Origin of the sequence: Trinickia fusca, from assembly GCF_003628145.1 — a bacterium.
Classification (GTDB): Bacteria; Pseudomonadota; Gammaproteobacteria; order Burkholderiales; family Burkholderiaceae; genus Trinickia; species Trinickia fusca.
The window spans coordinates 113,920-222,137 of record NZ_RBZV01000009.1 but is presented as its reverse complement, the minus strand read 5'-3'; the positions used below and the strand labels follow the sequence as shown (position 1 = coordinate 222,137).

Genomic DNA, 108,218 nt, shown 5'->3' with positions numbered 1-108,218 from the left:
ATACTTTGACCAAGCATCACGTCAACCCAAGCTCGTCTTCGCCGATGGCACGAGCTGGGACTACAAGAGCATCACCGATCGGTTGGTGTTCACCGACACGAGCACCGGCAGCCACTGGCTGTACGGCCTGCAAGGCGTGAACAACCGTATCGTCGGCGCCGCCAGCGACACGCTCATTGCCGGCAACCTGAACGACACGATCACGGCGGGCAAGAACAGCACGCTTAACGGCGGTGCCGGCACCGACACATTCATCGTCAATCAGGGTACGGGACACGTGACGCTGAACGAGCCTTACAACAAGACTGGGGGCACGAATCAGGATGTGGTGCAGTTGGGCGCCGGCATCACCGCCGCCAACACGCAGATCACCCGCGACCTGTCGAACAACCTCGTCCTCTCCTTCGGCAACGGCGATCAACTCACGATCAACGGATACTTCAACCAGCCGTTGAGCCGCCCCAAGCTCGTCTTCGCCGATGGCACCAGCTGGGACTACAAGACGATTACCGATCGGTTGGTGTTCACCGACACGAGCACCGGCAGTCACTGGCTATACGGCCTGCAAGGCGTGAACAACCGTATCGTCGGCGCCGCTGGCGACATGCTCATTGCCGGCAACCTGAACGACACGATCACGGCGGGCAAGGACAACACGCTCAATGCCGGTGCCGGCACCGATACGTTCATCGTCAATCAGGGTACGGGACACGTGACGCTGAACGAGCCTTACAACAAGACTGGGGGCACGAATCAGGATGTGGTGCAGCTGGGCGTAGGCATCACTGCCACCGGCACGCAGATCACCCGCGACCTGTCGAACAACCTAATCCTCTCCTTCGGCAACGGCGATCAGCTCACGATCAACGGATACTTCAACCAGCCGTTGAGCCGCCCCAAGCTCGTCTTCGCCGATGGCACCAGCTGGGACTACAAGAGCATTACCGATCGGTTGGTGTTCACCGACACGAGCACTGGCAACCACTGGCTGTACGGCCTGCAGGGCGTGAACAACCGTATCGTCGGCGCCGCTGGCGACATGCTCATTGCCGGCAACCTGAACGACACCCTGACGGCGGGCAAGGACAACACGCTCAACGCGGGGGCCGGCACTGACACGTTCATCGTCAATCAGGGTGCGGGACATGTGACGCTGAACGAGGCCTACAACAAGACTGGGGGCACGAATCAGGATGTGGTGCAGCTGGGCGCAGGCATTACCGCCGCCAGCACACAGATCACGCGCGACCTGTCGAACAACCTGGCCCTCTCCTTCGGCAACGGCGATCAGCTCACGATCTCGGGATACTTTGGCGACGCATCGCATCAGCCCAAGCTCGTCTTCGCCGATGGCACCAGCTGGGACTACAAGACGATTACCGATCGGTTGGTGTTCACCGACACGAGCACCGGCAACCACTGGCTGTACGGCCTGCATGGCGTGAACAACCGTATCGTCGGCGCCGCCGGCGACACGCTCATTGCCGGCAACCTGAACGACACGCTCACGGCCGGCAAGGACAACACGCTCAACGCCGGGACCGGCATTGACACGTTCGTCGTCAATCAGGGGGCAGGACACGTGACGCTGAACGAGGCTTACAACAAGACTGGGGGCACGAATCAGGATGTGGTGCAGCTGGGCGCCGGCATCACCGCCGCCGGTACGCAGATCGCACGCGACCTGTCGAACAACCTCGTCCTCTCCTTCGGCAACGGCGATCAGCTCACGATCAACGGATACTTCAACCAGCCGTTGAGCCGCCCCAAGCTCGTCTTCGCCGATGGCACCAGCTGGGACTACAAGACCATTACCGATCGGTTGGTGTTCACCGACACGAGCACCGGCAACCACTGGCTGTACGGCCTGCAAGGCGTGAACAACCATATCGTCGGCGCAGCCGGCGACACGATCATTGCCGGCAACCTGAACGACACGCTCACGGCGGGCAAGAACGACACGCTCAATGCCGGTGCCGGCGCTGACACGTTCGTCGTCAATCAGGGGGCAGGACACGTGACGCTGAACGAGTACAACGGCAAAACCGGTGGCTCGAATCAGGACGTCGTCCAATTCGGCGGCAACATCGCGAGCGATCAGCTCTTATGGCGCCAGGTCGGCAACAATCTCGAAGTCGACGTGATCGGGACGGGCGACTCCTTGACACTCAACGGCTGGTATTCCGGCGGAGCATCGCATGTCCATGAGTTCAAGGCGGGGGACGGAAAAGTGCTGCTCGACGCCGATGTCGCCAAGCTCGTGAACGCGATGGCCTCGTTCGCGCCACCGGCGGCGGGTCAGGCGACGCTGTCGCCGCAATCAGAAGCGGCGCTCAAGCCGGTTATCGCCGCCAACTGGCACTGATCCTCATCCAGGGTAGAGGCAGCCCGTGGCTCCGGCCACGGGCGATACGCGGAAAAATACGCGGAAACAAACAACCCTGCGGCCCTGCAAAACACCAAGGCGCGCCTTACTCCACGCTGGCCCAGGCCATCTCCCGCAGCCGCGTGCGCAACCGCGCTACTGCCTGGCTATGCAGCTGGCACACACGCGATTCGCTGACTTCCATCACGGCGCCGATCTCGCGCAGATTCATGCCACGTTCGTAATACAGCGACATCAACAGCTTCTCCCGCTCGGGCAAGCGCTCGATCGCCTCGACGAGCGCGGCGCGCAGACTTTCGTCAAGCAGGGCCGAAAGCGGATCCGTGTGATCGACACAGTAGCGGTCGAGGAACGGCTCGTCGTCGGCGGAGCGGTCGAAATCCTCGTAGTAGATCAACTGGCTGCCGTGCAGATCCTGCAACATCGACTGATAGGCATCGAGCGGCATCTTCAGATGCTCGGCCACTTCGGTTTCGCTGGCCGCACGGCCCAGGCGCTGCTCGACCTTGTGCACGGCCGACTCGACTTCGCGCGAGGTCTTGCGCAAACTGCGCGGCAGCCAGTCGTTGTTGCGCAGCTCGTCGAGCATCGCCCCACGGATACGTTGGCTGGCGTACGTCTCGAACTGCGCGCCCTGGTCTTCCTTATAGCGGCCGGCCGCATCGAGCAGACCGATCATGCCGGCCTGGATCAGATCGTCGAGATCGACGCTCGCCGGCATCTTGGCCACGAGCTGCAATCCGAGACGGCGCACGAGCGGCGCATATTGCGTCAATACATCCTTTTGGGACATCTTCCCTTGAGCGTTGTACATCGAGGGTCTCCTTCTTCCTTGTCCCTAACGTGTCAAGCGTGATGGCCCATGGCTGGGGCGTCGGTCAACGCCGACGCCGGCACGGCCGGGGCCACCGGCGCCGCGCGCCGCGGCGACATCGCCGGGCGCATCGGCCAATACAGCATTTCAGCGGCGATATGCCGGTAATCGCGCGCGGACGGCGCCGACGCGAACGCGTCGACCACACACCGTCCAAGCTCGAGCGAGCGCTCCATCAACGTGTCGGCCGCCACGCAACCAGCGTTTTCGATCGACACCGTCAGATAGCGCCCCGCCACTTCGGCGAGGTTTTCGAACGCGGTCTGTGCATCGGCCAGGCTCGACACGTGATTGACGAGCACGCGGAACTGCGCGATCGCGTGTTCGTAGTGCAGGCGCTTCATGCACGCATACGCTTCGGTGATCGCCTGCGCGGCGACGCGCGTGACGATCATCACGTCATGGGCCTGCGCCGCGAGCGCCGAGAGCGCGCCCTGACGATCGAGCCGCGCGTCGATCAGCACGACGTCGGCCGGCCCCGACAGCAGCATGCCGAGTTGCGCGGCGCTGTAGCCGGCACAGTTCTCGCGCGACGCGGCAAGCACCGAGAAGCCGAGGCCGATCCGCACGGCCAGCTCGTCCATGCCGATCTCACCGTTCATGAACGCGCGCAGACTGCCGGCGCCATGCACGCCGCCGAGCATCGCCGACACGGAGTTCGGGCCCAGCGACTCGTCGATCACGAGCACGTCCTTGCCGAGTCCGGCCAGTGCGGCCGCCACATTCACCACCGTCGACGTCCTGCCGACTCCCGACGGGCCACCTGTCACCGCAACCACGCGCGAGCCGCTCCTCGCGAGCAGCCGCCGCAATCCTTCGGCCTGATCGGTTACGTGTTTATCCAAAGCGAACCTCATGCAGCTCGGCGTTCGAACGGCTCGACAGTGCCGACAGCAAGGCGGGGATATCGTCGTCATGCGGGACGAACGGCGAACCATCGCGCGGAATACAGAACGCACTCTTGATCAGGAACTTCTTCGTCGCGACGTAGAGGTTCTCCGGCACCTTCTGCCCCGTCGACACGTAGTGCACGGGCAGCTTGTAACGCATCACCGTATCGAGCACGCCGCCGAGGTTGGTCGCCTCGTCGAGCTTGGTCAGGATGCAGCCGGCCAGATCGGGCTGGCCCGGCGCGCTGCGATAGGCGTGCACGACTTCGTTGAGCGTGTCGCCGTGGCTCGTCGCGTTCAGCAGCAGCAACCGCTGCACCGGCAGACCGGCGCCGCACAGCATGGCGATCTGGTCGGACACCGTGCGATCGCGCTGGCTCATGCCGATCGTGTCGATCAGCACGATGTGCTTGTTGCGCAGTTCCGAAAGCGCCAGTTGCAGGTCGGCCGCGTCCTTCACCGCGTGTACGGACACACCGAGAATCTTGCCGAAGATGCGCAGTTGCTCGTGGCCGCCGATGCGGTAGCTGTCGGTCGTCAGCAGGGCAACCTTGCTCGCGCCGAAGCGCATCACGCAACGCGCGGCGAGCTTGGCCGTCGTCGTGGTCTTGCCGACGCCCGTCGGGCCCATCAGCGCGAACACGCCGCCGCGCTCCATCAGCGCTTCTTCGTTTTCGAGCACCGGCAGGTTCGTCGCGAGTACCGACTGGATCCACTCCATGCCGGCGTCGATGCTTTCGACCTTGGGCATGTTGTCGACCATCATGCGCACCAGCTGCGCCGAGAAGCCGGCTGCGAACAACTGCTTCGTGAGCGCGCCGTGAACCGGCGTGCGGCGTTGCTGCTCGCCCCACAGCAGGCCCGCGAACTGTTCTTCCATCATGCCGCGCAGCGACGACAGCTCGCCCATCACCGTCTCGTTGACGAGCGCTTCCATGCGCTCGCGAATCGCGTCGGCCATCTCCGAATGGTCTTCGGCGCCCGACGTCTTGCCGAGCGCACCGCCTTCGAACGCGGGCGTGACGCGCGGCGCCGTGCGGCGGGCGGCCAAGCGGGCTGCTTCCTGCGCCCAGTCCGGCTGCTCGACATTTGCCAGCTCCTCGGGCGTGAGGATCTTGCCCGGCGCGCCCAGGCCCTTGGCCGCGGCGGCGGCCGGCGTCATCGCATGTGCCTTCGACACGTGCGCGGCTTGCGCGCGCTGGTTTTTCTCGACGATCTGACGGGCATGATCGATGAGCCAGGGATTCGTCTCGGCCATCGTCTGCGGCGCTTCCGTGCCGCCCGCAGCACCGGTGGCAGGCGCAGCAGCAGCCTTCGCGGCGGCGGCACCGCGCGCGGCCTTGGCCTGCTCGCGCTCGGCCAGGCCCGGCACGAGCGCGCTGGCATCGGTGCGCGCGGGCATCGTATCGGCGTGCGCCTTTGCGCCTACTTCAGGGCTCGCGCCGAACACAGCTGAAAACACGTCCGGCATACCGTTCGCGTACGGATTGGCGGGCATCACGCCCGGCATCGGCTGGGCACTCGGCAAGGCCGGCAGGCCCGGCAACGCCGGCATGGCACCGGGCATCGCGCTCGCGGTGGGCAGGCCGCTCGTATGGGACTCGTCCGCAGCGGGGGCGATCGACGCGAAGTCGGTGTCGGCAAGAGCCACGATTTCCACACTGCCGTCGTCGTTGGTGCGGTTCGAGAGAACCACTGCGTCGGCACCGAGGGCCTCGCGCACGAGGCGCAGCGCATCGCGGCTCGTTGCACCGATGAATTTGCGAATGTTCAAGCTTGACCTCCGATGAGGTTAACGACCTTGATCGAGCGTGTCTCCGGCACTTCGGCGTACGAGAGCACTTTCAATTGGGGAAGGCTGCGCCGCAGGAAGCGCGCGAGCATCGCGCGCAGCGCGTGCTGCACGAGCAGCACCGGCGGCAGCCCCAGGTTTTGTTGAAGGACGATCGCCTTTTGCGTCGACGTCAGGAGCGTGTGCGCAAGACCCGGCTCGAGGCCCGGGTTCGCACCCGTCGAGAGCGCCTGCGACAGCACGCGCTCGAGCGTCGAATCGAGACCCATCACCTGCATCTCGCCAGCGCCGGGATACCACTGCTGCGTGATCGCGCGGCCCAGAGCCAGACGCACGCAGGCAGTCAGGTCGTGCGCGTCGGTCAGCTTGCCGGCGTGCTCGCACAGCGATTCGAGAATCGTGCGCAAGTCGCGGATGGGCACGCCTTCCTCGAGCAGGTTCTGCAGGACCTTTTGCAGCGTCGTCAGCGACAGCGTCTTCGGCACGAGATCCTCGACGAGGGTCGGGGCGTCCTTGGCGGTGCGGGTGATGAGCGCCTGCACTTCCTGGCGGCCAAGCAGCTCGGCGGCGTGCTGAACCACGAGGTGGTTCAGGTGCGTCGCGACGACCGTGCTCGCGTCGACGACCGTATAGCCGTACACCTGAGCCTGCTCGCGCAGATTCGTGTCGATCCAGATCGCCGGCAGACCGAATGCGGGATCCTGAGTCGGCATGCCCGGCAGCGCAGCCGAAACCTGGCCCGGGTTGATCGCGAGCCACTGGCCCGGATAGGCCTCGCCGACCCCGACCTCGACACCCTTGAGCGCGATGCGATAGCCATTCGGGCGCAGCTCGAGGTTGTCGCGAATGTGGATGACGGGCGGCAAAAAGCCGATTTCCTGGGCGAACTTCTTGCGGATGCTCTTGATACGCTTGAGCAGTTCGCCATCGGTGTTCTTGTCGACGAGCGGAATCAGGCGGTAGCCGACTTCGAGACCGAGCGTATCGATGAGCGTCACGTCGTCCCAGCTCGCTTCGGCGCTTTCCACGGCCGTTGCGACAGCCGGTGCGACTTCGACGAGCGCGGCACTGGTCTTCGCGCTCTCGGCACGCTTCTTCATCACGCGGCTCAGCTGGATCGCGCCGCCGCCGAGCAGCAGGAACGCGAAGTGCGGCATGTTCGGAATCAGGCCCAGCATCACGATGATGACGCCCGTGATCATCAGCACACGCGGGTTCGTGAACAACTGGCCCGTCAGCTGCGTGCCGATGTCCTCATCGGTCGCCACGCGCGAGACGATCACACCGGCCGCCGTCGAGATCACGAGCGACGGGATCTGCGCGACGAGGCCGTCACCGATCGTGAGCAGCGTGTAGGTCTTGCCCGCGGTCGCGAAATCGAGGCCGTGCTGCACCATGCCGACGATGAGACCGCCGAACACGTTGACGACCATGATGATGAGGCCCGCGACCGCGTCGCCGCGCACGAACTTCGAGGCACCGTCCATCGCGCCGTAGAACTCGGCCTCCTGCGAGACGGCCAGACGGCGCTTGCGCGCGCCTTCCTCGTTGATGAGGCCGGCGTTCAGGTCGGCGTCGATGGCCATCTGCTTGCCCGGCATCGCATCGAGCGTGAAACGCGCGGCCACTTCGGCGATCCGGCCCGCGCCCTTGGTGATCACCATGAAGTTGATGACCATCAGGATCACGAACACGACGATGCCGACCGCGAAGTTGCCGCCGACGAGGAAGTGACCGAACGATTCGATGACCTGGCCGGCCGCGCCCGGGCCCGAGTGGCCTTCGAGCAGCACGATGCGGGTCGACGCGACGTTCAGCGACAGACGCAGCAGCGTCGAGAACAGCAGCACGCTCGGGAACGCCGCGAAATCGAGCGGCTTCATCGTGTACATGCTGACGAGCAGCACCATCACCGACAGCGCGATGTTGAACGTGAACAGCAGATCCAGGAGGAACGGCGGCAACGGCAGGATCATCATGCCGAGGATCATGCAGATCAGGATCGGCCCTGCGAGCGCGCGCAGGTTCGTCCCGTCCAGCATCTGCGACCGCTTGCCGAACAAGCTTCCGACGCGTGCGTTCATGCTCGAGCCCCTTCATCCGTGGCGCGGCGGCCTGCCGTCGCACCATCGCTGGCCAGCGCTTCTTCGGCCTCCTCGCGTTCGTCCTGCACGGACACCGCCCCCTTGTCGAGTTCGGCCGGCACCTCGAGCCCGGTCGGAGCGGCCGGCACGTCGCCGCCTTCCTGGCGGAACCGGCGCAGCTGATAGACCCACGCGAGCACCTCGGCCACGGCGTTGTACAGCGTGCCGGGGATTTCGCGGTTCAGTTCGACGTTGTAGTAGAGCGCGCGAGCGAGCGGCGGCGCTTCGAGCAGCGGCACGTTGTGTTCCTGCGCGAGTTCGCGAATGCGGGCCGCCACGAGGTTCACGCCCTTGGCGACGACCTTCGGCGCACGCATCTCGCCGTCGGCGTATTGGAGCGCGACCGCGAAGTGCGTCGGGTTCGTGACGATGACGTCGGCCTGGGGCACCGCGGCCATCATGCGGCGGCGCGCCATCGCACGCTGTTGCTGGCGAATGCGCGCCTTCACGTGCGGATCGCCTTCGTTTTCGCGGTGTTCGCGCTTCACTTCTTCCTTCGTCATGCGCAATTTCTTGTGGTACTGCCAAAGTTGATACGGGACGTCGAGCGCGGCGACGACGAACATGCCGGCCACCGTGGTCGCGCAGCACACGGCGACGAGCGACAGCCCATGGCCCAGCGCGCGCTGCATCGGCTCGGTCGCGAGCGCGAGGATCTCGTCCTTGCGGCGCCACACGGCCGTGCCGCCGATGCCACCGATCACGAGCGTCTTCGCGAGCGCCATCCCGAGCTGGATCGGGCCGTTGACCGAGAAAATCCGGCCGAGTCCGTTGATCGGGTTCATGCGCTCGAACTTGAACTCGAGCACCTTCGACGAGAGCAGCCAGCCGCCCAGCGCCATCGGCGCCAGGAGCGCGGCCACGCCGGTCAGCGCGAGCACGGGCAGCACGGCCAGCAGGCCTTCGCGGCCCGCATTGCCGGCACCGATCAACATGCGGTTCGCGTCGACGGCGCTCGCGTGGTTGAACGTGAAGGCGCCGCGCAGCATCGTCTCCATATGCGTGGCGATCGAGCCCGACAGCCCCCAGGCGCCGAAAAAGCCGGCGGACAGCAGGGCGAACGAAGCCAGTTCCCGCGAGCGCGCGACCTGCCCCTCCGACCGGGCCTTCTCCAGGCGCCGGGGAGTGGCTGATTCGGTTTTCTCGAGGTCGCTGTCCTCTGCCACGGGCATCTCCACTCGGAAGCGGCGACATACCGCCTCCCACTGACAGCGATTATTCCCGCAGGCGTCAACCGACGATCGGCGGATAAAGACGGGGAAACGGGTGCATTTCGAGTGATCGGGCCTGCGTGGGGCCCGCGCGGGGGTGCGCCAGGCGCACAAAGGACACCGCCGCAGCCGGGAGGGCTGCGGCGGAATTTGAAAGGCAATTGAAATAAATGCCGGGCGTCAGGCCCGGCGGTGGCGTGTCAGAACGCGACGTACGGCGAAGGGCCGCCCGACGCGCTCAGGTCGTAACCGTAGTAGACCGTGTTGCCGTAGAAGAACGGCATGCCGATGTCCATCACGTTGGGCAGGCCGCCGTTGCCAGCCAGGTTGTTGAACCCGAAATTGCCGCTGTTGAACAGCGACACGGCGTTGCCGACCGGCATCGTCACCATGGCCGCCGCCCCGTTGAAACCGAGCACCGTGGCCGAGCGCGAGGTCGACGAAGACGGGCAATAGAAGGCCGAAGCGTTACCCGGACAGGCCGGCAGCGAGTTGTCGGTGAAGAAATAGCCGTTCGAGCCGGAGTCGAAGAATGCGACCGAGATCGGATTGCCGTTGAGCGTCGCGCTCTGCATATCGCCGAAGTGGCTCGTCGTGAGCTTCTGCGAGGCGAGCATCGCGTTGTTCGCCTGCGTGCCGATGCCGAACGTCAGCGTACCCGTCACGGTGTTGGCGCCGCCCGAGCCGACGGCCGGCATCGCCAGGATCACGCCGTTGTTGTCACTCGCGAAAAGGGCGGCCGGGTTCGCCACGGCCAGTGCGGGCGCGATGCCGGTGGGCGTGCAGCCAGTGCCGTTCGGGCAGGCGAAATAACCGCTGTTGGCCGCCGAACCGCAATTCGCCCCGCAATCGTCGAGCGCCACCCCGATGCCGAGAATGCCGTTGGCGCCGAGCGCCCCCGCAGTGTTTTCGAGCTGCCCGCTCGCGCAACTGCCCGTGGTGACGGACGCCTGTGGCACATCGCCGAGAATCTGGATCGGCACGCTATTCGCGGTCTCGCCGCTGATGCGCACGTCTGCCACGCGTACCGAGCCCCAGGCAAAGCCGTCGGCGAACTGGGTGCATTCGGCCAGCAGGTTGCCGCTGATGTCCGTCTCCGTCGGCAGGCTGCCGAGCACCTGCGCAGCTGCCGAGCTGGTAAGACGCAGACCGTACGACATCGTGTCGACCTGCACGTTGTCGATGGTTTGGCATGTCGTGGTCCTCGGCGCGCAAATCGTCACGCTGACAGTCGGGATGTTCGCCACGTTCGCCACGCCCGAGCCCACCGTCACGACGGCTTGATTGGCCGCAGCCGGCGGGTTCGTCGCCCCACCGCCACCGCCCCCTCCTCCTCCGCCGCCCCCCCCTCCGCCGCCCCCCCCGCAAGCCGCTGTCAGCGCCGCCGCGGCGGCAAGGCCGAGTGCCCCGAGCACCCGAAGCAATCTGCTGTTCGTTCGCAACATGATCGTTCCTCGTCGTCGGTGGTTCAGCGGATATCGTCGCCGCTCACGCCCGGGGGCAGAGCCTGCGGCAACCAGGCCTGGCCGACGAACGCGCCCATGTGCCCGCCGGAGCGCACGACGAGCCCCGGCTGCTCGTAGTCGACCGGCCCGCGCGCGCCGCGCGCCTTGCGCAGCGCGGCGGCGCCGCTCGCGTACTGCGGGAAGTAATCGCCGAGCAGATTCGGCAGATCGACACGCGGCCCCATCCAGGCGATGCCGAACACGTTGCCATCCTGCGCGATGTACTCGCGAACAACCGTGCCGGAGTCGAGCGTCGTTTGCTTGACCGTGTAATTGGCGGCCGTGGTGATCGATGCCATGACGCCTTGCGCGGCAGCCCGGGCCGAGGGGGAAAGGGTGGTGGAAGTCGAGCCCGACGGCGGCGTCATCGGCTTGCCGCCGAGCGCCGCCTGGGCAGGAGCCGAAACGCACAACAAGCCGCACACCGCGAGCGTCGCCGGCAAGGCGGCGCGAATCAAACGAGTCGACATGGGAAACGTCCCTCCTGGGTTGCTTTCTTTTCGCGCCCCTTGCTCATGCTTCAACGAGGCACGATCGGCCCCTAGTATGAGACTTGTCAACCATGACGTGCAGCGAGCTTAACAAGTGGTAACAAAGCAACCTGGGCATTGCCGAACCGGTCCGCGCCACGGTGAAGAAAAAAACGGCGCCGGGCCGGACCCGAAGGTCGCGGCATGGCGCCGTGTGGCGGATAACGGACGGCGACGGTGTCGTCACCACCGCGTCGGCACGTCGAATGTCAGAACGCCACGTATGGCTGCGGACCGCCCGTACCCGTCAGGTCGTAGCCGTAATACACAGTACGGCCGTAGAAGAACGGCAGGCCCATGTCGAGCTTCGATCCCACCCCGCCGAGGGTGCCGCCGAGGTCGTTGGACGCAAAGGCTCCACTGGCGAACAGCTGCTGCGCATTGGCGATGCTGATCGGGAACGACCCGCTCGCGCCGTTGTAGCCTGTCACGCCAATCGTGCGCGACACCGTGGAGCTGGGGCAATAAGCCCACGAGCCCTGTCCCGTGCATCGCGGAATCGCCGGATCGGGCACGAAGTAGGCATTCGAGCCGCTATCGAAGAATGCGACGTAGCCGAGCGCACCGTTGTACGTGGCGCTTTGCGTGTCGCCATAGCGATCGGAAGTGTAGACCGTTACGCCCGAAGTCGGCAGTGCGTTGTTCGACTGCGTGGCGACGCCAAACGTCAGGACACCCGATACCAGCGATGCGCCGCTTGGACCGACCGACGGCATCGTCAGCGAGACACCATTGTTGTCGGCCGCGAACGAACGCATCGGCGTGGCGACCTGGCTCGTCAGCGGCAGGGTCGTGCCCGTGCAGTTCGTACCACCCGGGCAGCCGTAATACATGCCGTTGTTCGCCTGCGTCGCGCAGCCCGAGCCGCAGTCGTATTGCGACACGCCGATGCCGAGAATACCGTTCGCACCGAGCGCCGAGCCCGAGGTCTCGAGCGTGCCGCTCGCGCAGCCTCCCGAACTGACGGCGGACTGCGGCACGTCGCCGAGGATATTGATCGGCAGGTTCGAGGCGGTCTCGCCACCGATCTTCACGTCGGCCAGACGCACGGAGCCCCAGGTGTAGCCGTCGGCGAATTGCGTGCATTCGGCCACCGCGGCGCCGCCGCTCGTCACTTGCGGCAGGCTGCCCAGCACGGCGCTCGCAGCCGTGCTCGTGAGCCGCAGCCCGAACGACATCGTGTCGACCTGGATGTTGTCGATGGTCTGGCAGTTGCTCGTCCCGGGCGCGCAGAGGGTGACGCTGACGGTTGGGATGTTCGAACCGCCGGCGTAGCCGTAGCCGACCGTCACGGGTACCTGATTCGCCACCAGCGGAGCGGTGTTCGTGCTACCGCTCGACGGCCCGCTGCTCGAGGGTCCGCTGCTCGACGTGGTGCTGCTCGACGAAGTCGAGCTCGATCCGCCGCCGCCTCCGCCGCCGCAACCGGCGACGAGCGCCACCGCCGTCGCAAGGCCGAGCGCACTCAGCACGCGTACCAAAACGCTATGAATTCGCAACATGGTGATGTCTGCCCTCGCCCGCTTACTGGATATCGTTACCGCTCACACCAGCAGGCAGCGCCTGCGGCAGCCACGCTTGGCCGGCGAACGAGCCCATATGGCCGCCCGAATGGACGACGAGCCCCGAGTCATCGATCGCGACAGGGCCGCGTCCCGTGCGCGTCGCGCGCAGCGCGGCGAGCGCCTGGTCGTACTGCGGGAAGTAGCTGCCGAGGAGCGCCGTCAGGTCGACGCGCGAGCCCGTCCAGGCGATGCCGAACACCGTGCCAGCGGCGGACACGTACTCGCGCACGACCGTGCCCGAATCGAACGTCGTTTGCGTCACCGTGTAGGGGGCCGGTTGATTGGCCGGGCCTTGCACGGCCGCATGCGCTGTCGCGCGCAGCGGGATCGACGTGGCGTTGGTGCTCGATTGCATCGGCGCCGCACCGAGCGCGGCGTAGGAAGGAGCCGCCGCGCCAAGAGCGACGCAGCCAGCCAGTGCAGCAAAAAGCGCCGCGCGGACAGAGCGAATCGACATTAGGAAAGTTCCTCGTATTGATTGATTTCTTATCGCGCTCCCCGGCGCGGGTGATTCTCAGGCATGCCGTCATGCGACCACCCCGCGCCCGCCCCGCATGCCAGAAGGCGGAGCACGGTTAAAACAAGCAACACGATCTCGCGCTCGCTAGTCAAACGTTTGCTTACTTTGCGGAGCGCTTGCGACAACGATATGAGGGCGGCCCACATGCGTGAGCCACCCTCGTCAAACTGGATTCGTTCGAAAAACCGCCGTCACTGACATTAAAGCGCGGTCAGAAACCGAGGCTGGCCAGCAGATCGTCGACTTGCTCCTGATCCTGCACCACGTCGGTTTGTCCTTCGGGGTTGATCTGCGGGCCGTTCAGCAACGACTTCGGGCTGCCCGTCGGGCTCGTCTCGGCCGCCAGCGCGGCCGCGGTTTGCGCGAACTGCTCGCGCCGCTCGGGCGCGATGTTCTCGAGGAGCACGCCGAGCAACTGCTGCTCGATCAGATGAACCACTTCCGTGATCCGCTTGATGACCTGCCCGGTCAGATCCTGGAAGTCCTGAGCGAGCATGATCTCGAGCAGCTTTGCGCTCGTGGCCGACGTCGCGTCGGGCACGCGTCCGAGAAACGTGCGCGTGTCGCTCATCAGCGTGCGCACCTCCTCCCGGTCGATCGGCGAGGCGTACCACTCGGCCCAACGGGCATCGAGCTCTTTCGCCTCGTTCTGCAGCTGTTCCTGCAACGGCTTGGCGATCTCGATCGCCGTCAGCACCCGCTCGGCCGCCTGTTCGGTCATGTCGGCCACATACTTGAGACGGTCGCGCGCATCGGGCACGGCCTCGGCGGCCTCCTCGACGGCCTTGTCGAAGCCGAGTTCGCGCATCGAGTCGCGCAGCGTGCGCGTCAAGTGCCCGATGCGGGCCAGGATGCGATCCGTCGTCAGATCGGCGCCGTCCGCGCCGTCTATGTCTGCGTGTGCTTGCGTCGGTTGCTCCACCGTCAACTCCCGGTTTTGCCCATCTTCTCGAGAATCTTCGTGAGCTTCTCGTCGAGCGTGGCAGCGGTAAACGGCTTCACCACATAGCCGCTCGCACCGGCTTGCGCCGCTGCGATGATGTTTTCCTTCTTCGACTCGGCCGTCACCATCAGCACCGGCAGGTGCGACAGCGACGCGTCCGCGCGAATTTCCTTCAGCATGGCGAGGCCATCGAGGTTCGGCATGTTCCAGTCCGAAATCACGAAGTCGTAGCCGCCGCCGCGCAGACGCGACAGGCCCGCGGCGCCGTCTTCAGCTTCGTCGACGTTCGAGTAGCCGAGCTCCTTCAGCAGGTTGCGGACGATCCGGCGCATTGTCGGAAAGTCGTCCACCACCAGAATCTTCATTCCCTTGTCCATCTTGAGTCCCTTATTCAATTTCGCTGCGTCTGCAGCCGGCCTACCGCCGGCTATACGCGCTGTACTCGATCTCCCATCGCCGCAAGGCGTGTCATCACGCGGCGGCTCATTTCCGACAAAGGCGCGACGTCATCGGCGCCGCCAAGCGCAATCGCCTCGCGCGGCATACCGAAGACGATGCAGCTCGCTTCATCTTGCGCGAGAGTGTATGCGCCCGCCTTTCTCATGTCTAACAATCCCGCAGCGCCATCGCGGCCCATGCCCGTCAAAATCACACCGATCGCGTTCTTGCCGGCATGTTGGGCGGCCGAGCGGAACAGCACGTCGACGGACGGCCGGTGCCGGTTCACGGGCGGATCGTCCGACAAATGCGCGATGTAGTTGGCCCCGCTGCGCGCGAGCAACAAATGGGCATGGCCCGGCGCGATGTAGGCATGGCCCGGCAGCACGCGCTCGCCGTGCTCGGCTTCCTTCACCGTGATGCGGCACAGGCCGTTCAGGCGCTGAGCGAACGACTTCGTGAAGCCCGGCGGCATGTGCTGCGCAATCAGGATGGCCGGCGCATCGGGCGGCAGCGGCACGAGCACTTCGCGAATCGCTTCGGTACCGCCCGTCGAGGCGCCGATGATGATGAGCTTTTCCGTACTGACGAGCGGATTGTTGAACATCGGCGCCGGCGCGGCCGCGGCGCCAGGGCGCGCCTGCGGGGCCGCCTGCGCCTGGCGCACGCGTGCGCGCGAGGCCGCGCGAATCTTGTCGGCCAGCTTTTCGGCGTAGTCGAGCATGCCGTCGCGAATGCCGACCTTGGGCTTCGTGACGAAATCGACGGCCCCGAGCTCGAGCGCGCGCAGCGTGATTTCGGAGCCGCGCTCGGTCAGCGACGACACCATCACCACCGGCATCGGCCGCAGCCGCATCAGCTTCTCGAGGAAGTCGAGCCCGTCCATGCGGGGCATTTCGACGTCGAGCGTCAGGACGTCGGGGTTGTGCTGCTTGATGAGCTCGCGTGCGACGAGCGGGTCGGGCGCGGTCGCGCAGACCATCATGTCGGGCTGCGCGTTGATGATTTCCGTCATCAGACTGCGAATCAGCGCCGAATCGTCGACACACAAAACCTTGATTTTTTGCACAGCTCTCAGGCCTCCTCTACGGTCTTCGCGTTATTTATCAGTGAGCCGCGCGCGCCGCCGGCGCCGAACAGCTCGACGCGTTGTTTGGCATTCGACGCGCCAAACAGTTCGACGCGCGGCTTGCCCGCAGCCTGGCCGGCCGGGGCGAACAATTCAGCATGCTCTCTTGCGCGCGCCCGCTCATGCCGGGCCGTGCGCGCCTCCGCTACCTGCTTCGCGAGCGCCTGCTCGCGCTCGGCGACGTTCGGCTCCTGCTGCAGACGCAGTTTCTTCACCATTGCCTGGCCCGTGCTGGGCATGAAGGCTACCTTGCGCGGGTGCACGCCCTGCAGATCCTCGGCGGCGATGCGGATGCGTTCGAGCGCCAGGTAGCGGCGCACGAACTCGGCGTTGCGGTCGCCGATGTTGATCGTCGTCATGCCGGCCAGTACGGCCGCGCCGCCGAACACCTTCGCCTCGAAGCGCTCGCGCCGGCCGCCCATCTTGATGAGCTCGTTGATCAGCACTTCCATCGCGTAGGCGCCATAGCGCATCGAATCGGATGCCGCCTGCGCGGGCTGATCGCCGTCGTCGGGCAGCATGAAGTGGTTCATGCCGCCGATACCGGCCGTGCGGTCGTGGATGCACGCCGCGACGCACGAACCGAGCACCGTGACGAGCACCATGTCCTCGGACGTCGTATAGAACTCGTTCGGCAACAACTTCACGCCACGGCGGTTGAAGTGGTTGTCGAAGTACAGGTTGGTCGCAATGGGCAAGCCGCTCATGCCAATGACTCCTGGCCTTGCCGTGTTGCGCCAGCTTGCGCGCCGCGCGGACGAGCCGCGCCGGCTTGCGCATCGCGCGTCAGTTCATAGACCGTTTGGCCGCGCAGGCGGAACGCCTGCGTGACGTACGTGAAATTCTCCGAATGGCCGGCAAACAGCAGCCCGCCTGGCTTCACGAGCGGCTCGAAACGCGAGAGCACTTGCGACTGCGTCGGCTTGTCGAAGTAGATCATCACGTTGCGGCAGAAGATGGCATCGAACGGCGAGCGCAGGCCGTAGTCGGCGTCCGTCAGATTCAGCTGCTCGAAGCGGATCATCGCGCGCACTTCGGGGCGCACCTTCACGAGCCCCGCGTGCGGGCCCGTGCCCTTCAGGAAGAAGCGCTTCAGGCGCTCGGGGCTCAGTTGCTTGACCTGGTCGAGCGAGTAGATGCCCGCTTCGCCCTTGGCCAGCACTTGCGTGTCGAGGTCGGTCGCGAGCACCGTCGCCTGGCGCGCGGCCGATTCGCCGAGCGCCTCGATCAGCGTCATCGCGATCGAATACGGCTCCTCGCCCGTGGAAGCGGCCGAGCACCAGACCGAAACAGGCTGTGCGCGACGCTTGACGAAGTCGGCGAGGATCGGAAAGTGGTGGGCCTCGCGGAAGAACGCGGTCAGGTTCGTCGTCAGCGCGTTCGTGAACGCTTCCCACTCGGCCGGGTCGTTTTCGGCTTCGAGCAGGTCCAGATAGTGACGGAAGCTCGCCAGGCCGCGTGCGCGCAGGCGCCGGGCGAGCCGGCTGTAAGCCATGTCGCGTTTGTGTTCGGACAGCGAGATGCCGGCGCGGCGGTGGATGAGCTCACGAATACGGGCAAAGTCGGCCGTGGTGAAGTCGAAATCGCGATCGGCGAAGCCGGAGCGATCGGCCGGGCCGCCACTGAAGCCGGGTTCGGCCCGTTCGGGCCGTGATGATGCGCGCGCTGTCGTCATGATGCTTCTCTCACTTCAGTAATGACGTGCTGCGCCGCTGCGCCGCGCAGGCTCGTGCGAGCCTGCGCGTGTAGCGCTTGCCGCACCCCGCCACGCGCGGGGCCCGCGCGGCGCACTGTGTCGTCCTGTCGCGGACGGGGTGCCGAAACGCCACATGCTCGTTTGCCTTTCCTGCGTGCCGCGCGCAACGCGCCCGGCACGCCTACTGCTTAAAACGTTTCCCAGTCGTCGTCGGACTTGCTGGCCGAGACAGCCACGCTCGGCGCTGCGCTGATCGCCGGCTTGAGGGACGCGGCCGGTGCCGCCTTCGGAACCGGCTGCGGTGCGACCGATGCACTGACCGTGGCCGGCACCGCGGATGGCGCGACCGGCTTCGCGGGTGCCGCAAGACGCGGCTCGCGCGGGTCGGCCAGCGCCGACTTGCTCGCGGGTAGCGCAGGCTTGCTCGTAGACAGTGCCGGCTTGCGGGCCGCGGGGGCCGCCGGAGCCGCACGCACCGGCGTCACGGGCTTGACCACAGCCGCCACCGCCTGCACGCCGTCGATGCGCCAGCGCGAGACCACGGCTTTCAGATTGCGCGTCTGCTCTTCGAGCGACGCCGCCGCGGCGGCAGCCTGCTCGACGAGCGCCGCGTTCTGCTGCGTCACGTCGTCCATCTGCGCAAGCGCGCGGTTCACGCTTTCGATCCCCGTCGACTGCTCTTCCGACGCGGCGCTGATCTCGCCCATGATGTCGGTTACGCGACGCACGGCTTGAACGATTTCCTCCATCGTCGTGCCTGCGCGACCCACGAGCGCGGAACCGCTCGCCACCTTGTCGGCCGAGTCGCCGATCAACGCCTTGATTTCCTTGGCCGCCGCCGCGCTGCGCTGCGCGAGGCTGCGCACTTCGCCGGCGACCACCGCAAAGCCGCGGCCCTGCTCGCCTGCCCGTGCCGCTTCGACGGCCGCGTTCAGCGCGAGGATGTTGGTCTGGAACGCGATGCCTTCGATCACACCGATGATGTCGACGACCTTGCTCGAGCTCGTCGCGATGTCCTGCATCGTCGTGACGACCTGACTCACGACATCGCCTCCGCGCACGGCGATGTCCGAGGCGTTGACGGCGAGCTGGCTGGCCTGGCGCGCATTTTCGGTGTTCTGGCGCACGGTGCCCGTCAGCTGCCCCATGCTCGTAGACGTTTGCTGCAGTGAGGAGGCTTGCTGTTCGGTGCGCTGCGACAGATCGGTATTGCCGATCGAGATTTCGCGCGCGCCCACGTCGATCGACTCCGTCCCGCCGTGCACGGCGCGCACCATCGTCGTGATCGCGCCTTGCATCTTCTTGATGGAGGCAAACAGGCGCCCGACTTCGTTGTCGCCCAGCACGTGAACCGGCTGCGTCAGATCGCCCTCGGCGATCCGGTCAAAATGCGCGATCGCCTCGTTGAGCGGCTGCACGATCAGCCCGCGCAACGCGAAGCGGATGAGCACGACCAGCACGAGCGCAAGCGCCGTTAGCGCGGCGATCAGCGTGTTCATCAGCGAAATGCGCGCGCTCGAATCGGCCTGCAACTGATCGGCGAGCCGCTGGATGGATTGGGTCACGCGGTCCGCGCTATCGCCGTACGCGACGAACATCGGGCTGATCTTGGTATCGGCGACCGCGTGATAGCCGGCCATGTCGCCTGAGCGCAGCGCGGCGAACTCGGGTTCGACGCCGTCGTGCAGCAGCGTCGCGTAGCGCGCAGCCAGATCGTCGGCCAGCGTCGTCTCGAGCCCGTCTTTCGGCGCGTCGTGGTACTTCTGCCACGCTTCGTTCGATTTCGTGAGCAGGAATTGGGCGCGGTCGAGGACCTTCTTCGCCTCGTCCGCGTTGCTCGCCTCGGACAGCGAGCGCACGCGATCCAGCGACACGCGCGCGCGCAGCAGGTACGAGCCCGCGTCGTCGAGCGCGTGAATGGCCGTCAGCTGGCTGTGCGCGAGCGTATCGAGCGAGCGGCTTGCGCCCGACAAGGCCGTCAGGCCGAGCACGCCGACCACCACGGTCAGCGTGACGAGCACGCCGCCGACAGCCGTCAGCGTCGTGCGAATCGACCAGTTTTGCAGCATCTGAAAATCTCCGTCTTCTGGGGCGACAGACGAGGCGGACGGCGCGCGCTCAAAGAGAATCGGCGGCGCCGCGCTCCGTCATTGCGCCGCGAATGTCTCGATCAGCTCCATTTCCTTGCTGACCATGAGCTTTTCGATGTCCATCAGGATCAGCATGCGGCCCTCGACGGTACCGAGGCCCGTCAGGTACTCGGTCGTCAGCGTCGCGCCGAACTCGGGTGCCGGCATGATCTGGTCGGCCGTCAGCGTCAGCACGTCGGACACGCCGTCCACCACCATGCCGACGACGCGGTGCGCGACGTTCAGGATGATGACGACCGTCTGGTGGTCGTACTCGACGCGGCCCAGATGAAACTTGATGCGCATGTCGACGATCGGCACGATGATGCCGCGCAGATTGATCACGCCCTTGATGAACTCGGGCGCGTTGGCAATGCGCGTGACGCTGTCGTAGCCGCGGATCTCCTGCACTTTCAGGATGTCGATGCCGTACTCTTCCGCGCCCAGCGTGAACACCAGGAATTCCTGGCCGGTCGCGTCGGCCTGCAACGCATCGCGGCGTCCGCCGGCAACGAGCGCACCGTTCGAATTGTTGGATTGGACTTCTGCCACGTTAGCCCCCAAACGGTTGGGAATTACGAAAAATTCATTGCGCCGTGCGTCACACGGCTCTCACGGTTCAGTGCCGCCACGTCGACGATCAGCGCGACGCTGCCGTCGCCGAGGATGGTCGCCGCCGAAATGCCGCGCACCTTGCGGTAGTTCGTTTCGAGGTTCTTCACGACCACCTGCTGTTGTCCGACGAGCTCGTCGATCAGCATCGCGAAGCGCCGGCCCTCGGTCTGCATGATCGTGACGATGCCTTGTGTCGGGTCCGTACGCGCGCCATCCACCGAGAACGCCTCGTGCAGCGCGACGAGCGGCAGATATTCCCCCCGCACGCGCACCACGCGTTCGCCGTTGGCCACCGTATAGATGTCGTCGGCCGAAGGCTGGAGCGACTCCATGACGAAGTTCAGCGGCAAGATGAAGATTTCGTTGCCGATCTTCACCGACATGCCGTCGAGGATCGCCAGCGTCAGCGGCAGGATGATGCGCGTCGTCGTGCCCTTGCCTGCGTGCGAGGTGATCTCGACATGGCCGCCCATCGACTGGATGTTCCGCTTGACCACATCCATGCCGACGCCGCGGCCCGAAACGTCCGTCACCTGCTCGGCCGTCGAGAAGCCCGGCATGAAGATGAGGTTCCAGACGTCCTCGTCGGTCATCGATTCGCTGACCTGCATGCCCTGCTTGATCGCCTTGGCCAGGATCTTGTCGCGACGCAGACCGGCGCCGTCGTCGCTCACTTCGATCACGATGTTGCCGCCGTGATGCGCGGCCGACAGCACGAGCTGGCCGGTCCCGTCCTTGCCTGCCGCACGCCGCACCTCCACGGTCTCGATGCCGTGATCGAGACTGTTGCGTACCAGGTGGGTGAGCGGGTCGATGATCCGTTCGATGAGGCTCTTGTCGAGTTCGGTCGCCTGACCGAACGTGACGAGCTCCACGTCCTTGCCGAGCTTGGCCGCCAGATCGCGCACGAGCCGCGGGAAGCGGCTGAACACGTAATCCATCGGCATCATGCGGATCGACATGACGGCCTCTTGCAGGTCGCGCGCGTTGCGCTCGAGCTGCGCCATGCCGTTGAAGAGCCGATCGTGCAGCGCCGGATCGAACGTGCTCGTCGTCTCCGCGAGCATCGCCTGCGTGATCACGAGCTCGCCGACCAGGTTGATCAGCTGATCGACCTTCTCGACGCCAACGCGAATCGAACTGCCTTCGCCACCCGCCGCGGCAGCGGCCGGACGCGCTGCTTTCTTATCGTCGCCGGCAGCAGCAGGCTTGGCGGCCGGCGCGCTTGCTGCCGTTGCAGCGGCGGCCGGTGCGCTTTCCGCAGGCTCCGCGACCACGGCAGCTTGGGCGCTGGCAGCCGGCGCCTGAGCGGCGCTTGCCGCAGCCGGGGCGCTCGGCGCGCTGGCCGCGGCCGGCGCGCTCGCCGGTTGCGCGCTCGCCGCGGGCTCGTCGGCCGCTTGGGCGTGCTCGCCCGGCGCCGTGCCGCGACCGATCGAGATCTGACTTTCGTCGATCACGAAACAGCACACGGCGGTAATGTCGTCGGTCGGCACTTCGCTCTCGAGATAGACCACGAGATCGCTGCCGTTCTTGACCTGCCCGACGATGTGGCCCAGGTTGCCCAACTCTTCGGTCAGTAACGCCTGGTCCTTCTCCCCCACCCCCCGTAGCGTAATTTTCAGGTGAGGTCCTGCATTCGAATCGGCACCGCCCGCTTGCGCCGGGGCGTCGCCATGCGTCGCTTCCACGGCCTGCGCGACCACGTGCTCGGGCGCCGTCACGCCGTCGGATTCGACGACTGCCGCCGGCACGGGCGCTGCGGCCGGTGCTGGTGCCGGAGCCGGTGCCGCAGCGGCCGGCGCGGCTCCGCCGTCACGCAGACGTTCGAGCTTCGCGCAAATTGCCGCGGCCGCCGCGCCATCAGGCTCTTCGCTTGCGCGATAGGCGGTGAGCTGGTCGGCCAGCACGTCCTTGGTTTCCAGGAACGTGTCGATCATGTCCTTGCGCAGCGTCAACTCGTTGTTGCGCGCGCGATCGAGCAGAGACTCGAGGATGTGCGTCGTTTCGGTGAGGGCGGTAAAGCCGAACGTGGCCGCGCCGCCCTTGATCGAGTGCGCCGCGCGGAAAATGGCCGCGAGGTCCTCGGGATCGGGCGTGCCGACGTCGAGGTTCAGCAGCAGCTGCTCCATTTGCGCGAGCAGCTCGTCCGCCTCATCAAAGAACGTCTGATAAAACTGTGTGATGTCGAGTGTCATGCTTTCTCACCACGAAGAATCGTGTGCTTGCTTGCCTGGTTCGCGTGCGAGTTCAGTGTGTTCGTGCGTCGTACTTCGGGCAGCGAATCAAAATTGCGCGACCAACTCCGTCAACGTTTCGAGGTCGAGCGGCTTTTCGATCCAGCCCGTCGCCCCTGCCGCGCGCGCCGCCTCCTTGAAGGCCGCCCCGTCTTCCGTCGTCAGCACGAATATCGGTGTATCGGCATAACCGTGCCCATTCCGTAGGGTGGTAATTACCTCAAGGCCGCTGAGCTTGGGCATGTACTGATCCGTCAACACGAGGTCGAACGTCTCGGCCCGCGCCAGGGCGATGCCTTCGTCGCCATCGCTGGCCACTTTGACCTCGTAGCCCTGGGCGCTCAGGGTCACGTTAAGGATTTCACGCATCGCGGCGGAATCGTCGATCGCCAGAATCTTCCTGATCATGAATGCCTCTTGGCGCTGCGCGCCGAGACCGCGCAAGCGCGGTACGGTACGCGAGCGTCGTCTCCGGTTGTCACTGCTTGCCCGCGGCCGGCACGCCAGGCACGGCGACCGGCGCCGGCGCGAGCTTCTGCGCGAGCGGGCCGGCGCCGGCGGCGTTGTCCGACAGCGTCGTGGTCGTTGTGTCGTCGCGCGTCAGCGCGTCTTCGGACTTCTTATTCAGTACGATGATGCTGATGCGGCGGTTTTCCGGGTCCAACGGGTCGGCCTTGTTCAAGTTCTGGGTCGATGCAAGACCCAGCACGCGCAGCACCTTGTCCTCGTCCATGCCGCCCGCGATCAGCTCGCGCCGCGACGCGTTCGCGCGATCGGCCGACAACTCCCAATTGCTGTAGCCTTTCTGGCCGCCCGCATACTGCACGGCATCGGTGTGGCCCTGCACGACGATTCGGTTCGGCACGTCGTTGAGCGTCTGGCCGATTGCCCGCAGGATGTCGCGCATGTATGGCTCGACGTCGTCGCTGGCCGTCGCGAACATCGGCCGCTTCTGCGAATCGACGATCTCGATGCGCAGGCCCGTCAGCGTCGAATCGATGCGAATCTGCTGCTTGAACTGGTGCAGCACGGGGTTGGCCTCGATCGCGGCCATCAGCTTCACTTGCAGGTCGTGCAAGCGCTCCTGCTCGCGGCGCTCGAGGGAGCCCTTGAGCGGATCGATGGCTTCGTCTTCTTTCCTGGCGGCGTTATGCGTGGCGTCGCTTCGCGTACCGTCCGAGCGGCGCGTCACGCCCGCCGCATCGGTCGAAATGTCGCGCCCGCCGCCCTTGATGATGCTCGAGTCGTTGGCGCTGCGATCGCCGCCGAGCAGCGCGGCCTTCAGCGGCTGATTGAAATATTCGGCGATGCCCTTGAGCTGCACGGGCGTGACCGAGCTGAGCAGCCACATGAGCAGGAAAAACGCCATCATCGCGGTCATGAAGTCCGCATACGCGAGCTTCCACGCGCCACCGTGATGCCCCTTCTTCGCGGGCGTCACGCGTTTGACGACGATGGCCCTGTCCTTGCCTTTGCTCATGGGGCGCTTTCCTCGGTTCTCAGGCCGTGCCGGTTACTTGGCCTTCACGCGGCGCACGTGCTCTTCGAGCTCGGCGAACGACGGCCGCTCGGTCGAGAACAGCACCTTACGGCCGAACTCGACGGCAATCGCCGGCGCATAGCCGTTCAGGCTCGCGAGAATCGTGACCTTGATGCACTGGAACATCTTGGTCGATTCGGCGACGCGTTGTTCCGCCAAGCTCGACAGCGGTCCGATCAAACCGTACGAGAGGAGAATGCCGAGGAACGTACCGACGAGCGCTTGCGCGATCATGGCGCCGAGAACCGCGGGCGGCTTGTCGGCCGAGGCCATCGTGTGCACGACGCCCATCACGGCGGCGACGATACCGAACGCCGGCATCGCGTCGCCCACGCGCATCAGCGCGTGCGCAGGGCCTTCTCCTTCGGCGTGATGCGTCTCGATTTCCTCGTCCATCAGGCTTTCGATCTCGAACGCATTCATGTTGCCGCCGACCATCAGGCGCAGGTAGTCGGTCAGGAATTCGACGATATGGGTGTCGGCCAGGATCTTCGGGTATTGCGTGAAGATCGGGCTCTTCTCCGGGTCCTCGATGTCGGCTTCGAGCGTCAGCGTGCCTTCCTTGCGCGCCTTTGCAAGCAAAACGTAAAGCAGCGCCATCAGCTCCATGTACACGTCCTTCGTGTACTTCGAGCCCTTGAACAGGGTCGGCAGCAGACGGAAGGTCGCCTTGATGGTCTTGATGCCGTTGCCGAGGATGAAGGCGCCAATACCAGCGCCGGCGATCATCAGCACCTCGATGGGCTGCAACAGTGCGCCTAGATGGCCGCCCGCCAGCGCATAGCCGCCGAAGACGGACAACACGGTCACGAGTGTTCCAACGAAAATCAGCACTGCCGGGTCCTCTCAAGAAGCGACGGGGAGACCGTCGTTAATCCGGTTTACGGCAGACAAACCGAAACTTTGAGGACAAACGAGGGTGCCGCGACGCCGTGTTAACCAGAAGGGGCCAAAAGACCCCGCAAGATGCGTTAAGCGGCCAGTTCAGTCAGGCCACTTTCGCCAGCCTTCGCGGCGGCCGATTTCTTCGTCTTGCCCGCCCGGGAAGGCGGCTGGCAAAGGCCGCAGACGAATCCGTGCTGCGGATCGTGGGCATGTGCGACAAATTGCCCACCACAACGCACGCATGCCGTCATCTGCAACATGCCCGATTCGAAGAAACGTACTAACGTCCACGCACGGGTGAGGGACAGGAGCGGCTCGTCGCCGTGCAGCGTCGTGTGCTCCAGGTAAAGGCGGTAGCTTTTCACGATCGACTGGATGCTTTCGCAGCCGCCGTGGTTCGCCATGAATCGGTAAATATTGTAGAAAAGCGACGAATGGATGTTCGGCTGCCAGGTCATGAACCAGTCCGTCGAGAATGGCAGCATGCCCTTGGGCGGCGAAACACCTTTCAATTCCTTGTATAGCTTGATGAGCCGGTCGCGCGACAAGCTCGTTTCCGCTTCGAGCAATTGCAGGCGCGCGCCCAACTCAATCAACTCGATCGCCAGGGTGATTTCCCTGACTTCGAGCACGACGCTCTTGGTTGCCATATCGGCCGTCTGTCCTGCGTTCTTTACTCTTGATTGCCGTCTTAACGCCGGTGCGTCGCGCGAAAAGGCCGCCTCAACTGAGGCTTTCGGCCGGCTGGCTCGCCATCAGGATGGCGGAGTGCGCATGCGCGAGCGTCGACGCCTTGCCCTTGTCGGTCAGAGATGAAAGCACGGCGTGATCATCGAAACGAAACCGACACAGCAGTTGGTTCGATGCCGCGAGCTTCACGGTCTGCGCGAATGAGAGGTTGGTCAGCACATCGGCGAGATCATCGCCAATGCCCATGCGGAACATGCCCATCGCCTTGTCCTCACGCAGCAGTCGCTGCGCGAGCAAGAGATACGACAAATTCACTTCTTTGATCTCGCTGAGCATTTCGCTTGTGGCGCTCATGATTCCCCCGGTTTGATCGGACGGTCATCCTTCGGAAACGTTTGCTCGGTGATGCGCATGGCTCACGCGCGAGCTGCCCGTTTGGTGGTCTTGGCCGAATTGTGTCGAATTGTAAAAACGCTGGAAATAGGAACACCCGCCCGAGCGAATGCCGGAAAGCTCTATAAAGTTTGTAGGAATTTTTCTTACACAGCGCTCCAGGCCGGCCACAGGGGCGGCAGAGCAGCGTTTACTGGCAGGAAATGGATGCTGACGGCAGGCAAAACGTCGCTCGTCGGCGAGATACCGCGCGAATTATAGGGAGAGCTGTCATCGGGCCGCAACAAATGCCTGCCTCGGCTCGGGCATATCGCATTCCTTACCGTTTCATTACAGACGGCAAGCAGCCGCTGTTTCGGCCTGTAACAAGGCTTAAGGGTTTGAAAAAGCGCTCAGCCGCGCCGCATCGCATCCCGATAATGGGACCGCACACCCCAAGCACGACGCGGCAATGCATTGCCGCTCCACCGTTCCCGCCAATGGAGATTGATGCATGCGAATCGCCCAAATCGCGCCGCTTTATGAAGCCGTTCCGCCCAAATTCTATGGCGGCACCGAACGCGTCGTGTCGTATCTGACTGAAGCGCTTGTCGAACTCGGACACGACGTGACGCTGTTCGCCAGCGGCGATTCAGTCACCTCCGCGACGCTCGAAGCCGCCTGGCCGCGTGCACTGCGGCTCGACACGTCGATTCGCGATCAGATCGCGCCGCATATGCTGCTGCTCGAGAAAGTGCGGCGCGTCGCGGACGATTTCGACGTGCTGCATTTCCACCTCGACTATCTACCGTTCCCGCTGTTCGGCAATGCCGGGACGCCGTACGTGACGACATTGCACGGCCGGCTCGACCTGCCTGAGTTGCAGCCTGTTTTCGATACGTTTAGCGAGGCGCCGGTCGTGTCGATCTCGCATTCTCAGCGCATGCCGCTACCGCAGGCCTATTGGCTCGGCACCGTTCATCATGGACTGCCGGCCCGGCTGCTCACGCCCCAGCCGCATTGCGAGCCCGGATATCTGGCATTTCTAGGCCGCATCTGCCCGGAAAAGCGCGTCGACACGGCGATCAAGATCGCGACGATGAGCGGATTGCCGCTGAAGATCGCGGCCAAGGTCGATAAAGTCGACCTGGAATACTTCAAAACCGAGATCGAGCCGCTACTGGCTCAAGCGCCGAATGTCGAATTCGTGGGTGAAATCGACGAGGCCGCCAAGCCCGAATTTCTTTCACGAGCGAAAGCGCTGCTGTTCCCGATCGACTGGTGCGAGCCGTTCGGGCTCGTGATGATCGAGGCAATGGCGTGCGGTACGCCTGTCATTGCTTTCAATCGGGGCTCGGTACCGGAAGTCATCGACCACGAAGTGACGGGCTTCATCGTCGAGGACGCAGCGGGCGCGGTGGCCGCGCTCGCGCGCCTGGATGAGCTTTCGCGCGAGGAAATCCGTGCCCAATTCGAACGCCGTTTCACCGCGCACGCGATGGCGCGCCAATACGTCGAGCGCTATACGGCACTGATTGACGCGCGTACGCGCCGCCGCCCGGCACTACGAAGTGTCGCGGCGGGATAACCCGAATATCGGCCGATTAATGCCGATTCAATTGGGCTTTGGGCTAGCCGAAAGGCTTTTCAATAGATAACGACATGTCGGTACGCGAATCGGCATTCGCGTGACCCCGGTGCATTGCGCGCCGGGGCCATGCACTTCAGACACCTTTAGCGCCGATTTACTGCTCGATCAGGAAGCGGTCGCGATTCTTGCCGGCAATCCACTTCGGCGGCTTGCCGCGGCCGCTCCAGGTATTGCCCGTCTTCGGATCCTGGTACTTCGGCGGCAGCGGCGCCTTCTTGGGCGGACGCCCGCGACGCGCAGCCTCCGCAAAGCCGAGGTCGCCTGCCGTCAAACCGAATTCGGCGATCTTTTGGCGAATCTCGGTAATCACATTGACGACTTCCGCGCGCCGCGCGTCGTCCGCTTGCGCTTGCAGCTTCGCGATCTGTGCCTTGAGTTCTGCGTATTGGGACATCGTGGTCTCCCTCTTGTAAAACGGATTTGTTCCGAGATTAGTCTGAATGAACGAAAGTGGCAATACTCCATTTACCAGGGTATGCCATGAAATCGTATGATAATTCCCAAAAATTCTTGCACAGTGGGTAATGCCACATTATCGGGCAAATACTCATGTGTCTTGTGGCCCAATTCGGTCGAGGGTGCGCATGGCCGCTAAGAACGCGTATTGCGTTCGGGCGTCTTTTTCGCACCTAGGGTTTATTCGCAGTCCATGCCACCTTATGCTGCATTCGTGGCGCCATCCACTTGCCGCTCCCCAATGCCGCGATGCCGGCTTGAGCGGGCAGGCTGTTAGAATCGGGCGACTCTTGAACCAATTCTATAAGGATTGCAATGGATCGTTTGCGCACTGATCGGCTGCGCCAGGCATGTAAAGGCATCGCGGTTGCCGCTGGGCTTTGTCTCTGCTTGTTCAGCGCGCCCATGGCGCAAGCTGCGGGCGACGATATCGAGACGCTGGTGTTTTTACGTCATGGTGAAAAGCCCGCGCAAGGCTACGGCCAACTCGATTGCCAAGGCTTGAACCGTGCGCTCGCGCTGCCGGCCGTCATTGCGGCGAAATTCGGCAAACCCGACGCGATCTTTGCGCCGAACCCAGGCGAACAAAAGGACGATAACGGCAAGTCTTATTACTATGTGCGTCCGCTTGCGACGATAGAACCGACCGCCATTCAATTCGGCCTACCGATCGAAACACCTTACGGATTCTCGCAAATCGATGCGCTGGGCCGTACGCTCGTCGCGCCGACGTATCGCGGCAAGCTCGTCGTCGTGGCTTGGGAGCACCGGCTTATCGAAAAGCTCGTGCGCGATCTCGTCGCCACGCATGGGGGCCGCGCTTCAGACGTACCCGTTTGGCCCAGCAAGGATTTCGACAGTCTTTATATCGTCAAACTCGATTGGCGCGACGGCACGCCGCGCGCGTCATTTACGCATGAACGACAAGGCCTCGACGGACGCACGCACGATTGTCCGTGTGCCGCGTTGCCCGATGCGGCATCCGACGCCAGCACGGCCGCGAAATCCGCCGAGACGAAATGACGATGCGGTGCAAATGCGTATTGCCGCATTTGCACCCTGCCTCAAGCTGAGTGCTTTGAATGGCGACGTACTAACGGTGCAAGCGCTGTCAGCACGTCAACTCGTCGGCAATCGAAAAAAGCTTGCGCAGGTGGTGCGCGACGCCCGCCTCGAAATTGTTGCCGATACGCGGAATGTGCGGCAACCGCGCGATCAGATCCGGATTCGCGTTGTTCATCATGAACGGATAGCCGGCCGTTTCGAGCAGATCGATATCGTTCATGTTGTCGCCGAATGCGACACACCGTGATGCTTCGACACCAAGCTGTGCGAGCACGAATTGCAGCGCACGGCCTTTGGAGACATCCGACGTCATGACTTCGAGACAGTCGGGCAGCGAATACGTGACGTAAAGCGTGTCGCCGAATTCGCGCTCGAGATTCGCGACGACTTGGGCAAGATCGGCGGGATCGCCGATATAGAGCACTTTGGCGATATCGCTGCCCGCTTGCGATGGCATGTCGACGACTTGGTAGCGAAACCCCGAATCGTGGTGAAAAGCCAGCAACTCGGGCGCGTCGCGATCGATGAGCCAGGCGTCGTCGGCGAACAGATTGACGATCACGCGGCCATGCGCGCCCACGATGTCGGGCTGCACGAGTCGCCGCACCGCGTCAGCGGGCAAATTGCTCGCGTGAATCATCGTGTCGTCGGGTGCGTGCACCCGTGCGCCGTTCGAGGTGACCAGATAAGGCCGGATGCCGAGCACATCGCGAATGCCGGCGACGTCGCAGAAGTGGCGCCCCGTCGCGATCACGAAATGCACACCCTCCCCTGCCAGCCTGCGGATCGTTGCCACCGTGAAGGGATCGAGCTGATGCTCGCTGTTGAGAAGCGTTCCGTCGAGGTCGGTGGCGATCACTTTGTACATGGCGGGCAACGGGCGAGAAAAGAGAAGGAGAGGCGCGGGAGCAAGCGGGACCGCAAGGCCTTCATTGTATCGCCCCCGATAAAAGCACCGCGGCGCACGGTCACGTGACGCGCTCGACGGGCCGAGCGCGGCGTCGCCGCAACTGACGCTTGCCGCTTACCGGTTCGCGCCGGTCAAGGCTGCCGACGCCGCTCGAACGCTTGCCGCGCAAGCTGCAGCGCACCGTGCGCCGAATCGCTTTGCGGCGCACGCAGCCTTGCCCGAGACGCGGGCGGCACGAATGCGCTCAGCGGCTGCGCCAGCCCGCCGCACAGCGCAACGGGCAATGTGCCAGCCGGATCAAGCGCATCGATGAGCTTGGCGATGTCAGAGCCTGCCTGAGCGAGCAACGCGGCCGCGACGGGATGCGCGCTGTGCTCGAGCACAATGGGCGCCAGGCTTGCATAGGCCGTCTGATTCGCGTTGCACAGCCAGACGACGAGACTGTCTCGGTCGGACGCACCGGCTCGCGCCAGCAGCGCTTGCGCGAACGCATCGACACGAGCGCGTCCATCCAGTGCCTGTTGAGCGTGCACGACCGCGCGCAATCCGAGCCATGCGCCGCTCGCCTCGTCGCCCGACGGAAAGCCGTAGCCGCCCGCTACGCGCCACGCCCCGCCAGGTTCAAGCACCGCCGCAATGCTGCCGGTGCCAACCGCGACGATGACGCCGGGCGCGCCGCCATGTGCGCCGACCAGCGTCGTGTACGCATCGCTTTCGACCACCAGGCCCGCCAACTTGGGCGCGCCGGCGAGGAACGCGGCGAGCCAATCGCGATTGTTGACGCCGGCGAGCCCGCAACCGAGCGTGCAGCGCGACCAGTCGAGCGCAGCGCCCGCCTGAGCGAACGCTTCTGCACAGGCCGCCTCGATGGCCTGCCACGCGCGCTCGATGCCGAGCCCGAGGCCCGACGCGCCGCCCACCGCTTGCGCGAGTTCGGTGCCGTGCAGGTCGGCCAGCACGACGCGCGAGCCCGTGCCGCCGCCGTCGACGCCGATCAGAAAGTGTTGTGCTGGTTCCATGGAATTACCTTCATCCTTCGCTGCTTTACGCTGCCTGGAGCTGTCATGCCCGCCACGCGCCGTGGCAAGCCGACCATCGGATCGAAAGGTTAGCCGCTTCGCCGCGCGGCGCCAATCTGCCAAACGGCCAAGTTGCCGCGAGCCGTCGATCCGCTATGCTTGCCGACAACGAAGCGAACGAGAACGAGGACCGAATGACGCAGCGCTGCAATTGGGTAAGAACGCCGGCGGACGAGCAATACCACGACACTGAATGGGGCGTGCCCTCGCGGGACGAGCGCTATCTGTTCGAAATGCTCGTGCTCGAAGGGGCGCAAGCCGGCCTGTCTTGGTCGACGATCCTGAACAAGCGCGAACACTATCGCCGCGCGTTCGCGAACTTCGATGCGCAAGCCGTGGCGCGCTTCACGCCCGCCGACGTCGATGTCCTGCTGAACGATGCCGGCATCGTGCGTAACCGCGCGAAGATCGAAGCGGCCATCGTCAATGCACGCGCCGTGCTGCGTATCCGCGCCGAACACGGCTCGCTCGCGAACTTCGTCTGGTCGTTCGTCGGCAATGAGCCCGTGCAAAACGCCTGGCGCGCCTATAAGGAACACACTCCTGCGTCGACACCCACCTCCGATGCCCTGAGCAAAGCGCTCAAGGGCTATGGCTGCAAGTTCGTCGGCTCGACGATCTGCTACGCATTCATGCAAGCCATCGGCATGGTCAACGATCACCAGATCGATTGCGCCGGGCATGCCCGCTGCGCGGCACTGGCCAAATCCGGCGGCAATCAAGTCACCGCTTAGCGTGCGCTAGAGCCTCGACAATCATCGCCCGCCTAGGGACTATCCCCACAGGCCTGCATTCGTGGCGCGGTCGGCCGTTATATATCAGTTAGGACAAACAACGATCGCTGCGCCACATGCCTACGCGGCACGACTGCCAAGAAGACCGCCCCAAAGAGACCATGAAGAACCTGCATTTCCTCACGCAGCAAGCCCTGTTCGACCATGCCGTCGACCACCTCTTCAGCCAGGGGCAGGCGGCCCTGCTGCCGCGCGGCGGCGGCGCATACCGTGGCTATCACGGCGGCTGCCCGATCGGTGCCCTGATCAGCCCGCGCGACTATCTGAGCACGATGGAAGGCGTGCCGGTGCGCTACGTCGGCATGCCGCCTCAGGCGGTGCCGGCCTATATGGATGCCGGTATCGCGGCACTGAAGAAGGCGCTCGTGAAAGCGCGCGTGAACATCTACGATCCGCGCACGGTCAGCCTGCTCAGTTGCCTGCAAAACGTGCACGACGCATTCGGCGTGTGGGAGTGGCGCGAACGACTCGCCTCGATCGCACGCGAGTTCGGCTTGTCGACCCAGCGCTTGGAAAAACACGCCGCATAACGCAAACGGCGGCGTGCTTCTTGCGAAGCACGCCGCCGTTTTGATGCAAGCCGTCGCGCTCGCCGATCAGCGGCAAACGCGTGCGATGCTGCTTTTAGTGCAGCTTCTTCGGCAGCATTTGGCTGCGCAGACGCTTGTGCAGGCGCTTGACTGCCGCGGCCTTCTTGCGCTTACGCACAGCGGTCGGCTTTTCGTAAGCCTGACGCTCACGCAGCTCGGCGATCAGGCCGTTCTTTTCGATGGCGCGACGAAAGCGGCGGATCGCCACCTCGAACGGCTCGTTTTCCTTCAGAAGAATCGTCGTCATGTAAATTCCAAAGTTGCGGTCAATTGCGTGGCGGCAACCTGCACACGCATCGGTCTTCCGGGCGTTTCGATCAGGCTCTGAACGAAAGGCCGAATAGCGAAACGGCTGCGGAGGCCGGAAAAGAGAGGGTGGAGCATTCACCGCGAACGCCGGCCGGCAAAGCTTGCCGGCGCCGCGTCACACTGCCGGGCCCCATGCCGAATCGCTTCGCCACAAGCAAAGCGGCGGCACTTTGCGCAAACGCGCGCGGCAGCGATCTCAATTCGACCTGGGATCATAACAGGTAAACTCGTGCGGGGCTACTTCCTTGTTCTTGCGAGGATTTTCCCCGCCGAATCGGCCGTCTGGCCAAGCCATCACCTAATCACCACGGTCCCAAACGCTGGAATCGTGGCGTCAAGCCATTGCTTAACTCAGGTTCCTGAGTCGATCAAACGGCTCAAACGCGCGCAATTGCCCCTCTTCGAAAAACCGTTCACTGGTCGCAAACGCTTGCGCCACAGGCATTTGCTCGTTTGTGGCGGCGATTCGTCCGGCAAATCGTCAATCGCTCCCTAAAGTTTTTTCCGCGCCTCGCCGACAACCAGGACAGGCGGGCGCCAATCGCGAAAGCGCGACGCCGAACCCTGAACCAGCCTAGTCCCTGGACCGTTTCCCAAACGAGGAAAGAAATGCTGAACATCAACACCAACATTCTGTCGCTCTCGACGCAATCGAACCTGTCGAGCTCGCAAAGCGCGCTGTCGCAAGCTATCAACCGCCTCTCGTCGGGCAAGCGCATCAACACCGCCGCCGACGACGCTGCTGGTCTCGCTATCGCGACGACGCAAACGGCATCGATCAACGCGCTGAACCAAGGCGTGATGAACGCCAACAACGGTATCTCGATGGTGCAAACCGCTTCGGGCGCGATCTCGTCGACCGTTGCCAACTTGCAGCGTATCCGCCAGCTGGCAGTTGAATCGGGCGACGGCTCGCTCGGCACGGCAGCTCAAGGCAACCTGCAAACGGAAGTCTCGACGCGTCTGACGGAAATCAACCGCGTTGAATCGCAAACGACGTTCAACGGTCAAGCTGTGCTCGGCGGCCTGGGCAGCGTGAACTTCCAGATCGGCGCTTCGGCCAACCAAACGATCACGGCGAACTTCGGCACGACGTCGTGGACGACGACCGGCCTGGGCGTGAGCGGTATCGACATCTCGACGACGTCGGGCGCGCAAAACGCGATCACGGCGATCGACGCAGCACTGACGCAAGTCAACAACTTCCAAGCAACGCTGGGTGCAACGCAGAACACGTTCAGCGCTGCAATCACCAACACGCAAACGGAATCGACGAACCTGTCGGCTGCTAAGTCGCAGATCGAAGACGCAGACTTCGCGCAAGAAACGGCGAACCTGTCGAAGGCACAAGTGCTGCAACAAGCCGGTATCTCGGTGCTGTCGCAAGCGAACTCGCTGCCGCAACAAGTGCTCAAGCTCCTGCAATAAGAGCGCGAGCCACGCGCGGCGGGCCGGCTTCAAGGCTCGCCGCGCAAAGCCGGTGCCGCGCGACGCGTTGCGCAGCGCATCTCGCGGTACCGGCGCAAAGCATCACCGAGCGGGAGGCATGCCTCCCGCTCCGCATTGATCCACCGGCCGGTCCTGACTGAAGAACGGCCCAGCTTCGATTCCCGATTTAGCGAAAAGCACGGAGCCTGGCATGAGTACCATACCCTCCACGACCAGCGGCACCACGGACACCAACAGCATCCTGCAACAGGCTGCGCAGTCGATCCTGAGCGGTGTGACGAACTCGCAGCTCGACGTGAACTCGCTCGTCAGCGCGCTCGTGACGGCCAAGATCGCCGGGCAGCAGCAGACGATCAGCAACGCGATCCAGAGCGACAACACGACACTGTCCGCGCTCGGCACGATGCAATCGCAGCTCTCCGCGCTGCAAAACTCGCTGAGCGGGTTGTCCGACGGCAGTATCTTCTCGCAACTGTCGGCCGCCATGAGCGGCAACGGCATCACCGCCACGACCACGACAGGCGCCGCGGCAGGTTCGTACTCGGTCAGCGTGCAGCAGATCGCGACCGCAAACCAGATTTCTTCGAAGGCCTATGCGAGCAACGCAACGCTCGGCACCGGCAACCTGAACATCAGCGTCGGCACCAGCACGATGACCATCGCGCTGAATTCGTCGAACAATACGCTATCCGGCATTGCGTCGGCCATCAACACCGCGTCGAACAATCCGGGCGTGACGGCGGCCGTCGTGACGGCGACCGACGGCCAGCACCTCGTGTTGACCTCGACGCAGACCGGCGCGGCCAACACCGTCGGCGTGTCCGCCGATCCGACCGTCGATGCGGGCATGGCGACGGCGAACTTCGCACAAGTGGCCGCCGGCCAGGACGCCAAGCTGACGATCAGCGGCAGCACGGTCGACAGCGCCAACAACAACGTCACGAACGCATTGACGGGCGTGACGCTGAGCCTCACGTCGGCTTCGGTCGGCACGACGCAAACGCTGTCGGTTGCGACCAACACGTCGGGCATCGTGACCGCCGTGCAGAACTTCGCCACCGCCTATACCGCGTGGGTTCAAACGGCACAACAGCTCTCCTCGTACAACGCGAGCGCCGCATCCGGCCAGCAAGCAGGCCCGTTGCTCGGCGATGCAATGCTGAACTCGGCCGTCAACGGCATCGGGTCGATCATGGCGAGCGGCATCAGCGTCGGCGGTCAGACCTACAGCCTTGCACAACTCGGCGTGAACCTGAAGGACGACGGCACCGTCAACTTCACCGCTTCGACGCTGCAATCGACGCTCGCGTCGAATCCGAGCATGGTGTCGAACGTGTTCAACGGCACGAACGGCATCGGCGAGCAGTTGAACAACTTCATCAACTCGTACACCTCCGCGGTGACGGGCCAGATCGCACAGCGGCAATCGACGTTGAACGCCGACGTGACGACGCAGAACCAAGCGCAAACGACGCTGACCGCCTATCAGGCCACGCTGCAAGCGCAGTACCAGGCCGAGTTCACGCAGCTGAACACGATCATGTCGCAGACGGCGAGCAACACCTCGTATCTGAACCAGCTGTTCGGCGGCAACGGCAGCGCCGGCACGATGAACAAGTCGGCCTGACGCGGGCCTGAAAGGAGTTTCCGGATATGTCGCATGAATCCCTCCAACGCGCCCATGAACTGACGCGCACGCTCGTCGTCGCGATGGAAGCCGGCGACTGGCAGTTCGCCGCCGACCTCGCCGACGAACGTTCGCCGCTCCTGATGTCGCTCGGCCCCGATCAAACCGATGAAGGGCTCGCGATGATCCGCGAAATCCAGTCGATGAACGACACCATCGAGAGCAAGGCGCGCGAGGCCTGCGATGCGATTTCGACCAGCTATAGCGAAGCGCAGCGACGCGTCGCTGCCGCCGGGCAGTATCTCGCGACCCCATAGGGCAGTCAGTTCGCTCACTGAACGAACAACAACCAAGAACAGCCGTGCGCAGCCTGCGCGGCGGTATCACCTTGAAAGCCGCGTCATGCGGCTTTTTTATTGGCATGACGAGCGCTGGCGGATTGTCCGCGTACAAGCCTCGCATCGGCGCAGCACCCTGTTGCGATGTCCTGTCGACACCCGAAATTGAGCCCGATTCGGCACGCTGTTCGGCCCATACCTTTCGTGGCACGCAGGGCACACTAACGCCAGCCTCGTGCGCGCACGCCGCGCCACGCCATCCTTTGAACGAGACACGACATGCTTGCACCGTCGACGCCGCCCACCGGCCAGCGCCGCATCGAGATCCATCAGATCTATTACTCGGAAGACACGCGCGCGCAGGTCGACCCTGGCTTCATCCCGCTCGACAACTGCGGCCAGCGTCCCGACTGGCGCGAATACTGGCCGATCCGCAAGTTCCTGCTCTCGAACACGCTCGACGAAAACACGCGCTACGGCTTCTTCTCGCCGAAGTTCCACGGCAAGACGAAGCTTGACTCAGCCGCAACCAAGGCCTTCATCGACAGTGCGCCGCGCGATGCCGACGTCATCGCGTTCTCACCGTTCTTCGATCAAGGCGCCGTGCACCTCAACGTGTTCGAGCAGGCGGCGACGAACCATCCCGGCATCTGGTCGATCTTCGAATCCGTGCTCTCGCTGCTCGCGCCCGGCGTCGACCCGCATACCGTGCTGATGGATTCGCGTCACAGCATTTTCTGCAATTACTTCGTGGCGACGCCGGCATTCTGGCGGCGTTGGCTCGAGAAATGCGAAGTGCTGTTTGCGATCGCGGAGGCGAACAATAGCGCGCTCGCCGCTCAGTTGAACGGCCCGATCACCTACGGTCACGGCTTCGTGCCGGCCAAGGTGTTCATCATCGAGCGCATGGTGTCGCTACTGCTCATGACCGAGCGCCATTGGCGCGCGCATCACTACGATCCGGTGCTCCTGCCGATGTCGGGCTCGATCGTCGCGCCGTTCCCGGCCGATCTGCTCGTGCTCGATGCGTTGAAGACAGCCGCGATCGAAACGGGCCGCGGCTCGTACATGCAGTTGTTCCAACAGGTGCGCAATACGCTGATGCAGACCGCGCGCAACGCAGCTGCCACGCGTACCGCGTGAGAGTGTGAGCGAGCGCGTAGACACGCGCTCGCATCCGTACGAAAGCGCGAGGCACCGGCCACTGCGCCTCGCTCTGCACTTGTCACCGCATTACCGCTTTACGGTCGCGCCGTCACGAACGTTACGGCCGTGCCTTGCACGGGCCGGCGCAGACTCGGGCCGCCACCCTGAGACGGGGCTTCGTCGCCACTCGGCGCATCGACTTCGACACTGACATCGCGCTCGCCCCCTCGCCTATACGCCTGCCACATCGCCGCGAATTCGCTTTCGAGCATACGCGCAAAGCGCGTCGCATCGCACAGCGACGAAGCGAGCACGCGCGCACGCAACGCCTTGCGCGAGGCGGCCAATTGCGCACGCTGGCCAGCGAAGGCGAGCGCCTTCGCCACGTAATCGTGCTCGTCGGCGGCGATCCACTCGCCAAGTCCCACGCTCTGCACGACGCTCTCGCACAAGTGGCCAAGAAAGCGGTCGCCGCGCCGGCATAGCACGGGCACGCCCATCCACAAGCTCTCGGCCGTCGTCGTGCCGCCCGGATACGGAAACGGGCTCAGGGTGATGTCGACGCGGTTATAAGCGTCCAGGTAGTCGGCGCGCGGCGAAGCCCCCTCCATCACGATGCGTTCGGCTTCGATGCCATGCTCGGCAAAGCGCGCGAGCGTCGCCTCACGCTGCGCCGCGTCGCCGAGCTGCTGCGCCTTCAGAAACAGCTGCGCATCGGGTACGCAGTGCAGAATTCGCGCCCAGACGGCCACGACACGCTCGTTGACTTTGACGAGATCGCTGAAACAGCCGAACGTGAACGGCCGCGACGCGGCGCCCGCCGCCGGCGCGATCGCCACCGCCGGCTCAGGCGGCGTAAAACACAGGTAGCCTTGCGGCACCCGCCACGCACGTTCGACGAAGTGCGTGGCCTCATCGGGCGGCAGCACCCATTGGTCGCCGAGCACGTAGTCGATCGTGGCAAGCCCCGTCGACGCGAAATAGCCAAGCCAGCTCATCTGCACGGGTGCGCTCTTGTACGCGAACACGGTGAGTCGGTTCGCGTCGGTATGGCCGGCCAGATCGACGAGGATCTGAATGCCGTCGTCGCGAATCGTGCGCGCGGCGGCCGCATCGTCGAGCTCGACGAGACTGCGCCAGCTCGCGAAGTGCGGCTTCAGGCGCTCGGTGACGGCATCCTCGTAAAGGCGCGTCGAATACGCGTAGAGCTGCACGCGCGAACGATCGAGTTCGCCGAGCACGCTCTCGAGGAAATAGCCGACCGGATGCGCGCGGAAGTCGCCCGACACGAAGCCGATGCGCAGCGGTGCATCCGCCTGTTCGTCGATGCACCAATCGGTGTAGGGCTGCACGTGCCGGCCAACGAGCTCGCCAAAGCGGCGCGCCTCGGCCAGATAATCCGCCGGCAGCGTGTCTTGCGAAAAGCTCAGCGAGAACAGCAGATTGCTCCACACCTCGCATGAGCCGGGCCGCAGCAGGAGCGCCTCGCGAAAGCAGGCGATCGCGGCATCGTGAAATCCCATCTCGCGCTTGACGATGCCGAGATTGAGCGGCACCTGCGGCTCGTGCGGCATCAGCTGCTGGGCGCGTTCGTAGCATTGCACCGCTTCGAGCAGCCTGCCCTGCTGCTTGAGCGCATTGCCGAGGTTGTTGTGCGCCTCACCGAATGCGGGGTTCAGCGCGATCGCGCGACGGCAATGCGTCTCGGCCGTCGTCCAGTCGCCGAGCTCCCGCAAGACGTTGCCGAGGTTGCTCTGCGCTTCAGCGAAATTCGGGTTCAGCTCGACGGCCGTGCGAAAACTCGCTGCCGCGGCGGCCGGCAGCCGCATCTGATGTAGCACGTTGCCGAGATTGTTGTGGGCGCGGAAGTTGCGCGCGTCGAGCGCGATGGCCTGCTGATGGCTTTCAGCCGCAGCCGCGAGCTTACCCCAGCCGCGCAGTGCGTTGCCGAGATTGTCGAAGTACGTCGATTGCGGGCTGATCTCGATCGCGCGCCCGATCAAATCGAGCGCATCGGCGTAGCGCTGCTGCTGCATCGCGACGACGCCGAGCAGATGCAGCGCATCGGCATGTTGCGGCATCAGCGCGAGCGCTTGCTCGTAATGCGCGCGCGCCTGGTCGAGCCGGCCCGCATGGTGATGAGCTAGGCCTGCGTCGACCGTGCACGCCGCCTCTTGCGTCGTACCCGGGACATGGAGCGGCGGCGTCATTGCGCGCCCTCCACTTCGCTTGTTTCGGGTAACTCGTGTGTTGCGTCTGCACGCTTTACACGCGCTTGCCACATCTGCTCGAAGGCCATCGCGAGATGGCCCGCGAAGCGCGGCGCGTCGCACAGCGGCGAGCGCATCACGCGTTCACGCAAGCTTGCGCGCAACGCCGCCAGCGCGGGCAAATCGCTCGCGTAGGCTACGGCGCGCGCGACGTAATCGTCATCGTCGACGGCGATCCACTGCGGCAGGCCTGCCGTCTGCAATACCATTTCGCCGAGATGGGCCAGGAAACGATCGCCGTGGCGGCCCAGCACCGGTACGCCCATCCACAACCCCTCGACGCTCGTCGTGCCGCCCGGATACGGAAACGGGTCGAGCGCGAAATCGACGCGGTGGTAGGCGGCAAAATACTGCTCGCGCGAGGATGGCCCCTCGAGCATGAGGCGCTCGGCGCCGATGCCGTGACGCGCAAAACGCGCCAACGTATCGTTTCGAATGATCGCTTCGTTGAGCTGATGATTTTTCAGAAGCAGACGCGAGCCCGGCACGGCTGCGAGCACGCGCGCCCAGACTTCGATCACGTGATCGTTGAGCTTCTTGTGATTGTTGAAGCAGCCGAACGTGACGTAGCCGTTGGCAAGTGCCGGCAAGGTGTTGACTGGCGTCGCCTCGCTCGGCAGCGTGAAGCACAGATAGCAGTCGGGCAGCCGCCACAGCTGCTCGACGTACTGATTTTCCTCGCCGTGCGGCAGCACATGAGGATCGCCGAGGATGTAGTCGATTTCCTTGAGCCCCGTCGTCGCGAAGTAGCCGAGCCAGCTGACCTGCACGGGCGCCGGCCGCCACGCGAACATCGGCAGGCGGTTGCGGCCCGTATGGCCAGACAGATCGACGAGGATGTCGATGCGGTCGTCGCGGATCTTGCGGGCGAGCTCGGCGTCGTCGAGATCGGCTACGTGTCGCCACGCGGCGAAGCTCGGCTTGATCCGCGCCGTCAGCTCATCGCTGTGCAGGCCGTTCGAGTAGGCGATCGGCGTCACGCGAGAGCGGTCCAGTTGCGCCAGCGCGCATTCGAGGAAATAGCCGACCGGGTGCTTGCGCAGATCGGCCGACACGAAGCCGACGCGCAGCGGCCGGCCGGCGCGCGTATCGGCCAGCACGGGCCAGTCCGTGTACGGCGTCGCACGCGCGGCCATGCGCTCGCCGAAGTAGCGTGCATCATGCAGATGCGTTTGCGCCGACCAGTGCTTCACATACGATTGACCAAACAGCACGCACGTGTGCGATTCGCCGAAGTCGGGGTTCAGCGCGAGTGCCTTGCGATAGCACTCGACGGCGGCATCGAATTCGTTGAGGTCCGCGAGGATCGTGCCGAGGTTGTTGTGAAACGACGGCGTGTCGTCGCGCAGCTCGATCGCGCGGCGCGCGTAGGGCAGCGCGCGCTCGGCGACGCCAAGCCGGCGCAACGCGTTCGCGAGGTTGTGATAGGCATCGGCGAAGTCGGGCGCCAGCGCGATTGCCTGCTCATAGCAGGGCACCGCTTCACCGACGCGCGCAGCGCTGTTCAGGGCGTTGCCCAGCGTGTTGAGCGCCGGAGCCGAATCGGGTTGCAGCGCGACGACGCGCCGGAAACTCTCGATCGCCGCATCGATCTCACCGCGATGCATGAGCAGTGTCGCGAGGCTGTCGTGCGCGACGGCCAGTTGCGGCGCGCGCGTGACGCACTCGCGATAGCACTCGAGCGCCGCGTCGATATGGCCTTTCGCCTTCATCACGTGGCCGAGATTCAGGTGCGCTTCGGCAAACTCCGGTTTCGCGGCGATCGCCTTGCCATAGCTGGCAGCGGCCGCATCAAGCTCGCAGAGATCCTTGAGCGCATTGCCCAGGTTGTTGTAAGCCTCGGCATAGCCAGGCCGCAGCTCGATGGCCTGCGCGCAGCTATCCAGTGCGGCGCGGGGCTCGCCGGCTTCACGCAATGCATTGCCGAGGTTGTTGTGCGCCTCGGCGTAGTCGCGTTTCAACGCAATCGCCTGACGGTAGGCATCGATCGCTTGCGTCAGGTCGCCGGCTTCACGCAGCGCGTTGCCGAGGTTGTTATGATAGATCGGGCTCGGATAGGCGGCGATCGATTCGCGGATCAATGCGATGCCCGCGTCGCGCTGGTCGATCTGACACGCGAGCAAGCCCATGAAATGCAGCGCATCGGCATGCCGGGGCTCGGCCTCGAGAATCCTCGCGTAGCGCGTCTTGGCCTCGGCGAGGCGTCCCGCCTGATGATGCGCGAGTGCCTCGTTCAGCAGGCGGCTGTTGTCTTGCATGGTCGATCCGTTTGGTGAAACCGCGCGCGCCGGCTTGCTCGGGTGCCGCGTCATCGCCGGGCTCCGGCCAGCGCGGGCGCGCTTGCTGCAACCTGCTCGATGCGCTGCTGCGACATGCCTTCGAGCGCCTGCTCGAGGTGGCGCGCAAAGCGCGCGGCATCGCATAGCGGCGACGCGGCGAGTGATGCGCGCAGCGTGCTGCGCAAAGCAGCCAGACGTGCGCCGTCGGCCGCGAACGCGATCGCCTTCGCGACGTAATCTTCATCGTCCACGGCGATCCAGTCGTGCAGGCCCGCCGAGTGCAGCATGCTCGTGCAGATGTTCGACAGGAAGCGATCGCCGCGCCGGCAGAGCACGGGCACACCCATCCACAAGCCTTCGACGCTCGTCGTGCCGCCAGGATAGGGAAACGGGCTCAAGGCGATGTCGACACGACCATACGCTTCGAAGTATTGGGTACGCGGCGAGCGGCCTTCGAGGATCAGTCGATGTGCTTCGATGCCCTGCTTTGCGAAGCGTGCGAGCGTCGCGTCGCGCGCGCTCGCGTCGTCGAGCTGTTTGGCCTTGAGGAACAGGCGCGCGTTCGGGACGGCGTGCAGAATGCGCGCCCATACGGCCACGACGGCGTCGTTCATCTTCATCAGATGATTGAAGCAGCCGAACGTCACGTAGCCGTTTGCCGCCAGCGGCGGCGGCGCTACGGCCACACGCTCGACCGGCGGTGTGAAGCATAGGTAGCTGTCGGGCAGGCGCCACAACGTTTCGGTGAACTGATCTTTTGAATCGTCGGGCAACACATGGGGATCGCCGAGCACGTAGTCGATCTCCGGCATGCCCGTGCTCGCGAAGTAGCCGAGCCAGCTCGCCTGCACCGGCGCCGGACGCCACGCAAACAGTGGCAGACGGTTGTAGTTCATGTGCCCCGACAGATCGACGAGCACGTCGATGCGATCATCACAAATGCGGCGCGCGGCTTGCTCGTCGCTTAGCGAGGCCAGGCACGTCCAAGCGGCAAAGCGGTGCTTGATGCGTGCCGTCAATTCGTCTTCGAAGCGCCGGGTCGGGTAGGCGACGAGCTCGATGCGCCGCCGGTCGACGTGCTCGAGGATGCTTTCGAGGAAGTAACCCGTCGGATGCACCTTCAAATCGCCCGAGACGAAGCCGACTCGCAGCGGGCCGGAGCGCGACGCCGTCAAAGGCACGCGCCAGTCGGTGTAGGGCTTCGCTTGTGCGGTGGCAGCGCGGCCGAACGATTTCGCTTCAGCCAGATAGTCGGCCGGGCTTTGGTCTTCGCGATAGCTGAGGATGAACAGCAGATTGCTGCGCGCTTCCAGCAAGTCCGGGCGTAGCGCGATCGCGTGTCGATAAGCATCGATGGCCGCGTCGAGTTCACCGAGGTCGACGAGCGCGTTGGCAAGATTGTTGTGCGCTTCTGCGTAATCGGGCTTCAGCGCGATGACGGTCTTGAAGCACTTGACCGCTTCGGCGAATTGCCCTTGCTCGCGCAGCATGTTGCCAAGGTTATTGTGCGCGGGCACGTAGTCGGGCTTGAGCGCGATGGCCTGGCGATAGCTCTCGGCCGCCGCCGCCCGCATGCTGCGCGCGGCCAGGGCGTTGCCGAGATTGCCGTAGAAGATCTCGCTCTCGAAGTGGCTCAGCGCGCGCATGATCCAGTCGGTCGCTTGCACGTAGTCGCCCTCGTGATAGGCGACTAGACCGAGCAGATGCATGGCGTCGACCTGCTTGGGATCGACGGCGAGGATCTGGCGGTAGATGGCTGCGGCTTCGGCAAAGCGTCCCGCCTGCTGGAGAACAAGGCCGGTTTCGATCGGCGGTATCGCCAAAGGCGGAGTCGATGGCGACGGCGGCGATGGTGCAACCGACTGCAGAGGCGCCGAGGAAGGCTCGCCCGAAGGCGGAAAAGCCTGTACACGCGGCGCGATCGCGGGCGGAGTGACGAATCGCACGGCGCCGGGCGCCGGCTGATCTAGCACCGGCAGCGCCGCTTGCAGCGCTGCGCCTTCACATCCCGCTCGCAATTGCTCGACCGGGTTGACGAACAGCCGCCCGGCGAGCGGCGCGCGATCAGTGGCCATACTTGCGCAGGTAGCGTTCGTAGGCGGCACGCCACGGCGGCGTGTTGAACGCACCAGCGCTCTCATGCACGACGCTGATCGGCCAGGTGCCCATGCTCAGGCCCTTGAGCTCCGCCTGGCGGCAGAAATCCATGTCGTAGAAGTGGAAGTCGAATTGCTCGTCGAAGCGCGTGCCCGATTCGATCAGGCGCTCGCTGTCGGCGATCATCATGAGGCCGTCGAGCAGTTTGCACTCGACGCCCGCGGGGCCGAAGTACGAGACTTCGTCGCTCGGGAAGCCCTTGCCATGACCGACCGAACCACTCAGATACTCGGCGGTGTCCCACTTGAAGTCAGGCGTCGCGAAGGCCCATGCTGGCTGCAACGGCGAGCGGCGGCGGTTGCCTGCGAGGCCGACCACGTCGAACTGGCCAAGCGCCTCGCGGACGCGATCGGTCCAGAAGTAATCGCAGATCGAGACATCGTCATGCACAAACACGAGGATGGCCGGGCTCGACGCCGCCTGCTCGATCGCTGCGTTGTACAGCGCGGGCAATCCGGTCGAATTCTTGTCGAACAACAGCAGTTCGGGCGGATTGGCGTGGCGATGCACGGCCAGCGAGCGGCCGAGCGCCGTGTCGCGCAGGAAGTTTTCCTGTGCGCAGCGCGTCGCGCAGACGAGACGGATCGGCTTGCCCGCCAAGCCGGCCGCGCGTGCGGCTTGCGTGGCAGTCGCGGCGGCGGGCATACCGGCCGGCGCGACTGTGGCGCTCGTCGCACTCGCGGTGGCCGCGGCGACCGTGCGCGGCACCTCCCCTCCGGCCGCGTCTTGCTTCGTGAACAAGAAGAACGGTTCGCGCGCGTTGACGCCCCATGCATGCTCGTCGAGCCCTTCGAGCGCAGTCGAATGAGGGTACAGCTCGCCGCTGAAGCCAGCTGCATGGAAGTAGTCGGCGATGTTCGCGCCAAAGAAACGCACGTGATCGTTTTGACCGAAGTAGCGCGTCGCGAATTGTGTCGACGGCGCCTTCGTGAGCTCGAACGTGTACTTGAGCACCGGCGAATACGGCGTCTGCGCAATCAAGTGGCCGCCTGGCTTCAGGCAACGATGAAATTCGGCGAGCGCAGCTTGCGGGCTATCGACATGCTCGAGCACGTGATTGCAGATGATCAGGTCGAAGTGGCCGCTCGGAAAGTCGAGTTGCTCCGCGTTGATCCGTCGATGTCCGGGCGCGCTCGGATACAGGTCGCCGACGATATATTCGAGTGGCGCGAGCCGACGTACCCGCGGCTCGATGTGGTGTTCGGGTGCGATGTGCAGAATGCGCATCTCGGGCGCACGCTCGAGCAGCCCTGACAGCGCGATGTAAAGCCACAAATGGCGTTCGCGGTCGTTGCAACCGCACTTTGGACACAGATAGCGCTCGAGCGTCGAGCCGACCGGCTCGATGTAATCGAGGAATGAGCGGTCGACGCCATGCGGATAGGGTAGCCACGCATCGACCTGCTGCTCGCAGACGGAGCAGACCTTCTGAGCCGTCACGCCCGGCGCAGCTTGGACAGCCTGCGGCTGTATCGGCTGGTTCGCGCGCTGTGCAGTCGCACCGGCCCGAGCGTGCTGCGCCACGCGCGCCTCGACGCTCGCGCGTGCGTGTGCAAAGTCGGCGCGGAAACGCTCGCTGTCGAACAGCTCACGCGGTGCGCGCGCCGTGAGCTCGTCGATATTGGCGAGCAGGCGCCCGATTTCGGGCAGCTCTCCTGCAAAGCCGGCGTAATGCTGCCTCAAGCGGTTCGCCGCCTCGGCCAACGCTGCGCCGCTGAGGCTCCCCGCCGCGGCTTCGCCGCGCACAAACAGCTCCCATTCATAGAGACCCGCGCTGTAGCTCGGATTCGTCGCCGGCGAAGCCTGCTCGGAATGACGGCGCAGCATGCTCCAGTAGCCGCCCACGACGACGAGCGGCGCACGTTCGGCAAGATTCAGGTACATGGCGACGTCGCCGAGGTAGTCGAGCTTGAGGGACCGATACGTGAACAAATCGGCCGCGCTCGCACGTTCGCGATTGATCATGACGTTGCTGGGCTCGCCGACGAAGTTATGCATCCGGCCGACCATTTCGGCAACGAGCAGGTTGCGGTCGACAAGTGCGCGCTCGCCCACGTTGACGATCTGGGTCGGCGTGTGCACAACGGCGTCGTCCTCGTCGACGAGGACGCGAGCATGGAACGCGAGCGCCGATTCGGGATGCAGACGAAGCGCCTCTACCAGCACCTCGACCGACGTCGGCATCAGTAAGTCATCGTCGGCGAGCCATTTGACGTACTTGCCGTGCGCCAGCGACCACAGCGCTTCCGCGTTGCGGCGTGCGTCCCCGAAGCCGTGGTGGAAGTAACGAATCCGCGGATCGCCAATTCTGCTGACGATAGGCGCAAGCGCGGCGTCATGCGTGTCATCGCCGACGAGGATTTCGATGTCGCCAAAGGTCTGCTGCTGCGCGCTGATCAGTGCGCGGCCAAGGTAGTCGGCCTTACGCGCCGGGATCAGAATGCTGACGGTTGCCATGAAACGGAATCTTCCTTGATTGACCTGCTGCGAACGGCCATGGACCCAGCCGCCGAGGGAGCCGCACGATGCAATACGCGCCATGCTGGCTATTAACACTGGCATGCAGCATAAGGGGCCGACGGCGCCTTCAATCATTGGAATAGCGCGCGGTTTCCGGGTCATTTTGTCAAATACGCGACGGCAAACAGCTGCCGAATGCAAGGATTGACGGCCAAACCGGGGTCTATTTCGCCGATTGAACATGGACAGGCGACGCTACACTGCAGCACATCGAAAGTCCGCTCAAGCGTGAGGCGCCTTGCGTCTCGCTCGGGCGATACGGCGGTGAATCGTGTGCGAGGCACGCATTGGCATGACATTCGCCCTGTGCCCTGCTTGGCTTCCACGCGACGGCGCACGATAAACCGGCAACCGCGAGACACAAAGGATTCGCCGTATGGCGTTGGTCAGCATCTTGATTCCGGCCTACAAGGCCCAGTATCTGCGGCAAGCGTTGACGAGCGCCGTCGGCCAGACGTTGCAGGACATCGAAATTCTCGTCGGCGACGACACACCCGATGCAGCGCTCGCGCCGCACGTCGAAAGTTTCGGCGACCCGCGCATCCGCTACTTCCATCACGGCTTCCAGAAGGGCACGCTGAACTTCCAGGCGCTCTGGCGCCGGGCCACGGGCAAATACGTCAAGTGGCTCTGCGATGACGACGTGCTCATGCCCGCGTCCGTCGAAGTGCTCGCGTCCGCGCTGGCAGTCAACCCGGACTCGTGGCTTGCCTTTCACGACCGCGTCCTCATCGATGGTAACAATCAGGTCGTCTCCACGCCCCCGCCGCTGCTGCAACCGGGCCAGACCGGGCTCGTCGATCGCAGCTACCTCGTGCAACGGATGATCGGCGGGATCAACAATTTCATCGGCGAGCCGAGCAACGTGATGCTCGATCGGGAACAGGTGGACGTCGAACGCATCGTCGACTATCGAGGCCTCAAGCTCGACTTTCTCGGCAGCGACGTCGCGATGTTCCTGAACATCGCCGAGCGTGCACCCCTCGTCGCCGTGGGCGGTTACCTGAGCGCCTTCCGCCGTCACGACGGGCAGGCCTCGCGTGTGATGAGTTCGAACTTCAGCGCCGGGCTCTACGAATGGGAGCTCATGATCCGCTGCGAAGCGGCGGCCGGTAATCTGCCGCCCTCGCATCTCGAGGCGGCCAAGCGCCGGCTGCAAAACCTCTACGCACAGTTCGTCGGCGTGCTGCCCGAAATCGCGCGCCTTCACGCAAATCTCGAAGAGCTCACGACGCGCCCCGCTGACCAACTGCTGATCTCCGAACGCTTCCAGGCCGATTTCGCATTCGCGCGCGCCAGCGTCGCCGAGCGGATCGCGCAGCGCAAACAACAAGCGGCGCAGGCACGTGCCGCAGCCACCCCCGTTTGAACGGACGCCCTCACATGGACTATCCGAAATCCGACTATAAGGAATACCCGAAGACGGTGCCGCCCGACGATCTGTGGGCGCAAGTGCGCCGCACCGTCTATGGCAAGCCGGTGTCCGACGAGCAGATTCAGCTGATCGTCGATTCGATGCGCGCCGGACTTGCGTTGAACGGCCGCGAGCATCTGCTCGAACTCGGCTGCGGCAACGGTGCGCTGTCGAATTTCCTGTTCGACGGCTGCGCCGAATACTTCGGCGTCGACTTCTCCGAGTACCTGATTTCCGTTGCGCAGCGCAAATTTCAGCGCCCCGGTTTCTCGTTCGCCGTCGGCGATGTCGGCGAATTCCTGCACAGCGAAGCCGACCCCACGCGCTTCACGAAAGTGCTGTGCTACGCGGTGCTCTCATATCTGAACGACGAGCAAGCGGCGACTGTGCTCGGCGAGCTCGCCACCCGCTTCTCGAACGTGACGACGGTATTCCTCGGCAACCTTCCCGATCGCGATCGCGCGCATCTGTTCTTCCCCGAAGGCAAGGACTACCACTTGGAGCTCGATGATCCGGCCTCGCAGATCGGCCAGTGGCGCTCGCCCGAGCAGATCTCGGCACTCGCTGCGCGCAGCGGATGGCGCACGCGTATCGAGCGCATGCCCGACACGTTCTATCAAGCCCACTACCGTTATAACGTCGTGCTCGAACGCGCGCGCTGACGCGAGCGCGTTTCATCGCCAACCGACCCTGGCAGTATCGGAGCAATCAATCCCATGTTCAGCAAGACACAGCCAGCCGATCTCGCCGTCTTCGGCGGCGCGCCGGTGTTCGATACGATCCGCTCGATATCGAACCTGGTGCAGCCCGACGTCGAACAGTTTCTCGGCTACTCGAAGATCTTTCATGCCGCGGGCCAATACACCGACCACGGCGCGGTCGAGCACGAGCTCGAGCGGCGCCTCGCGCAGTTTCACGGCGTCGAGCATTGCGTGTCGTTCGCGGGTGGCTTCTGGGGACTCGTGCTCTCGATGAAGTGTCTCGCGCTACCAGGCAAGACGGAAGTCGTGATGCCGTCGCTGACCTACCGGCGCCTGGCCGACATCGTCGCCTGGGCCGGGCTCACGCCGCATTTCTGCGAAGTCGATCCCGTCACCCTGTCGATCACCGCCGAGAAAGCCGCGCTGTGCATCAACGAAAACACGGCGTTGATCCTCGGCGTGCATCCGATCGTCAACTGCTGCGACATCGAGGGGCTCGAAGCGCTGTCGGCGCAGACGGGCATTCCACTGTTGTTCGACGCCGTCGAATCGGTCTACGAGTCGTATCGCGGCCGCAAGATCGGCTCGTGCGGCCGCGCCGAATGCTTTTCGATGCAATCGAGCAAGCTCTTCAATGCGTTCGAAGGCGGCTACGTGACGACGAACGACGGCGCACTCGCAGCACGTCTGCGCGACATGCGTCATTTCGGCCTCAAGGACGACGGCTCGCTCGATCCGATCGGCATCGACGCCAAGCAGAACGAGATCCACGCCGCGATGGCACTGGCCGCGCTCGACGATGTTGACGATCAGGTCGTGCGCAACCGTGCACGCTATTACGCGTACAAGCGCTTGATCCCGACCGTGCCCAACATGCGCCTCGTCGAGTTCGACGAAAGCGAGCGATGCGGCTACAAGAACATCGTCGTCGAGCTGCTCGACGGCTGGCCGGTCAAGCGCGAACGCGTGCTCGCGATGCTGCATGCCGAGCACATGCTCTCGCGCCCCTACTATTACCCGGCACTGCACCAGAAGCGTACCGAATACGCGATGGTGTTCGGCGACTTGAGCGCGACCGAGCGACTCGCCGAGCGTTTCCTGATGCTGCCGTGCGGCCACTTCGTCAGTGAAGCCGATATCGAGGCAATCGTCGCGCTGCTGCGCTTCATTCACACGCATGCCGACGCCATCAACGAGCGTTTCCCGCTATGAACACACGCACTTCGACTCCGGCCAGCCTCGCCGTCTTCGGCGGCACGCCCGCGCTACCGCGGCGCATGGCGCTAGGCCAGCATAACTTCCCGAGCTGGGACCGCTACGAAGCCGCGTTCCGCGACATCTTCGCGCGCCAGTACTACACGAACCACGGTCCGCTGGCGCAGCAACTCGAAGCCCGGCTTGCCGAGCACCTGAACGTGCGCCACGCGATGTGCGTGACGAACGCGACGATTGCGCTGGCGCTTTCCGCCCAGGCGCTCGGACTCAAAGGCAAGGTGATCGTGCCGGCGTTCAGCTTCGTCAACACGGCCCAATCGCTGGCATGGTCGGCAGCCGAGGCCGCGTTCTGCGATGTCTCCAATGAAACGGGACATCTGACGCCCGAGCTCGTCGAGCCACATCTCGCCGACGGCGTGAGCGGCATCCTGGCGACGAACTTGTGGGGCGGCGCCGCCGACGTGGCCGGCCTGCAGCGGCTTGCCGACCGCTACGGCATCACGCTCTATTTCGATTCGGCCCACGCGTTCGCGTGCGAAATCGGTGGCAAGCCGGTAGGCGGATTCGGCCGGCTCGAAGTCATCTCGTTCCACTCGAACCAGATCCTCAGCGCGACGGAAGGTGCCGTCATCTGCACCGACGATGACGATCTGGCCGCCCACGTGCGCAACATCCGCAGCAACTACGGCATGGGCCGCGCGGTGCCGGTTGGCAAGACCGGCAATGGTCGACTCTCCGAGGCACAGGCCGCGATCGCGCTGATGAACTTCGACGATCTGCCGCAGCTGATCGCGCGCAACCGGCGCCTGCACGACGCCTATCGAACGCAGCTCGCCGACGTCCCGGGACTCACGTTCGTCGCGCCTACAGGCGTCACCGCAAGTAACTACCAGAACGTCGTGTGCCGCATCGATGCCGAGCATTTCGGCCTCACGCGCGACATGCTCATCAAAGTGCTCGCGGCCGAGAACATCGAAGCGGCGGGTGACCGCGGCCTCGGCGCGCAGCGCCATGAAGCGGCCGCGCAAGGCATCGCGCTGCCGAACACGCAAGCCTGGTGCGAATCGATTTTGCAATTGCCGATCGGTGCGCAAGTGGAAGGCGCGGGCGTCGAAGTTATCGCCGAGCGGGTCCGCTTCGCTCAAAGGCACGCTGCCGCAATCGCCGAGAAGCTGGGGGCCTGACGTGAAGTTGGGCATCATGCAGCCGTACTTCTTCCCGTACCTCGGGCATTTCGCACTGATTGCCCATACCGACGCGTGGGTGGTGTTTGACATCACCCAATACACGCCGAAGACCTGGATGAACCGCAACCGCGTGCTGCATCCAAAGGACGGCTGGAACTATGTGAACGTGCCGCTCTCGAACGGCTCGATCTCGATCAAGACCTGCGAGGCGCAAGTTCTGAACCCGGCCGATACGCGTCGCAGCGTGCTCGGCAAGCTCACGCACTACAAGAACAAGGCGCCCTATTACCGCGCCGTCGAAGCGCTCGTGCAAGAGGCGATGGGCGATGAGGCCGATACGTCGCTGGTCCAACTGAACGTGCGCGGACTGGCTGCAGTCTGCGCGTATCTCGGCCTGCCGTTTTCGTATCGCATTTGTTCGGAGCTTGCGTTGTCGCTGCCCGAGAAGCTTCCGCCGGGCGGCTGGGCGCCTGCGATCAGCGCGGCGCTCGGGGCCAGCGGCTACGTCAACCCGATCGGCGGCCGCGAGCTGTTCGATCCTACCGACTTCGCCACACACAACGTTGCGCTCGAATTCCTGTCGTTCGAAAGCCCCGTCTACGAGGTAGGCCCCTATCGCTTCGAACCGGGGCTTTCGATTCTCGACGTGCTGATGTGGAATGCGCCCGACACCGTCGTCCAGATGCTGCGCTCGGGCACAACGCTCGTGTCCGGCACGGCGTGAAGTATCCACCGCAACGATGAACGCTTGACGCCGCGATTCGCGCCGTTTTATTTGGCGGCGATGGCCTCGCGCAGCGCCGCCACCACGCGCTCGACGGTGTCGATGTCGTAACGCTGGTCGCACGGCAATGCGAGGCATTCAGTGGCTAGACGGTATTCGAGATCGTCGCGAGTCCCCGTCGCACCACGCATGTTCGGCCAATACTTGGCCACGAAGATCCGCTGCGCGGCGAGTGCCGCGTGCAGGTCCGCACGATGATTCCAGAACGGGTAGCAGAGCGGCGCATGTGCAGGCACGGCTGGCACGGGCAGCGCGTTGTCGGCACCGAGCAGCGCGTGGTAAAGCGCGTAGTTGCGCAGACGCCGCTCGACGGCCGAGCGATAGTCGATATGTGCGAGCATGCGCTGCGTGAGGGCCGACATGCGCTTGGGCCGCTGGCCGCGCAGCGTGGCACGCGCGGCACGGATGCCGTCGTAGCCGGCTTCTGGCCCTTGGTCGATGCGCATCAGTAGTGGCTCGAAGCGCCCGATCGAGCCCATGTCCTGTTCGTCTGGGAGAGGGATGTGACGGCTGGTGATCAGGTAGCCGCCATCAGGAATGCCAAAGAACTTGCGCGGCGAATAAAGCGTCGCCAGACAATCAGCGGGGGGTGCGAACAGCGCCTGCGAATTGTCGATAACGATGCGTTCGCGAGGAATGCGCGCGAACAGCTTCTCGAGCTTCGTATCGCTGATGCCGAAGTAATTGACGTAGAGCAGCCACTCGTCGTCGCCGAGCACGATGTCATCGGCGATCTCGAACTGCGTGTCGATGCGATACCGCGCGATGGGTACGCCGGCCATCTCGGGCGGCTCGAGCATCGTTTCGCAGTTGTACCAGGGCATCCAGATGCGGCTCGGCCGGCCAGCCATCAGCAGTGCGGCAAACGCCGCGCGCGCGGACTGAAACCGCCGTGCCTGCGGATATAGTTCGCCCTGCGCAAGCGGCAACTCGAGTTCGAAATACCCGCCGATCGCCTCTTGTGTCATCGCATCGCCTCGAAGAACGGGCCGCAAAGCAGCAAGCTTCGCGTCTCGCATCACACCTTACGCGGCCTGCGCAATGATATCGACGATGCGCTCGACCTGCTCGTGCGCAAGCGACGGATAGATCGGCAAGCACAACACACGCCGTGCGGCGTCCGTAGCGACAGGCAGGTTCTCGCGATTGGCGGAAGGCAGACCGCGGTACATCGGAAAATCCGAAATGAGCGGGTAGAAGTAACGCCGCGCGACGATCCCATGCTCACGCAGTTTCTCGAACAGTGCGTCGCGTTCGAGCGAATACTCGTTTTCGACGAGGATCGGGAAGTATGCGTAGTTCGCGACGGCCTCGCCGGCGTCGGCCAGGCAGCGAATACCACGCACGTGCGCGAGCCGTTCGCGGTACAGCGCATCGATGGCCTTGCGCTGGGCAAGCGCTTCGTCGACGTGACGCAACTGCAACAGCCCGAACGCGGCGTTGATCTCGCTCATCTTGCTATTGATGCCGGGCGCGACGACAGTCACTTCATCGACGTAGCCGAAGTTCTTCAGATGATCGATGTGCTGCTTCGTCTTAGCATCGGGGCAGATGATCGCACCGCCTTCGAACGTGTTGAAAACCTTCGTCGCGTGAAAGCTCAGCACCGACAGATCGCCGTGCCGCAGGATGCTGCCCTCTTGCCCACGGACACCGAACGCATGCGCGGCGTCATAGATAACGCGCAGATTGTAGTTGTCGGCGATCGCTCGGATCGCGTCGACGTCGCATGGATGACCGTAGCAATGCACGGGCATGATGGCTGTCGTTTGCGGGGTAATGGCGGCCTCGATCTTCTTCGGATCGAGGTTCAGCGTGTGCGGATCGACGTCGACGAACACCGGCTTGATGCCGTTCCACAGCAGCGAATGCGCGGTGGCCACGAACGAATACGGCGTCGTGATCACCTCACCGGTGATCCGCAAGGCCTGAAGCGCAGTAACGAGCGCCAGCGTGCCGTTTGTGAACAAAGCGAGGTGATCGACGCCGAGGTATTCGCACAGCGCGGTTTCGAGCTGCCGGTGAAACGGGCCGCGGTTCGTCAGAACCTTGCTTTCCCAGATCTTCTCGAGATAGGGAATGAACTCGTCGAGCGGCGCCATGTGCGGCTGCGTGACGAAGATGCGTTCATCGGGCTCGGTCGAAACCACTCGAATCGGTGCGCTGGCGCTCATGACGGTAACGAAGGCTTGGGTCGTTATCGGATTATCCGCATCGGCCCCGCGTTCAAAACCCGGAGATGAAGCGGAAAGGCACGCCAATTCGCGGAATCGGCGCGCGCGCTCATTTCACCGCGATCGCCACCGCGTAATGCGTTTCCCCCTTCTCCGCACACATATCGTCGAGCTCGAGCAGCTTTTCGAGCAAGTCGTAGTCTTGCGCCGCGACAATGTTGTGCAACACGTCGTTCAGCGCCAGGTGATAGATTCCGCCGCCCGTCTTGAGCACCCACGGGTTGGGAAAGATCCGGGTCAGCTCGGGCAGGATATTGGCCGAGTCTGCGCACTCGGATGGATCGACCGACATGATGCCTGCCAGCGTCGGGCGACCGACCGCCGTCGGAAGCACCTGACCTGGGCGTCCCGGAACGCCCAGATATTGAGGCGGGATCGCCTGGCGTACCGAGGTGTTGATCGCGAGCAACTGATCGGACCATTGCATGCGCGTCGGCCCGACGAAATCGTCCATGAGCAGCACGCCGCCTTTGCGCAGCACGCGCCAGCTCCATTCGAGCGCGGCCTTGACGTCGAACATGTGATGCAGCGAATTGTTCCAGTACACCAAGTCGTACACGGCCTCCTGCGTTTCGGCAACGAGCCCGTCTTCCATACGGAAGGTCATGTTCTCGGAAAGCCCGGCCTCGGCGGCTTGCGCGCGGCCCTGATCGATCGCGACCGACGAGAGTTCGAACAACGTGAAGTGCCGCACGAGTCCGCTCTTGATGACATTGCGCTCCTTGGACCCGGTTCCGCATCCGACCGATACGCCGCGAGCGAACGGAACCCGGTCGGCAAAACGTTGAAGTGCGAGCCGATGCAGCCCGGAGGAGAGTCCCGGCAACGGTTCGCCGCAGACACGGCGATTGATGCGCCGGACAATGTAGTCGCTCTCCCACCAACGCGTCGTCAGCGTGTTTGTCTTGCTGTACTGGGTGGACCAGTAACCACCGATCTCGGCGGCCCGTCCGACGTGGATGAGTTGCTGGCCGTTCGGCAGGCTCGCGCCCCATGGCTCGACACGGACATCGAGTGCATTCGAGCCGTCCTTCAACCAAGGCTTGAGATTCACGGAAAAACCGCGTGCACCCGGAAATCCTGCGGCGACCGCATCGGGACGCGGGTTCTCGCAGGTGGCGACAACCGCCTTCTCGCCGTTGACATAAAAGGCGAGTCTCACCGGCGAGTCAGGCTGCGCCGCGTGGGCGGCCCAGCCGGAAACAGCCACCGCTGTGGCCTGGTCGACCCATCCGGTGAAGGCTTGTGCGTTCATCGTCATGACAATTCGTGAGTAAAGGATGAGGCGGTGGCTGAACGCTTTGCAGGCGGCACGAGCTGGTCGCCTCCCCAGACCGAGCCGCCCCGGAAACGCTTAGTCGGAGCCTCGCATGGCCTCCGCGAGCGTGCAAGATTATCGGGTTATGCCCCCAATAGATCGAACGAGAAGGCCGGAAATTCAGCGCCAGTTTCGGAGTTTGGCCAGGACAGGCCCCGCCTGTCGCAGCCGCTTGAATCGGCCGCACGGCGAAGCACGGCGAAGCACGGCGAGTTTGCGGCCGTTACGAGGCGTTTGCTGGCGCTACATCGCGGTGCATCGCCACCGGCTTGACCGCCTCTTGTAGCGAAGGCACGGCCGGCTGCGAACCGTCAATCGTCGTCGCCCGTCCGCCATCGCGGAAGAACGCCTGCTCGGCCGCCTTATTCATCACCAGGATGCTGATACGGCGGTTCGTCGGCGCATTCGGATCGTTGCCTTGCATCGGCAGTACGTCGGCGAGGCCTCGCACCTGCAGCAGCTTCTCCTCGTGCATGCCGCCCCCGACGAGCGCACGGCGCGCCGCGTTCGCACGTTCCGAAGACAGCTCCCAGTTCGTATAACCCGCCTGGCCGCCGCCATAGGGCACGTTGTCGGTATGGCCCGCGAGCGAGATGCGGTTGCCGACGTCGTTGAGCGCCGCACCGATCTGCGTGAGGATCGCGACGGCATAATCTTCCATCTTCGCGCTACCCGAGGCGAACATCGGCCGCTTCTGCGAATCGACGATCTCGATGCGCAGGCCCTCGGCCGTGATCGAGATGCGGATCTGGTCCTTGTAGGCATTCAACGCTGGCGTGTGCTCGATCAGCGCCGTGAGCTTGGCCTTCAGCTGCGACAAGCGCTGCGCCTCCTCATCGGCATTGACGCGCACCGGCGTGGCCACGGGCTGCTGAGGCTGCGCGTTGATGCTGGGCCGCGTATCGGCGATCGTCTGGCCACCGCCCTGCACGACGCTCGGGCGCACCGCGTCGGCGGTGTGCTTGCCGCCGAGAATCGTCGAGAGCGGCGTATTGAAATAGTCTTCGATGCCCTGCTTCTCGTACTTCGACGTCGAGCTCAGCAGCCACATCAGCAGGAAGAACGCCATCATCGCGGTCACGAAGTCCGCGTACGCGATCTTCCACGCGCCGCCGTGATGGCCGGCATGCTCCTCCGCGCGCTTATTGCGGCGTATGACGATGCTCATCGGCCGCTTTTCGGCCGCCTCGCGAGAAAGTCTGTCTCCCATCGCTCGCGCTCCGTCAGGACGATGCCTTCGGCATCTTCGTCGCGCGCACCGCGTCGTCGAGTTCCTGGAACGTCGGACGATCGAGCGTGAACAGCACCTTACGGCCGAACTCGGCGGCGACCGACGGCGCGTAGCCGCTCAACGACGCCAACAGCACGGCCTTCACGCAGTGGTAAGGCTTGGCGGCGGCACGCCCTTTCGCATGCAGCAGTTCGGCCACGGGGCCCACGAAGCCGTAGGACAGCAAAATACCGAGGAACGTCCCCACGAGTGCGCCGGCAATCATCTCACCGAGCACCGCCGGCGCCGCGCCGACCGAACCCATCGTATGCACGACACCCATCACCGCTGCGACGATCCCGAACGCGGGCAAGGCGTCGGCCATCTTCTGGATCGCGTTGGCAACGAGCGATTCTTCGGCGTGGTGCGTGACGAGCTCCTCGTCCATCAAGTCCTGCATTTCGAGCACGTTGATGTTGCCGGTCGACATCATGCGCAGATAGTCGATGATGAAGTCGCGCAGATGGTGGTCGTTGACGATGCGCGGATACTTCTGGAACAGCACGCTCTCATCGGGATTGTCGACGTCGGCTTCGAGCGTCATCATCCCTTCCTTGCGGGCCTTCTGCATCAATTCATAGAGCAGCGCGATGAGCTCGATGTACTTCGACTTGTCGTAGCGCGGCCCGTGAAAGCACGTGGGCAGCGCCTTGAGCGTCTTTTTGAGCGTGGAGACGGGGTTGCTGACGACGTAGGCGCCAAATGCCGCACCGAAAATACACAGGAGTTCGAATGGCTGGAGGAGCGCCATCAGATGACCGCCCTCGAACACGAAACTTCCAATCACCGAAAACAGTACGACGACCCAACCAATTGCGACAAACATGCTCTCTCCTGTTGCAGCGGGCTTAGACCCGCAGGCACATGTCGCAGTGATTCGTCAAGGCGAACGATTGCTTCGTTCACCTATCCTTCATCGCGTAATCATGGCTTTCGCGATGAAACCGGTGCGGATTCTTCACCGGTTCGACGAACGCTGCGGCGTGGCCTCGTGTTCCTTTCCTAACTGGCTATCGGCGCAAAAGGGTCGATGCTGAAGAGTCAGACTCGGCGAAATGTCGTGTAGGGAAATCGGAAGGGCCGTATCAGCGCTTGCTGACAGGCAGATTTTTTGGAGTGGCAAGTGCGAGGCGCGGCCTTTCTCGGCCGCGCCGCTCTTACTTCAGTCGAATGCATCGAAAGCGGACACGCACTGTCGAACTCAGCCTTGCTTCACCCACACGCCGCCCGCACTCGGCACATTGCCCTGCGTCCACCACTGTGCGCAGTACTTTGCGCCCTGGTACATCACGCATTGGCCGCTGGTATAAGCGATGCTCGCCGACCACGTCGGGGTCGCGCCAGACTCGAGCTGCCACACCGATGATTGCCCTGGCACGTCGCCCTGCGTCCACCACTGCGCTTTGTACGTCGAACCTTGGTAGGTGACCTCCATGCCCGCCGTGTAGACCTTGGCGGCCGACCACGGCGCAGGGGTACCACCCGTGCCGCCTGAACCGCTGCCGCCGCCATAGTTCGGGTCTTTCGTCACGCCCGTGCCCCAGTGGTCGGCGAACTGCCCGAGGATCGAGGCGAACTGATAAGGCGTCTGCGCGACACCCGAGCAGCTGTCGGAGGCGGAGCCGCCGGGGCCGCCCGGACAAGCTTGATCGCGCCCGACGGACCAGTTGCTGAGCAGACCATAGCCGTTGTTCTTCGCGGCGTTGACGAGGCTCTGCGCGTTGTCGAGCGTGAACGTTTCGCCTTGCGTATCGTTGACGCCGATCATCGGCGTCACGCCGACCAGTTGCCACAACTGTGCGTTGGTCTTCGTCTGACCGACGGACTTGTACGCCGTGTCGAGTTGCGAGTAGGTCGACTGAGCCGCCTGGATCGCGGCCTGCCCCATATCGAAACCCGAGCCGCCGTAGTCCATCGCCATCACGTTGACCGTATCGATCGCCACGTTGTTGGCGATCGCCGCGTTGACCACGTTCAGGCCGTCTTGCGTGAGGCCACTCGCCAACACGGGCACCGTCAGCGTCACGTGGAGCGGCGTGCCCTTCGCCGCTTGTGCCGTTTGTATCTGGGCGACGGCCTGGAAGTTGCGCGCGAGCGCTGCAAGGTCGTCTTGCGCGGTGCCTTCGATGTCGAAATCGATGTGCGTGAGGCTGTACGTGTCGACGACGGTCTGAATGGCCTTCTGCAATGAAGCGACATCGCTGCATACCTGCATCAGCGGTGTGCCGTTTTCGCCGCCGAACGATACCGTCACTTCGCCACCCTTGCCGCGATAGTTCGAGATGCCTGTCGCGATCGCCGTCAGCAGATCCGAACTGATGCCGGGCCCGACGTCCTGGACACCGCCCCAGGAGGGGACGCAGCCGTTCGAACTACCGACGATGAACGCCAGCGAAAACTGCTGAATGCCTTGCTGCACACCGATCTGGTCGACGATGGGCGTGGGCCACGCAGTCAGGTCGACGTAGGGCGCGTAAATGCTGCTCGCCTGCGAAGCCATTGCACACAACGACAGCGCCGCTGCAACGAAAACCTTGATTGAAGTTCGCTTCATGGGTTTGCCTCATTGCGGTTGAATGCGCCGGCCGCGCGGCCAGCACGCCTTGCGCGTCCGGCGAGGGGTGAGCCGCTGAATATCGTAGGCAATGAATTGATGAGTGCAACGCGTGTTGCGTCAACCTGCCAGCTTGCAGGGGGTGCCGGGGACTTCGAAGGATGGCGCTTAGCCGTGCGGGACAAGGACACACGGCATTTTGTAATGCGATGCCTACTCGATTTGGTAGTCCTACTTTTTTTGATAGGCGGTGAGCAACTTATTCATATCGCCATGTGAAGTGAGCACCCATATCGCATATTTAACGCGGCAGCTCGAAGGCGATGGTTCGATTCGAGCTGCCCATCGTCGACCTTAGTGAACGCCCGGCCGACGTCTGAAAATCCCATGACTCGCTCATCCCTGCAGAGTAACGCGTAACACTTTTGCTTACACCACTTGCCACAAGTAACCATTTTTGTTTACATTCATGTTCGACGGTGCGGTGAAAGGTGAAGCAAAGTGAATTCAAACGCCGGCTTGCTCGGCGAGGTGCGACGTTCGCAGAAGGGTCGAGACACACCAAGATCTTCCTCAACGGTCGTCAGTCCGTTATGCCACGACACCCAAGCGCCGAATTAGGTGAAGTGACTCGGAAGCTCATATTGAGGCAACTCGGTATCGACGGATGATCGCCATCCCCCAAACGGGGCTGCCTCCTGAATCGAAGACAGGAATCGACAATGTTCAACTACCCTGCTCGCGTTATCCCCGACGGCGACGCCGGATTCGCAGTCAAATTCCGCGATATTCCGGAAGCGATCACCTGCGGTTCTACGCGTGAGGAAGCGATCGACATGGCCAGCGATGCGCTCGTCACGGCAATGGACTTCTATTTCGACGACAAGCGTCCCGTCCCCATGCCCTCCACCCCGAAGCGCGGAGATGTGCTGATCGGTCTACCCGCCAGCGTGGCCGCAAAAGTCCTGCTCTTGAACGTGATGCTGGCTAAGAACGTCACGCCAGCCGAGTTAGCTCGCCGGCTCAACACTCGGCGGCAAGATATCAACCGCGTGATTGACCTCGGCCATGCCACAAAGATCGACACCATCGCCGCGGCCCTTTTCGCGCTTGGCATGGATCTGGAACTATCGATTAAACCAGCGACGCGTGACGCGGCAACTGTGTGATGCTGGCGGAACGCCCAAGGCGCGAACCCAGCTCACCTGCTACCGCGAACGTGTTGCGATGCGCACTCACTCACTCCGCTGCATCCCTTCCTTGTTTCAAGCAAACTAGCTAACCAGCGTCACACCGCACACCGCAGCATATGTGCCAGCGCGCGGGCAAACTGCGCTGACCAGTTCATTAACAAGAAAAGGGAACAAACCAGAATGAAGACCGCATTGGCCATCGCTATCTCGTTTTGCACGATCCACGCCGTTGCGGGACCACTCGGGCAGGGTACGCCCTTGGACAACATCAAGGCAATCAATGTGACTGGCGCCAACGGTGGCCAGGATGGCGGTCAGGACCGGAATCGCGAAGAACTTGCGATTGCCGTGATCGACGCCTCCGGCCCCGTCGCCAGCGCAAAGTGCACGTTGTCGAACGATAAGGGCGATTGGTCAGTCACTGCACCCGATACCGTCAGCGTTCGCCGGTCCAGAGGCGACCTGAAAATCCACTGCGAAAAGCCCGGCTACGATCCGGTAGAGAGCGTGCTCCAAGCATCGACGACGCAAATCACGCCGAAGCATTTCAGGTTCAGTACGGATGCCGGGGGCGATGGGAGTGACGAGGAGGAGTCGTTGATCACGGTGCCGCAATATGGGCCGTCGATTACGGTGACGCTGAATGCGAAGTCCGGGGCGACTCAATAGCTGCGGCGGGGAATAATCGCTCGTGACCCACGGTGAAAAGCCCCTGCGGGGGCCCTTTTTCACGCAGTATCATCAGTCGAGCAAGACAGACTGGAAGAATTTGGCGCGCCCGGCTGGGATCGAACCAGCAACCCCTGCCTTCGGAGGGCAGTACTCTATCCATTGAGCTACGGGCGCGTTCAGCGCGAAGGCACCGCCGCCCGTGGGCGCAGTACCAAGCGAGACCGAGAGCATACCCGGTTTCGCCAACCCCGTCCACCGGGCCGCCTGTCAAGCCCCCTCAATCGCACCCCAATAATCGCCGACGCGTCATGCGTTCCGATTTTCCGGGTAAACGCCTGCTGAAACCACTGCCGCTCCCGCTCGCCGACGCCAAAACGTTGCGTCTATAATCGCCGTGTTTGGATCGCATTTAAGTAAGTAAGTCGTTGCCGTTCAAGCCGTTGCCGTCACGCTGTACCGCTCACCAACAATATTCACGGGAGACGAGACAAGCATGAGCGAAGCACCACACGGAACCCCGATCAAAACCCCCGCGCAGCTCATCGCCGTGGTCATCGCCGGTTTCGCAATTCCCGTCGTCGCGATCTTGCTGCTCGCGAACTACGTCAATGAATCCGTCCGCACGGGCGCCGGTACCGACTTGCGGTCGGACGTCGCCAAACGCATCGCCCCCCTCGCACAAGTCGACGTGCGCGACGCCAACGCGCCCCATGTCTTCAAGACGGGCGAACAGGTCTATCAAGCCGTCTGCTCCGCCTGCCATGCAACCGGCACCGCCGGTGCACCGAAGTTCGGCAACAGCGGCGACTGGGCACCGCGCATCGCGCAAGGCTTCGACACGCTGCTGCACACTGCGCTGACCGGCAAGGGTGCGATGCCGGCGCGCGGCGGCACGAGCCCCGACGACTACAGCGATTATGAAATCGCCCGCGCGATCGTCTACATGGCCAACCACGGCGGCGCCAATTTCCCCGAACCCGCCGCGCCGGCCGCCAAGACGCAGCAGGCCGGACAAGCTACTTCAGGCGCCACCGCGCAAGAAGCCAGTGCAGGGGCTGGCGCTGCCAACGAGCAAGCGGCGGCAGCAATCGCTGCACTCGGCAGTGCATCGCAGTCCAATGCAGCGCCGGCCACGGCCAGCGCCGACAGCGCGCAAGCCGGCAAGGCGCTCTATCAGCAGGTCTGTCAGGCCTGCCACGCGGCCGGCGTGCTCAACGCGCCGAAGTTCGGCGACAAGGCCGCCTGGGCACAGCGCCTGAAGGACCCGATGGACGTCATCTACAACTATGCGCTGCACGGCAAAGGTCAGATGCCGCCGAAGGGTGGCTCGAACGCGTCCGACGCCGACATCAAAGCCGCCGTCGATTACATGGTCAGCGCAGCGAAGTAACCGGGCCCCCTGCTGGTCAGGGGGCAGAGGTTCAGGGCTTCTGCAGCAGCGCCTTCAAGCTCGCGAGCCGGTCCTTCGGCGTCATCGGCGCTTCTTCGGGCGTCGGCGGCGGCGCCTCGTCGAGCCCCATCTCGGGGATGAAGCGCGACGGCTCGCAAACCACCGTCTCTCGCGCGCGCTTGCGCTTCTTGCACCAGTTCAAGTGCAAGCTGCGCTGCGCGCGCGTGATCGCCACGTACATGAGCCGCCGCTCTTCTTCGACGCGCGAGTCGTCGATCTCGTCGTCGGGGCCGCCGCGGTGCGGCATGATCCCCTCTTCCACGCCGACGAGAAACACGTGCGGATACTCGAGGCCTTTCGACGCGTGCACGGTCGATAGCCGCACCGCGTCAGGATCTTCCTCCTTGCCCTCGAGCATCGACATCAGCGCGACCGTCTGAATCAGGCCCAGCAAGTCCTTGCCAGTGTCGGCCAGGCCGTCGGCATTCTCGTAGCCACCCGTTTCGCCGTCTTCGGCCTGCTCGGGTTCGGGCTTCGTGCCCTTGCGCTTGAGCCACTCGAGAAACTCGAGCACGTTCTGCCATTTCGATTGCGCCTGCCGTTCGTCGTACGTGTCGTACAGGTACGCCTCGTAATGGATCGCTTCCATCAAGTCGTCGAGGAGCGTCGTCGCCGCATCCTTCGTCGCCCGGTCGGCAATGCGCTGCATGAAATCGCAGAACACGCGCAGCGGCTCGATCTGCCGCGCCGACAAGCGCGCCTCGATGCCGCCCATGTACACGGCCTCGAACAGCGACACCTTCGCCTGCCCAGCAAACGAGCCCAGCGCTTCGAGCGTCGTGTTGCCGATGCCGCGTCGCGGCGTCGTGACGGCGCGGATGAAAGCGGGATCGTCGTCGTGGTTCGCGATCAGGCGCAGGTACGCGCAGATATCTTTGATCTCGGCCTTATCGAAGAACGACTGCCCGCCCGACAGCACGTACGGAATGCGCTCGCGGCGCAACACCTGTTCGAAGATGCGCGCCTGGAAGTTGCCGCGATAGAGAATCGCGTAATCGCGAAACTGCGCGCGCCGCTCGAACTTGTGCGCCGAGAGCCGGAACACGACCGATTCGGCCTCGTGCTCTTCGTCGTTACAAGGCGTCACGGTGATCGAGTCGCCCATGCCGTGCTCGGACCACAACTTTTTCTCGAACAGCTTCGGGTTGTTCGCGATGACGTTGTTGGCGGCAGTCAGGATGCGCACGGTCGAGCGGTAGTTCTGCTCGAGCTTGATCAAGTGCAGCTTCGGGTAATCCTTGCCGAGCTGTGCGAGGTTCTCGAGCGTAGCGCCGCGCCAGCCGTAGATGGCCTGATCGTCGTCGCCCACGGCCGTGAACGCCGCGCGCGGCCCCGCCAGCAGCTTGAGCAGCTCGTACTGGCAGACGTTCGTGTCCTGGTACTCGTCGATCAGCAGATAGCGCAGCTTGTTCTGCCAGCGCTCACGCACAGCTTCGTTGCTGGCGAAGAGCTCGGTGGGCAGACGAATGATGTCGTCGAAGTCGACGGCCTGATACGCATGCAGCGTCGCTACGTAGTTGCGGTAGACGATCGCGGCCAGATGCTCGTCTTCGTTCGACGCGGTGGCCAGGGCGGTCTCGGGATCGATGAGGCCGTTCTTCCACAGCGAGATGATCGTCTGCACCTTGCGGATGAAGCCTTTGTCGGTCGAGCCGACCTGCTCCTGGATCATCGAGAAGCAGTCGTCGGCATCCATGATCGAGAACTGCGGCTTCAGGCCCAGATGCTCGGCTTCCTGACGCAGGATCTGCACACCAAGCGAGTGGAACGTACAGACCGTCAGCTGGTTGACGGGCACCTTGCGCCCTTCCTTGCCGGGCGTCGTCAGCGTCTTGCCTTCGAGCAGCTTGCCGACGCGCTCGCGCATTTCGGCCGCGGCCTTGTTCGTGAACGTAACGGCCGCGATATGACGCGGCTCGAAGCCCTTCGCTTCGATCAGGTGCGCAATCTTCTGCGTAATGACACGCGTCTTGCCACTGCCCGCGCCGGCAAGCACGAGACAGGGGCCGTCGAGATAGCGCACCGCTTCGCTCTGGGCGGGATTCAATCCTGCGGACATCGTCTGTGGAGGGTGTAACGGGTTGGCGGCTCGCGCGCCGACACACGTTCGAGCAAGCAAACGCGTCGGCCAGCCGTGGGAGGCAAGTGCGCGATGTTAACACGGATAACCAGGCGAGCTCGCGCCGGCGCGCCTCGGGAACAGCCGCTCGATGCATGCCACAATGCCCCCTTTGCCGTCACGGCTCGCGGCGGCGCTTCTCATGCTTCATACGCTCTCAGGCAGAGGAAAGCTCGCATGTCTTCCACGTTGAATCTCGGTTTGATGGGCTACGGCTTCGCCGGCGCGACGTTTCACGCCCCCGTCATCGAACACTGCGGCGCCCCCGCCGCCACGCCCGATACGCCGTACGCGCGCATGGCCGCCATCGCGACGAGCCAGCCCGAGCGCGCGCTCGCCGACTACCCGAAAGCGCAGATCGTCGCCGATGCCGACGCACTGATCGCGCTCGAGCACCTCGACGGCATCGTCATCGCCACCCCCAACGACACGCATTTCGCACTGGCCGCCAAGGCGCTAGCAGCCGGCAAGCATGTGGTCGTCGACAAGCCCGTCACCGTCACGGCGGCGCAAGCACGCACGCTGGCCGCGCTCGCGCGCGAGCATGGCGTGCTGTTCGCGCCGTTCCACAACCGTCGCTGGGACGGCGATTTCATGACGCTGCGCGCGCTCGTCGCGAGCGGCGAGCTCGGCCGCATCGTCCACTTCGAATCGCACTTCGATCGCTTCCGGCCGCAGGTGCGGCAGCGTTGGCGCGAAGAAGCGTCGCGCGGCGGCGGCTTGCTGCTCGACCTGGGTCCGCACCTGATCGATCAGGCACTCGCGCTGTTCGGCGCACCGGACACGGTCCAGGCGACCGTGAAGACGCATCGCGATGCAGCGAACGCGCCCGACTACGTGCACCTGCTGCTCGGCTACGCCGACAAGGAAGTCGTGCTGCACGCGAGCGCGCTGACTGCGATCGAACCGCCGCGTTTCGCGATTCACGGCACCCGCGGCAGCTACGTGAAGGCGGGCCTCGATACGCAGGAGGATCAACTCAAAGCCGGCCTGCGCCCGGGCCAGCCAGGCTTCGGCGGCGGCAATGCAGCCGGTACGCTGCGCGTGCTCGTCGACGACAAGGAAACCCAGCGCGAGCTACCGACGCAGGACGGCGCATACGTCGAGTTCTATCGCGCACTCGCCGCCTCGATCCGCGACGGCGCACCGTTCCCGGTCACGCCGCAGGATGCGGTCGACGTCATGACGATCATCGAGCTTGCCGAGCAAAGCGCGCGTGAAGGGCGGCGTCTGCCATTCGTGCGCGCCGCTGCATAACGTAAGGTGTACGAAAGGAAATCGTCGTGTTTGCGCTCGGCTGAGTCCTTTGTAAGAACATTTCGCGCGTTATAGGCCGATGCGTGTCATCGCATCGACGGGTTCGACCGTTTGTTCCGGCGTGGACCCACCACATCGATACAACACGAGGAGAAATCGATGCAACGTTGGATTCGCGCGGCCGCAGGCTGCGCACTGATTTCGTCGCTGGCCGCTTGCGTCGTGACCGAGACGACGCACACCGCGCCGCCGCCCCCGCCGCGGCCGAACCCGCATGAGCTCGCACTCGAGCGCTATGGCCAGGTCAACTCGCGCATCGACAATCTGGGCCATCGCATCGACAACCGCGTCAATCAAGGCTATTACCCACCGCCTGTCGGCGCGGGCCTGCATCATCGTCTCGACGTGATCCGTCAGGAAGCCCGCGACATGGCGGTGCAGCACGACGGCGGCCTCTCGGGCGAAGAGCAGCGCGTGCTGAACCAAGAGCTCGACGGCGCAGCACACTCGATCGGCGGCTGATGCGGGCGAGCCGGCCGCGCCGTTCGCGACCGGCTCGAGGCGTCAAGCGCAGCAAGGCGGCGACCGAAAGGTCGTCGCCTTTTTTCATGTTGATGCCGATGCAGGCGCGCGGCACCAACGATAGTGCACATCGGGACACCGCTCCTCGTTGTCGCTGCCGTCGCGCCAAGCGAGCGCCACGAATCCATGCCGCTCGTAGAAGGCCGTCGCCGCAAGGTTTTGCGCAAACGTGTAGAGATGCAGGTCGTGCGGCGCGGCGGCTTTGACGTGCTCGAGCAGCGCCGTGCCGATGCCGGTGCGCATATGGCGAGGACACACGTAAAGCTGATCGAGCCACATCGTGCCATCGGCTTCGTTGCGCGAATGCGCGGCCATGCCGACGATCACGTCGCCGTCGCAGGCAACGGTCACGTTCGCCGACGGAATCAGGATATTCGCGATCCAGTCGCGCACAGCCGAGTCCGAGTGAGCCAACGGCGCATACGCCACCAGCTCGCGACGCGATCTCAAGTACAGATCGGCGAGCTCGAAGGCATCCGTCTGGCGAGCGGCACGCAAGATCAATTTGTTCTCCCGGCAATGGTGATCGATCGTGCGTGATGGTAATTGCTGCGCGCCAACCGTGCAGGCACGCCTATCATCATAGGATTGTCACGAGACTGACACATGCATTTCGTGGCCTCGTCATCGTCGATCTTTATCGTTCCCCGTCGCAACGCATTCCCATTCCAAATACAGTCCGCCCGCTCGGACAACCACATCGTTACGCCTTTGAGTCCCCGCATTCGCCGCACACACGCGGCATATCAACGGAGATGTTCATGAAGCGAACGAAAAACCCGGGAAGCAGGCATGCCTTACAGGCAGGTTTCGTAGTCGGTGCAATCGCGCTGACGACCGCCGGTATCGTGTTTCCCTCCCTTGCCCAGAGCCAGCCGCAATCGGCCGCGGGTGCGTCGGGCAATACCGCTACGCCGATCAAGCATGTCATCGTGATCGTCGGCGAGAACCGCACGTTCGATCAGGTGTTCGGCACCTACGAGCCGCACGGTGATCAGCGCGTATCGAATCTTCTGTCCAAGGGTATCGTCAATGCCGACGGCACGCCGGGCCGGAACTTCGCGCTGGCGGCACAATACTCGGCAGAGGCGACCGACCCCACCCGCTTCGAGCTGAGCCCCGCCGTGAAGACCCCGTACAACGTGCTACCCGCACCGAACACGGGCTATGCGCCGACGGCCGCCAGCGACACGAACGCGCCGCCTTTCGCGACGCTCGCCGCCGCGCGCGCAGCCGAAGGCAGCGTGCTCTACCCGCGCGACCTCGTGCAACTGACGACGGGCGCAACGGGCCTGCCGACGCGCGTGCCGGACACGCGCTTCGGTGCGAACACGTTCAACCTGCCGAACGGCCCGTATCAGATCTCGCGCGTGGGCCCGAACTACGACCAGTACATCGCGAGCCCCGTGCACCGCTTCTATCAAGCCTGGCAGCAAGCGGACTGCAACGTGGCGCATGCAAACGCCAAGGACCCGAGCGGCTGCAAGATGGACTTGCTCGCGTGGGTCGAGACGTCGGTCGGCGCGGGCTCGAACGGCAAGCCGCAACCGCCCAGCTTCAACGATCAGTCGACGGGTGAAGGCTCGACGGCGCTCGGCTTCTACAACGTGCAGACGGGCGACATGCCGTACTTCACCGCGCTCGCGCGCCAGTACACCATCAGCGACAACTACCATCAGCCGGTGATGGGCGGCACGGGCGCGAACAGCATCATGCTCGGCACGGGTGACCTGATCTACTACACCGACGGCAAGGGACGTCTGAGCACGCCGCCGGCGAACGAAATCGAGGACCCGCGTCCGCAACCGGGCACCAACAATTGGTACGCGCAGGACGGCTACTCGGGCGGCTCGTATAGCGAATGCGCGGACGCCTCGCAGCCCGGCGTCGGCCCGATCCGCCAATACCTGGCGTCACTGCCGTATCACCCGAGCGCGAACTGCGAACCGGGCGCCTACTACCTGCTCAACAACTACAACCCGGGCTACAACGGCGACGGCACCGTCAACACGAGCACGTTCACGATTCCGCCCTCGCCCGTACCGACGATCGCGGACTCGCTCGAAGCGAAGAAGGTCTCGTGGAAGTACTACGGCGAAGGCTGGAACACGTTCGTCAAGAATTCGCCGACGACGGTCTACTGCAACATCTGCAATCCGTTCCTCTATGAGACGTCGGTCATGAAGAACCCCGCGTTCTTCAAGCAACATCTGCAAGACACGTCGGACTTCTACGCCGACATCGCCGGCGGCACGCTGCCGGCCGTGTCGTTCGTGAAGCCGGGCGGCCTGCTCGACGGCCACCCGTCGTCGTCGAAGTACGGCCTGTTCGAAGCGTTCGTGCGCAAGATCGTCGATTCGGTGCGGGTCCGTCCCGACCTGTGGGCGTCGACCGCCATCCTCATCACCAATGACGAAGGCGGCGGCTACTACGACTCGGGCTACATCCAGCCGATCGACTACTTCGGCGACGGTCCGCGCATTCCGCTCATTGTCGTATCGGCGTACTCGCGGGGTGGGCGTGTCGTGCACCAGTATGCCGATCACGTTTCGGTCCTGAAGTTCATCGAACGCAACTGGGCGCTGGCGCCGGTCACGCGTCGCAGCCGCGACAATCTGCCGAACCCGGTGCAGCTGCGCTCGAACCCGTACGTGCCGGTGAACGCGCCCGCGATCGACGACCTGTTCGATGCGTTCCGCTTCCACGGCGCCGGCCATGAGGACGATGCGGACGAGGATCTTTGAGGAAGGCACGCGTGGGTGCGCGCTTTTCTAACGGTCTAGCCGTCTAGTGATATGCAGTAGAGAACGAAACGCGGCGCGGGCGATCCGTGCCGCGTTTTTTGTGAGCGGCGAGCGCTGGTGTGCCGAAGCCCGACGCGCCGCTCAGCGCGCGCTCAACGGCGCGCTTCGGTCGCCATCCGCACCGCGAGACCCGCGAGCACCGTGCCCATCAGCCAGCGCTGCACCATGAGCCAGGTCGGCCTGCCGGCCAGGAACGCCGCGATCGAACCGGCCATCATGGCCACGACCGTGTTGACCGCCAGACTCGCCACGATCTGCATGCTGCCGAGCGTAAGCGACTGCGCGAGCACACTGCCGCGATGCGGATCGATGAACTGCGGCAACAGCGACAGGTACAGCACCGCGATCTTCGGATTGAGCATGTTCGTCACGAACCCCATCGCGAACAGCTTGCGCGGGCTGTCGGCCTGGAGCTCGCGCACCTGGAACGGCGAGCGGCCACCGGGCTTGAGCGCCTGCCACGCGAGATAGACCAGATACAGCGCGCCGCCGAAGCGCAGCAGGTCGTAGGCGAACGGCACGGCCATCAGCAACGCCGTGATGCCACAAGCCGTGCAGACCATGTAGAAGACGAATCCGAGCGCGACGCCGCCCAGCGAGATGAGGCCGGCCGTGCGCCCCTGGCAGATCGAACGGGAAACGAGGTAGATCATGTTCGGCCCCGGCGTCAGCGCCATGCCGAGCGCGACGAGACCGAAAGCGAGCAACGAACTGGACGTGGGCATTGCATCACTCCTGGGTGATTGTGATCGACTACCAACACGCAATGCCCAGGCGCGCGGCGGCTCGCTTGCAAGCAAGCGGCCCGCGCTCCCCGATGGTGCTCCATCTCATGGCGCCAGTCGCGCGGACCAGACCGATTATTCCACGGTTCGACGCCGCGCGTCTTTTAGCTGCCGGCCAGATGGGCCTCGATGGCAGCGAACTGCGCGTCGATCCATTTGCGCAGCGAGCGCTCCGATACGACGAGCAACACCGAGCGCGCAATGATGCGATACACGTCGCCGCGCGGCACCTTCGACGCCTTGCCGGCATCGAGCCAATGCGGGTTGCGCACGAGCAGCAGCATCGTTTCGAGTCCGATCAGGATCGGCCACAGGCAAGCGAGGCGCAGGCGAATCGACAGCGGCCCCAGCGCGAAGGTGTAGTCGGCGGCCGCCCGGTAGTGTTCGAGCGTCTTACGCACGAGCGCGAGCATCAACGGCTGCGCGCGCGGTGAAGCATCGGACGCGAGCAGGTCCGTGGGGGTCAAGTCGAACTGTGCCAGCATCGTCTGCGGCAAGTAGCAACGTCCGATGCGCAGATCCTTCGCACAATCACGCAGGATGTTCGTCATCTGCAGCGCCTTGCCGAAGCGGATGCCGCGCTGCATGAGCGTCGCGGGGTCGCCGCGCAGCGTGCCCGGCATGTGCGCGTACGTCATCTTCGTCCAGAACTCGCCGACGCAGCCCGCCACGAGATACGTATAGCGATCGAGCTCGTCGTACTCGCGCAGCGCGGCAAGCTGGCCCGAGCGTTCGTCGGGGAACGTACGTAAATCGAACTCCATGCCGGTCGTGAGCGTCGTCACGATCTCGCGCACGGCTGTGCGATCGTCGTCGCTCAATTGCGTGAGCGCGACCAGCGCCGGGCCGATCGATTCGAGCAACTGCTTCTCGTCCGATTGCGTCTGCTGCTGCGCCACCTCGACGGCCAGCCGCTTCGCCAGCGCGCCGCCGTCGTCGGCCGCCGTGCCGTTGATCTGCGTACGCAACGCCAGCAACAGCTCGAGCCGCTGCGCGGGGGCGATCAGCGACGTATCGGCGATGGTGTCGGCGGCACGCGCGAGCAGGTAGGCCAAGCCGATCGGATCGCGCATGCCGACGGGCAGCACACGCAGCGTCAGGTAGAAAGACCGTGAAACGCCCTTCAGAAGCGGGCCCAGTAAGAAGGCCCGAGCGGAATTACGCATGGATGGGTAAGTAGAAGTCGGACAAATGCAGCGCCCGCGCATTGTAGCCGGCACGGCACGTTTCGTTGACTGCCGCGCGGGCGGTGGCGGCAACGGCGGGCGGCGACGACATGCATCGCTGCCGCCCGCCCGCGTGGCGTCTGCTAGGTCGGCACGCTCATCGGCTGTCAGCGTCGGTCGCCGCCGTCTCATGCGCCGCGCACGCCTCGCCGGGTTCGCTCAAGGCGCGCGTGGGCCGCTGTGGCCGCAACGCGAGCGCAAGCCCGGCGAGAATCGCGCCCATGCCGACCATCTCCATCAGGTGCAGCCGATGACCGAAGCACACGTAGTCCATGCCCGCGGTGACGATCGGCACCAGATAGAACATGCTCGTCACGTTCACGAGATTGCCGCCGCTCATGAGACGGTAGAGCAGCAATTGCGCCAGCACGGAGATCACGAGCCCCATCCAAACGAGTGCCACGACGAGCGCCGCGCCGGGCTCGATCGTGAGCGGCTTGAACGCCGCAAACCCCGCGCACAGCGCAAGACTCACGAGGTTCTGCAACGGCAGCACATCGATCGGCGCTTGCCGCAGACGCTTTTGCAGCAGCGAGCCGATCGTGATGCAGGCGAGCGCCGTCAACGCGTACCCGATGCCGTTCGTCGTCAACGTCGGCGTACCGGTGCCGCGTAGGACGATCAGCGCCAGCCCGCCCAGCGCGAGCATGAGCCCTGCCAGACGCGCCGCGCCGTAGCGACGCTCGGTCAGCAGCAGAGTGAGAATCGGCTGTGCGCCGAGGATCGTCGCGAGCAGCCCCGGCTTGATGCCGTCTTCGAGCGAGAGCAGGTAGCAGATCGTGTAGCCACCCGTTAGCAACGCGCCCGTGGCGGCCACGCGCAAGCGCGTGCCCGGCGCGGGCAGCCAGCGTCGTCGCCGCAGGCCGATCGCGCCCAGTACCGCCGAGGCGAGCGCGAAGCGCAACAAGAGAAATGCGAACGCGGACGCGTGCTGCAAGCCCAGTTCCGCGAAGATCGCGGCACTGCCCCAGAGCAGGACGAACAGCGCAGTCGAGCCATATGCCGCATACGCGGCTTTGATGAATGCCATGAAGGGTCACCTGTGTCGGTGTCGGTTCTTGGACTCGCAGCGCGCGCATGCACACCGCCGACGCCTTGACGACGCCAAACGGGCAACGCGCTGCTACGAGGGAACGAAAAAGGAGGCGCTCAGCCGAGCACCACCACCGAGGGCGGTGCGACGGCGATCACCTCGTGCCTCGCGGGAGGGGGAGGCGATGCGACAGCCACAGATGCGACGTCGAAACCGGCCACGCACGCGCGATCGGCACTTGCTATGCAAGCGCGGTCGAGCAAGGCGTTGCGCAACGGGTTCGTCGTCATCGGCAAAGGATGGAATAGAGTCGGGTTCGGGCGAGTGAATTCGTCTGAACTGTCCGCTAGCGTACCCGCAACGCGTAGTTGACGCAATCCGGCTCGGCAGTGCCGCTTGATATTTTGAATCATCAGTCATAATATCTTCAACATGAAGACGTCCACTGCTTCTCAAAAAGGCGGCACCGCGCCGCAACGCGGCCGACCGCGCGAATTCGACGTGAGCGCCGTCTCGGAAGCGGCCGCACGCACCTTTTGGGAGCGCGGCTATCACGCGACCTCGCTCGACGATCTGTGCGACGCGACGGGCCTGCTGCGCGGCAGCCTGTACGGCGCGTTCGGCGACAAGCACGGCATGCTGCTCGCCGCGCTCGACCACTACTCGGAAGGCGCGCTCGTCAGGCTGTCCGAGCGACTCAATTCGGGGCGGCCGGCGTGCGAGGCCGTGCGCGAGGCGCTGCTGCACCACACGCGTGTCGCCGCCACGCTCGAACACCTGCGCGGCTGCCTGATCACCAACACGGCGCTGGAGATGGTGCCGCGCGACGAAGCGGTCGCCACGCGTATCGAGGCCGTCATGCGGCGCGTGACGACGCTGTTCGCGGCCGCAGTCATCCGCGGGCAGGCAGAAGGTGCCTTCGATCCGGCGCTGGACGAGCGCGCCACGGCCGATTTCCTGCTCTGCATGACGCAAGGCTTGCGCGTGGTCGGCAAGGTGATTCCCGACGAGGCACGGCTGGTGACAGCCGTCGACGTCGCGATGCGGGCGCTCGGCTGAAAATTTTTTACCGATTTTTTGACTGAAAAGTAATTAATTCGACTGCGGCAAGACGCGTGCAGGTCGGTGCCTTGCCCTCATACCCTTTCTGCGGAGACTTTGCATGGCCCTGACGGTGGACGAACAGTTGGCGTTGACGGCGAGCGAGGCGGTGGCGGCCATCCATACCGGCCGGATGACGGCACTCGACTATACGAGCACGCTGCTGGCGCGTGCCGAGGCACTGGCGAACCTGAACGCGCTCACGTCACTCGAGGCCGATCAGGCACTCGCGGCCGCGCGGCGCATCGACGCGCTCAGCGTCGAAGAAAGAGCCCGCTTGCCGCTTGCGGGATTGCCGATCGTCGTCAAGGCAAACATCAATGTGGCCGGCATGCGGACCTGCGCGGGCACCCCGTCGCTAGCGCAGTTCGTCGTGCGCACGAGTGCGCCATCGGTGCGCAAGCTCGTCGACGCGGGCGCTATCGTCCTCGGCAAGGCGAACATGCACGAGCTCGCCGTCGGCATCACGAGCACGAACCTCAGCCCCCACGCGCGCCCGGTGCGCAACCCGTATGACCGTACCCGCATTCCGGGCGGCTCCTCGGGCGGCACAGCCGCCGCCATCGCCGCGCGCATCGTACCCGCGGGCCTTGGCACCGATACCGGCGGCTCCGTGCGCATTCCAGCCGCGCTGACCGGCATCGCCGGTCTTCGCCCGTCGGTCGGCAACGGCGGGGCCGAGCGCCGCTATCACGATCCGCAAGCCGTCGTGCCGATCAGTCGGACACGCGATACGGTCGGACCGATGGCGCGCACCGTGTCGGACGTCGCCCTGCTAGACCGCGCAATCACCGATGGCCTGCCGCTCGCGGCCGTGCGACTGCCCGGTCTGCGCATCGGGCTGCCGGCACCGCTATGGCATGGCCTTGATCACGAACTCGAAACGGTGCTGCGCACGGCCGTCGACCGCCTGGCCGATGCCGGCGTCGAATTCGTCGAGGTGGCATTGCCTGACTTGCTGCCGCTTGCCAGCGACATCAGCCTGCCGATTGCGTTTCACGAAGCGAGCGAGGACGTGCCTGCCTGGCTCGATGCGAACGGCGCACCTGTACGCACGATCGCGCAAGTGCTCGCCGATGTGGCCAGCCCCGACGTGCAGCGCATCTACGAAGCCGTGGCCGCCAAGACGTTCGGCGCGCAGTACGACGAAGCGCTCACACAGGGCCGGCCGGCGCTGCAGCGGCTCTATGCCGACACGTTCGCCGCGCAGCGCATCGATGCGTTGCTGTTTCCGACCACACCGCTGCCCGCCGTTCCAATCGACGAAGCCAACGGCTCGTCGACGGTGTCGATCGCCGGTGGCGAGCCGCTCGACGAGATGGCGGCCTACCTGCGCCATACCGATCCGGGCAGCATTGCCGGCATACCCGGCCTGTCGCTGCCGGCAGGTGTCACGCGCACGGGGCTGCCGCTCGGGCTCGAGCTCGATGGGCCACTCGGCAGCGACCGGCGCCTGCTCGCGATCGGCGTGGCGTTCGAGACTGTGCTCGGCGCGCTGCCCGCACCCACGCTGTGACGCCCCAGGCTAGATCGACCGCTGCGCCCGCGTCGCCAGCCCTCCTTCCCTGCTCCGATACTCAAGGCACGTTGATCGCCATGTCATCCGAACCCACTGTTACCGCCGCCCCCGCCGCCCCCGTCGCCGTCGGCTCCGATCGCGCACCGTCGAAAGCAGCCAATACGCTGGCGCTCGTCGTCTTGCTGACCGGTGCGTTCCTCTCGCCGCTCGATTACTTCATCGTGAACCTGGCCCTGCCCGCGATCCGCGCCGGCATCCACGCGAGCGCGGCCGAACTGCAGCTGATCGTGTCGGTCTACACGTCGGCCTTCGCCGTGTTTCTCGTCACGGGCGGCCGCCTCGGCGACCTGCTCGGCCGCAAGCGGATGTTCATGACGGGCATGGCCGGCTTCGTCGTGGCCTCGCTAGGCTGTGCGCTCGCGACGAGCGGCACGATGCTCGTTTGCGCCCGCCTCGTGCAGGGCGCCAGCGCCGCGATGCTCGTACCACAGATCCTCGCGACGATCCGCAGCACGTTTCCGCTTGCGCAACAAACCAAAGTGATGGGGCTCTACGGCTTCGTCTACGGCTTTGCGTCGGTAGCCGGGCAGATCGGCGGCGGCGCGCTGATCACGCTGCACCCGTTCGGGCTCGGCTGGCAGTCGATCTTTCTGATCAACGTGCCCGTCGGCCTGCTCGCGCTCGTCGGCGCCTGGCGCTTCGTGCCGGAAAGTCGCGCAGCCCACGGTTCGCGCGTCGATGCCGCGGGCCTCGTGCTGCTCTCGTCGTTCTTCGCGCTCGTCATCTATCCGCTCACGCAGGGGCGCGAAGCGGGCTGGCCCGCGTGGACGTTCGTGTCCCTCGGCGCGAGCGTGCCCGTACTCGCCACGTTCGTGTTCGCGCAGCACCGCACCCGGCGCGCGGGCGGCGCGCCGCTCGTCGATCTGAGTCTGTTCCGCAATCCGGTCTTCTCGATCGGACTCGTGCTGGCCTTCTGCTTCTACTGCGACAGCGCGTTCTTCCTGACCTATGGCATCTATCTGCAAGCAGGGCTCGGCTGGTCGCCGCTCGTGGCAGGCCTCGCCATCTTTCCGTTCGGCGCGGGCTCGATCCTCGGGCCGCTCGTGTCGCCCGCGCTCGTGCGCCGGCTCGGCCACCATGTGCTGACGGCGGGCTTCGTCGCGCTCGCCGCGGGGTTTGCCGCATCGTGCCTCGCCTCGTTGCGGGTCGTGCCGACCCTGCCGTTCTATGCCGGTCTCGCGCTGGCCGGCATCGGCCATGGCATCGTACTGCCCAGCGTCGTGCGCATCGTCATCGGCGAAATCGAGCCAGCCAAGGCGGGCCTCGCGTCGAGCGTCGTCACATCGATGCTGCAAATTGGCTCTGCCTTCGGCGCCACGGCCATCAGCGGCGTGTTCTTCTCGGCCGTGGCGCACGATGCATCAGCGGCCGGCTACGCACAGGCCTACCGCGGCGGCATGCTCATCGTGTCGCTGCTGTTCGTCGCATGCATCGCACTCGCCTTCGTGATGTCGGCTCGAGCCCACACTCGAGCGTCGGTTGCTCGATAAGCCCTTATACTCGCCGATCGAACGATGCGCTTGGCCGCTTGTGCGGCCATCGCCCCACTTCGATTTCGATCGCATACCATGTCCCACGCTTGCGCACCGATCGGCGTCTTCGATTCCGGCCTTGGCGGCTTGTCGGTGCTGCACGCGATTCGCGCGCAGTTGCCGCACGAATCGATCGTCTATCTGGCCGATTCGGGTTACGCCCCCTACGGTGAGAAAACCGACGCCTTCATCCGCGCACGCAGCGCGGCGCTCACGCGCTGGCTCTGCGCCCAGCGCGCGAAGATGCTCGTCGTCGCCTGCAACACCGCCACCACCCATGCCATCGCGAGCCTGCGCAGCACGTTCGCGCTGCCGATCGTCGGCGTGGAGCCCGGCGTCAAGCCTGCCGCGCTGGCCTCGGGCAGTGGCGTGGTCGGCGTGCTCGCCACCGCGGCGACGCTGCGCAGCGATCGTCTGCGCACGCTCCTGGCGACGCATGCCAACCATTGCCGCGTCGTCTGCCAGGCCGGCCACGGTCTCGTCGAGCTGATCGAGCAAGGTCACGTGGCCGGCCCCGAGATGCATGCGCTGCTCACGCGCTATCTCGAGCCGATGGCGCAGGCCGGCGCCGATACGGTCATCCTCGGTTCGACGCACTATGCCTTGCTCGTGCCGACGATCCGCACGCTTTTCGGTGACCGGTTCACGCTGATCGAGACGGGCTCGGCCATCGCACGCCGGGTCGATATGCTGCTGACGGAGCACGGCCTGCACGCAGACGATGACCATGCAGCCTCGCTGCGGCTTTGCTCGACGGCGCTCGATCCCGTGCCGCGCCAAGCGTTGGCGCGCGTGGCCACACCGCTCGCCGGCTTGTCGGGGCAGGCAACGGCCGATGTCGAAATGGTCGACATCGCCATGACCGATGCCGACTTCGAGCGCGCCGATGCCATCGGCGACCTTGGCGCGCCAACAGCGCCCCTTTGCGGCTGACGTCCGCTTGACCGCGATGAACGCGCTCGCCAACGCCGTTCTCGTGGTGCACACGCTCGTCGTGCTGTTCATCGTCGGCGGGTTCACGGCGATCTGGATCGGTGCGGCGTGCGGCTGGCAATGGGTGCGAGAGCCGCGCTTCCGGTTCACGCATCTGTGCGCGATCGGCATCGTCGCGCTGCTGGCCGTGCTCGACATTCCCTGCCCGCTGACGACCCTCGAAGATTGGCTGCGGCACGGCACCACGGGCTCGCAAGGCTTCATCGAGCATTGGCTCGCACGCCTGATCTACTACGATTTTCCCGCGTGGGTCTTCACGCTCGCCTATACGCTGTTCGCGCTGCTCGTCCTGCTGAGCTGGCGCTTCGTGCCGCCGCGCAAGCGACACTAAGGGCGCGACGAACGGTAGCCAGCGTAGCGACTACTGAGCCGACGAATCGGTGAGCCGTGCCGCCTCGCGATGCGTCGCATCGGCTTCGCGCGGGCGGCCCGTCTCGCCGTAAAGCCGGGCGAGGTTGCCGAGCGTGCGCGCGTAATCGAGCCGATACGCGGCGGGCTCGATCCTGGTCAATGCGGCGTACAGCACGATCGCACGACGATACGCTTGCTCGGCGCCACGCGGCTCGTGCAGGCTGCTCAGCAGCACGCCGAAGTTGTTCAGCGTACGCGCCTCGTCGGGGCGATACGCAGCCGCATGACGCGGCGACAGCGTGCGGTAGGCGGCCAGCGCCTCGCGGTACGCCGTACGCGCCCGCCCGGGCTGCCCGCGCATCCGGTACAGCACGCCGAGGTTGCCGAGCGTGCGCGCGACCTCGGGCACGTATGCCGCCGGATAGTCGCGCGCCAGCTCGCGACGCAACCCGAGTGCTTCGTCGTAGACTTGCTCGGCATCGTCGAAGCGGGAGAGCTCCGCGTACAGGTTGCCGAGATTGTTCAGTGTGCGTGCAAGCTCGGATTGGTAGGCAGCTGCGTTCGCATGGGCCAGCGTGCGCTGAATCACGACCGCTTCGAGCAAGGCGCGCTCGGCATCGTCGGGACGCTCGGTCATGTCGTCCAGGATGCCCAGATCGTTCAGCGTCACCGCAACTTCGGGGGCGAACTCGGCAGGCGCGCGACGCTCCAGTGCGCGCTCGAGCTTGAGCGCCTCGCCATAAGCCTCGATCGCGCCAGGCAGACGGTGCAGGTCGCGATACAGCATGCCGAGGTCGGCGAACGTCGTCGCCAAATCAGGGCCGTACGCGAGCGGATGCTCGCGCGCGATCCCCCAATAGACGCCCAGCGCATGCAGATACGCCATCTCCGCCTCCTGAGGCAGATGCTCGGCTTCGTAGAGGCGGCCGAGCCGGGTCAGCGTCATCGCAATGCGCGGGCGCCAACGGTCGGGCTTGTCCTGGGCGAGCGTCTGGTAGCGGATGATGAGGAATTCGTCGAGACGCTGCGCCTCGTCGAGTCGACGCGCGTCGTCGAGCAAGTCCGCGTAGATGGCAGCGATCTCGATGTCGTCCGGCACGAGCGCATGGGCGAGCTCGGCAAAAGTCAGCGCGCGCTGCGGAGAAAAGCGCAGCCACTCGACGATCGCCGACTCGTAGCTGCGGACGGCCGTCAGATCGTCGGGCTCCTGGGGTTCGATCAGCTGCTGGGCGAGCAGCCTGGCGGCGCGGTCCAGATCGAGCTGGTCGATCGCATCGTCGACGTCGCGCTCGAGCGGATCGGTCGTGCGCGCCATCGCGATGTCGTCGAGCAGTTGTCGATAGCGCTGACGCCACAGGCGTGCCGTCGAGACGAAATCGTAGTCGGGGTGTGCTTGCGCCTGCTCGGCGAGACCGGCCAGCAGAGGTGCAACGTGATCGAGCGCCCGCGCGCCGACCCCGCCAAGCAGGACGTTCGCCGCTTGCGCGAACGCCGCGCGCTGACGGTTGGTCAGCGCGGCGTGCCGTGCCGCGCGATCGGCCGCCATGATCAGGCGCTTCTGCAATGCCGGATGCAGGTCACATGGGGTCTGCAGGCGAAAGCCGTGCATGACGTCGGCTTCGGAGAACGCGGGCGTGCAGGCGGAGTCCGTCGGTGCCGGCAGCGGTTCCGCCGGCACGCCGCGGGCCATCGCGGCCGCAAGGCAGATACCCGCTCCCCAAATCCGCACGCGCCCCGTTTTCATAACCGTCTTCTTCTGCCCGTCAGAAGCTCCATGTAGAACGAGTGCGGCGCCGCCGTATGTTAAGCACCGAACATCCCTATGCCGCGCGCCATTGATCTTTGGCCGGCCCCAGCACATAGTGTCTCGCAATAGCGCGTTCGCCCGCACGCGTCGCTGATGCGTGCGCTCCAACTTATTCCTATCAGGCGAACGTGAACCGCCGCGCGAGGCATGCGTTCGTTCGCGCATCAAGCGCGTCGCGCCGATCCGCCGAGGGGACGCCGGGCATCGATCAGCCACGAGACCCTATGCATACGCAAGCGACGTCGAAGGCGGCGCATGTGGTGGCGTGCATCGGCTGCGGCACCGCGCTGCCGCCCGAATGCACGACCTGCCCGCGATGCGGCCGCCCCGTTTTGCTGCGCACAGCAGCGCGCGCCGGCCCCCCTCCTCGTACTGCGGGCGACGACGAGCGCGCGCAGGCGCAAACGCGCGCTTCCTCTGCGCTGCCGCGTCACTTCACACAAGCTGATCCGAACGGCGCCAGACGGTGGGGGCTGAGCCGCGGCACGGCCTTCATGTTGTTCGGATTTGTGCTGGCATTTGGCACCTACATCGCGATCGCAGAGCATGAGAACGCGCAGGTCAAATGGCGCGCAGTCGGCGGCTCCGTGGCAAAGCGAGCGCCATCTGATACGACGAATACCGCTGTAGCGCCGCCGAATCCGGCGACGAGCGATGCGCTGGTCGCGTTGCTTGCCCAGCAGATCGCGAGCGTGCGCGACGAGGATGCGGCCGACGCGGAACGGTTGCGCAACTTGCCGTCGCAACGAGGGCGTCAGCGCCACGATCACGGCCGATCATCGGGCGAGACGACGGTGGCTGCGGCGTCGGCACCGTCGGTGGAGAAGCAGTCGATTGCGGTACCGCCAGTACAGCCCCTGGCTGACATGGCCGTTCCGGTGAAACCAGCGCCACAAGCGCAGAAACAGGCACCGGCGTCGGCGCCGCCCCTGACGCAAGCAACTCCGCCCGCCATGCCCAAGCTACCGATCCCCTCTGCCCCGGCTCAACCGCCAGCTCAGTCGATCGTGCAATCGCCGAAGCCATCACAGCAGCACGTCGCTGAGGTAACCGTTCCGACGAAACCGGCGCCGCAAGCGCAGGCGCAGGCGACGCCACCCGCCATACCCAAGCCGTCGATCCCCTCTGCCCCGGCTCAGCCGCCAGCTCAATCGGTGGTGCAATCGCCGGCGCCGTCACAGCAGCACTTGACCGAGGTAACCCGTTCGACGAAACCGGCGCCGCAAGCGCAGGCACCGGCATCGACGCCCCCACTGGCGCGGGCAACTCCGCCTGCGATGCCCAAGCCGTCGATCCCCCCGGCCCCGGCTCAGCCGCCAGCTCAATCGATGGTGCAATCGCCGGCGCCGTCACAGCAGCACTTAGCTAACCTGACCGCTCCGACGACACCACCGCCAAGAGCTCAGGCACCAGCATCGACGCCGCCTCTGGTGCAAACGACACCACCTGCCGCGCCCAAGCCATGGCTCCTGCCTGCCCCGGCGCAATCGATGGTGCAATCGCCTACACCGCCGCCACAGCACTCGACCGACCTCGCTATTCCGACGAAACCAGCACCGCAAGCGCAGATGCCGGCATCGCCCGCGGCAACGCGGCTGGCGCAGGCGGCGCCCCACGCGCCACATAGACGGACGACCACGCCTGGTCGGCCTCATCCGCCGGCCCGGGCGGTCGCACAGGCGCCGAAGTCGCCGGCCGCCGCAACGCCGGCATCCAAGCGCCAAGCCCCCATTCTTGCCGAGCAACTGGCCGAAGGCCCGGCAGCCGGCTGCAGCGGCAACGAACCGATCGATTGCACGACGACGCGGGACGCGCCTGTCGTGACCCTCGACACGCCTTTCGATTCGCACTCCGAAGAACATGCCGACGCACCCGCCGGCACACGCACCGAAGCCGAAACCGCAGCCGACACCCGAGCGAACACGTCGGCCACGGTGTCGTCGGGCGTCGTACTGCGCCCGGAACAAGCGCCTAACGTCGAGGCGGCCCCACCTTCATCATCGACGGCCCAGACCGCGCACGCCCATACACCCGAGCGCACGGCCTCGGCCTCGCATCGTCACCCGAATGCGACACGACATGTCCGTGCGCATACGACGAATACGAATACGAGTCCGAGCGCCTGGCCAAGCTGGCCACAGTGGCTCGCGGACCTCCCGCACGACACGCGCCGCGAGCCGCCACGCCAAGAAAGAGATCCGATCTATCACGGCCGCTGACCGCGCGGCCCCGGCCCTACTTGCGCGTGCTGAGCCCTTGCTGGCGAATCTGCTCGAGCGTCGCGCCCGGCGTGCTGACTTCCTGTGGCACGCGGATCTCGATCAACGCGGGCCGTCCGCTTTGCACGCAGCGCTCGAACGCGGGCAGGAAGTCGGCCGTGCATTCGACGGTCTCCCCGTGCGCGCCGAACGCCCGCGCAAAGGCGGCGAAGTCGGGATTCGTGAGCCCCGTGCCGTGCGTGCGCCCCGGATAGTTCCGCTCCTGGTGCATCCGGATCGTGCCGTAATGGCCGTTGTTGACGACGATGACGATGACGGCAAGGCCATATTGCATTGCCGTCGCGAACTCCTGGCCGGCCATCATGAAGCAGCCGTCACCGGCGAACGCCACTACCATGCGGTCGGGATGAAGCACCTTGGCCGCGATCGCGGCGGGTACGCCATAGCCCATCGCACCGCTCGTCGGCGCAAGCTGCGAGCGAAAATGCCGGTAGACGAAATGCCGATGCAGCCAGATCGCGTAGTTGCCGGCGCCGTTCGTGACGATCGCATCGCCTGGCAGACGCTCGCGCAGCTGAACCATGATCTCGCCAAGCTGCACGTCGCCGAGCATCGGTCGCGGCCGGCGCCATTCGAGGTAAGCGCGATGCGCCTCGGCCGCGCTGCCGGCCCAGACCGGCGCCGAGCGCGGCACCATGGCGGCGAGCGCCTGCGCGATCTCGGGCATGCCTGAGACGATCGGCAGATCGGCTGCATACACGCGCCCGAGCTCGTCGGCGCCTTGGTGCACGTGCACGAGCGTCTGTTTCGTCTTCGGAATGTCGAGCAGCGTGTAGCCGCCCGTCGTGGCTTCGCCCAGGCGCGGCCCGATCGCGAGCAGCAGGTCGGCCTCGCGGATGCGCGCGGCGAGCGCAGGATTGATGCCGAGCCCTACGTCCCCGGCGTAGTTGGGGTGGTCGTTGTCGAGCGTGTCCTGATAGCGGAACGCACAGCCAACCGGCAGCTGCCACGTTTCGACGAAGCGACGCAGATCGGCGCAAGCCTCCTGCGTCCAGCCGCTACCGCCGACGATCGCCATCGGCCGCTGCGCCGTTTCGAGCAGCGCGCGCAACCGCTCGGTCTGCGCCGGCGACGGCGCCGCGGCGATGCGCTGATACGTCGGCGCAGCGGGCACCGCAGGGCAGGCATCGGACAGCACGTCCTCGGGCAATGCAAGCACGACAGGTCCTGGCCGCCCCGCGCAGGCGACGTGAAACGCGTGGCTCAGATATTCGGGAATGCGGCGCGCGTCGTCGATCTGGGCGACCCATTTGGCCATCTGGCCGAACATGCGACGGTAGTCGATCTCCTGGAACGCTTCACGATCGAGGTGCTCGCGCGCGCACTGGCCGATGAACAGCACCATTGGCGTGGAGTCCTGATAGGCCGTATGCACGCCGATCGACGCATGAGTGGCGCCGGGGCCGCGCGTGACGAACGCGACGCCTGGGCGCCCGGTCAGCTTGCCCGTCGCTTCGGCCATGTTCGCGGCTGCGGCCTCGTGACGGCAGACGATCGTTTGGATGCGCTCGGTTTCGTCGTGAAGCGCGTCGAGCACGGCGAGAAAGCTCTCCCCCGGCACACAGAACACTCGGTCGACACCGTGCGTGAGCAAGGCATCGACCACGAGCCGCGCACCGGACACGATGGCGGAATCGGCAACATTCGTCATGAAGCGGCAACCTCCTGGCTGATTGGAAAGCGGGGCAGAAGCGGCTTCGACAGCTTACGCCGAGCGTCTTCACGCCGCTACCTGCAAGCTTCGGAGTGCGCGCTACCGGTATGACAGGTCCGTCATCGTTATCCCAACGACCTATGCGAGACGAGCCGAGCGGACCGCGATACTCATCCGATGATCATTCGCAAATCGAGGCCGATCCCCTACACAGGACGCCGGCCTTCCGCCGTCAAAAGAACGTCGATAGTCGGTCAAGTTGCGGCCGGCCCCGCGCCTATGCGCGAATTCGGCTTTCCACCTTCACTCATGGAGCCGATATTCTTGTTTCGAAACGATCAGGAACTGAAGCACCATCCGCGCTACATGGAGGCAAAGAAAGGTTCGGCTGACGCAGCGATCGAAATCATGAGCGATCTCGCCATGCCGCTTCTTAAGCGAATGTCCGACTTGATCGAAAGTCGCTCGCTGCCGAAGGATGCCATTTTCGTGGTGCCTCACGCACGCGAAGCCTTGGGGACAACGCGATACCACAAGTGCTGGCGGCTTTGCTTTCGCTCTACGATGGCGTGTTGGACCAAGACATCGTGCAAATGTCGAAGGTGTATCACACGGGCGCCGATCCAATGGAAAGGCTGAACTTGCGTCCGTCGTTTCATGGCCGCGTCGAGCGGGGCCGGGACTACGTGCTCGTGGACGATGTGACGACGCTTGGGGGAACGTTGTGCGATCTCGCCGACTTTGTCCGGTGCGGTGGGGGAAATCCCGTTGCGGCCGTTGTCCTGGTGAACGCAAGCCGGTCTGGTAAACTTTTCCCAGCCCAGAAAACTGTTTCATTACTGGAAAAGAGGTTCGGCAATGAAATCCGCGAAATCTTCGGCATTGCGCCGCAGGCACTCACCGCTGACGAAGCCCAGTACCTCATCGGGTTCCGTTCTTCTGAGGAAATCAGAGATCGTAGTGCTCAAGCAAGGCAAAAAACGGATCTCCGACTCCGCTCTAAGGGCATTTTCCTCGATGAAGTTGGCGCCAGACAAGAAATGAGGCGCCACGGCCGAGTCCGCTTTCCCGGTACTAGCGCCGGGCTCTCGACTCGACATTGGATCGGCAAGCGATCACGATGAACCGCCTATCAGGCGGTTTCTCTTTTAGGAGGGCGTAGCGCCGCCCCCCGGTGGACCGGGTTTCCGCGCTACGTGAATTTGACGGGGATGCTCGCACGAATTCTTTGGCGCGCTCCCCACAGCCTCAACACTCGACGATATTGACCGCCAGCCCGCCGCGTGACGTTTCCTTGTACTTGGTCTTCATGTCGGCGCCCGTCTCGCGCATGGTCTTGATGACCGAATCGAGCGAGACGTAGTGGCTGCCGTCGCCGCGCAGCGCCATGCGCGCGGCGTTGACGGCCTTGACGGCCGCCATCGCGTTGCGCTCGATGCACGGAATCTGCACCATGCCGCCGACCGGATCGCACGTCAGACCGAGGTTGTGCTCCATGCCGATCTCGGCCGCATTCTCGACCTGCTTCGGCGTGCCGCCCATCACGGCCGCCAGCGCACCTGCCGCCATCGAGCAGGCCACGCCCACTTCACCCTGGCAGCCCACCTCGGCGCCCGAAATCGACGCGTTGAGCTTGTACAGAATGCCGATCGCGGCGGCGGTCATCAGGAAGTCGATGACGCCCTGCTCGGTCGCCCCCGGCGTAAAGCGCGTGTAGTAATGCAGCACAGCCGGGATGATGCCGGCTGCGCCATTGGTCGGCGCCGTGACGACGCGCCCGCCCGCCGCATTCTCCTCATTCACGGCGATCGCATAGAGATTGATCCAGTCGACCATCGAGAGCGGATCGCGCAGCGACTGCTCAGGGTTGCCCGATAGCGCGCGGTACAGCTGCGGCGCGCGGCGCTTGACCTGGAACGGGCCCGGCAGCGTACCGTCGGCGTCGGGGTTGCCGATGCCACAACCACGCGCGACGCACGACTGCATGACATTCCAGATCTTCAACAGGCCCGTGCGCGTTTCCTCTTCGGTATGCCAGGCACGCTCGTTCTCCGACATCAGCTGCGCGATCGTCTTGCCCGTGGCCTCGCACATCGCGAGCAGCTCGTTGCCGGTGCGGAACGGATGCGGCAGCTGATCGGCCGCCTGCAGCACCTTGGTGTTCGGCGCGCCGGCCGTCACGACGAAGCCGCCGCCGACCGACAGATACGTCGTCTCGCGGAGCGTGGCGCCGGCCGCGTCGAGTGCGCGCAGCTTGAGCCCGTTCGGATGCTCGGGTAACGCCTGACGATAGAACGCGATGTGTTCCTTCAGCACGAAGCCGATCTCGTGCTTGCCATTGAGCGCCAGACGCCGCGACGTGCGCACGGCCTCGAGCCGCGTCGCGATCGTTTCGGGGTCGACGGTGTCGGGTGCCTCGCCCATGAGGCCCAGCATCACGCCGCGATCGGTGCCGTGGCCCTTGCCGGTGGCGCCGAGCGAACCATACAGCTCAGCCTTGACGGCGGCCGTGCCGGCAAGCAGCGCGTCGCGCTCGAGCCCCTGCACGAACAGCAGCGCCGCGCGCATCGGTCCGACCGTATGCGAGCTCGACGGGCCGATGCCGATTTTGAAGAGATCGAAAACGCTGACTGCCATTGCTGCTACTCCAGAGAAATGAATTACGTAAGTAAGCTAAGCTTACCTCGCCGCCAGCGGCAAGCACACTGCCAGCCAAGGAGGCGGCGTCGGCGAGAGCCGCAGCGCGACCGGCGTGTAACGGCCCGACAGACGTGCGGCAAGATGAAACAGTTCGGCCGCGCTGCGCGGGTCCCATTGCCCCGAATAGCCCGGCAGGCCGGCATCGCGGCGCTTGGCGTCGAACGCCACGCTCGAATGCACGAATTCCTCATGCGTTTTCGCGCCCAGCGCGTACGGTGCGAGCCAGTCCAGCGCGCGCGCCAGCGTGGCCCCGTTCGCAGCGCGCTCGGTCAGCCAGTTGCGGTTGTGGCGGCGCGCAGCGAGCGCGGCCTCGACGAGCGGCTGCAAGTCGTAGGTCACGTAATGCAGCGCATCGCGCTCGGTGAAATCGAACGTCGTGCCGTCGGGCGCGACGTTGTTGCCGACCTGCTCGACGAACAGCCGCTGCGCCGCATTGATGAGCTTACGATCGTCGAGCGTGAATGCGGCCATGGCGACGAGCTTGACGCGATGGCTTTGCCAGTTGTTGCGATAGGTGCCCGCAAGCGGACGCGGCTCGCTGTCGATGCGCTGGACGTAGCCTTTCGCGAGCGTCGCGATCAGCGCGCTGGCCGCGTTGCGCGTCTTCACGGGCAGCGCGCTCGCCGTCATGTCGTAGGCGAGGATCAGGCCATCGAGATGCGTCTCGTCGATCGGATTGAAGCTCGGGCGATAGGTCGTGGCCCAGGCGAGCAGGAACCGGTCGACGAGCTTCAGGTAGCGGTCGTCGCCGGTCGCGCGCCACACGAGCGCGGCATCGCGCATGAGCTCGAGATCCTTCTCGGCTTCGACGCTCTGATCGTAGATGCCCTCATGCGGCAGCGTGCCTTCGGTGTGCAGCTGCTCGAGTGGCTTGGGTTGGTCGTTCAGGCGCGCAGCCACGCGCTTCATCAAACCCTCGACGCCCGGCGTCGCGTTCGTGCGCTCGCTCGTCTGCAAGGCCGGCGCCGCGCAGAAATTCATCGTCGCGTGCGCTGCACCGAACGGCGCCGCAGCGGCCGCGCACACGAGCAGCCAACGGGCGAGCGGCACACGTCCGACTCGACTCCGCGGCGTTTGCGCGCGCGGCACTCGCGCTGTCGTCGTTGGCTCCATTCGCACCATGCATCGCTCCTTCATTGGCTGATTCGCGGTGTGAGATGTTAGCCGGTATTGCTGCCGAACGACGCGTGTCTGGCCCACGCATGGCAGGCCAGACACGCGCATGCGAACGCGAGCCGAGAGTTAAGCGTAATCGGCGATGGGCACGCAGGAACAGAACAGATTGCGATCGCCATAGACGTTGTCCGCACGGCCGACGGGCGGCCAGTACTTACGCGCGACCAGCGAAGGCAGCGGATAAGCCGCCGTCTCGCGCGAGTACGCATGCGGCCATTCGTTCGCCGTCACGACGGCAGCCGTATGCGGCGCATGCTTGAGCGGGTTGTCTTCGCGATCGGCACGGCCTTCCTCGACGGCACGGATTTCCTCGCGGATCGCCACCATCGCCTCGATGAAGCGATCGAGCTCCTCCTTCGACTCCGACTCGGTAGGCTCGACCATCAGCGTGCCCGGCACCGGGAAGCTCATGGTCGGCGCGTGGAAGCCGTAGTCGGCGAGGCGCTTGGCCACGTCGTCGACGGTGATGCCGCTCACGTCCTTGATCGGCCGCAGGTCGAGAATGCACTCGTGCGCAACGAGTCCGCCCGGGCCCGAATACAGCACCGGGTAGTGCGGCGCGAGGCGCTTGGCCACGTAGTTCGCGTTGACGATCGCCGTTTCGGTCGCCGCCGTCAGGTTCTTCGCGCCCATCATCGCGATGTACATCCACGAGATCGGCAGAATCGATGCCGAGCCGTACGGCGCGGCAGAAACCGCGCCGATGCCGTTCTCGGCGCGGCGATAGCCCGACGACGTCTGATTCGGCAGGAACTGCGCGAGGTGCGGACCGACTGCCACGGGCCCGACACCGGGGCCGCCGCCGCCGTGCGGAATGCAGAACGTCTTGTGCAGATTCAGGTGCGAGACGTCGCCGCCGAACTGGCCCGGCGCCGTGAGACCGACCATCGCGTTCATGTTCGCGCCGTCGACGTACACCTGGCCGCCGTGCGCGTGCACGATCTCGCAGATCTCGCGCACGTTCTGTTCGAACACGCCGTGCGTCGACGGGTAGGTGATCATGATCGCCGCGAGCTTGTCCGAATGCTCGGCGGCCTTGGTCTTGAGGTCTTCGATGTCGACGTTGCCCTGCGCATCGCAGTCGACGACGACGACCTTCATGCCGGCCATATGCGCCGACGCCGGGTTCGTGCCGTGCGCGGAAGCCGGGATCAGGCAGATGTCGCGCTGGCTCTCGCCGCGCGAAGCATGGTAGGCGTGGATGATCAGCAAGCCCGCGTACTCGCCCTGCGAGCCCGCGTTCGGTTGCAGCGACACGGCCGCATAACCGGTGGCCGCCACCAGCATCTGCTCGAGCTGATCGATCATCTCGCGATAGCCGACGGTCTGCTCGGCAGGCGCGAACGGGTGGATCTGGCCGAACTCGGGCCACGTGACCGGCAGCATCTCCGACGTTGCGTTGAGCTTCATCGTGCACGAGCCGAGCGGAATCATCGAACGGTCGAGCGCAAGGTCTTTGTCCGAGAGGCTGCGCAGATAGCGCAGCATTTCGGTTTCCGAATGGTGACGGTTGAACACCGCGTGCTCGAGGAACGCGCTCGTGCGCACGAGCGATGCGGGCAGCGGCGTGGCCTCGACGTCGCCGCTTTCCGACGCGGCACGCTGGAGCGCCGTGTCGAGCACGTCGATGTGCGGCACGTCGATCGCGCCGGCCGCGTGCGCGAAGATCTTGAGCAGGTCGGCCAGATCGGCGCGCGTCGTCGTCTCGTCGACCGAGACGCCCACGCGCGTGTCGCCCGAGCGGCGCAGGTTGATGCGCAGGCTCTTCGCCACGTCGTGCACGGCAGCCGTGCGCGTGCCCGTTTCGATCGTCAGCGTGTCGAAGAACGTCTCGTTCGCGAGCGTGTAGCCGAGCTGCTTGAGGCCCGCCGCCAACAGCGCCGCGACGCGATGCACGCGCAGCGCGATGGTCTTCAGGCCATGCGGGCCGTGATAGACCGCGTACATGCTGGCCATGATCGCGAGCAGCGCCTGCGCCGTGCAGACGTTCGACGTGGCCTTTTCGCGGCGGATGTGCTGCTCGCGCGTTTGCAGCGCCAGGCGCAGCGCGTTGTTGCCCTGCGCGTCGACGGTGACGCCGACGAGCCGGCCCGGCATCTGCCGCTTGAATTCGTCGCGCACGGCCAGATACGCCGCGTGCGGGCCGCCGAAGCCGACCGGCACGCCGAAGCGCTGCGAGTTGCCGACGGCCACGTCGGCCCCCCATTCGCCAGGAGGCTGAAGCAGCGTCAGCGCGAGCAGATCGGCCGCCACGACCACATGGCCACCCGCCGCGTGCACGGCCTCGGTCAGCGCGCGATAGTCACGCACGTCGCCGTTCACGCCCGGATATTGCAGCAGCACGCCGAACGCGTTCGACGCGGCGGCTTCAGCCGCGGGGCCCACCTTGACCTCGATGCCGAGCGGCAGAGCGCGCGTGCGCACGACTTCGAGCGTCTGCGGCAGCACGTCGTCGGCTACGAAGAAGATGTCCGACTTCGGCTTGCCCACGCGTTGCAGCAGCGTCATCGCTTCGGCCGCGGCCGTCGCTTCGTCGAGCAGCGATGCGTTCGCGATCGCCAGCCCCGTGAGGTCGCCGATCATCTGCTGGAAGTTCAGCAGCGCTTCGAGACGGCCCTGCGAAATTTCGGGTTGGTACGGCGTGTAAGCCGTGTACCACGCGGGATTCTCGAGCACGTTGCGCAGGATGACGGCCGGCGTGTGCGTGTTGTAGTAGCCCTGTCCGATGTACGAGCGGAACACCTGGTTCTTGTTCGCGAGCTCGCGAAGTAGAGCCAATGCTTCGGCTTCGCTGCGTGCCTGCGCGAACGGCCCGAGCGGCAGCGTCTCGGTGCGGCGGATCGCCTGTGGGATCACTGCGTCGATCAACGCGGCGCGCGAGCCGAAGCCGAGGACGTCGAGCATCTTTTGCTGATCTGCGGCGTCCGGGCCGATGTGCCGCTCGGCGAAGGCGTCATGCACTTCGAGCGCGGCGAGCGAGAGAGGGGAGCGGTTCATCAGCGAATCCGGGTGGTCGAGCTTCATGATGGGCAGGGCATGGGGCGCGGCCTTGCGCGTGTTCGTGCGCGCAAAGCCGCGGCAAGGACAGGAAGGTCAGCCGACGAGTTTCTCGTAGGCAGCGGCGTCGAGCAGGCTATCGGTCGAGGCGCCGGCTGCGAGCTTGATCTTGAACAGCCACGTATCGTAGGCGTCGCTGTTGACCTCCTCGGGCGTGTCGACGGCGTCCGCATTGATTGCGACGATCTCGCCCGACACCGGCGAGTAGATGTCGGAAGCCGCCTTCACGGACTCGACGACGCCGATGGCATCGCCAGCCTTCACTTGCTTGCCGACTGGGGGCAGTTCGAGAAAGACGATATCGCCGAGCGTCGACTGTGCATGATCGGTGATACCGATCGTCAGCGTGCCGTCAGCTTCGGTGCGCACCCATTCGTGTTCATCGGTGTATTTCAGATCGGCCGGAACGTTGCTCATCAGATGCTCCTAAATAGTGAAAATATGTTGATCTTGATCTCAGAGGCGCGTGCGCTCGTATCGCTTAGACGGCCAGCACTTTGCCGTTGCGCACGAATGGCAGTTTTACCACGCTTGCAGGCAGCGACTTGTCGCGAATCTGGACGTGCACGACGTCACCCGGCACCACGCCTGCGGGCACGCGCGCGAACGCGATCGATTCCTGCATCGTCGGCGAGAACGTGCCGCTCGTGATTTCGCCTTCACCGTGCGGCGTCAGCACCTTCTGGTGCGCGCGCAGCACGCCGCCGGCCTTGCCGTTTTCCTTCTGCAGAATGAGACCGACGAATGCCTGTTTCGCGCCGGCCGCTTCGAGTGCGGCACGTCCGACGAACGCGCGCGGCGAGGCCAGATCGACGGTCCAGGCGAGACCGGCATCGAGCGGCGAGACGTCGTCGTCCATGTCCTGCCCGTACAGATTCATGCCAGCCTCGAGGCGCAACGTGTCACGCGCACCGAGCCCGCAGGGACGCACGCCGTTTTGTTGCAGCGCCTGCCACAACGCGGCGACATGCGTCGCGGGCACGATGATTTCGAAACCGTCTTCGCCCGTATAGCCCGTGCGCGCGATCGTCAGGTCGCCGAACAGCGTACCGTCCACACGCGCCGCGTTGAACGGCTTGAGCCCTTCGGTCGCGGCCTGCGCAGCCGGAACGGTCTGCCACACCTTGGCGCGCGCGTTCGGGCCTTGCACGGCGACGATCGCGAAATCGCGACGCGGCGTGATCGTGAGGCCGAATTGCTGTTCGGTGTTGAGGCGGTTGAACCATGCGATGTCTTTTTCCGCCGTGCCGGCATTCACGACCACGCGGAAGAAATCATCGGAGAAGAAGTAGACGATCAGATCGTCGATGACGCCGCCCTTTTCATTGAGCAGGCACGAGTAAAGCGCGCGGCCCGGCGTCTGCAGCTTGCCGACGTTGTTGGCGAGCGCGTATTCGAAGAACGCGCGCGTGCGCGGGCCCGAGAAATCGACGACGCACATGTGCGAGACGTCGAACATGCCGGCGTCGCCGCGCACCGCGTGGTGCTCGTCGATCTGCGAGCCGTAGTTGACGGGCATGTCCCAGCCGCCGAAGTCGACCATGCGCGCGTTGAGCGCGCGGTGCGTGGCATGCAGCGGGGTGTGTTTCAGTTCGGTCATAGGAGCCTCGGCGCGCTTAAGGTTTCGCGAAAACGAAAAAGGGTCATGCGACCGGCCCTCGCGCGAAGCTCCAGCGAGCGCGCGCGTCGATGCCATTGCTTGACCCCTCTGTCCTCGGTACCTGAGAGATTGCGCAGCCGGAACGGTTTTTCCGCTCCCTGCTTCGTGCGCGCGCCCCTTCGGTGGGCAGCTTGCCGTCACGGCCATGATGAAGGCTTCGTGAACGCGCTACTGCCGCTCTCCAGAGTGCGAAAAGCCGCTTGGAGGCTCTTCGACGCAGTCGGTCCTTTTGCCTGAGAGTTTGTGGGTGTGCCCCTTCGGCGGCGTTCGCGCCAGGGTTCGAAAAAACCTGGGCCACGGACGCGCTCTCCCGACGCGTGCGCGCAATTTACGCGAGCGTAGGGGGGTTGTCAAATCAGCGGCGGTAGCCGCAAACGCCCGCGCACGGGCGCTCCGAGGCGCGTTTTCGTCACTTGTAAACGAAGGGTGCACAGTAGGCTTGCGGGATGACGAAAGAAAGATCGTTTGATCGTTTGCGCGGCTGGCGCCAGGATCATTCCGCAACGGCCGAGGGACAGACCCGAAGCCATCTTTTCTCTTGACGGAGCCTCATCAACCTCACGCTGCGCCGATCATCGATCCGACGACCACGATCATCAACACCAGTCCGGTAATCGCGCTGAAACGATAGTCGCGTTGATGCAGGAAAACGCCCAGCATCAATATCAGGCGCACGACCGGGAGGAGGATGAAGAGCGCAACACCTGCAGTCATGACGTGGGGGCCGATGACAGCCGTCATGGAGAGCCGGTTGCGAGCCCAGGGGCCTAGCAGTGCCATTGCGAGGCCGGCGGCGACCGTACAGGAGGCCAGCCACGTGCCGTGGTGTAGAAGTCCGGCCAGCCGCCCTTCAAGCCCTGACGTATTGGCTGCGATGTGGCTCATGCCGAAGCTCCGAAAAGGCGGACACCCAATGCTTCGAGAAGCATCTGTACTGCAAGGACTGCGAGCACGATGACGAAAAGCACACGCAGTTTGTCGCTCGTTACCCGCATGAGGACACGAGCCCCGATCATCGCGCCCACGACTGACCCCAGCGCCACAGGCGCAGCGATGGCGGTCACGATTTCACCGCGCACGAAGTAGGCGCCGGCGCTGGCTGCCGCAGTCACGCCGATCATGAAATTCGACGTTGCGGAGGAAACCTTGATTGGCAGGCGCAATGCCGTATCCATTGCCGGGATCTTGAGGACGCCGCTACCGATGCCGAGTAACGCCGAAATCAGTCCGGCGCAATACATCAAGAACATGCCGAGCCCGATGCGATGCACGCGATATTCGATCTCGCGTCCGAGCGCATGATCCGGGTAGCGAGCATCCAGACATAACCAGGCACTCCACGGATCGATGCTCGCGGCGGTGGCGGCAGCGACAGGATCGGAACGCCTCGCAAGCATCTGCCATATCGACAGCATCAGGACCACAGCAAAAATGAAATAAAGCACGCGTACCGGAATGAGACCGCTCATCATGACGCCGCATAATGCCCCTAGCGTCGTGGCGGTTTCCAGAACGATCGCAAGCCGGACGTTGGTCAATCGACCACGAAGAAACGGTGCGGCACTACCACAGGAACACGCGATCACCGAAACGATGCTGGCACCAACCGCAATATGAATGTCGATGTGACCGAACACGGTCAGGATGGGCACGATGAAAATACCGCTTGCCATGCCCAGCATTCCACCTAGCGCGCTAGCCCCTAACGACACGGCAAACAGCCAGAGTATGTGACCTGTATCCATTGAAGAAGCCCACACCGCGCTATCGGCCATGCGGCTTGCGCCGGGTGAGATGGGTGACGAACTGGATCTGGTCGCCGCGGTAGTGCAATTTTTCGTAGTCGACGGGACGGCCCTGCTCGCTGTAGGACGTGCGCTCGATGAGAAAAATCGGGCTACCCACCTTGATCTCGAGTGCCCGGGCGACGATCTTATCTGCGGCGATCGCTTCGAGTTTGTACTCGGCCTCCCTGAGTGGCAGATCGTACTTCTGTTCAAGCAACGAAAAGATCGGCTCGACCTCCAGATCATTCTCGAGGATCTTCTCGCCGATGTCCTTCGGCAGCCATGTCTCGTCGAACGATAGCGGTGTCCCGTCGGCGATGCGTATGCGCTGAATGTGGACCACCGACGCACCTGCCTCGAGCGAGAGCTTGCGAGCGACCAGATCGCTCGCGTCTTCAATTTGCTTGCCGACCATCCGCGCCGTCGGATGGCGGCCATGCAAACGCATGTCCTCGACAAAGCCGCTCAGTTCGGTGAGTTCTTGCGTGAGGCGTGGTTGCGATACGAATGTGCCCTTACCTCGGCGGATTTCAATCAACCCTCGGGCGATCAAATTCTGTATGGCCTTCTGAAGGGTTGTCCGACTGATCCGAAAGGTTGCCAGCAAGCTGGTTTCATTAGGCAGTTGCGTTCCCGGCGGGTAAGTCCCGTCGGCAATACTGGCCATCAGGGCGGCTTCTACCTGCGCGTAAAGGGGAAGTTGGCTGTCGCGATTAGCACTCATGAAGACATCATGACGTCATGACGTCTTCATGTCAAGTCGCGGCCACGCCCTCGATGACGGTACTGCCGATGTCCAGGCATCGCCGAGCTTCGCCGCTTGTCCAGCGACTTCCTCAAATGGCGCACGGTGCATTCGCATTTCGCCAAATGGAGCGAGCCCGATTTTCGTAAATGGATGTCGTCTGCGAAGGTAAGCATAGGGTTGACCGTGCCACTCGGCATATCCCGATTTTGCATTTTCGTTTCTTCATAAAGCGATTGACCTGAATCGCTATGCTAAAGTCGGTCGCCAAATCCAATAACTTCAACGCTCGCCTGCCTGCTCCGGGGTGTTTCCATGAATAAACGCAATCGCCGTTCATTGGCCGTCATTGCTTTCCTTATCCTTTGCGCACTCGCCGCCTACGGTATCAATCGTTATTGGCACGGCGCGCACTCGCAAGGCGACGAAGCGAACTCGGACCCGAATACACCATTCACGCTCGTCGACGCGGCCAACCGCGAACTCGACGGACAGCCCGCGCTAGCGCTGACGTTCTCGCAGCCGCTCGATGCGCGCGCCGACTACGACAAGGTGATCCGCGTGTTCAAGATGCCCGCGGCGCCCGGCGCGAAGACGAAATCGAACAACGACGACGAGAGCGCCGATGCCGATAGCGCCCAAGGCGCCTCAGCGGCCAGCGAAGTCAGCACGTCGGAGAAGCTGACCGACCTGACCGGCGGCACGGCCGTGGCGGGCGCGTGGGTCGTCGGCGACAACCCGCGCGTGATCTACTTCCCGCACGTCGAACCGCTGCAGCGCTACGTCGTGCAGGTGCAAGACGCGCTCGAAGCCAAGGACGGCCGCAAGCTCGGCCGCGAAGTGCGCTACTCGATCAACACGCCGGCCGTCACGCCGGCCTACTACTTCGCGAGCCGCGGCATGGTGCTGCCGGCCAAGGAGTCGGGCGGCCTGCCGGTGGTGACCGTCAACGTGCCCGAGGTCGACGTGCAGTTCCTGCGCGTGCGGCCCGACCAGCTGCCGCGCTTCATGGACACGATGCTCGCGCACCGCCAGCCCAAGAAGGCCAGCGAGGACGGCGACGACGAAGCGGACAGCACGTCCAGCGACAATGGCGACGGCAACAACGACAACAACCTGCCCGACGATCTGCACGGGGCCGTCTCGCCCTGGTCGCTCGACCGGCTGCACAAGATGGCCGACAGCGTCTACCAAGGGCGCTTCCTGACCGAGCAACAGACCGACAAGCGCAGCGTCACGTACCTGCCGGTCGAGAGCATCAAGCCGCTGCAGGAGCCCGGCATCTACGTCGCCGTGATGTCGCGGCCCGGCCGCTTCGGCGAGGACTATCAGACCACCTACTACTACGTCAGCGATCTGGGGCTGCATCTGCGTCTGTTCGAGAAAAGCGCCGATGCATTCGTGAGCTCGCTGACCGACGGCAGCGCCGTCTCGGGCGTCGACCTCACGTGGGTCGACCGCCAGGGCAAGGTGCTCGCGCGTGGCCAGACCGATGGCGACGGCCATGCCGCGTTCGCGAAACAGCCCGCAGGCGCCGCGCTCGTGCTCGCGCAGAAGGGGCAGCAGATGTCGATGCTGGCCGTGCGCGAGGCCGCGCTCGATCTGTCCGAATACGACGTGACGGGCCTCAACTACAAGAGCGTGCGTCTGTTCGCATGGAGCGGCCGCGATCTGTACCGCCCTGGCGAGCGCTTCACGCTGTCGGTGCTCGCGCGCGATGCCGACGGCCGCCCCGTGCCGCCGCAGCCGATTCAGGCGACGCTGCGCCGCGCCGACGGCAAGACGCAGTTCGTCGCCATTTGGCAGCCGATGGCCGGCCACCCCGGCTATTACCAGCAGCAGATCACGCTGCCGACCGATGCACCGACCGGCTCGTGGACGCTCGAACTGCGCAACGACCCGGCCGACAAGCAGGCGAACACGACGCTACGCTTCGGCGTCGAAGAGTTCCTGCCCGAGCGGATGAAGCTCACGCTGGCCAATCCGCTCACGGCGCTCAAAGTCGACGAGCCGCTGCATATCGACGTGACGGGCACGTACCTCTATGGCGCGCCGGCCGCGGGCAACCGGCTGCTCGGCGTCGTCGAGTTCTCGCGCAATACGAACCCGTTCGACGCACGCTACCCGGGCTTCGAGTTCGGCGACGCCAACGATCAGTCGTTGCATGTGCGCCAGCAGCTCGATGAACAGCACCTCGACGACAACGGCCATCTCGGGCTCGACATTCCGCTCGACCCGGCGTCACCGACGCATTCGCCAGTGACCGTGCGCACGACGCTGAGCCTGCTCGAGTCGGGCGGGCGCCCCGTGGTGCGCAACCTCGAGCGCACAGTGTGGCCCGCACCCGTGCTGACTGCCGTGCGCCCGCTGTTCAACGGCGACTACGCGCCCGAAGACTCGCCGGCCGATTTCGAAGTGATCCGCGCCGACCAGCAGGGCAATCTGAAGGGCGCGAAGGGCCTACCTGTGCGGCTGTTCCGCGAGAACCGCGACTACTACTGGCGCTACGACGACCAGCGCGGCTGGAACTCCGGCTTCACCGAGACGGATGAGCTCGTCTATACGAGCAACGTCGACATCCCGGCCGGTGGCCGCGGCCATCTGCGCGTGCCCGTCAAATACGGCCGCTACCGCCTCGAGATCCTCGACACGGCGACTGACCAAAAGCAGATCTATCGCTTCTACGCGGGCTGGAGCGCGCAAAGCGACGAAGCCGCGGGCCAGCGCCCCGACCGCGTCGCGCTCAAGCTCGATCGCGACGCCTATCGCGGTGGCGATACCGCGCAGCTCACGATCACGCCGCCGCACGCGGGCACCGCGCTGATCACGGTCGACGGCGACCACACGCTGTGGACCAAGCGTGTATCGATCGACGGCGCGAGCCGCACCGTCGACGTTCCGGTCGACAAAGACTGGCAGCGTCATGACCTGTACATCTCGGTGATGGTGCTGCGGCCCGGCAACCAGGGCGATCTCGTCACGCCGGCGCGCGCACTGGGGTTGATCGCGCTGCCGCTCGCGCGCAACGAGCGCAAGCTCGACGTGGCGCTCGAAGCGCCCGAGCGCATGAAGTCGGAAACGACCGTCAAGATCAAGGTGAAGGTGCCATCGGCCAAGGGCCAGAGCGCATTGATGACGCTGTCGGCCGTCGACGTCGGCATCCTCAACATCACGCGCTACCCGGTACCCGATCCGTTCCAGTTCTTCTTCGGCAAGCTGCGCTACGGCGCCGACCTGCACGATATCTACGGCCGCCTGATCGAGAAGATGGCCGGCAAGAAGGGCAAGCTCAAGTGGGGCGGCGATACGTCGCCCAAAGCCACGCAGGATCTGCCGAAGAAGGTCAAGCTCGTCGACCTGTTCACCGGACCCGTCACGCTCGATGCAAACGGCGAGGCCGAGATTCCCGTGAAGCTGCCCGACTTCAACGGCACGCTGCGCTTGTCCACGGTGGTGGCGACAGCCGATCGCTTCGGCAGCCAAAGCAAGGAGATGGTCGTGGCCGCGCCTGTGATTGCCGAACTGGCCACGCCGCGCTATCTGAACTTCGGCGACCATTCGACGCTCGCGCTCGACCTGCAGAATCTCACCGGCAGCGCCGGGCAGTTCAAGGTCGAGGTCAAGGGCGACGACGGCCTCACCGTGCAAGGCGACGCACACGATGTCGCGCTGAAGTCACAGCAGAAGGTCACGCTGCGCTACAACGTCGACGCGGGCGAGCGCGCGGGGCTGCACACGATCGACGTGTCGGTGCAAGGCGCGGGCATCGCGCTTGCCCGCCACTACGCGCTCGAGGTCGAGGCGCCCACGCCGTCGACGCAACTCGTGCAGCGCTACACGATCGAGCCTGGTTCCACGCTGCAAATTCGTGATCCGGCCATCGCAGGGCTTTACCCGGGCTCGTTGGCCGCGCACCTGATGCTGTCGAACCAGCCGCCGATCGACGTGAAGGCCGCCGCGCAGTGGCTGCTCGAGTATCCGTATGGCTGCGCCGAGCAGACCGTCAGCAGCGCCTATCCGTGGCTCTATGTCGACGAAGCCACGGCCCGCCGCTACGGCATGAAGGTCTACACGCACGACGAGCGTGCGCAGCGCATCGACTTCGCGTTGGGCAAGCTCGGGGGCTATCAGTCGGCGCGCGGCGGCTTCACGCTGTGGGGCAACGGGCGCGACGATTTCTGGCTGTCGGCCTATGTGGCGGGCTTCCTGCAGGATGCGCGTGCACAAGGCTTCACCGTGCCCGACCGGCTCTACGGCAACACGATGAACTATCTGCTGCGGGCCTTGCAGGAAGGCAGCGCACAGATCGCGCCGCTGCCGACGCATGTGACGCCCGAGAACCTGCGTCAGCTCATCGACGACTTCGGCCGCAACAACCGCAACTATGAAGCGCTCGTGCAAGCGTCGTACGTGCTGGCGCGTGAACGCAAGGCGCCGCTCGCGACGCTGCGGCTGCTGTTCGAGCAACGCACCTACGCGAACTCGGGCCTCTCGCTCGTCGAACTCGGCATCGCGCTGCATCTGATGGGCGACCAGGCCCGCAGCCAGCAGGCCATCGCCGAAGGCGTGAAGAAGGAGCGTATGCCTGGCTACTGGTGGTGGGACTACGGCAGCAATTTGCGCGACACCGCGCTCGCCTATGTGCTGCTTGCGCGCGACAAGGTGCCGGCGCCCGATGGCGGCCTGCTGCTCGGCCGCGTGCAGAACGCGATGGCCGTGCGCGGACCGTGGTACTACAGCACGCAGGAACGGCTCGCGTTGTTCCGCCTCGGTCAGTTGCTGGCCAGCGGCGAACAGAAGCCGTGGCGCGCGACCGTCACGAGCGACGGCGCCACGCGCACGGTCGACAGTGCCGCCTCGCCGTTCACCGAAGTGACGGCCACCGAGTTCGCGCACGGTCTCACGATCGCGAATCCGTCGGACCAGCGCCTGTTCGTCGAGCTGTCGCTGAGCGGCAACCCCACGCAGACACCGACACCGCCCGCAGCGGACGCGCCACGCCTGACGATCACGCGCGAATACCTGCGCGCGAACGGCAGCCCGCTCGGCAACACGCCGTTGAAGGTCGGCGACACCGTGCTCGTGCATCTGCATGCCGATTCGGAGCACACGGTGACGGGCTCGGCACTCGTCGTCGACCGCGTGCCGGCCGGGCTCGAGATCGAGAATCAGAATCTCGTCCAGGGCGAAAGCGGCGAGGGCGTGAAGGTCGGCGGCACCGATGTGACCGAAGCAATGCAAAACGATCGCATCGTGCACGTCGAGTTCCGCGACGATCGCTTCGCGGCGGCCGTCAAGCTCGGCTGGGGCGGGATCGATCTGTTCTATCGCGCGCGCGTCGTGACGCCGGGTCAGTACACCGTGCCGCCCGTGCTTGCGCAGGACATGTACCGGCCCGAGGTGTTCGGCGTGCTCGATGCGCACACGAAGCTCGCGATCGTCGATGCGAATGCGAGCGCAGGTGCCGTGGCCGCCGCTACGGCAGCCGCTGCCGCGCCGGCTTCGAACGGTGCGGCAAGCGCAAGCGCCGCGGCATCGGCACCCGCCTCGGCAGCGGCGGCACACTGACGGAGCATTGCAGTGGATGAGCAGAACGGGGGCCGCGCGCCGGCCCCCTCGGGCGGCATGACGCAGCGCCTCGCTGCGATACGCGCCCGTACGTGTCGCGGCGCCGCGCGCGTTCGTGCCTCGCGCGCATTGCGCGTCGGCGCTGCGGCGCTGGTCGTCATCGGTGCGCTCGCGTTCACGGCGGATCGCCTGTTCCCGCTGCCGACGCCAGGACGCTCGGCGCCTTTCGCGCTGATCGTCACCGCGCGCGACGGCACGCCGCTGCGCGCCTTCCCCGACAAGCTGTATATCTGGCGCAATCCCGTCACGCTCGAGCAGGTCTCGCCGCGCTATGTGCAGGCGCTGACTGGCTATGAAGATCGTGCGTTCTGGTGGCACCCGGGCGTCAATCCGTTTGCGCTCGTGCGCGCGGCGGGGCAGTGGATCGTGCATCGTCGCATCGTCTCGGGCGGCTCGACGATCACGATGCAGGTCGCGCGCATGATCGATCCGACGCCGCGCACGTTGCGCGGCAAGCTGCATCAGATCCTGCGCGCGTTGCAGCTCGAAGCGCACTTCTCCAAGCGCGAAATCCTCACGCTGTATCTGAACTACGCACCGATGGGTGGTGTGCTCGAAGGCGTCGATGCCGCGAGCCGCGCCTATCTGGGCAAGCCGGCCAGCAACCTCAGCTACGCCGAGGCCGCGATGCTGGCCGTGCTGCCGCAGGCGCCATCGCTGCTGCGTCCCGACCGCTTCCCGCATCGCGCCCAGCAGGCACGCGACAAGGTGCTGCACCGGCTCGCCGACCGCTGGCCGCAAACGGTCATCGACGATGCGCTGACCGAGCCCGTCTACGCGCAAACGATCCGCGAGCCCATGCTGGCGCCGCTGCTCGCGCAACGGCTCAAGCGCACGGCGCATGGCCGGCTGCGCATCACCACGACGCTCGACGCCGATCTGCAATCGACCGTCGAAGCGCAACTGCTCGACCGCGTGCGCGGCCTGCCGCGTCATGCGTCGTGTGCCGCACTCGTGCTCGACAACGCAACGCTCGAAGTGCGTGCCTATGCGGGCTCGGCAGATTTCAGCGACCTCGAACGCGCGAGCCACGTCGACATGGTGCGCGCATGGCGCTCACCGGGCTCGACACTGAAGCCCTTTCTGTACGGCTTCGCGCTCGATGCGGGGCTCGTCGATTCGGAATCGCTGCTCGCCGACGTGCCCCAATCGTTCGGCGGCTATCAACCCGGCAACTTCGAGCAGTCGTTTCACGGCGCCGTCAGTGTGTCGGAGGCGCTGACCCGCTCGCTGAACGTGCCCGCCGTGCAGGTGCTCGATCAATACGGCCCGGACCGCTTCGTCGGCAAGCTGCGTCAGGGCGGCCTGAAGCTGCGCTTTCCGCGCGGTGCGACGCCGAACCTCTCGGTGATCCTCGGCGGCGCCGATACGTCGCTCGAATATCTGGTCGGCGCTTATGCATCGTTCGCGCGTGGCGGCATGGCCGGTGTGCCGCGCTTGACGAGCGATGCGCCGCTCGAGGAGCACCGCATGATGAGCGCGGGCGCGGCGTTCATCGTGCGCGACATTCTCGAATCGGGTGGCCCGCTCGGGCGCGCAGTAGAAGAGCGCGGCAACAATCGCGGCGTCGCCTGGAAGACGGGCACGAGCTTCGGCTTTCGCGATGCATGGGCCGTTGGCGTAACCGACCGCTATACGGTGGGCGTGTGGATCGGGCGGCCCGACGGCACGCCGAACCCGGGCTACTTCGGCGCCAACGCGGCCACGCCCCTGATGATGAGCATCTTCTCGGCGCTGCCCGATGCCGTCGAAACCGCGCAGCGCAAGCCACCGGCCGGCGTCACGCAAGCACAGGTGTGCTGGCCGCTCGGCAATACCGTCGATGCGCAGCCGAGCGACCTGTGTGCCGAACAGCGGCGCGCGTGGCTGCTCGACGGCATCGCGCCGCCGACGTTCCCCGATGCAATTCGCGGTGGGGAGCCCGTGCTGCGCTATGCCGTCGACAGCGAAACGGGGCTGCGCGCGAGCGCCGATTGCACGTCTCATGCACTGCGCGAGGCCGAGAGCCCGCTGTGGCCCGCCGTGCTCGAGCCTTGGCTCGACGAGCGCAGCCGGCGTCTCGATCCGCCGCGCTGGCAGCCCGGCTGCACGCCGCCCGCACGTGCCGAGGGGCACCTCGCGATAGGCGGTGCAAGCACGGGCGAGATCGTGCGGCGCAGCTACGGGGGGCAGGCACCGCAACTGCATTTGACGGTCAGCGGTGCGCGCGGCTCGGTGGGCTGGCTCGTGAACGGTGCGCTCGCAGGCCGTGCGCCGGCCGCGAACGGTTGGACGGTGCCGCTCGCGCAGCCTGGGGAATATGCGATTACGGCGTTCGACGAAAGCGGGCGTTATGACCGGATTACGGTCGAGGTGCGGTAAGGCGGGGCGGCCCCCCGCAGATCGGCGTTGCCTGGCCGCACGGCCGATCAGCGCACGACGACAGCACCGTGCCCGCCCCAAAATCCCGCGCGCACGGTGACCGCGGGATAGACCGGCGCGGCATAGGCATACGCAGGACTGACCATCACGGCCGGCGGTGCGACCACGACGGGCGCGGGTGCGACCACCACGGCAGGCGGCGGCACATAGACCGGCACCGGCGCGACCGCCACGACGGGGGCCGGCCGCACGGCAATCCCGACGGCCACGCCGGCGAACGAGGCTTGCGCCATCAGAGCGAGCGGGGCACTGCCCGCAAGAATGAACAGAGAACGCAGTTTCATGGCATGTCCTTATCGGATCAGTGAAAGGCCGGCTACAGCCGAGCTTTCGACCCAGATTAAGCGGCCATGCGATGAAAAGCTGTTGGAGAAATATGTCGTCCTGTTTCATTTCACGTGCCGGTGAAATCGTATTGATGACGGTCGTCGCGAGTCTCGACATTTTTTGACATCGATTGCTAACAGCGTGTGCGGGGACGTTCACTTACCTTAGAGGCACGACTTCACCACTTCTCCGACGGGGGGATTGCCTGATGAGAAACGTTGCCCTAACCGCCGCCTCTCTGTTGCTATTGTTCGCCGGCAATCCGGCCCACGCGGGCGTCTTCCGGTACGAGGCTTTCGCTTTGCGCACCGCCTATCACCGCGCGGGTTTCGCCTCCTGCAGCGGCGGCAGCTGCACGCACGAGGGAGGTGCGATCGGTCCGTTCGGCGGACTGACGACGAACCGCGGCACCGTCGCACGCACAGGTCCCGGGCAATTCACGCACTCGGGAACAGCGGTCGGCCCGGACGGCGGCCAGTATGTCCATGGCGGCACGACCAGTTGCAGCGGCGGAACGTGTGCGCGCAGCAACAGCGTGACCGGCCCGAACGGACGGACGATCGACGCGTCGAGCAGCGTCACGCGGTCGGCGCTCGGACAGTTCTCGTCATCCCGAACGGTAAGCGGCCCGAACGGCACCTACAGCCATTCGGCCGCCACGAATTGCGGCTACGTGTGGTGCACCCACTCCGCGACGACCTCCGGTCCGGACAGCCGTACCGTCAGCCATACGAATACCGCGGTTCGCGTAGCGCCGGGCGTCGTCGCAAGCAGCCACAGCGTGACGGGACCGCATGGCAACACCGTCGTGACGGGCGGTGTGACGGTGGCCGGCCCGCCGAGAGTGGGTATCGTGACTACCGGACCTGCCGTGGCAGTGCTGCCGCCTGTGGCCGTGTTGCCGCCTGTAGTCGCGCCCGCGCCTGTCGTCGTGTTGCCACCTGTGATCGTGCCCCCGCCCGCCGTGCCGCCGCTGGTGGCGACACCAACGCCCGCCCCCGCGGCGGCGATCAATGCCCCCCGAGCCTCGACGTAACACGCCTCCCGCTCGGTCATCGATCGCGCGCAGCCACCTCGTCTGCCGCGAACGGACGCGCCCCTCGTCCGATGCTCGCTTCCCATCACACTCAGTCTGACTCACCGTTTATTGCTCATGTCCGTCAATTGCCTCAAGCCGCTCCCGTCGTCGCGTATTGCACGTTATCGCACCATGCTCGGCGCAGCATTCGTTGCCGGCACGATCACCTATGGCAGTTGCGCGCTCGCGCAGCAGCCCACCGCCAACAGCATCGGCATCGATCTGACTGCCCTACCGCGCTACCAGGGCTCCAGCGCATATCGTCTGGTGCCGCTGCCAACGCTATCGTTCAAGAGCCCCTCGGCCTCGGCTCCGACCTACTTTGTCGACGGGCTTGTCGGCGGCATTGCCTATCCGCTGGGGCCGCACGTCGCCGTCGGGCCGCTGATCGGCGTCGGCATCGGCCGCAGAGAAGGCGACGCAGCCATTCTGAGCGGCACCGGCAACATCGCGACCTCGCCTCAGGTTGGCGCGTTCGTCCGCTGGCACGCGGGCCCGGCGAGCGCGCAGGTGCGCTTCCTGCAATCGGCGCATGCGGGCTATGGCAATCAGGTCACGTTCGGAGTGGGCTACACGATGCTCGCCATGCCGCGCGACCGCGTCACGGTCTCGGCCGACACGGTATGGGCCAACGGCGCGGCGGAACAGACGGCGTTCGGCATCGACGGCGAACAAGCGGCCAACAGCTCGGCGCACCTGTCGGTGTATTCGCCATCGGCGGGCTTTTCCCGCGTCGACCTCAAAGTGACGGTCGAGCACAGTTTCAACGCGCACTGGTCGGCGCGAGCGGCACTCGGTGTCGACACGCTGGTTGGCGATGCGGCAAACAGCCCGGTCGTCGAGCGGCGTGCGAGCGTGTTCGGCTCGCTCGGGGCCGCTTACCGCTTCTGAGTCTTAGCCCCGCTTCGAAAGCCGTTTTTCACCCTCTCTCATCAGAACCTCATCCGGACATCATGAATGCACCGCGCCTGACCCGCCCCCTCGTTTTCGGCCTGGCACTGTTCGCACTGGCCGGCTGCGCAGTGGTGCCGCCGAGCTATCCGACCGTCACAGCACTACCCGCGAAAGGCAAGGCGCTGACTGAGTTCCAGCAGGACGACTACAGTTGCCGCACCTACGCGTCGCAGATCGTCGATCCGATCGTCGCCTCGCATCCCGTGGCCCAATCGGGCGCGGCGGGGCCGGCGCTCGGCACGGCCGCCGGCGCAGCAGCCGGCGCCCTGATCGGAGCGGGCACCGGCAGTGCCGGCGTGGGTGCGGCCATTGGCGCGGGCGCCGGCTTGCTGTTCGGCTCGGCGGTCGGCGGACAGCAGCATCAGCAAAGCGAAGCCGCCCTCCAGCGGCAATACGACGACGCGTACGCGCAGTGCATCACGACGAAGGGCGACACGATCGCCACGCCAGCAGCGCCTGCTCTGATTGCGCCGGCACCTGCGGTGGTCTACACGACGCAACCTTATTACTACGTGCCGTATTGAATTTTTTCACCACCCGTTTTTTCGCGGAGAAAGAAATGAAACTGAAACATGTATGCTTGACGCTGGCCGCAACGCTCGTTGTGCCATTCGTGTTCGTAGCAAGCGCTGTAGCGCAGGGGCAACGTCCATTGCAGCAAGAGCTGGAAAACCGGTTTGCCGCCGCCGACACCAACCACGACGGCAAGCTGACACTAGCCGAGGCGCAGGCCGGCATGCCGCACGTGGCAAAGTATTTCGACCAGATCGATGCGACGCATAAAGGCTACGTGACGGTCGCCGACATCGAGCAGTTCTTTGCCCAGCATCGGCAGTAATCGCCCGTCAGCCCGCCCGCGGTTCTATCCGTTTATCTGATTCGAGGAAGGTTTGTCCGCCACTACGTCGAACGTCGATTCCGCCACCGGAGAGACGCGCCAGGGCCGCCTCATCGTGCTGGACGACGAGGCCGAAATCCGCAACATGCTGGAGCGTTATCTCGCTTCGCATGGTTTCGAAGTGCGCACGGCAAAAAGCAGCGCGCAGTTGGACGCCTTTCTCGAACGTCAGCCCTACGATCTGCTGATCCTCGACATCATGATGCCCGACGAGGACGGCTTGTCGATCTGCCGGCGCCTGCGCGCCCAAAGGCAAACCATTCCGATCCTGATGCTCACCGCGCGCGGCGATCCGGTCGATCGCGTGGTAGGGCTCGAGTTCGGGGCCGACGATTATCTCGCCAAGCCGTTTCTGCCGAGCGAGTTGCTCGCGCGCATCCGCGCGATCCTGCGCCGCCAGCAGCTTGCGCGGCGCCAGCACGACGCGCGCGACGGTGCCCAGCAGGAAGGCGACACCGCGATCCTGCGCTTCGGCGAGTATCGCCTCGATGTCGGGCGCCAGGCATTGTCACGGCTCGATGGTGGCCAGGTCGAGGTCGGCCAGGCCGAAATGCGCCTGCTTGCCGCACTCGCGCAAACGCCGAACCGCCCGGTCAGCCGCGCGCACCTGATCGAACGCGCCCGTGGGCCGAACTACGACGCGAGCACGCGCAGCGTCGACGTGCAGGTGCTGCGTCTGCGGCAAGCCATCGAAGCCGATGCGTCGTCGCCGCGCCATATCCGTACCGTCTGGGGCTTGGGCTACATGCTCGTGGCGGAGTTCGAACCGTGAGGATGCCCTGGCCGCATTCGCTGCTCGAACGCAATCTGCTGTTGCTGATCCTCGTGGTCGTGGCAAGCCAGCTCACGACTTTCATGGTGTTTTTCGTCTTCATGCAGCAACCGAGAATCGACGAGGCCGCGTCGCTCATCGCCTCGCAAACCGCGACGGTCGAGCGCCTGTTGACAGCGCTGCACGAGCCCGAGCGCGGCCGAGCTGTCGCCGCGATGAACGGCGGCGGGCTGGCCACGCCCATGACCGATTCGCATGAGCTGCCTCGCACCTTGATGGCACGGCGCTTTCTGATCAGTCTGCGCGAGCGGCTGCCGTCCGGCACGCAAGTGCGCTGGGAAGACGGCGAGCAGCGCCGCATCTGGCTCAGGCTCGAAATCGACGGCACGCATTACTGGATCGTCTTGTCCGCGCCGCCCACGATCGGGCGACTGTTGCCGTGGAGCATCGTTTGTATGCTGCTCGCTTTCGGGATGTTTCCGGCGTTGGGCGCGTGGCTGATCCAGCGCGATACGTCGATTCCCTTGCAGCGTCTTGTGCGCGCCGCGGCCACAGTCGAGCGCGGCGCGTGGCCGGACGCAGTGCCTGCCGACGGGCCGACGGAGCTCGCGACGGTCGCCGACGCCTTCAATCGGATGGTCGCGTCGCTCGCCGAGATGGATGCGACCCGGGCCGAGATGCTTGCGGGCATTTCGCATGACATCCGCACACCGCTGACGAAACTGCGCATGGCGATCGCCGCGCCGGAAGCATTCGATGCGCCCGCCGCGAGCGCGGAGCGCTTCGTCGCGGAGATCGACGCGATCGTCGAGCAATTCATCGACTTCGCGCGGGGCTGGGACAGCGAGCAGAGCACGCCCGGCGATTTGAACGCGCTGATCGAGCAGCTTGCCGCCGACTATGCGGGCCTCGGTCATACATTCGAGTTATCGCTCGAGCCGCTGCCGGAGATCGCGTTTCGTCCCGTCGGGATGCTGCGTCTGCTGATGAACCTCATGCATAACGCCACGGTGTACGGGCGCGTGGGGCTGGCGGTGCGCACGCACAGGGAGCCGGGCTTCGTGGTGGTGGGCGTCGAGGATGCGGGCCCTGGCGTTCCCGAAGCGATGCTGACGCTGCTCAAGCGGCCGTTCCGGCGCGTCGAGCAGGAGGGTAGGCCACGCGGCACGGGGCTCGGTTTGGCGATCGCTGAG

At 64.8% G+C, this 108,218-nt stretch carries 88 protein-coding genes, 1 tRNA gene and 3 riboswitches (1 of these 92 running past the window's edge); of the genes, 36 read left to right on the top strand and 53 right to left on the bottom strand.

All coding sequences use genetic code 11. From position 1 onward, the window contains the following. The coding region (locus D7S89_RS20085; RefSeq protein ID WP_281273166.1) for a beta strand repeat-containing protein at positions 1–2,365 on the top strand (2,365 nt) is incomplete at its 5' end. Positions 2,366–2,471: 106 nt separating this feature from the next. On the opposite strand, the gene D7S89_RS20080 is transcribed toward D7S89_RS20085, so the two are convergent. From D7S89_RS20080 to flhD, 22 genes are all read right to left on the bottom strand, one after another. Beyond that, positions 2,472–3,200, bottom strand: coding sequence for an RNA polymerase sigma factor FliA (locus D7S89_RS20080; protein WP_121280336.1), 729 nt, complete (start codon positions 3,198–3,200; stop codon positions 2,472–2,474). A 32-nt stretch (positions 3,201–3,232) separates the two neighbouring features. Further along, positions 3,233–4,105, bottom strand: coding sequence for a MinD/ParA family ATP-binding protein (locus D7S89_RS20075; RefSeq protein WP_121280334.1), 873 nt, complete (start codon positions 4,103–4,105; stop codon positions 3,233–3,235). After that, a complete protein-coding gene (flhF, locus tag D7S89_RS20070) occupies positions 4,098–5,924 on the bottom strand; it encodes a flagellar biosynthesis GTPase FlhF (protein WP_121280331.1) in 1,827 nt (608 codons plus the stop codon). Before flhF ends, D7S89_RS20075 begins: the two co-directional genes overlap by 8 nt. Further along, a complete protein-coding gene (gene flhA, locus D7S89_RS20065; protein ID WP_121280329.1) occupies positions 5,921–8,026 on the bottom strand; it encodes a flagellar biosynthesis protein FlhA in 2,106 nt (701 codons plus the stop codon). Before flhA ends, flhF begins: the two co-directional genes overlap by 4 nt. Continuing rightward, the gene (gene flhB, locus D7S89_RS20060) at positions 8,023–9,252 is read right to left on the bottom strand and encodes a flagellar biosynthesis protein FlhB (RefSeq protein ID WP_121280395.1); all 1,230 of its coding nucleotides are present in this window, start codon (positions 9,250–9,252) and stop codon (positions 8,023–8,025) included. The genes flhA and flhB overlap by 4 nt, the downstream gene beginning before the upstream one ends. A 245-nt stretch (positions 9,253–9,497) precedes the next feature. Next, positions 9,498–10,739 (bottom strand): DUF3443 domain-containing protein, encoded by a 1,242-nt coding sequence (locus D7S89_RS20055; RefSeq protein ID WP_425470852.1) that lies wholly within the window; start codon positions 10,737–10,739, stop codon positions 9,498–9,500. 26 nt (positions 10,740–10,765) lie between these two features. Continuing rightward, complete coding sequence (locus D7S89_RS20050) at positions 10,766–11,272, bottom strand: DUF2844 domain-containing protein (RefSeq protein ID WP_121280324.1); 507 nt, start codon at positions 11,270–11,272, stop codon at positions 10,766–10,768. 269 nt (positions 11,273–11,541) lie between these two features. After that, on the bottom strand, positions 11,542–12,831 hold the full coding sequence (locus D7S89_RS20045; RefSeq protein WP_425470850.1) for a DUF3443 domain-containing protein: 1,290 nt from the start codon (positions 12,829–12,831) through the stop codon (positions 11,542–11,544). A gap of 25 nt (positions 12,832–12,856) precedes the next feature. Further along, positions 12,857–13,348, bottom strand: a complete 492-nt coding sequence (locus tag D7S89_RS20040) for a DUF2844 domain-containing protein (RefSeq protein ID WP_425470849.1) — start codon at positions 13,346–13,348, stop codon at positions 12,857–12,859. Positions 13,349–13,628: 280 nt separating this feature from the next. Beyond that, on the bottom strand, positions 13,629–14,339 hold the full coding sequence (gene cheZ, locus D7S89_RS20030) for a protein phosphatase CheZ (RefSeq protein ID WP_121280314.1): 711 nt from the start codon (positions 14,337–14,339) through the stop codon (positions 13,629–13,631). Positions 14,340–14,341: 2 nt separating this feature from the next. Further along, positions 14,342–14,737 carry a chemotaxis response regulator CheY gene (cheY, locus tag D7S89_RS20025; protein WP_121280310.1) on the bottom strand — a complete coding sequence of 132 codons (396 nt, stop codon included), beginning with the start codon at positions 14,735–14,737 and terminating at the stop codon, positions 14,342–14,344. A 50-nt stretch (positions 14,738–14,787) separates the two neighbouring features. Then, complete coding sequence (locus D7S89_RS20020; protein WP_183085278.1) at positions 14,788–15,867, bottom strand: protein-glutamate methylesterase/protein-glutamine glutaminase; 1,080 nt, start codon at positions 15,865–15,867, stop codon at positions 14,788–14,790. Positions 15,868–15,872: 5 nt separating this feature from the next. Then, positions 15,873–16,634 (bottom strand): chemoreceptor glutamine deamidase CheD, encoded by a 762-nt coding sequence (gene cheD / locus D7S89_RS20015; protein WP_121280305.1) that lies wholly within the window; start codon positions 16,632–16,634, stop codon positions 15,873–15,875. Beyond that, on the bottom strand, positions 16,631–17,602 hold the full coding sequence (locus D7S89_RS20010; protein ID WP_121280302.1) for a CheR family methyltransferase: 972 nt from the start codon (positions 17,600–17,602) through the stop codon (positions 16,631–16,633). The genes cheD and D7S89_RS20010 overlap by 4 nt, the downstream gene beginning before the upstream one ends. Positions 17,603–17,811: 209 nt before the next feature. Next, a complete protein-coding gene (locus tag D7S89_RS20005) occupies positions 17,812–19,692 on the bottom strand; it encodes a methyl-accepting chemotaxis protein (RefSeq protein WP_121280300.1) in 1,881 nt (626 codons plus the stop codon). Between the two features lie 78 nt (positions 19,693–19,770). After that, positions 19,771–20,304: a chemotaxis protein CheW gene (cheW, locus tag D7S89_RS20000; protein ID WP_121280298.1), complete on the bottom strand. Its 534-nt coding sequence runs from the start codon at positions 20,302–20,304 to the stop codon at positions 19,771–19,773. Positions 20,305–20,327: 23 nt separating this feature from the next. Next, positions 20,328–22,562 (bottom strand): chemotaxis protein CheA, encoded by a 2,235-nt coding sequence (gene cheA / locus D7S89_RS19995; protein ID WP_121280295.1) that lies wholly within the window; start codon positions 22,560–22,562, stop codon positions 20,328–20,330. Positions 22,563–22,649: 87 nt separating this feature from the next. Continuing rightward, a complete protein-coding gene (locus D7S89_RS19990) occupies positions 22,650–23,009 on the bottom strand; it encodes a response regulator (protein ID WP_121280393.1) in 360 nt (119 codons plus the stop codon). A 70-nt stretch (positions 23,010–23,079) separates the two neighbouring features. Then, positions 23,080–24,081: a flagellar motor protein MotB gene (motB, locus tag D7S89_RS19985; RefSeq protein ID WP_121280292.1), complete on the bottom strand. Its 1,002-nt coding sequence runs from the start codon at positions 24,079–24,081 to the stop codon at positions 23,080–23,082. 33 nt (positions 24,082–24,114) lie between these two features. Further along, positions 24,115–24,975 carry a flagellar motor stator protein MotA gene (gene motA / locus D7S89_RS19980; RefSeq protein WP_121280290.1) on the bottom strand — a complete coding sequence of 287 codons (861 nt, stop codon included), beginning with the start codon at positions 24,973–24,975 and terminating at the stop codon, positions 24,115–24,117. 137 nt (positions 24,976–25,112) lie between these two features. Further along, positions 25,113–25,676, bottom strand: coding sequence for a flagellar transcriptional regulator FlhC (gene flhC / locus D7S89_RS19975; protein WP_121280287.1), 564 nt, complete (start codon positions 25,674–25,676; stop codon positions 25,113–25,115). Positions 25,677–25,749: 73 nt separating this feature from the next. After that, on the bottom strand, positions 25,750–26,070 hold the full coding sequence (gene flhD, locus D7S89_RS19970) for a flagellar transcriptional regulator FlhD (RefSeq protein WP_121280284.1): 321 nt from the start codon (positions 26,068–26,070) through the stop codon (positions 25,750–25,752). A gap of 532 nt (positions 26,071–26,602) precedes the next feature. Between flhD and D7S89_RS19965 the strand changes: the two genes are divergently transcribed. Then, complete coding sequence (locus tag D7S89_RS19965) at positions 26,603–27,676, top strand: glycosyltransferase family 4 protein (protein ID WP_121280281.1); 1,074 nt, start codon at positions 26,603–26,605, stop codon at positions 27,674–27,676. A 157-nt stretch (positions 27,677–27,833) separates the two neighbouring features. On the opposite strand, the gene D7S89_RS19960 is transcribed toward D7S89_RS19965, so the two are convergent. Beyond that, positions 27,834–28,133: an H-NS histone family protein gene (locus D7S89_RS19960; RefSeq protein WP_121280279.1), complete on the bottom strand. Its 300-nt coding sequence runs from the start codon at positions 28,131–28,133 to the stop codon at positions 27,834–27,836. Between the two features lie 467 nt (positions 28,134–28,600). Here D7S89_RS19960 and D7S89_RS19955 point away from each other — a divergent pair, with 467 nt between their 5' ends. Next, positions 28,601–29,218 (top strand): histidine phosphatase family protein, encoded by a 618-nt coding sequence (locus D7S89_RS19955; protein ID WP_245983083.1) that lies wholly within the window; start codon positions 28,601–28,603, stop codon positions 29,216–29,218. Between the two features lie 88 nt (positions 29,219–29,306). Here D7S89_RS19955 and D7S89_RS19950 read toward each other — a convergent pair whose 3' ends face one another. Together D7S89_RS19950 and D7S89_RS19945 are read right to left on the bottom strand one after the other, a co-directional pair. Then, positions 29,307–30,128, bottom strand: coding sequence for a Cof-type HAD-IIB family hydrolase (locus D7S89_RS19950; protein WP_121280273.1), 822 nt, complete (start codon positions 30,126–30,128; stop codon positions 29,307–29,309). A 173-nt stretch (positions 30,129–30,301) separates the two neighbouring features. Further along, positions 30,302–31,189, bottom strand: a complete 888-nt coding sequence (locus D7S89_RS19945; protein WP_121280270.1) for a glucosamine kinase nucleotide-binding domain-containing protein — start codon at positions 31,187–31,189, stop codon at positions 30,302–30,304. Positions 31,190–31,383: 194 nt separating this feature from the next. Between D7S89_RS19945 and D7S89_RS19940 the strand changes: the two genes are divergently transcribed. Beyond that, complete coding sequence (locus D7S89_RS19940; RefSeq protein ID WP_121280391.1) at positions 31,384–31,983, top strand: DNA-3-methyladenine glycosylase I; 600 nt, start codon at positions 31,384–31,386, stop codon at positions 31,981–31,983. A 161-nt stretch (positions 31,984–32,144) separates the two neighbouring features. Beyond that, positions 32,145–32,573, top strand: a complete 429-nt coding sequence (locus tag D7S89_RS19935; protein ID WP_121280389.1) for a hypothetical protein — start codon at positions 32,145–32,147, stop codon at positions 32,571–32,573. A 94-nt stretch (positions 32,574–32,667) separates the two neighbouring features. Here D7S89_RS19935 and rpsU read toward each other — a convergent pair whose 3' ends face one another. Then, positions 32,668–32,880, bottom strand: coding sequence for a 30S ribosomal protein S21 (gene rpsU / locus D7S89_RS19930; protein WP_004198205.1), 213 nt, complete (start codon positions 32,878–32,880; stop codon positions 32,668–32,670). Positions 32,881–33,551: 671 nt separating this feature from the next. On the opposite strand from rpsU, the gene D7S89_RS19925 reads away from it, so the two are divergent. The 4 genes from D7S89_RS19925 to D7S89_RS19910 all read left to right on the top strand — a co-directional run bounded on the left by D7S89_RS19925 (position 33,552) and on the right by D7S89_RS19910 (position 37,499). Next, positions 33,552–34,370: a flagellin domain-containing protein gene (locus D7S89_RS19925; RefSeq protein ID WP_121280268.1), complete on the top strand. Its 819-nt coding sequence runs from the start codon at positions 33,552–33,554 to the stop codon at positions 34,368–34,370. A 211-nt stretch (positions 34,371–34,581) separates the two neighbouring features. Then, the gene (gene fliD / locus D7S89_RS19920) at positions 34,582–36,018 is read left to right on the top strand and encodes a flagellar filament capping protein FliD (protein ID WP_121280265.1); all 1,437 of its coding nucleotides are present in this window, start codon (positions 34,582–34,584) and stop codon (positions 36,016–36,018) included. Between the two features lie 26 nt (positions 36,019–36,044). Next, positions 36,045–36,335: a flagellar protein FliT gene (fliT, locus tag D7S89_RS19915; RefSeq protein ID WP_121280263.1), complete on the top strand. Its 291-nt coding sequence runs from the start codon at positions 36,045–36,047 to the stop codon at positions 36,333–36,335. Between the two features lie 300 nt (positions 36,336–36,635). Next, complete coding sequence (locus tag D7S89_RS19910; RefSeq protein ID WP_121280261.1) at positions 36,636–37,499, top strand: hypothetical protein; 864 nt, start codon at positions 36,636–36,638, stop codon at positions 37,497–37,499. Positions 37,500–37,597: 98 nt separating this feature from the next. Here the strand turns inward: D7S89_RS19910 and D7S89_RS19905 are convergent, their stop codons facing one another. Genes D7S89_RS19905 through D7S89_RS19890 form a run of 4 tightly spaced genes read right to left on the bottom strand, consistent with a single transcriptional unit; the run spans position 37,598 to position 46,665 of the window. After that, the gene (locus tag D7S89_RS19905) at positions 37,598–39,712 is read right to left on the bottom strand and encodes an O-linked N-acetylglucosamine transferase, SPINDLY family protein (protein WP_121280258.1); all 2,115 of its coding nucleotides are present in this window, start codon (positions 39,710–39,712) and stop codon (positions 37,598–37,600) included. Continuing rightward, positions 39,709–42,030, bottom strand: a complete 2,322-nt coding sequence (locus D7S89_RS19900; RefSeq protein ID WP_121280255.1) for a tetratricopeptide repeat protein — start codon at positions 42,028–42,030, stop codon at positions 39,709–39,711. Before D7S89_RS19900 ends, D7S89_RS19905 begins: the two co-directional genes overlap by 4 nt. A 50-nt stretch (positions 42,031–42,080) precedes the next feature. Then, positions 42,081–44,126, bottom strand: coding sequence for an O-linked N-acetylglucosamine transferase, SPINDLY family protein (locus tag D7S89_RS19895; protein WP_121280253.1), 2,046 nt, complete (start codon positions 44,124–44,126; stop codon positions 42,081–42,083). Continuing rightward, complete coding sequence (locus tag D7S89_RS19890) at positions 44,116–46,665, bottom strand: methyltransferase domain-containing protein (RefSeq protein WP_183085277.1); 2,550 nt, start codon at positions 46,663–46,665, stop codon at positions 44,116–44,118. The genes D7S89_RS19895 and D7S89_RS19890 overlap by 11 nt, the downstream gene beginning before the upstream one ends. Positions 46,666–47,104: 439 nt before the next feature. Here D7S89_RS19890 and D7S89_RS19885 point away from each other — a divergent pair, with 439 nt between their 5' ends. From D7S89_RS19885 to D7S89_RS19865, 5 genes are read left to right on the top strand one after another with little or no spacing between them, the layout of a single operon-like run. Then, positions 47,105–48,097 (top strand): glycosyltransferase family 2 protein, encoded by a 993-nt coding sequence (locus tag D7S89_RS19885; RefSeq protein WP_121280248.1) that lies wholly within the window; start codon positions 47,105–47,107, stop codon positions 48,095–48,097. 14 nt (positions 48,098–48,111) lie between these two features. Continuing rightward, positions 48,112–48,804: a class I SAM-dependent methyltransferase gene (locus D7S89_RS19880; protein WP_121280245.1), complete on the top strand. Its 693-nt coding sequence runs from the start codon at positions 48,112–48,114 to the stop codon at positions 48,802–48,804. 54 nt (positions 48,805–48,858) lie between these two features. Then, on the top strand, positions 48,859–50,055 hold the full coding sequence (locus tag D7S89_RS19875; RefSeq protein ID WP_121280242.1) for an aminotransferase class I/II-fold pyridoxal phosphate-dependent enzyme: 1,197 nt from the start codon (positions 48,859–48,861) through the stop codon (positions 50,053–50,055). Further along, positions 50,052–51,242 carry an aminotransferase class I/II-fold pyridoxal phosphate-dependent enzyme gene (locus tag D7S89_RS19870; protein WP_220702188.1) on the top strand — a complete coding sequence of 397 codons (1,191 nt, stop codon included), beginning with the start codon at positions 50,052–50,054 and terminating at the stop codon, positions 51,240–51,242. The genes D7S89_RS19875 and D7S89_RS19870 overlap by 4 nt, the downstream gene beginning before the upstream one ends. A 1-nt stretch (position 51,243) precedes the next feature. Then, positions 51,244–51,969: a WbqC family protein gene (locus D7S89_RS19865; RefSeq protein ID WP_220702187.1), complete on the top strand. Its 726-nt coding sequence runs from the start codon at positions 51,244–51,246 to the stop codon at positions 51,967–51,969. 47 nt (positions 51,970–52,016) lie between these two features. On the opposite strand, the gene D7S89_RS19860 is transcribed toward D7S89_RS19865, so the two are convergent. From D7S89_RS19860 to D7S89_RS19835, 6 genes are all read right to left on the bottom strand, one after another. Further along, the gene (locus tag D7S89_RS19860) at positions 52,017–52,997 is read right to left on the bottom strand and encodes an aspartate aminotransferase family protein (protein WP_121280239.1); all 981 of its coding nucleotides are present in this window, start codon (positions 52,995–52,997) and stop codon (positions 52,017–52,019) included. 57 nt (positions 52,998–53,054) lie between these two features. Beyond that, a complete protein-coding gene (locus D7S89_RS19855) occupies positions 53,055–54,203 on the bottom strand; it encodes a DegT/DnrJ/EryC1/StrS family aminotransferase (RefSeq protein WP_121280236.1) in 1,149 nt (382 codons plus the stop codon). A 109-nt stretch (positions 54,204–54,312) separates the two neighbouring features. Further along, positions 54,313–55,524: a class I SAM-dependent methyltransferase gene (locus D7S89_RS19850; protein ID WP_121280233.1), complete on the bottom strand. Its 1,212-nt coding sequence runs from the start codon at positions 55,522–55,524 to the stop codon at positions 54,313–54,315. A 280-nt stretch (positions 55,525–55,804) separates the two neighbouring features. Continuing rightward, positions 55,805–56,791 (bottom strand): flagellar motor protein MotB, encoded by a 987-nt coding sequence (gene motB / locus D7S89_RS19845; RefSeq protein ID WP_121280231.1) that lies wholly within the window; start codon positions 56,789–56,791, stop codon positions 55,805–55,807. A gap of 13 nt (positions 56,792–56,804) precedes the next feature. After that, positions 56,805–57,677, bottom strand: a complete 873-nt coding sequence (gene motA, locus D7S89_RS19840) for a flagellar motor stator protein MotA (protein WP_121280229.1) — start codon at positions 57,675–57,677, stop codon at positions 56,805–56,807. Positions 57,678–58,052: 375 nt separating this feature from the next. Then, positions 58,053–59,351, bottom strand: a complete 1,299-nt coding sequence (locus D7S89_RS19835; protein ID WP_281273170.1) for a chitinase — start codon at positions 59,349–59,351, stop codon at positions 58,053–58,055. Positions 59,352–59,896: 545 nt separating this feature from the next. Here D7S89_RS19835 and D7S89_RS19830 point away from each other — a divergent pair. The 3 genes from D7S89_RS19830 to D7S89_RS19820 all read left to right on the top strand — a co-directional run bounded on the left by D7S89_RS19830 (position 59,897) and on the right by D7S89_RS19820 (position 61,267). After that, on the top strand, positions 59,897–60,076 hold the full coding sequence (locus tag D7S89_RS19830; RefSeq protein ID WP_121280224.1) for a type II toxin-antitoxin system HicA family toxin: 180 nt from the start codon (positions 59,897–59,899) through the stop codon (positions 60,074–60,076). A gap of 51 nt (positions 60,077–60,127) precedes the next feature. Beyond that, complete coding sequence (locus tag D7S89_RS19825) at positions 60,128–60,574, top strand: type II toxin-antitoxin system HicB family antitoxin (protein WP_121280221.1); 447 nt, start codon at positions 60,128–60,130, stop codon at positions 60,572–60,574. Between the two features lie 282 nt (positions 60,575–60,856). Next, positions 60,857–61,267: a hypothetical protein gene (locus tag D7S89_RS19820; RefSeq protein WP_183085276.1), complete on the top strand. Its 411-nt coding sequence runs from the start codon at positions 60,857–60,859 to the stop codon at positions 61,265–61,267. Positions 61,268–61,368: 101 nt separating this feature from the next. Here the strand turns inward: D7S89_RS19820 and D7S89_RS19815 are convergent. Next, positions 61,369–61,444: transfer RNA gene (locus D7S89_RS19815), tRNA-Arg, on the bottom strand. Positions 61,445–61,763: 319 nt separating this feature from the next. On the opposite strand from D7S89_RS19815, the gene D7S89_RS19810 reads away from it, so the two are divergent. Beyond that, positions 61,764–62,660: a c-type cytochrome gene (locus D7S89_RS19810; RefSeq protein WP_121280216.1), complete on the top strand. Its 897-nt coding sequence runs from the start codon at positions 61,764–61,766 to the stop codon at positions 62,658–62,660. A 31-nt stretch (positions 62,661–62,691) separates the two neighbouring features. On the opposite strand, the gene D7S89_RS19805 is transcribed toward D7S89_RS19810, so the two are convergent. After that, entirely contained in the window at positions 62,692–64,779 is a 2,088-nt protein-coding gene (locus tag D7S89_RS19805; RefSeq protein ID WP_121280213.1) for a UvrD-helicase domain-containing protein, read from the bottom strand. A gap of 237 nt (positions 64,780–65,016) precedes the next feature. Here D7S89_RS19805 and D7S89_RS19800 point away from each other — a divergent pair, with 237 nt between their 5' ends. Together D7S89_RS19800 and D7S89_RS19795 are read left to right on the top strand one after the other, a co-directional pair. Continuing rightward, a complete protein-coding gene (locus D7S89_RS19800; RefSeq protein ID WP_121280209.1) occupies positions 65,017–66,096 on the top strand; it encodes an oxidoreductase in 1,080 nt (359 codons plus the stop codon). A gap of 159 nt (positions 66,097–66,255) precedes the next feature. Beyond that, positions 66,256–66,618, top strand: coding sequence for a hypothetical protein (locus D7S89_RS19795; RefSeq protein ID WP_121280207.1), 363 nt, complete (start codon positions 66,256–66,258; stop codon positions 66,616–66,618). Positions 66,619–66,702: 84 nt separating this feature from the next. Here the strand turns inward: D7S89_RS19795 and D7S89_RS19790 are convergent, their stop codons facing one another. Next, the gene (locus D7S89_RS19790; RefSeq protein ID WP_220702186.1) at positions 66,703–67,176 is read right to left on the bottom strand and encodes a GNAT family N-acetyltransferase; all 474 of its coding nucleotides are present in this window, start codon (positions 67,174–67,176) and stop codon (positions 66,703–66,705) included. A 263-nt stretch (positions 67,177–67,439) separates the two neighbouring features. Between D7S89_RS19790 and D7S89_RS19785 the strand changes: the two genes are divergently transcribed. After that, positions 67,440–69,422, top strand: a complete 1,983-nt coding sequence (locus D7S89_RS19785; RefSeq protein WP_121280383.1) for an alkaline phosphatase family protein — start codon at positions 67,440–67,442, stop codon at positions 69,420–69,422. Positions 69,423–69,574: 152 nt separating this feature from the next. Here D7S89_RS19785 and D7S89_RS19780 read toward each other — a convergent pair whose 3' ends face one another. The 3 genes from D7S89_RS19780 to D7S89_RS19770 form a co-directional block, all read right to left on the bottom strand. Then, positions 69,575–70,207 carry a LysE family translocator gene (locus D7S89_RS19780; protein WP_121280201.1) on the bottom strand — a complete coding sequence of 211 codons (633 nt, stop codon included), beginning with the start codon at positions 70,205–70,207 and terminating at the stop codon, positions 69,575–69,577. A gap of 36 nt (positions 70,208–70,243) precedes the next feature. Then, positions 70,244–70,338: riboswitch (ZMP/ZTP riboswitch) on the bottom strand. A gap of 33 nt (positions 70,339–70,371) precedes the next feature. Next, positions 70,372–71,433, bottom strand: coding sequence for a phytoene/squalene synthase family protein (locus D7S89_RS19775; RefSeq protein ID WP_121280199.1), 1,062 nt, complete (start codon positions 71,431–71,433; stop codon positions 70,372–70,374). A gap of 157 nt (positions 71,434–71,590) precedes the next feature. Next, entirely contained in the window at positions 71,591–72,523 is a 933-nt protein-coding gene (locus D7S89_RS19770) for a DMT family transporter (protein ID WP_121280196.1), read from the bottom strand. A 435-nt stretch (positions 72,524–72,958) separates the two neighbouring features. Between D7S89_RS19770 and D7S89_RS19765 the strand changes: the two genes are divergently transcribed. The 5 genes from D7S89_RS19765 to D7S89_RS19745 all read left to right on the top strand — a co-directional run bounded on the left by D7S89_RS19765 (position 72,959) and on the right by D7S89_RS19745 (position 78,062). After that, positions 72,959–73,585: a TetR/AcrR family transcriptional regulator gene (locus D7S89_RS19765; protein WP_121280193.1), complete on the top strand. Its 627-nt coding sequence runs from the start codon at positions 72,959–72,961 to the stop codon at positions 73,583–73,585. 103 nt (positions 73,586–73,688) lie between these two features. Beyond that, the gene (gene iaaH / locus D7S89_RS19760) at positions 73,689–75,143 is read left to right on the top strand and encodes an indoleacetamide hydrolase (RefSeq protein WP_121280191.1); all 1,455 of its coding nucleotides are present in this window, start codon (positions 73,689–73,691) and stop codon (positions 75,141–75,143) included. 80 nt (positions 75,144–75,223) lie between these two features. Continuing rightward, positions 75,224–76,696: an MFS transporter gene (locus tag D7S89_RS19755; protein WP_121280188.1), complete on the top strand. Its 1,473-nt coding sequence runs from the start codon at positions 75,224–75,226 to the stop codon at positions 76,694–76,696. 78 nt (positions 76,697–76,774) lie between these two features. Next, the gene (gene murI, locus D7S89_RS19750) at positions 76,775–77,671 is read left to right on the top strand and encodes a glutamate racemase (protein ID WP_121280186.1); all 897 of its coding nucleotides are present in this window, start codon (positions 76,775–76,777) and stop codon (positions 77,669–77,671) included. Between the two features lie 16 nt (positions 77,672–77,687). Then, complete coding sequence (locus D7S89_RS19745) at positions 77,688–78,062, top strand: DUF2784 domain-containing protein (protein ID WP_121280381.1); 375 nt, start codon at positions 77,688–77,690, stop codon at positions 78,060–78,062. A 30-nt stretch (positions 78,063–78,092) separates the two neighbouring features. Here D7S89_RS19745 and D7S89_RS19740 read toward each other — a convergent pair whose 3' ends face one another. Then, complete coding sequence (locus D7S89_RS19740) at positions 78,093–79,826, bottom strand: tetratricopeptide repeat protein (protein WP_147426712.1); 1,734 nt, start codon at positions 79,824–79,826, stop codon at positions 78,093–78,095. A 287-nt stretch (positions 79,827–80,113) separates the two neighbouring features. On the opposite strand from D7S89_RS19740, the gene D7S89_RS19735 reads away from it, so the two are divergent. After that, positions 80,114–82,108, top strand: a complete 1,995-nt coding sequence (locus D7S89_RS19735; protein WP_121280181.1) for a hypothetical protein — start codon at positions 80,114–80,116, stop codon at positions 82,106–82,108. A gap of 16 nt (positions 82,109–82,124) precedes the next feature. On the opposite strand, the gene D7S89_RS19730 is transcribed toward D7S89_RS19735, so the two are convergent. Then, complete coding sequence (locus tag D7S89_RS19730) at positions 82,125–83,819, bottom strand: thiamine pyrophosphate-binding protein (RefSeq protein WP_121280179.1); 1,695 nt, start codon at positions 83,817–83,819, stop codon at positions 82,125–82,127. 539 nt (positions 83,820–84,358) lie between these two features. On the opposite strand from D7S89_RS19730, the gene D7S89_RS19725 reads away from it, so the two are divergent. Continuing rightward, positions 84,359–84,946 (top strand): conjugal transfer protein TraN, encoded by a 588-nt coding sequence (locus D7S89_RS19725; RefSeq protein ID WP_245983080.1) that lies wholly within the window; start codon positions 84,359–84,361, stop codon positions 84,944–84,946. A 124-nt stretch (positions 84,947–85,070) separates the two neighbouring features. Here the strand turns inward: D7S89_RS19725 and D7S89_RS19720 are convergent, their stop codons facing one another. The 8 genes from D7S89_RS19720 to D7S89_RS19685 all read right to left on the bottom strand — a co-directional run bounded on the left by D7S89_RS19720 (position 85,071) and on the right by D7S89_RS19685 (position 94,926). Next, complete coding sequence (locus tag D7S89_RS19720; protein ID WP_121280176.1) at positions 85,071–86,459, bottom strand: L-serine ammonia-lyase; 1,389 nt, start codon at positions 86,457–86,459, stop codon at positions 85,071–85,073. A 42-nt stretch (positions 86,460–86,501) separates the two neighbouring features. Beyond that, a complete protein-coding gene (locus D7S89_RS19715; RefSeq protein WP_425470848.1) occupies positions 86,502–87,635 on the bottom strand; it encodes an alginate lyase family protein in 1,134 nt (377 codons plus the stop codon). Between the two features lie 129 nt (positions 87,636–87,764). After that, positions 87,765–90,722 carry an aminomethyl-transferring glycine dehydrogenase gene (gene gcvP, locus D7S89_RS19710; protein ID WP_121280172.1) on the bottom strand — a complete coding sequence of 986 codons (2,958 nt, stop codon included), beginning with the start codon at positions 90,720–90,722 and terminating at the stop codon, positions 87,765–87,767. A gap of 69 nt (positions 90,723–90,791) precedes the next feature. Further along, complete coding sequence (gene gcvH / locus D7S89_RS19705; protein ID WP_121280169.1) at positions 90,792–91,172, bottom strand: glycine cleavage system protein GcvH; 381 nt, start codon at positions 91,170–91,172, stop codon at positions 90,792–90,794. Between the two features lie 64 nt (positions 91,173–91,236). After that, positions 91,237–92,355 (bottom strand): glycine cleavage system aminomethyltransferase GcvT, encoded by a 1,119-nt coding sequence (gene gcvT / locus D7S89_RS19700; RefSeq protein WP_121280167.1) that lies wholly within the window; start codon positions 92,353–92,355, stop codon positions 91,237–91,239. Positions 92,356–92,453: 98 nt separating this feature from the next. Beyond that, positions 92,454–92,610: riboswitch (glycine riboswitch) on the bottom strand. Positions 92,611–92,625: 15 nt separating this feature from the next. Beyond that, positions 92,626–92,738, bottom strand: a riboswitch (glycine riboswitch). A 235-nt stretch (positions 92,739–92,973) separates the two neighbouring features. Beyond that, positions 92,974–93,300 carry a DUF1634 domain-containing protein gene (locus D7S89_RS19695; RefSeq protein WP_121280165.1) on the bottom strand — a complete coding sequence of 109 codons (327 nt, stop codon included), beginning with the start codon at positions 93,298–93,300 and terminating at the stop codon, positions 92,974–92,976. Then, complete coding sequence (locus tag D7S89_RS19690) at positions 93,297–94,190, bottom strand: sulfite exporter TauE/SafE family protein (RefSeq protein WP_245983078.1); 894 nt, start codon at positions 94,188–94,190, stop codon at positions 93,297–93,299. Before D7S89_RS19690 ends, D7S89_RS19695 begins: the two co-directional genes overlap by 4 nt. Further along, entirely contained in the window at positions 94,180–94,926 is a 747-nt protein-coding gene (locus D7S89_RS19685) for a GntR family transcriptional regulator (protein ID WP_121280158.1), read from the bottom strand. Before D7S89_RS19685 ends, D7S89_RS19690 begins: the two co-directional genes overlap by 11 nt. Before the next feature lie 336 nt (positions 94,927–95,262). On the opposite strand from D7S89_RS19685, the gene D7S89_RS19680 reads away from it, so the two are divergent. Then, the gene (locus D7S89_RS19680) at positions 95,263–100,515 is read left to right on the top strand and encodes an alpha-2-macroglobulin family protein (protein ID WP_121280154.1); all 5,253 of its coding nucleotides are present in this window, start codon (positions 95,263–95,265) and stop codon (positions 100,513–100,515) included. A gap of 12 nt (positions 100,516–100,527) precedes the next feature. After that, positions 100,528–102,936, top strand: coding sequence for a penicillin-binding protein 1C (gene pbpC, locus D7S89_RS19675; protein WP_245983076.1), 2,409 nt, complete (start codon positions 100,528–100,530; stop codon positions 102,934–102,936). Positions 102,937–102,983: 47 nt separating this feature from the next. Here the strand turns inward: pbpC and D7S89_RS19670 are convergent, their stop codons facing one another. Next, entirely contained in the window at positions 102,984–103,280 is a 297-nt protein-coding gene (locus D7S89_RS19670) for a hypothetical protein (RefSeq protein ID WP_121280151.1), read from the bottom strand. A 251-nt stretch (positions 103,281–103,531) separates the two neighbouring features. On the opposite strand from D7S89_RS19670, the gene D7S89_RS19665 reads away from it, so the two are divergent. The 6 genes from D7S89_RS19665 to D7S89_RS19640 all read left to right on the top strand — a co-directional run. Continuing rightward, positions 103,532–104,359, top strand: coding sequence for a heme utilization protein (locus D7S89_RS19665; RefSeq protein ID WP_147426711.1), 828 nt, complete (start codon positions 103,532–103,534; stop codon positions 104,357–104,359). A gap of 117 nt (positions 104,360–104,476) precedes the next feature. Next, positions 104,477–105,292 carry a MipA/OmpV family protein gene (locus D7S89_RS19660; RefSeq protein WP_121280146.1) on the top strand — a complete coding sequence of 272 codons (816 nt, stop codon included), beginning with the start codon at positions 104,477–104,479 and terminating at the stop codon, positions 105,290–105,292. 62 nt (positions 105,293–105,354) lie between these two features. Then, a complete protein-coding gene (locus D7S89_RS19655) occupies positions 105,355–105,879 on the top strand; it encodes a glycine zipper domain-containing protein (RefSeq protein ID WP_121280143.1) in 525 nt (174 codons plus the stop codon). Then, the gene (locus D7S89_RS19650; RefSeq protein ID WP_245983075.1) at positions 105,876–106,193 is read left to right on the top strand and encodes an EF-hand domain-containing protein; all 318 of its coding nucleotides are present in this window, start codon (positions 105,876–105,878) and stop codon (positions 106,191–106,193) included. The genes D7S89_RS19655 and D7S89_RS19650 overlap by 4 nt, the downstream gene beginning before the upstream one ends. A gap of 52 nt (positions 106,194–106,245) precedes the next feature. Further along, positions 106,246–107,025 carry a response regulator gene (locus tag D7S89_RS19645; RefSeq protein WP_281273159.1) on the top strand — a complete coding sequence of 260 codons (780 nt, stop codon included), beginning with the start codon at positions 106,246–106,248 and terminating at the stop codon, positions 107,023–107,025. 2 nt (positions 107,026–107,027) lie between these two features. Continuing rightward, positions 107,028–108,218 carry the 5' portion of an ATP-binding protein gene (locus tag D7S89_RS19640; RefSeq protein ID WP_245983091.1) on the top strand. 90 nt of this gene lie beyond the right edge of the window, so 1,191 of the gene's 1,281 nt are visible here — the first part of the coding sequence; it begins with the start codon at positions 107,028–107,030; its stop codon lies off the right edge, out of view.

Coding starts and splice junctions, on each gene's coding strand:
- D7S89_RS19835 (WP_281273170.1), bottom strand. CDS start 59,351: ATGGCTTCGCAGGCGAGCAGCATTTACGCGCCCTACGTCGACCTGACT.
- murI (WP_121280186.1), top strand. CDS start 76,775: ATGTCCCACGCTTGCGCACCGATCGGCGTCTTCGATTCCGGCCTTGGC.
- D7S89_RS19805 (WP_121280213.1), bottom strand. CDS start 64,779: ATGTCCGCAGGATTGAATCCCGCCCAGAGCGAAGCGGTGCGCTATCTC.
- D7S89_RS19935 (WP_121280389.1), top strand. CDS start 32,145: ATGAAGAACCTGCATTTCCTCACGCAGCAAGCCCTGTTCGACCATGCC.
- D7S89_RS19950 (WP_121280273.1), bottom strand. CDS start 30,128: ATGTACAAAGTGATCGCCACCGACCTCGACGGAACGCTTCTCAACAGC.
- D7S89_RS19795 (WP_121280207.1), top strand. CDS start 66,256: ATGCAACGTTGGATTCGCGCGGCCGCAGGCTGCGCACTGATTTCGTCG.
- D7S89_RS19685 (WP_121280158.1), bottom strand. CDS start 94,926: ATGAGTGCTAATCGCGACAGCCAACTTCCCCTTTACGCGCAGGTAGAA.
- gcvP (WP_121280172.1), bottom strand. CDS start 90,722: ATGAAGCTCGACCACCCGGATTCGCTGATGAACCGCTCCCCTCTCTCG.
- D7S89_RS19745 (WP_121280381.1), top strand. CDS start 77,688: ATGAACGCGCTCGCCAACGCCGTTCTCGTGGTGCACACGCTCGTCGTG.
- D7S89_RS19690 (WP_245983078.1), bottom strand. CDS start 94,190: ATGGCCGATAGCGCGGTGTGGGCTTCTTCAATGGATACAGGTCACATA.
- D7S89_RS19825 (WP_121280221.1), top strand. CDS start 60,128: ATGTTCAACTACCCTGCTCGCGTTATCCCCGACGGCGACGCCGGATTC.
- D7S89_RS19965 (WP_121280281.1), top strand. CDS start 26,603: ATGCGAATCGCCCAAATCGCGCCGCTTTATGAAGCCGTTCCGCCCAAA.
- flhA (WP_121280329.1), bottom strand. CDS start 8,026: ATGAACGCACGCGTCGGAAGCTTGTTCGGCAAGCGGTCGCAGATGCTG.
- D7S89_RS19860 (WP_121280239.1), bottom strand. CDS start 52,997: ATGACACAAGAGGCGATCGGCGGGTATTTCGAACTCGAGTTGCCGCTT.
- D7S89_RS19665 (WP_147426711.1), top strand. CDS start 103,532: ATGAGAAACGTTGCCCTAACCGCCGCCTCTCTGTTGCTATTGTTCGCC.
- motA (WP_121280229.1), bottom strand. CDS start 57,677: ATGTTTGTCGCAATTGGTTGGGTCGTCGTACTGTTTTCGGTGATTGGA.
- D7S89_RS19740 (WP_147426712.1), bottom strand. CDS start 79,826: ATGAAAACGGGGCGCGTGCGGATTTGGGGAGCGGGTATCTGCCTTGCG.
- flhC (WP_121280287.1), bottom strand. CDS start 25,676: ATGGCAACCAAGAGCGTCGTGCTCGAAGTCAGGGAAATCACCCTGGCG.
- D7S89_RS19900 (WP_121280255.1), bottom strand. CDS start 42,030: ATGCAAGACAACAGCCGCCTGCTGAACGAGGCACTCGCGCATCATCAG.
- D7S89_RS19770 (WP_121280196.1), bottom strand. CDS start 72,523: ATGGCATTCATCAAAGCCGCGTATGCGGCATATGGCTCGACTGCGCTG.
- D7S89_RS19775 (WP_121280199.1), bottom strand. CDS start 71,433: ATGCGTAATTCCGCTCGGGCCTTCTTACTGGGCCCGCTTCTGAAGGGC.
- D7S89_RS19910 (WP_121280261.1), top strand. CDS start 36,636: ATGCTTGCACCGTCGACGCCGCCCACCGGCCAGCGCCGCATCGAGATC.
- D7S89_RS19780 (WP_121280201.1), bottom strand. CDS start 70,207: ATGCCCACGTCCAGTTCGTTGCTCGCTTTCGGTCTCGTCGCGCTCGGC.
- D7S89_RS19715 (WP_425470848.1), bottom strand. CDS start 87,635: ATGGAGCCAACGACGACAGCGCGAGTGCCGCGCGCGCAAACGCCGCGG.
- D7S89_RS19955 (WP_245983083.1), top strand. CDS start 28,601: ATGGCGCAAGCTGCGGGCGACGATATCGAGACGCTGGTGTTTTTACGT.
- D7S89_RS19905 (WP_121280258.1), bottom strand. CDS start 39,712: ATGACGCCGCCGCTCCATGTCCCGGGTACGACGCAAGAGGCGGCGTGC.
- D7S89_RS19855 (WP_121280236.1), bottom strand. CDS start 54,203: ATGAGCGCCAGCGCACCGATTCGAGTGGTTTCGACCGAGCCCGATGAA.
- D7S89_RS19850 (WP_121280233.1), bottom strand. CDS start 55,524: ATGACGATGAACGCACAAGCCTTCACCGGATGGGTCGACCAGGCCACA.
- D7S89_RS20050 (WP_121280324.1), bottom strand. CDS start 11,272: ATGTCGACTCGTTTGATTCGCGCCGCCTTGCCGGCGACGCTCGCGGTG.
- rpsU (WP_004198205.1), bottom strand. CDS start 32,880: ATGACGACGATTCTTCTGAAGGAAAACGAGCCGTTCGAGGTGGCGATC.
- D7S89_RS20005 (WP_121280300.1), bottom strand. CDS start 19,692: ATGCTGCAAAACTGGTCGATTCGCACGACGCTGACGGCTGTCGGCGGC.
- D7S89_RS19680 (WP_121280154.1), top strand. CDS start 95,263: ATGAATAAACGCAATCGCCGTTCATTGGCCGTCATTGCTTTCCTTATC.
- gcvT (WP_121280167.1), bottom strand. CDS start 92,355: ATGACCGAACTGAAACACACCCCGCTGCATGCCACGCACCGCGCGCTC.
- gcvH (WP_121280169.1), bottom strand. CDS start 91,172: ATGAGCAACGTTCCGGCCGATCTGAAATACACCGATGAACACGAATGG.
- motB (WP_121280292.1), bottom strand. CDS start 24,081: ATGAGCAAAGGCAAGGACAGGGCCATCGTCGTCAAACGCGTGACGCCC.
- D7S89_RS19670 (WP_121280151.1), bottom strand. CDS start 103,280: ATGAAACTGCGTTCTCTGTTCATTCTTGCGGGCAGTGCCCCGCTCGCT.
- D7S89_RS19890 (WP_183085277.1), bottom strand. CDS start 46,665: ATGGCAACCGTCAGCATTCTGATCCCGGCGCGTAAGGCCGACTACCTT.
- D7S89_RS19660 (WP_121280146.1), top strand. CDS start 104,477: ATGTCCGTCAATTGCCTCAAGCCGCTCCCGTCGTCGCGTATTGCACGT.
- flhD (WP_121280284.1), bottom strand. CDS start 26,070: ATGAGCGCCACAAGCGAAATGCTCAGCGAGATCAAAGAAGTGAATTTG.
- D7S89_RS19870 (WP_220702188.1), top strand. CDS start 50,052: ATGAACACACGCACTTCGACTCCGGCCAGCCTCGCCGTCTTCGGCGGC.
- D7S89_RS19940 (WP_121280391.1), top strand. CDS start 31,384: ATGACGCAGCGCTGCAATTGGGTAAGAACGCCGGCGGACGAGCAATAC.
- D7S89_RS19785 (WP_121280383.1), top strand. CDS start 67,440: ATGAAGCGAACGAAAAACCCGGGAAGCAGGCATGCCTTACAGGCAGGT.
- D7S89_RS19765 (WP_121280193.1), top strand. CDS start 72,959: ATGAAGACGTCCACTGCTTCTCAAAAAGGCGGCACCGCGCCGCAACGC.
- D7S89_RS20080 (WP_121280336.1), bottom strand. CDS start 3,200: ATGTACAACGCTCAAGGGAAGATGTCCCAAAAGGATGTATTGACGCAA.
- D7S89_RS19720 (WP_121280176.1), bottom strand. CDS start 86,459: ATGGCAGTCAGCGTTTTCGATCTCTTCAAAATCGGCATCGGCCCGTCG.
- D7S89_RS19960 (WP_121280279.1), bottom strand. CDS start 28,133: ATGTCCCAATACGCAGAACTCAAGGCACAGATCGCGAAGCTGCAAGCG.
- D7S89_RS19880 (WP_121280245.1), top strand. CDS start 48,112: ATGGACTATCCGAAATCCGACTATAAGGAATACCCGAAGACGGTGCCG.
- D7S89_RS19885 (WP_121280248.1), top strand. CDS start 47,105: ATGGCGTTGGTCAGCATCTTGATTCCGGCCTACAAGGCCCAGTATCTG.
- D7S89_RS19810 (WP_121280216.1), top strand. CDS start 61,764: ATGAGCGAAGCACCACACGGAACCCCGATCAAAACCCCCGCGCAGCTC.
- fliD (WP_121280265.1), top strand. CDS start 34,582: ATGAGTACCATACCCTCCACGACCAGCGGCACCACGGACACCAACAGC.
- motB (WP_121280231.1), bottom strand. CDS start 56,791: ATGGGAGACAGACTTTCTCGCGAGGCGGCCGAAAAGCGGCCGATGAGC.
- D7S89_RS19990 (WP_121280393.1), bottom strand. CDS start 23,009: ATGATCAGGAAGATTCTGGCGATCGACGATTCCGCCGCGATGCGTGAA.
- D7S89_RS19800 (WP_121280209.1), top strand. CDS start 65,017: ATGTCTTCCACGTTGAATCTCGGTTTGATGGGCTACGGCTTCGCCGGC.
- D7S89_RS19875 (WP_121280242.1), top strand. CDS start 48,859: ATGTTCAGCAAGACACAGCCAGCCGATCTCGCCGTCTTCGGCGGCGCG.
- D7S89_RS19755 (WP_121280188.1), top strand. CDS start 75,224: ATGTCATCCGAACCCACTGTTACCGCCGCCCCCGCCGCCCCCGTCGCC.
- D7S89_RS19895 (WP_121280253.1), bottom strand. CDS start 44,126: ATGGCCACTGATCGCGCGCCGCTCGCCGGGCGGCTGTTCGTCAACCCG.
- D7S89_RS19695 (WP_121280165.1), bottom strand. CDS start 93,300: ATGAGCCACATCGCAGCCAATACGTCAGGGCTTGAAGGGCGGCTGGCC.
- D7S89_RS19655 (WP_121280143.1), top strand. CDS start 105,355: ATGAATGCACCGCGCCTGACCCGCCCCCTCGTTTTCGGCCTGGCACTG.
- fliT (WP_121280263.1), top strand. CDS start 36,045: ATGTCGCATGAATCCCTCCAACGCGCCCATGAACTGACGCGCACGCTC.
- cheD (WP_121280305.1), bottom strand. CDS start 16,634: ATGAGCGGCTTGCCCATTGCGACCAACCTGTACTTCGACAACCACTTC.
- D7S89_RS19735 (WP_121280181.1), top strand. CDS start 80,114: ATGCATACGCAAGCGACGTCGAAGGCGGCGCATGTGGTGGCGTGCATC.
- cheY (WP_121280310.1), bottom strand. CDS start 14,737: ATGGACAAGGGAATGAAGATTCTGGTGGTGGACGACTTTCCGACAATG.
- D7S89_RS20010 (WP_121280302.1), bottom strand. CDS start 17,602: ATGACGACAGCGCGCGCATCATCACGGCCCGAACGGGCCGAACCCGGC.
- D7S89_RS19925 (WP_121280268.1), top strand. CDS start 33,552: ATGCTGAACATCAACACCAACATTCTGTCGCTCTCGACGCAATCGAAC.
- D7S89_RS19945 (WP_121280270.1), bottom strand. CDS start 31,189: ATGGAACCAGCACAACACTTTCTGATCGGCGTCGACGGCGGCGGCACG.
- cheA (WP_121280295.1), bottom strand. CDS start 22,562: ATGACACTCGACATCACACAGTTTTATCAGACGTTCTTTGATGAGGCG.
- D7S89_RS19730 (WP_121280179.1), bottom strand. CDS start 83,819: ATGACGAATGTTGCCGATTCCGCCATCGTGTCCGGTGCGCGGCTCGTG.
- iaaH (WP_121280191.1), top strand. CDS start 73,689: ATGGCCCTGACGGTGGACGAACAGTTGGCGTTGACGGCGAGCGAGGCG.